This is a genomic window from Brevibacillus centrosporus, assembly GCF_046622605.1.
GTDB classification, from domain to species: Bacteria; Bacillota; Bacilli; order Brevibacillales; family Brevibacillaceae; genus Brevibacillus; species Brevibacillus centrosporus.
In genome coordinates this window covers 5,277,501-5,375,000 of the sequence record NZ_CP176856.1, presented here as the reverse complement: position 1 = coordinate 5,375,000, position 97,500 = coordinate 5,277,501, and the positions used below count along the sequence as shown (strand labels likewise).

General features: G+C 50.8%; 95 protein-coding genes, 5 tRNA genes, 1 rRNA gene, 1 other RNA gene, 2 pseudogenes and 1 riboswitch (2 of these 105 running past the window's edge). Of the genes and pseudogenes, 82 read left to right on the top strand and 22 right to left on the bottom strand.

All coding sequences use genetic code 11. The features are described 5' to 3' along the window. The 18 genes and pseudogenes from ACLIN2_RS27020 to ACLIN2_RS26935 all read left to right on the top strand — a co-directional run. Window positions 1-1,069, top strand: a 23S ribosomal RNA gene (locus ACLIN2_RS27020) (it extends 1,858 nt beyond the left edge of the window). 63 nt (window positions 1,070-1,132) lie between these two features. Next, a tRNA-Asp gene (locus tag ACLIN2_RS27015) sits at window positions 1,133-1,209 on the top strand. Between the two features lie 184 nt (window positions 1,210-1,393). Beyond that, window positions 1,394-1,469 (top strand) — tRNA-Phe (locus ACLIN2_RS27010). Between the two features lie 5 nt (window positions 1,470-1,474). Next, window positions 1,475-1,550 (top strand) — tRNA-Lys (locus tag ACLIN2_RS27005). 39 nt (window positions 1,551-1,589) lie between these two features. Beyond that, window positions 1,590-1,665: transfer RNA gene (locus ACLIN2_RS27000), tRNA-Gly, on the top strand. Between the two features lie 148 nt (window positions 1,666-1,813). Further along, on the top strand, window positions 1,814-3,457 hold the full coding sequence (locus ACLIN2_RS26995) for a tetratricopeptide repeat protein (protein ID WP_411502656.1): 1,644 nt from the start codon (window positions 1,814-1,816) through the stop codon (window positions 3,455-3,457). Window positions 3,458-3,536: 79 nt separating this feature from the next. After that, on the top strand, window positions 3,537-4,496 hold the full coding sequence (gene trxB, locus ACLIN2_RS26990; RefSeq protein WP_092275365.1) for a thioredoxin-disulfide reductase: 960 nt from the start codon (window positions 3,537-3,539) through the stop codon (window positions 4,494-4,496). A 223-nt stretch (window positions 4,497-4,719) separates the two neighbouring features. Then, window positions 4,720-5,601: an RNase adapter RapZ gene (rapZ, locus tag ACLIN2_RS26985; protein ID WP_092275362.1), complete on the top strand. Its 882-nt coding sequence runs from the start codon at window positions 4,720-4,722 to the stop codon at window positions 5,599-5,601. 87 nt (window positions 5,602-5,688) lie between these two features. Next, window positions 5,689-6,699 carry a gluconeogenesis factor YvcK family protein gene (locus ACLIN2_RS26980; RefSeq protein WP_092275359.1) on the top strand — a complete coding sequence of 337 codons (1,011 nt, stop codon included), beginning with the start codon at window positions 5,689-5,691 and terminating at the stop codon, window positions 6,697-6,699. A 6-nt stretch (window positions 6,700-6,705) separates the two neighbouring features. Further along, a complete protein-coding gene (gene whiA, locus ACLIN2_RS26975; protein WP_092275356.1) occupies window positions 6,706-7,653 on the top strand; it encodes a DNA-binding protein WhiA in 948 nt (315 codons plus the stop codon). A gap of 49 nt (window positions 7,654-7,702) precedes the next feature. Continuing rightward, the gene (locus tag ACLIN2_RS26970) at window positions 7,703-7,960 is read left to right on the top strand and encodes an HPr family phosphocarrier protein (protein ID WP_055745544.1); all 258 of its coding nucleotides are present in this window, start codon (window positions 7,703-7,705) and stop codon (window positions 7,958-7,960) included. A gap of 134 nt (window positions 7,961-8,094) precedes the next feature. Then, window positions 8,095-8,280 carry a hypothetical protein gene (locus ACLIN2_RS26965; protein ID WP_092275353.1) on the top strand — a complete coding sequence of 62 codons (186 nt, stop codon included), beginning with the start codon at window positions 8,095-8,097 and terminating at the stop codon, window positions 8,278-8,280. 33 nt (window positions 8,281-8,313) lie between these two features. Next, window positions 8,314-8,502, top strand: a complete 189-nt coding sequence (locus ACLIN2_RS26960; RefSeq protein ID WP_301173399.1) for an H-type small acid-soluble spore protein — start codon at window positions 8,314-8,316, stop codon at window positions 8,500-8,502. Between the two features lie 144 nt (window positions 8,503-8,646). Further along, on the top strand, window positions 8,647-8,973 hold the full coding sequence (locus ACLIN2_RS26955) for an antibiotic biosynthesis monooxygenase (protein ID WP_411502655.1): 327 nt from the start codon (window positions 8,647-8,649) through the stop codon (window positions 8,971-8,973). Further along, on the top strand, window positions 8,970-9,716 hold the full coding sequence (locus ACLIN2_RS26950; protein WP_411502654.1) for a metallophosphoesterase family protein: 747 nt from the start codon (window positions 8,970-8,972) through the stop codon (window positions 9,714-9,716). The genes ACLIN2_RS26955 and ACLIN2_RS26950 overlap by 4 nt, the downstream gene beginning before the upstream one ends. Before the next feature lie 159 nt (window positions 9,717-9,875). After that, entirely contained in the window at window positions 9,876-10,109 is a 234-nt protein-coding gene (locus ACLIN2_RS26945; RefSeq protein WP_411504604.1) for a helix-turn-helix domain-containing protein, read from the top strand. Then, window positions 10,064-10,159, top strand: a pseudogene (locus ACLIN2_RS26940) (hypothetical protein); the annotation flags it as partial. The gene ACLIN2_RS26945 and the pseudogene ACLIN2_RS26940, both read left to right, overlap by 46 nt. Window positions 10,160-10,220: 61 nt before the next feature. Beyond that, a complete protein-coding gene (locus ACLIN2_RS26935) occupies window positions 10,221-10,403 on the top strand; it encodes an IS3 family transposase (RefSeq protein WP_411504603.1) in 183 nt (60 codons plus the stop codon). 70 nt (window positions 10,404-10,473) lie between these two features. Here the strand turns inward: ACLIN2_RS26935 and clpP are convergent, their stop codons facing one another. Continuing rightward, entirely contained in the window at window positions 10,474-11,070 is a 597-nt protein-coding gene (clpP, locus tag ACLIN2_RS26930) for an ATP-dependent Clp endopeptidase proteolytic subunit ClpP (protein WP_174769314.1), read from the bottom strand. A 137-nt stretch (window positions 11,071-11,207) separates the two neighbouring features. Beyond that, complete coding sequence (locus ACLIN2_RS26925) at window positions 11,208-11,423, bottom strand: hypothetical protein (RefSeq protein WP_092275337.1); 216 nt, start codon at window positions 11,421-11,423, stop codon at window positions 11,208-11,210. 248 nt (window positions 11,424-11,671) lie between these two features. Between ACLIN2_RS26925 and ACLIN2_RS26920 the strand changes: the two genes are divergently transcribed. Together ACLIN2_RS26920 and ACLIN2_RS26915 are read left to right on the top strand one after the other, a co-directional pair. Next, complete coding sequence (locus ACLIN2_RS26920; protein ID WP_092275334.1) at window positions 11,672-12,133, top strand: copper amine oxidase N-terminal domain-containing protein; 462 nt, start codon at window positions 11,672-11,674, stop codon at window positions 12,131-12,133. Window positions 12,134-12,508: 375 nt separating this feature from the next. Next, window positions 12,509-13,738 (top strand): branched-chain amino acid ABC transporter substrate-binding protein, encoded by a 1,230-nt coding sequence (locus tag ACLIN2_RS26915; RefSeq protein WP_310238169.1) that lies wholly within the window; start codon window positions 12,509-12,511, stop codon window positions 13,736-13,738. A gap of 286 nt (window positions 13,739-14,024) precedes the next feature. On the opposite strand, the gene ACLIN2_RS26910 is transcribed toward ACLIN2_RS26915, so the two are convergent. Further along, window positions 14,025-14,159, bottom strand: a complete 135-nt coding sequence (locus tag ACLIN2_RS26910; RefSeq protein WP_092275328.1) for a DUF4023 domain-containing protein — start codon at window positions 14,157-14,159, stop codon at window positions 14,025-14,027. 40 nt (window positions 14,160-14,199) lie between these two features. Beyond that, window positions 14,200-16,077 (bottom strand): PAS domain S-box protein, encoded by a 1,878-nt coding sequence (locus ACLIN2_RS26905; RefSeq protein WP_411502653.1) that lies wholly within the window; start codon window positions 16,075-16,077, stop codon window positions 14,200-14,202. A gap of 211 nt (window positions 16,078-16,288) precedes the next feature. Between ACLIN2_RS26905 and ACLIN2_RS26900 the strand changes: the two genes are divergently transcribed. Next, the gene (locus ACLIN2_RS26900; protein WP_175530592.1) at window positions 16,289-16,441 is read left to right on the top strand and encodes a hypothetical protein; all 153 of its coding nucleotides are present in this window, start codon (window positions 16,289-16,291) and stop codon (window positions 16,439-16,441) included. A gap of 54 nt (window positions 16,442-16,495) precedes the next feature. On the opposite strand, the gene ACLIN2_RS26895 is transcribed toward ACLIN2_RS26900, so the two are convergent. After that, complete coding sequence (locus ACLIN2_RS26895; RefSeq protein ID WP_411502652.1) at window positions 16,496-17,059, bottom strand: TetR/AcrR family transcriptional regulator; 564 nt, start codon at window positions 17,057-17,059, stop codon at window positions 16,496-16,498. A gap of 235 nt (window positions 17,060-17,294) precedes the next feature. Between ACLIN2_RS26895 and ACLIN2_RS26890 the strand changes: the two genes are divergently transcribed. Continuing rightward, window positions 17,295-18,299: an ABC transporter substrate-binding protein gene (locus ACLIN2_RS26890; protein WP_411502651.1), complete on the top strand. Its 1,005-nt coding sequence runs from the start codon at window positions 17,295-17,297 to the stop codon at window positions 18,297-18,299. Between the two features lie 57 nt (window positions 18,300-18,356). On the opposite strand, the gene ACLIN2_RS26885 is transcribed toward ACLIN2_RS26890, so the two are convergent. Together ACLIN2_RS26885 and ACLIN2_RS26880 are read right to left on the bottom strand one after the other, a co-directional pair. Beyond that, a tRNA-Arg gene (locus ACLIN2_RS26885) sits at window positions 18,357-18,431 on the bottom strand. 171 nt (window positions 18,432-18,602) lie between these two features. After that, window positions 18,603-19,622 carry an ABC transporter substrate-binding protein gene (locus ACLIN2_RS26880; RefSeq protein WP_411502650.1) on the bottom strand — a complete coding sequence of 340 codons (1,020 nt, stop codon included), beginning with the start codon at window positions 19,620-19,622 and terminating at the stop codon, window positions 18,603-18,605. A 174-nt stretch (window positions 19,623-19,796) separates the two neighbouring features. On the opposite strand from ACLIN2_RS26880, the gene ACLIN2_RS26875 reads away from it, so the two are divergent. From ACLIN2_RS26875 to eno, 11 genes are all read left to right on the top strand, one after another. Then, the gene (locus ACLIN2_RS26875; RefSeq protein ID WP_310238154.1) at window positions 19,797-20,807 is read left to right on the top strand and encodes a FecCD family ABC transporter permease; all 1,011 of its coding nucleotides are present in this window, start codon (window positions 19,797-19,799) and stop codon (window positions 20,805-20,807) included. Then, window positions 20,800-21,840, top strand: coding sequence for a FecCD family ABC transporter permease (locus tag ACLIN2_RS26870; protein ID WP_411502649.1), 1,041 nt, complete (start codon window positions 20,800-20,802; stop codon window positions 21,838-21,840). The genes ACLIN2_RS26875 and ACLIN2_RS26870 overlap by 8 nt, the downstream gene beginning before the upstream one ends. Window positions 21,841-22,008: 168 nt before the next feature. Next, window positions 22,009-23,382: an RNA polymerase factor sigma-54 gene (rpoN, locus tag ACLIN2_RS26865; protein ID WP_411502648.1), complete on the top strand. Its 1,374-nt coding sequence runs from the start codon at window positions 22,009-22,011 to the stop codon at window positions 23,380-23,382. A gap of 21 nt (window positions 23,383-23,403) precedes the next feature. Next, a complete protein-coding gene (locus ACLIN2_RS26860) occupies window positions 23,404-23,658 on the top strand; it encodes a glutaredoxin family protein (protein WP_122927011.1) in 255 nt (84 codons plus the stop codon). 182 nt (window positions 23,659-23,840) lie between these two features. Next, window positions 23,841-24,860, top strand: a complete 1,020-nt coding sequence (locus ACLIN2_RS26855; protein WP_092275309.1) for a sugar-binding transcriptional regulator — start codon at window positions 23,841-23,843, stop codon at window positions 24,858-24,860. A gap of 28 nt (window positions 24,861-24,888) precedes the next feature. Further along, window positions 24,889-26,250, top strand: coding sequence for a Na+/H+ antiporter NhaC family protein (locus ACLIN2_RS26850; protein ID WP_411502647.1), 1,362 nt, complete (start codon window positions 24,889-24,891; stop codon window positions 26,248-26,250). A 19-nt stretch (window positions 26,251-26,269) separates the two neighbouring features. Further along, window positions 26,270-27,274 (top strand): type I glyceraldehyde-3-phosphate dehydrogenase, encoded by a 1,005-nt coding sequence (gap, locus tag ACLIN2_RS26845; RefSeq protein WP_092275302.1) that lies wholly within the window; start codon window positions 26,270-26,272, stop codon window positions 27,272-27,274. Window positions 27,275-27,372: 98 nt separating this feature from the next. Next, window positions 27,373-28,557 carry a phosphoglycerate kinase gene (locus tag ACLIN2_RS26840; RefSeq protein ID WP_411502646.1) on the top strand — a complete coding sequence of 395 codons (1,185 nt, stop codon included), beginning with the start codon at window positions 27,373-27,375 and terminating at the stop codon, window positions 28,555-28,557. Window positions 28,558-28,568: 11 nt separating this feature from the next. Then, window positions 28,569-29,324 (top strand): triose-phosphate isomerase, encoded by a 756-nt coding sequence (gene tpiA, locus ACLIN2_RS26835; RefSeq protein ID WP_411502645.1) that lies wholly within the window; start codon window positions 28,569-28,571, stop codon window positions 29,322-29,324. Window positions 29,325-29,371: 47 nt separating this feature from the next. Beyond that, on the top strand, window positions 29,372-30,913 hold the full coding sequence (gene gpmI, locus ACLIN2_RS26830; protein ID WP_411502644.1) for a 2,3-bisphosphoglycerate-independent phosphoglycerate mutase: 1,542 nt from the start codon (window positions 29,372-29,374) through the stop codon (window positions 30,911-30,913). Between the two features lie 91 nt (window positions 30,914-31,004). Beyond that, the gene (gene eno / locus ACLIN2_RS26825) at window positions 31,005-32,291 is read left to right on the top strand and encodes a phosphopyruvate hydratase (protein WP_122926944.1); all 1,287 of its coding nucleotides are present in this window, start codon (window positions 31,005-31,007) and stop codon (window positions 32,289-32,291) included. An 81-nt stretch (window positions 32,292-32,372) separates the two neighbouring features. Here the strand turns inward: eno and ACLIN2_RS26820 are convergent, their stop codons facing one another. The 4 genes from ACLIN2_RS26820 to ACLIN2_RS26805 all read right to left on the bottom strand — a co-directional run bounded on the left by ACLIN2_RS26820 (window position 32,373) and on the right by ACLIN2_RS26805 (window position 35,965). Further along, window positions 32,373-32,879, bottom strand: a complete 507-nt coding sequence (locus tag ACLIN2_RS26820; protein ID WP_411502643.1) for a hypothetical protein — start codon at window positions 32,877-32,879, stop codon at window positions 32,373-32,375. Between the two features lie 200 nt (window positions 32,880-33,079). Next, complete coding sequence (locus ACLIN2_RS26815) at window positions 33,080-33,907, bottom strand: ABC transporter ATP-binding protein (protein WP_411502642.1); 828 nt, start codon at window positions 33,905-33,907, stop codon at window positions 33,080-33,082. Window positions 33,908-33,926: 19 nt separating this feature from the next. Continuing rightward, window positions 33,927-34,958, bottom strand: coding sequence for a FecCD family ABC transporter permease (locus ACLIN2_RS26810; protein ID WP_327930704.1), 1,032 nt, complete (start codon window positions 34,956-34,958; stop codon window positions 33,927-33,929). Beyond that, on the bottom strand, window positions 34,955-35,965 hold the full coding sequence (locus ACLIN2_RS26805; RefSeq protein WP_400588281.1) for a FecCD family ABC transporter permease: 1,011 nt from the start codon (window positions 35,963-35,965) through the stop codon (window positions 34,955-34,957). The genes ACLIN2_RS26810 and ACLIN2_RS26805 overlap by 4 nt, the downstream gene beginning before the upstream one ends. A gap of 218 nt (window positions 35,966-36,183) precedes the next feature. Here ACLIN2_RS26805 and ACLIN2_RS26800 point away from each other — a divergent pair, with 218 nt between their 5' ends. Beyond that, window positions 36,184-37,206 (top strand): ABC transporter substrate-binding protein, encoded by a 1,023-nt coding sequence (locus ACLIN2_RS26800; protein WP_411502641.1) that lies wholly within the window; start codon window positions 36,184-36,186, stop codon window positions 37,204-37,206. A gap of 120 nt (window positions 37,207-37,326) precedes the next feature. Here the strand turns inward: ACLIN2_RS26800 and ACLIN2_RS26795 are convergent, their stop codons facing one another. The 5 genes from ACLIN2_RS26795 to ACLIN2_RS26775 all read right to left on the bottom strand — a co-directional run bounded on the left by ACLIN2_RS26795 (window position 37,327) and on the right by ACLIN2_RS26775 (window position 41,205). Next, on the bottom strand, window positions 37,327-38,463 hold the full coding sequence (locus ACLIN2_RS26795) for a YjgB family protein (RefSeq protein ID WP_411502640.1): 1,137 nt from the start codon (window positions 38,461-38,463) through the stop codon (window positions 37,327-37,329). Window positions 38,464-38,572: 109 nt separating this feature from the next. After that, window positions 38,573-39,097, bottom strand: coding sequence for an RNA polymerase sigma factor (locus ACLIN2_RS26790; RefSeq protein ID WP_092275273.1), 525 nt, complete (start codon window positions 39,095-39,097; stop codon window positions 38,573-38,575). 113 nt (window positions 39,098-39,210) lie between these two features. After that, entirely contained in the window at window positions 39,211-39,963 is a 753-nt protein-coding gene (locus ACLIN2_RS26785; RefSeq protein ID WP_411502639.1) for an ABC transporter permease, read from the bottom strand. After that, complete coding sequence (locus ACLIN2_RS26780) at window positions 39,960-40,721, bottom strand: ABC transporter ATP-binding protein (protein ID WP_411502638.1); 762 nt, start codon at window positions 40,719-40,721, stop codon at window positions 39,960-39,962. The genes ACLIN2_RS26785 and ACLIN2_RS26780 overlap by 4 nt, the downstream gene beginning before the upstream one ends. Before the next feature lie 85 nt (window positions 40,722-40,806). Beyond that, on the bottom strand, window positions 40,807-41,205 hold the full coding sequence (locus ACLIN2_RS26775) for a YqzM family protein (protein WP_327930698.1): 399 nt from the start codon (window positions 41,203-41,205) through the stop codon (window positions 40,807-40,809). A 292-nt stretch (window positions 41,206-41,497) separates the two neighbouring features. Here ACLIN2_RS26775 and secG point away from each other — a divergent pair, with 292 nt between their 5' ends. The 4 genes from secG (at window position 41,498) to ssrA (ending at window position 45,599) form a co-directional block, all read left to right on the top strand. Next, window positions 41,498-41,740: a preprotein translocase subunit SecG gene (gene secG / locus ACLIN2_RS26770; RefSeq protein ID WP_003843341.1), complete on the top strand. Its 243-nt coding sequence runs from the start codon at window positions 41,498-41,500 to the stop codon at window positions 41,738-41,740. A 143-nt stretch (window positions 41,741-41,883) separates the two neighbouring features. Then, window positions 41,884-44,397, top strand: coding sequence for a ribonuclease R (rnr, locus tag ACLIN2_RS26765; protein WP_411502637.1), 2,514 nt, complete (start codon window positions 41,884-41,886; stop codon window positions 44,395-44,397). A 118-nt stretch (window positions 44,398-44,515) separates the two neighbouring features. Continuing rightward, window positions 44,516-44,989, top strand: a complete 474-nt coding sequence (smpB, locus tag ACLIN2_RS26760; RefSeq protein ID WP_055745511.1) for an SsrA-binding protein SmpB — start codon at window positions 44,516-44,518, stop codon at window positions 44,987-44,989. A 254-nt stretch (window positions 44,990-45,243) separates the two neighbouring features. Further along, window positions 45,244-45,599: a transfer-messenger RNA gene (ssrA, locus tag ACLIN2_RS26755) on the top strand. A gap of 88 nt (window positions 45,600-45,687) precedes the next feature. On the opposite strand, the pseudogene ACLIN2_RS26750 reads toward ssrA, so the two are convergent. Further along, a pseudogene (locus tag ACLIN2_RS26750) lies at window positions 45,688-46,260 on the bottom strand (FecCD family ABC transporter permease); the annotation flags it as partial. Window positions 46,261-47,306: 1,046 nt separating this feature from the next. Between ACLIN2_RS26750 and ACLIN2_RS26745 the strand changes: the two are divergent. Together ACLIN2_RS26745 and ACLIN2_RS26740 are read left to right on the top strand one after the other, a co-directional pair. Beyond that, window positions 47,307-48,710 (top strand): hypothetical protein, encoded by a 1,404-nt coding sequence (locus ACLIN2_RS26745; RefSeq protein WP_411502636.1) that lies wholly within the window; start codon window positions 47,307-47,309, stop codon window positions 48,708-48,710. A gap of 215 nt (window positions 48,711-48,925) precedes the next feature. After that, complete coding sequence (locus ACLIN2_RS26740) at window positions 48,926-49,573, top strand: 2OG-Fe(II) oxygenase (protein ID WP_411502635.1); 648 nt, start codon at window positions 48,926-48,928, stop codon at window positions 49,571-49,573. 207 nt (window positions 49,574-49,780) lie between these two features. Here the strand turns inward: ACLIN2_RS26740 and ACLIN2_RS26735 are convergent, their stop codons facing one another. Beyond that, complete coding sequence (locus ACLIN2_RS26735) at window positions 49,781-50,575, bottom strand: pirin family protein (protein WP_411502634.1); 795 nt, start codon at window positions 50,573-50,575, stop codon at window positions 49,781-49,783. A gap of 283 nt (window positions 50,576-50,858) precedes the next feature. On the opposite strand from ACLIN2_RS26735, the gene ACLIN2_RS26730 reads away from it, so the two are divergent. The 13 genes from ACLIN2_RS26730 (at window position 50,859) to ACLIN2_RS26670 (ending at window position 64,903) form a co-directional block, all read left to right on the top strand. After that, on the top strand, window positions 50,859-51,764 hold the full coding sequence (locus ACLIN2_RS26730; protein WP_411502633.1) for a DUF4097 family beta strand repeat-containing protein: 906 nt from the start codon (window positions 50,859-50,861) through the stop codon (window positions 51,762-51,764). Between the two features lie 335 nt (window positions 51,765-52,099). Next, on the top strand, window positions 52,100-53,230 hold the full coding sequence (locus ACLIN2_RS26725) for a M20 family metallopeptidase (RefSeq protein ID WP_411502632.1): 1,131 nt from the start codon (window positions 52,100-52,102) through the stop codon (window positions 53,228-53,230). A 5-nt stretch (window positions 53,231-53,235) separates the two neighbouring features. Further along, window positions 53,236-53,997 carry an SDR family NAD(P)-dependent oxidoreductase gene (locus ACLIN2_RS26720; RefSeq protein ID WP_400588292.1) on the top strand — a complete coding sequence of 254 codons (762 nt, stop codon included), beginning with the start codon at window positions 53,236-53,238 and terminating at the stop codon, window positions 53,995-53,997. 24 nt (window positions 53,998-54,021) lie between these two features. Next, complete coding sequence (locus ACLIN2_RS26715) at window positions 54,022-55,380, top strand: glutamine synthetase family protein (RefSeq protein ID WP_411502631.1); 1,359 nt, start codon at window positions 54,022-54,024, stop codon at window positions 55,378-55,380. 16 nt (window positions 55,381-55,396) lie between these two features. Continuing rightward, the gene (locus ACLIN2_RS26710; RefSeq protein WP_411502630.1) at window positions 55,397-56,848 is read left to right on the top strand and encodes an NAD-dependent succinate-semialdehyde dehydrogenase; all 1,452 of its coding nucleotides are present in this window, start codon (window positions 55,397-55,399) and stop codon (window positions 56,846-56,848) included. An 88-nt stretch (window positions 56,849-56,936) separates the two neighbouring features. Next, window positions 56,937-58,343 carry an APC family permease gene (locus tag ACLIN2_RS26705; protein ID WP_400588295.1) on the top strand — a complete coding sequence of 469 codons (1,407 nt, stop codon included), beginning with the start codon at window positions 56,937-56,939 and terminating at the stop codon, window positions 58,341-58,343. Window positions 58,344-58,482: 139 nt separating this feature from the next. Continuing rightward, the gene (locus ACLIN2_RS26700) at window positions 58,483-60,567 is read left to right on the top strand and encodes a sigma-54 interaction domain-containing protein (RefSeq protein ID WP_411502629.1); all 2,085 of its coding nucleotides are present in this window, start codon (window positions 58,483-58,485) and stop codon (window positions 60,565-60,567) included. A 56-nt stretch (window positions 60,568-60,623) separates the two neighbouring features. Further along, complete coding sequence (locus tag ACLIN2_RS26695; protein WP_122926973.1) at window positions 60,624-60,947, top strand: ArsR/SmtB family transcription factor; 324 nt, start codon at window positions 60,624-60,626, stop codon at window positions 60,945-60,947. A 16-nt stretch (window positions 60,948-60,963) separates the two neighbouring features. Beyond that, window positions 60,964-62,022 carry an ACR3 family arsenite efflux transporter gene (gene arsB, locus ACLIN2_RS26690; protein WP_411502628.1) on the top strand — a complete coding sequence of 353 codons (1,059 nt, stop codon included), beginning with the start codon at window positions 60,964-60,966 and terminating at the stop codon, window positions 62,020-62,022. A 2-nt stretch (window positions 62,023-62,024) separates the two neighbouring features. Continuing rightward, window positions 62,025-62,450 carry an arsenate reductase (thioredoxin) gene (gene arsC, locus ACLIN2_RS26685; protein ID WP_411502627.1) on the top strand — a complete coding sequence of 142 codons (426 nt, stop codon included), beginning with the start codon at window positions 62,025-62,027 and terminating at the stop codon, window positions 62,448-62,450. 77 nt (window positions 62,451-62,527) lie between these two features. Further along, window positions 62,528-62,986, top strand: a complete 459-nt coding sequence (locus ACLIN2_RS26680) for a MarR family winged helix-turn-helix transcriptional regulator (RefSeq protein ID WP_092275376.1) — start codon at window positions 62,528-62,530, stop codon at window positions 62,984-62,986. 69 nt (window positions 62,987-63,055) lie between these two features. After that, window positions 63,056-64,375 carry an NAD(P)-binding domain-containing protein gene (locus ACLIN2_RS26675; protein ID WP_411502626.1) on the top strand — a complete coding sequence of 440 codons (1,320 nt, stop codon included), beginning with the start codon at window positions 63,056-63,058 and terminating at the stop codon, window positions 64,373-64,375. 36 nt (window positions 64,376-64,411) lie between these two features. Further along, on the top strand, window positions 64,412-64,903 hold the full coding sequence (locus ACLIN2_RS26670) for an arsinothricin resistance N-acetyltransferase ArsN1 family A (protein WP_411502625.1): 492 nt from the start codon (window positions 64,412-64,414) through the stop codon (window positions 64,901-64,903). 81 nt (window positions 64,904-64,984) lie between these two features. On the opposite strand, the gene ACLIN2_RS26665 is transcribed toward ACLIN2_RS26670, so the two are convergent. Continuing rightward, window positions 64,985-65,419 carry a DUF488 family protein gene (locus tag ACLIN2_RS26665; protein ID WP_411502624.1) on the bottom strand — a complete coding sequence of 145 codons (435 nt, stop codon included), beginning with the start codon at window positions 65,417-65,419 and terminating at the stop codon, window positions 64,985-64,987. Between the two features lie 188 nt (window positions 65,420-65,607). On the opposite strand from ACLIN2_RS26665, the gene ACLIN2_RS26660 reads away from it, so the two are divergent. From ACLIN2_RS26660 to ACLIN2_RS26640, 5 genes are all read left to right on the top strand, one after another. Then, the gene (locus ACLIN2_RS26660) at window positions 65,608-65,880 is read left to right on the top strand and encodes a heterocycloanthracin/sonorensin family bacteriocin (protein ID WP_411502623.1); all 273 of its coding nucleotides are present in this window, start codon (window positions 65,608-65,610) and stop codon (window positions 65,878-65,880) included. 165 nt (window positions 65,881-66,045) lie between these two features. Next, entirely contained in the window at window positions 66,046-67,956 is a 1,911-nt protein-coding gene (locus tag ACLIN2_RS26655) for a putative thiazole-containing bacteriocin maturation protein (protein ID WP_411502622.1), read from the top strand. Then, window positions 67,956-69,899 (top strand): TOMM precursor leader peptide-binding protein, encoded by a 1,944-nt coding sequence (locus ACLIN2_RS26650; protein ID WP_411502621.1) that lies wholly within the window; start codon window positions 67,956-67,958, stop codon window positions 69,897-69,899. The genes ACLIN2_RS26655 and ACLIN2_RS26650 overlap by 1 nt, the downstream gene beginning before the upstream one ends. 22 nt (window positions 69,900-69,921) lie before the next feature. Beyond that, complete coding sequence (locus ACLIN2_RS26645) at window positions 69,922-71,490, top strand: SagB family peptide dehydrogenase (protein WP_411502620.1); 1,569 nt, start codon at window positions 69,922-69,924, stop codon at window positions 71,488-71,490. 189 nt (window positions 71,491-71,679) lie between these two features. Continuing rightward, on the top strand, window positions 71,680-72,132 hold the full coding sequence (locus ACLIN2_RS26640; protein ID WP_411502619.1) for a hypothetical protein: 453 nt from the start codon (window positions 71,680-71,682) through the stop codon (window positions 72,130-72,132). Here ACLIN2_RS26640 and ACLIN2_RS26635 read toward each other — a convergent pair. Beyond that, window positions 72,103-72,543 carry a hypothetical protein gene (locus ACLIN2_RS26635; RefSeq protein ID WP_411502618.1) on the bottom strand — a complete coding sequence of 147 codons (441 nt, stop codon included), beginning with the start codon at window positions 72,541-72,543 and terminating at the stop codon, window positions 72,103-72,105. The genes ACLIN2_RS26640 and ACLIN2_RS26635 overlap by 30 nt on opposite strands. Here ACLIN2_RS26635 and ACLIN2_RS26630 point away from each other — a divergent pair. From ACLIN2_RS26630 to ACLIN2_RS26595, 8 genes are all read left to right on the top strand, one after another. After that, window positions 72,534-74,360 (top strand): phosphoenolpyruvate hydrolase family protein, encoded by a 1,827-nt coding sequence (locus tag ACLIN2_RS26630; protein WP_411502617.1) that lies wholly within the window; start codon window positions 72,534-72,536, stop codon window positions 74,358-74,360. The two genes, ACLIN2_RS26635 and ACLIN2_RS26630, sit on opposite strands and share 10 nt — an antisense overlap. Before the next feature lie 174 nt (window positions 74,361-74,534). Further along, window positions 74,535-75,776, top strand: coding sequence for a Tm-1-like ATP-binding domain-containing protein (locus ACLIN2_RS26625; RefSeq protein ID WP_411502616.1), 1,242 nt, complete (start codon window positions 74,535-74,537; stop codon window positions 75,774-75,776). 46 nt (window positions 75,777-75,822) lie between these two features. Then, window positions 75,823-76,656 carry a phosphoenolpyruvate hydrolase family protein gene (locus ACLIN2_RS26620; protein ID WP_411502615.1) on the top strand — a complete coding sequence of 278 codons (834 nt, stop codon included), beginning with the start codon at window positions 75,823-75,825 and terminating at the stop codon, window positions 76,654-76,656. A gap of 1 nt (window position 76,657) precedes the next feature. Next, window positions 76,658-77,068, top strand: a complete 411-nt coding sequence (locus ACLIN2_RS26615; protein WP_221176075.1) for a cupin domain-containing protein — start codon at window positions 76,658-76,660, stop codon at window positions 77,066-77,068. 239 nt (window positions 77,069-77,307) lie between these two features. Then, window positions 77,308-78,030 (top strand): amino acid ABC transporter ATP-binding protein, encoded by a 723-nt coding sequence (locus ACLIN2_RS26610; protein WP_092275150.1) that lies wholly within the window; start codon window positions 77,308-77,310, stop codon window positions 78,028-78,030. 31 nt (window positions 78,031-78,061) lie between these two features. After that, window positions 78,062-78,871 carry an ABC transporter substrate-binding protein gene (locus ACLIN2_RS26605; protein ID WP_092275147.1) on the top strand — a complete coding sequence of 270 codons (810 nt, stop codon included), beginning with the start codon at window positions 78,062-78,064 and terminating at the stop codon, window positions 78,869-78,871. A gap of 66 nt (window positions 78,872-78,937) precedes the next feature. Further along, window positions 78,938-79,624: an amino acid ABC transporter permease gene (locus tag ACLIN2_RS26600; RefSeq protein WP_092275144.1), complete on the top strand. Its 687-nt coding sequence runs from the start codon at window positions 78,938-78,940 to the stop codon at window positions 79,622-79,624. Between the two features lie 30 nt (window positions 79,625-79,654). Continuing rightward, entirely contained in the window at window positions 79,655-80,386 is a 732-nt protein-coding gene (locus ACLIN2_RS26595; RefSeq protein WP_411502614.1) for an IclR family transcriptional regulator, read from the top strand. A gap of 55 nt (window positions 80,387-80,441) precedes the next feature. Here ACLIN2_RS26595 and ACLIN2_RS26590 read toward each other — a convergent pair whose 3' ends face one another. Then, window positions 80,442-81,692 carry a HAMP domain-containing sensor histidine kinase gene (locus ACLIN2_RS26590; protein ID WP_310238281.1) on the bottom strand — a complete coding sequence of 417 codons (1,251 nt, stop codon included), beginning with the start codon at window positions 81,690-81,692 and terminating at the stop codon, window positions 80,442-80,444. A gap of 195 nt (window positions 81,693-81,887) precedes the next feature. Beyond that, window positions 81,888-82,009: riboswitch (SAM riboswitch) on the top strand. 109 nt (window positions 82,010-82,118) lie between these two features. On the opposite strand from ACLIN2_RS26590, the gene ACLIN2_RS26585 reads away from it, so the two are divergent. From ACLIN2_RS26585 to ACLIN2_RS26520, 14 genes are all read left to right on the top strand, one after another. After that, window positions 82,119-83,141: a sugar ABC transporter substrate-binding protein gene (locus ACLIN2_RS26585; RefSeq protein ID WP_092275134.1), complete on the top strand. Its 1,023-nt coding sequence runs from the start codon at window positions 82,119-82,121 to the stop codon at window positions 83,139-83,141. Window positions 83,142-83,261: 120 nt separating this feature from the next. Further along, the gene (locus ACLIN2_RS26580) at window positions 83,262-84,752 is read left to right on the top strand and encodes a sugar ABC transporter ATP-binding protein (RefSeq protein WP_327930633.1); all 1,491 of its coding nucleotides are present in this window, start codon (window positions 83,262-83,264) and stop codon (window positions 84,750-84,752) included. 1 nt (window position 84,753) lies between these two features. Continuing rightward, a complete protein-coding gene (locus ACLIN2_RS26575; protein WP_092275128.1) occupies window positions 84,754-85,752 on the top strand; it encodes an ABC transporter permease in 999 nt (332 codons plus the stop codon). Window positions 85,753-85,907: 155 nt separating this feature from the next. Then, the gene (locus ACLIN2_RS26570; protein WP_411502613.1) at window positions 85,908-86,573 is read left to right on the top strand and encodes a TetR/AcrR family transcriptional regulator; all 666 of its coding nucleotides are present in this window, start codon (window positions 85,908-85,910) and stop codon (window positions 86,571-86,573) included. 114 nt (window positions 86,574-86,687) lie between these two features. Continuing rightward, complete coding sequence (locus tag ACLIN2_RS26565; protein ID WP_175530589.1) at window positions 86,688-87,800, top strand: amidohydrolase family protein; 1,113 nt, start codon at window positions 86,688-86,690, stop codon at window positions 87,798-87,800. An 18-nt stretch (window positions 87,801-87,818) separates the two neighbouring features. Then, window positions 87,819-88,232 (top strand): Rieske (2Fe-2S) protein, encoded by a 414-nt coding sequence (locus ACLIN2_RS26560; protein ID WP_411502612.1) that lies wholly within the window; start codon window positions 87,819-87,821, stop codon window positions 88,230-88,232. A gap of 102 nt (window positions 88,233-88,334) precedes the next feature. Continuing rightward, window positions 88,335-89,186, top strand: a complete 852-nt coding sequence (locus ACLIN2_RS26555; protein WP_122961348.1) for a MetQ/NlpA family ABC transporter substrate-binding protein — start codon at window positions 88,335-88,337, stop codon at window positions 89,184-89,186. Window positions 89,187-89,289: 103 nt separating this feature from the next. Beyond that, entirely contained in the window at window positions 89,290-90,423 is a 1,134-nt protein-coding gene (gene solA / locus ACLIN2_RS26550) for an N-methyl-L-tryptophan oxidase (protein WP_411502611.1), read from the top strand. A gap of 64 nt (window positions 90,424-90,487) precedes the next feature. After that, complete coding sequence (gene map, locus ACLIN2_RS26545) at window positions 90,488-91,231, top strand: type I methionyl aminopeptidase (RefSeq protein WP_411502610.1); 744 nt, start codon at window positions 90,488-90,490, stop codon at window positions 91,229-91,231. Between the two features lie 231 nt (window positions 91,232-91,462). Further along, complete coding sequence (locus ACLIN2_RS26540; RefSeq protein WP_411502609.1) at window positions 91,463-92,992, top strand: acyl-CoA carboxylase subunit beta; 1,530 nt, start codon at window positions 91,463-91,465, stop codon at window positions 92,990-92,992. 12 nt (window positions 92,993-93,004) lie between these two features. Continuing rightward, window positions 93,005-93,790, top strand: a complete 786-nt coding sequence (locus tag ACLIN2_RS26535; protein ID WP_400588633.1) for an enoyl-CoA hydratase/isomerase family protein — start codon at window positions 93,005-93,007, stop codon at window positions 93,788-93,790. After that, window positions 93,791-95,158 (top strand): acyclic terpene utilization AtuA family protein, encoded by a 1,368-nt coding sequence (locus ACLIN2_RS26530; protein WP_411502608.1) that lies wholly within the window; start codon window positions 93,791-93,793, stop codon window positions 95,156-95,158. A gap of 3 nt (window positions 95,159-95,161) precedes the next feature. Next, entirely contained in the window at window positions 95,162-95,485 is a 324-nt protein-coding gene (locus ACLIN2_RS26525; protein WP_328210400.1) for an AtuA-related protein, read from the top strand. Window positions 95,486-95,628: 143 nt separating this feature from the next. Next, window positions 95,629-95,841, top strand: a complete 213-nt coding sequence (locus ACLIN2_RS26520; RefSeq protein WP_092275094.1) for an acetyl-CoA carboxylase biotin carboxyl carrier protein subunit — start codon at window positions 95,629-95,631, stop codon at window positions 95,839-95,841. Window positions 95,842-95,921: 80 nt separating this feature from the next. Here ACLIN2_RS26520 and ACLIN2_RS26515 read toward each other — a convergent pair whose 3' ends face one another. Then, window positions 95,922-96,086 (bottom strand): hypothetical protein, encoded by a 165-nt coding sequence (locus ACLIN2_RS26515; protein WP_411502607.1) that lies wholly within the window; start codon window positions 96,084-96,086, stop codon window positions 95,922-95,924. A 226-nt stretch (window positions 96,087-96,312) separates the two neighbouring features. On the opposite strand from ACLIN2_RS26515, the gene ACLIN2_RS26510 reads away from it, so the two are divergent. Both ACLIN2_RS26510 and ACLIN2_RS26505 read left to right on the top strand, forming a co-directional pair. After that, window positions 96,313-97,002 (top strand): response regulator transcription factor, encoded by a 690-nt coding sequence (locus ACLIN2_RS26510; protein WP_411502606.1) that lies wholly within the window; start codon window positions 96,313-96,315, stop codon window positions 97,000-97,002. Between the two features lie 6 nt (window positions 97,003-97,008). Then, window positions 97,009-97,500 carry the 5' end (the start) of an ATP-binding protein gene (locus ACLIN2_RS26505; RefSeq protein WP_411502605.1) on the top strand. The gene runs 879 nt beyond the window's last position, so only the first 492 of its 1,371 coding nucleotides appear in the window; its start codon is at window positions 97,009-97,011; its stop codon lies beyond the right edge, outside the window.

The following is a 97,500-nucleotide window of genomic DNA, read 5'->3' as shown; positions in this document are numbered from 1 at the left end:
GCCTGCCCGGTGCTGGAAGGTTAAGGGGATGGGTTAGCGCAAGCGAAGCTTTGAACCGAAGCCCCAGTAAACGGCGGCCGTAACTATAACGGTCCTAAGGTAGCGAAATTCCTTGTCGGGTAAGTTCCGACCCGCACGAAAGGCGTAACGACTTGGGCGCTGTCTCGGCAAGAGACCCGGTGAAATCATAATACCTGTGAAGATGCAGGTTACCCGCGACAAGACGGAAAGACCCCATGGAGCTTTACTGTAGCCTGGTATTGGAACTTTGTGCATCATGTACAGGATAGGTGGGAAGCTGAGAAGCAGGGGCGCCAGCCTCTGTGGAGCTGTCGGTGGGATACCACCCTTGATGTACGGAGTTTCTAACTCGTCGCCCTTATCGGGCGAGAGGACCATGCCAGGTGGGCAGTTTGACTGGGGCGGTCGCCTCCCAAAAGGTAACGGAGGCGCCCAAAGGTTCCCTCAGAATGGTCGGAAATCATTCGTAGAGTGTAAAGGCAGAAGGGAGCTTGACTGCGAGACCTACAAGTCGAGCAGGGACGAAAGTCGGGCTTAGTGATCCGGTGGTTCCGCATGGAAGGGCCATCGCTCAACGGATAAAAGCTACCCTGGGGATAACAGGCTTATCTCCCCCAAGAGTCCACATCGACGGGGAGGTTTGGCACCTCGATGTCGGCTCATCGCATCCTGGGGCTGAAGTAGGTCCCAAGGGTTGGGCTGTTCGCCCATTAAAGCGGTACGCGAGCTGGGTTCAGAACGTCGTGAGACAGTTCGGTCCCTATCTGTCGCGGGCGTAGGAAGTTTGAGGAGAGCTGTCCTTAGTACGAGAGGACCGGGATGGACGCACCGCTGGTGCACCAGTTGTCACGCCAGTGGCACAGCTGGGTAGCTATGTGCGGACGGGATAAGCGCTGAAAGCATCTAAGCGTGAAGCCCCCTCCAAGATGAGACTTCCCACAGCGCAAGCTGGTAAGACCCCTCATAGACGATGAGGTTGATAGGTTCGGTGTGGAAGCGTGGTAACACGTGGAGCTGACGAATACTAATCGGTCGAGGACTTATCCACACATCTTAGCAAACATGCGTATTCAGTTTTGAAGGAATGACAGTAGTCAATATCCTTTTCCACGGAGCTGTGGTGAAGTTGGAGTTCACGCCGGTCTGTCACACCGGAGGTCGCGGGTTCGAGTCCCGTCAGCTCCGCCATTTCTAAAGTAGTTGCGGGCCTCTCACCCGTAAACGGGTTCACCCAAGAAGGTGAACAGAGACGAATACACGGGTACTGCAGATCTGGCTTGCCTTAGTCGTTTAATCGACGTAGTGGCGACAGTTGAAGCGAGTCCCGTCAGCTCCGCCATTTCTAAATGGCATAAAAACGGAATATAAGTATGGCTCGGTAGCTCAGTCGGTAGAGCAGAGGACTGAAAATCCTCGTGTCGGCGGTTCGATTCCGTCCCGAGCCACCATGTACGAGCCATTAGCTCAGTTGGTAGAGCATCTGACTTTTAATCAGAGGGTCGAAGGTTCGAGTCCTTCATGGCTCACCAGTTTTTACCTTAAATTGAATAAAGAAAATGTTACCACATGCGGACGTAGCTCAATTGGTAGAGCGTCGCCTTGCCAAGGCGAAGGTCGAGGGTTCGAGACCCTTCGTCCGCTCCATTCTTGTCTGTAAACACCACTGGCTCCATAGCAAGTGGTGTTTTCCTGCTTTTAGGCACAAAAACACTTACAAGACGAGTCAGCTTGTAGGGCGCGAGCGCATCTGGTACGATACTTGGAGTGCTTCTCCTACGATGTTGGAGGTTCTATGAAACATAACAAGAGTATTTTGAAGAAAACAACCGTCGTTGACTTTAAGCAAGATGCCGCTTTTTTTGTGGATCGTGGCACGCGCTTTTTAAATCGGTATGACTATGAAAAAGCATTGCGTTCCTTTCGCCGAGCGATTGAGCTTGAGCCTGCCAACGCTGAGTGCCATTGCCATCTGGCCAGCGCACTCGCTGAGACAGGACAGTTTGAAGCCTCAAATGATGTTCTCTATGAGGTGATAGAAAAATGGGATACGTCCATGTCGGAAGTATACTTCTACATGGCTAACAACTACGCCAATCTGGAAGATTATCAGATGGCGGAAGAAATGGCGGTTCGCTACCTCCAGGAGGATGGCAACGGACCATACCGTGAGGATGCAGAGGAGCTTTTAGACTACATCTATTTTGAGCTAGATATGCCGCCGCGTCATTTTCAACCGAGCGAGAACGAAGACGTCTACAGCAAGCACGAGCGTGCACGTCGCAGTCTGGAAGAAGGCCGCTTTTTGGAAGCACTGGACACCTTAAAAGAAATCGTGGATAATGACCCGTCCTTTCTCCCAGCCTGGAACAATTTGTCGCTCGCTTATTATTACGTAGGGGATTTTCAGCAGTCCATGAAGACGATCGAAAAGACATTGGAAATGGAGCAAGGCAACCTCCATGCCCTGTGCAATTTGGCGGTGCTGCTTTCCCATCACAATCATACGACCGAATTGATTGCGCTGATGGACATGCTGAAAAAGGTTGTGCCCTTCCATCCGGAAAACACGTATAAGCTGGCAACTACCATGGGGGTTCTCGGACAGCACGAAGAGGCGTACTTCCACTACCAGCGTATCCTGAAGGCAGGCCGTCCACATGAAGCGTGTACGTATCATTACGCTGCGATCTCTGCCTATTTGAGCGGACGAAAAGACCAAGCGCTGCGCTGGTGGCAAAAAGCAAAGCAAATGGATCCGGAAGCCGGTGTCGCCGATCAATACATTCAGATGGTAAAAAGCGAGCAAGAAGGGGAAACTATAAAACCGATCCCGTATCAATACAACCCGACACAGCGGGAAGTCTCGTGGGAGCAAGCCACGTTTAACGGCGTTGAAGATTTCAAGACCGATCCCATGATTCGCGCTTCGCTGCTGTGGGCGCTGCAGCATGGCAGAGATGAAGTGAAGTTTGCCGTACTGCAGACATTGTCAATGATTGGTGATGACGAAGCGGAAACAGCGGTTCGCCAGTTTTACCACTCGACCGACAACGAGCAGCTTCAGAAGCTGGCTCTGCTGGCTTTGGCGGATATGGGAGCTGCAATGCCACAGGATGCTCCAAACCCAGTAGAAAAGGCAGATGCAAGCCTACAGGATGTGGAGAGTGTAGAAGAGGGAATTCGCCTCTACTTGTTCGAGGAAGGTCAGGAAGCTGCCGGGAATTGGTGCCTCCAGTTCTGGGCGGAGCATCAGAAGTACGCTGTCAATCATGTACAAGTGCGGAAATCAATCGCATGGGTCGCTGCATTAGAATATGTATACGGAGCGGTGAGTCATCAGAAGAAATCGCAAGCCTATCTTGCTGAAAAGTACGGGGTTTCTATTTCTACGGTAGCGAAGTGCGTCAAAGTGTTGTCGAAGCTTGATTTTAAATAGATTCTTACATTATAATAAGTATAAATAAGAAACAAGAAATGAGCAAAGACAAACCTGCTTGACGAAGGAGGCATCCTATATGAGTGACCAAAAAATTTATGATGTAATTATCGCCGGTGCTGGCCCTGCCGGTATGACGGCTGCTGTATACACTTCTCGCGCGAATATGAGCACCCTGATGCTGGAGCGCGGTATCCCTGGTGGCCAAATGGCGAACACAGAAGAGATCGAGAACTACCCAGGCTTCTCCTCTATTCTCGGTCCGGATCTTTCGACCAAAATGTTCGAGCACGCCCAACAGTTCGGTGCGGAATACGCATACGGAGAAATCAAGGAAATCCGTGACGAAGCACCGTACAAACGGGTTGTTACAGGAGATAAAGAATACTTGGCTAAATCCGTAATCATCGCGACAGGCGCTGAGCATCGTCTGTTGGGTGCTCCGGGTGAAAAAGAGCTGTCTGGCCGCGGCGTATCGTATTGCGCAGTGTGTGACGGTGCTTTCTTCCGCAACAAAGAGCTGGTTGTTGTAGGGGGCGGTGACTCTGCAGTTGAAGAAGCGGTGTTCCTGACTCGCTTTGCTACCAAAGTGACCATTATCCACCGACGTGACCAATTCCGTGCGCAAAAGATCCTGCAAAAACGCGCGTTCGAAAATGAAAAAATCGAAGTCATCTGGGATACACAGGTGAAAGAAATTCGTGGAGAAGGCAAAGTGCAATCCGTTTTGCTGGAAAACTTGAAAACAGGTGAGCAAAGTGAATTCGCTACGGATGGCGTATTCATTTATGTAGGGATGGATCCACTGACGGAAAGCGTACGTCCGCTGGGAATTACAAACGATGCTGGCTACGTCTTGACCGATGAAAAAATGAACACCAAAGTAAAAGGCGTATTTGCAGCAGGGGACGTTCGTGAAAAATTGCTGCGCCAAGTTGTGACAGCTACAGGCGACGGTTCCATTGCCGCTCAATCGGCTCAACACTACGTGGAAGAACTGAATGAAGCATTAAAGGAACAAAATGTCACAATCTCTTAACCTGGTTGTAACATAGGTGAAATAATTGGGAGTTATGATTAGGTCAATGAATTGACCCCCTTATCTATATAAACAATTGTTGCGTGGCTGGTACTCAGTCGCGCATCTTTTTTGTCTATAAGGGCTTGTTCCCTTGTTGGGAAAAGCGGGGAAACTCCCAAAAAGGTGCGAATGGGCCGGTCAATATGGTATGCTATTGTCAGAATCGTAGGAGGCGAGTTGCGTGACAGAATTGGGAAACGATAAGGCCATTAATCTGCTGATCATTACGGGAATGTCAGGTGCAGGAAAAACGGTTGCGGTACAAAGCTTGGAGGACCTGGGCTACTTTTGCGTAGACAACCTACCGCCAGTACTGATTCCTAAATTCGCTGAACTGGTCAAACAGTCCGGTGGAAGTATTGAGCGGGTTGCGTTGGTAATCGATTTGCGTGGGCGGGAGTTCTTTGAGAGCTTGTCAGTCACGATCGAAAGCCTGAACCAGATGAGCGGACTTTCGTACCATATTCTCTACCTCGATGCGAGTGATACCACGCTGGTGTCCAGATACAAGGAAACACGTCGTCGCCACCCGTTGTCGCCAAACGGTTCGCCATTGGAAGGAATTCATGCTGAACGACGCCTGCTGCAGGAAATGAAGGGCTGGGCGCATCAGATTATTGATACAAGTCAAATGAAACCTGCCCAGCTGCGGGAAAAAATCATTAACCAATACGGTCAGCAAGGTTCACCGCTTACGATCAACGTACTCTCGTTCGGGTTTAAATACGGCACACCGATCGATGCCGACTTGATGTTTGATGTGCGGTTTTTACCGAACCCGCACTATGTAGAAGACCTTCGTCCTAAAACCGGTTGTGATCCGGAAGTGGCGGAATACGTGATGAAGCACAAAGAAACACAAGAGTTTATCGAGAAGCTGGTCGACTTTTTGTCCTACACACTGCCGCATTATCAGCGCGAAGGAAAAAGTCAGCTGGTGATTGGGATTGGCTGTACGGGAGGGAAGCACCGTTCCGTAGCGATTGCGGAGCATCTGGGTGAGACCTTTGGCAAAGATTTTACCGTACGGGTTAGTCATCGAGACATGGAAAAGAACAAGTGAGCATAGGATGGCAGGAAGATAAAGGGGATCGTTCCCGTTAAAAGCCAGGCCATGTGTTTGTGTGCAATAGGGATAATGAGGTGACATATGCCTACTAAGGGAATGGGGAGGCTGCAGGCAAGGCAGTTGCGTCTTGTCGTAATCGGCGGAGGTACGGGTCTGTCCGTTTTGTTACGAGGGCTGAAGCACGAGCCTGTGCATATAACTGCAATTGTGACAGTAGCCGATGATGGGGGAAGCTCTGGTCGATTGCGCGAGGAAATGGATATGCTCCCGCCAGGAGATATTCGAAACGTTTTGACGGCTCTAGCTGATACGGAACCATTGATGGAAAAAGTGATGCAGTATCGTTTTTCCGCAGGCACGGGTTTAGCAGGGCATAATTTGGGAAATCTATTACTTGCAGCGATGAACGAGATTACGGGAGACTTCGTTACAGCTGTGAAAACATTGAGCGGAGTTCTGGCGGTTCGAGGGGATGTTTTACCCGCGTCGACACAGTCGATTCGTCTCGTCGCGGAAATGACAGACGGGTCGTACGTGGTAGGAGAGTCGCAGATTCCACTGACTGGAAAGGAAATCAAACGAGTCTTTCTCGACCCGGAGGATGCAGTTCCCCTGGCAGATGCTCTGTCAGCGATCGCTGAAGCAGATGCGATCCTGATTGGGCCGGGAAGCTTGTACACGAGTATCCTGCCCAATTTGCTGGTTCGAGGATTGTTTGACGCTATCAAAAGCTCGACGGCTCCGAAGATTTACATCTGCAACGTGATGACACAGCCTGGGGAGACGGATGGGTTTACCGCTTCCAAGCACGTCAACGTCATGTATGAGCACGTCGATGGACCATTTTTAGATACGATTATTGTTAATTCAGCAGAGCTGCCAGCCTATGTATTGGAAAAGTATGCGGAAAAGGGAGCAGCTCCTGTCCCATGTGATCTGAAAAAGCTGCGACAGCTAGGGCTACAGGTCGTCGCCAAGCCGCTGGTCACATTTGAGGACGGCTATCTGCGACACGATGCACTGGCAGTAAGTAAACAAGTGGTTGCACTCGTCAAGCGCAGGCGAAAGGTGCTGAAGATAGAGAAGGAGTGAGGGTCAATGTCATTCGCCGCGCAGACCAAAAAAGAATTAACGATGCAGGAGGGTGCTGACTGTTGCAGCAAAGCGGAGCTGTCTGCCTTGATTCGCATGAACGGCAGCCTTCAGTTCGGCGCAGGACGGTTCGTACTCGATGTCACAACGGAAAACGCGGCGATTGCGAGACGGATTTACACCTTGATCAAAAGGCTGTTCCAGATTCACGCCGAGCTATTAGTCCGGAAAAAAATGCGCTTGAAGAAGAACAATGTGTACATCGTAAGGATACCCAATAAGGCTAACGAAATTTTGCAGGATTTGGGCATCATGGATTCGAGCCTCTCGTTTCTCTCGGGTGTAGCGCCAGATATTGTGAAGAAATCATGCTGCCGCGCAGCGTATTTGCGCGGCGCTTTTCTGGCAGGGGGTTCCGTCAATCACCCGGAGGCGTCCAGCTATCATTTGGAGATTTTTACGGCTTATCAGGATTTTTGTGAGGCATTGACCAAGATCGCCAATCGGTATAAACTAAATGCCAAGTGCATCGAGCGGAAAAAAGGGTATGTTCTCTACATTAAAGAAGGCGAAAAGATTACGGAGTTCTTGAGTTTGATTGGAGCTCACCAGGCACTTCTCTATTTCGAGGACGTACGAATCGTCAAGGATATGCGCAACTCGGTGAATCGCTTGCATAACTGCGAGATAGCCAATATTAACAAGACGGTCAATGCAGCGACGCAGCAACTGGAGAATATTCAGCTCATCGATCAGGAAATGGGCTTGGAGAATTTGCCAAAACGCCTGCGAGAGGTAGCGGAGCTGAGGATGGCTCATCCCGATATTAATTTAAAGGAATTGGGTGAGATGCTGCCTAGCGGAGTTGTCAGCAAATCGGGAGTCAATCACCGCCTGCGAAAAATTAACGAAATCGCTGACAAATTACGAGAAAAACAAAATATTTCGATGTAGATGCATGATATACTAAAGGATAATAGTCTCTAGAGAAGGAGGTCCATTCATGGTTCAACAGCAGGTAGTGGTCCAATTGAAAACCGGTTTGCAGGCACGCCCGGCAGCCTTTTTCGTGCAGGAGGCCAACCGTTTTGCTTCGGAAGTGTTCGTAGAAAAGGAAAATAAGAAAGTGAACGCGAAAAGCATCATGGGTATCATGAGCCTCGCGATCAGTTCGGGTACGGAAATCACCATTTTGGCAGAAGGGCCGGATGCCTCCCAGGCAGTAACGAGTCTTGCCAAGCTAGTAAGCAAAGAAGAATAGTAGAAGAGCAGAGGACACTTTCCACTTGGGAGGTGTCTTTTTTTGGATGGAGCGGATTTAGCGGTTTTTGCGTCATTTTTTGCCTCGTTGGGACATGCTAATCCATGTGAAAAACTCAACAAGGGGGAACGAAAATGACCAATCGCGATACATGCCAAGACAGCTGCAACGAAGGCCGCGACTCCTATGACATGGATATTGACCGCATGATTAACGAAGGCTTGGGTGGAGGGCTAGTCACCGATCAGAATGGATTGATCGAGGAGACGAGTGTCGACACAATGACCGGTGCTACTGCAGCCAAGCAAGCGCTAGAATAACTACGGGGAAGTCATGATCAGGAGGGAAGCAGAATGGATTTGACACGTGCGCAGGAGATTGTCCACTCCAACGAAAAAATCGTGGTGCACTACAAGGGAGATTCCGTATGGATTGACGAGCTGGACGAGTCAACGCAAACGGCTCGCATCCATACCGAACGAAATCCTGCCAGCAGCTTGAGAGTACAAGTAGGTCAGCTGGAGGAAAAACGAGATCTGTGACCATTAGACAAACCGGGCGTTCAGTGGAGAAAAAATCCGATGCGCTCGGTTTTTTTCGCTTCTATCAGCCTGCCAGTGATTTGACAATGAAAATTCTTGTCAAATATACTTTTAAGTAAGGAGATACATAGGGAGGGGATTTGCATGTTTGTACAGGTTCGCAAAACGGTTGAAACAGAAGGGAATGCCGACAAAGTAGTCGCTCGATTCAGTGGTGAGGGACTAGTCGAGAAACAGGAAGGCTTCATTGATTCAACCGTTCCCGTAAAAAAGGTCAGTCGTGGAGACGAAGAGGTCATGGTGATCGCCCGCTGGGAGTCAGAGGCTCACTGGAAGCAATGGAAGAAGAGTGACGCTCATATCGCTGGACACAAAGCGAATCTCGGAAAGCCGAAGCCTGAATATATCGTAAGTTCGGAAGCTGCCCTCTATGAGGTGAAGTCTGTGAAAAAGGCGGCAAGCGAATCATGACCGCAAAAGGGATTGCGATCCTCTCAGACGTGCACAGCAACGTATTTGCTCTGGATGCAGTGCTGGCAGATCTGGATAAGAGAGAGATTGACATGATCGTAAACCTGGGAGATGTGCTATTTGGTCCGATATGTCCTCTGGAGACGGCGGAGAGACTCATGGCCAAGCAGAATGTCATTTCTATCATGGGAAATTGCGATCGGATTTTGTTGGAGGAGCAAAGCGAGTCTTTGACGTTTCAGCAGGTGAAGCCATTGCTTACCGATGCGCACCTGGAATGGATCCGTACGTTTCGGAAGACTTGGGTCTACGAAGACATCTTCTTTTGCCACGGAACGCCTTTTTCAGATGATACGTATCTGCTGGAGGAGGTCACGGAAAACGGAGCAGCCAACAGAGAGCTTCAAGCGGTTGCGGAGCAGCTCAAGCACCTCGAGCAACGCGTCATTGTCTGTGGGCATACGCATCTGCCAAAGAGCGTGCAGCTGCCAGATGGCAAGCTTGTCATGAATCCGGGCAGTGTCGGTTTTCCCGCCTATTACGAGGAAGAGCCGCATCCACACGCGATGGAGTCCTTGTCGCCACATGCGAAATACGCGATATTGTGGCGAACCACGCATGGCTGGAGGGCGGAGCAAATCATGGTTCCCTATGATTGGGAGCAGGCAAGCCGAATTGCAGAAGAAAAGGGCAGACCGGATTACAGCTACGCCATACGTACGGGATACGCCTACATACCGTAACCCATAAGAAAAACACCCAGCCACTTAAAGTGCACCCCTTAGAATGGACATTGAGAAAAGACCTCTCGATGAAACTACTCATTCTAGGGGGTGCTTTTCGTAATGGGGACAAAGGAAAAGAAGTAGGAAACGTACAGTGCGGAGTTAAAGCAAAGGGCTATTGAGATGAGATTGAAGGGAATGACGAAGGCAGCAGTGGCGAAGGAATTAGGGATCAAAGATATTGGACGACTCAAGGTATGGATGCGTAAATACAAACAGCAAGGCGAGTTTGGTTTGGTAGACACACGTGTAACGCAGTACCGGGTCCGTGATACATGGTTATATCTATCAGCGATCAAGGACTTGTGCTTCAAACCTTCTCCAAGGCATTTGAAAAGGAAAAGGACGTGACTGGACTGATCGTTCACAGCGATCAGGGTTTCCAGTACACGTCCTACGATTACCACGACATGCTGCCAAAGGTTGGCGCCCAAATCAGCATGTCTCGCCGAGGCAATTGTTATGACAATGCCTCAATGGAGAGCTTCTTCTCGCATCACAAGACAGAAGCGCTCTATCCATATGATATTCGACCTGTTGAGGAAGCACATAGGCGAATACATCCATTTTTACAACAACAGCCGACCACAAAGAAAGTTAAACAAGCTGACCCCGGTACAGTACCGGAGCCAGCTTGTTGGGTAGGGCTTTTCTTAGCTGTCTATGATTTGGGGTCTTGACAAACTCGGGGCGGGTGTTTTTTCATTCCGAAAGCTTATTTTTTCGAAGAAGGCTCGGAAGTGATCACTTTATCGATCAGTCCGTATTCAACCGCATCAGCAGCACTGAGGAAGTTGTCGCGATCTGTATCCTTCTGAATGCGCTCCAGAGGCTGGCCGGTACGCTCAGCAAGGATTTGATTCAAGTGGTCACGCATTTTCAAAATACGTTTTGCAGCGATTTCGATGTCGCTCGCTTGACCTTGCGCGCCACCCAAAGGTTGGTGGATCATCACTTCGCTGTTCGGAAGCGCAAAACGTTTGCCTTTTTCACCGGCTGCCAGCAAGAAGGCACCCATCGAAGCTGCCATACCGATACAAATCGTGGAGACAGCAGGCTTGATGAAGTTCATCGTATCGTAAATGGCCATACCGGCTGTAATGGAACCGCCAGGGCTATTGATGTACAGAGAAATATCTTTGTCTGGATCTTCTGCCTGAAGGAACAACAACTGGGCCACCACAATGTTCGCTACCGTATCGTTAATGGGGGTTCCCAGAAAGATGATGCGGTCCTTGAGCAGGCGGGAATAAATATCATAAGCACGTTCACCGCGGTTGGTCTGTTCAATGACAGTAGGGATCAAATTCATGTGCATCTAGTCTTCCTCCTCTCTTTGTAAGAATATCATACACAAAAGGTCAATGAAGGTCAAACACTTAACTGCAAGCCCTCACTACCATGTTTGCCAACTTGCCTACCCTTAAACCTATTGAGCAAAGAAAACATTTATTCTTCGTCTTCTACCTCGCTTAATTCCACTGCAAGACGCAGCTTCGCCGTCATCTTTTTCCCGTGAATGATCGTGTATTCGTCAATTTGTTTGGCCTGCAGCTGGTTGATGGCCTCCGCCAGGGACTGCTCGTCCTGATAGGGCTGGATGGTCAGCAGGCATTCTTCGTCGCTTGCTTCCTGGAAGATCAAGAAATAACGTTCTTCTGCCATAAGTACCTCACGTTTATAAGTTACCCACAGTTTTATCCACAGCTTGTGCACAAAAACATTTGTTCGCGGGATATTTTTTTAAATCAAGAAAAATTTGACTGGGTAAATGTTTGTTATTGTCTATAGTGTGGGCATGAATGAGGATTCTTCTGCATAGGAAAAGAGTGGTAGAAAAAAGGATTCCGTAAAACAAGCGTCGAAGTTACAAATTTGGAATTTATTTCATTAACAATTGAGGGGTGTTTACCATGCTTCGCAAGCTTTCGGCATTTTTCCTGACAGCAGCGCTCTTGACTGGCAGTGTAGCAGCAACGGCTGCCTTTGCCCAGTCGGCTCCGGTCCAACAGCAAAAAATCAAGGTCAACCTGAACGGAAAGGAGCTTGCTTTCCCGCAGGACATCGTTACGGAAAATGGTGTAGCTTACGTGAACTCCAGCACGCTGGCAATTGCTTTGGGTGGTTCGGCAGCTTGGGATACGATGAGCAAATCGCTTCTGGTTGCAAAGGACAACAAGTACGCGCTGCGCATGTACCAAAATAGCACGTTTGCTTATAAAAACGGTAAGGAAACCAGAGTCCCGTATGCACCGCGTGTAACGACGGGTGCGGTTCTGGTTCCGCTCGTATTCATTGCACAGGAGCTGGGAGCAAAAGTCAGCTACGATGCGAAAAAGCTTACCTACAACCTGACGATCGAAATCAAATCATAGTCAGCGAAAGCTTCTGGAGGAATCCTCCGTTGTAGTCGTCTCCGAGCTTCCCTATAATAGAGACAAAGCACGTGCAACGGAGAGGAGCACCAGACATGCAAGGAAGCACGATTGCCAGCGTAGTCATGATCATTGTTTTTGTGGCAGTGGCCATTTACGTGATGTGCAAAGCGTATTCCCATAAATACAAAGAATAGAAAGTATTTTCCAAATGAAGCCGTTTCCTTATCAGGAAGCGGCTGTTTCTATTTAAATATATTATCATCGTTCATATGGAATAGAAAAATTGTTATTTTAGTTGCAAATTTTCTAATTTATTTTACAATGTAGTAGTAGTTCATAGTTTGTTCGTAAATAAAGAGGGGGATGTTTGCTATGAAAAAACAGAAGACACTGTCAATTCTCGCAGCTACGTTTGCGTTGGGTTCACTCTTGGCTGGCTGTGGTGGAGGTCAAAGTGCTGCTCCACAACAAAGCGGCACATCGGAGCAAAGCAACAGCGGCGGTGCAAGTGCAGGCGGCGCATTGGAAAAGCTGGTAATCGGCGTCGTAGGGCCAATGTCGGGCCAATATTCTGACTATGGCAGCACGGCAAAAGCTGGTGCAGAGTACGCACTGAAAGAGAAAGCGGAAGCCTTCAAGAAACTGGGCTTCGACGTGCAGCTTTCCGCTCAAGACGACCAGGCTGACCCGAAACAAGGGGTAGCGGTAGCACAAATGCTGATTTCCAACCCAGACGTAGTAGGGGTAGTTGGACATGCGACTACCGGTGCTTCCATTACGGCCGCTGCTCAATACGATCAAGAAAAGCTGGTAATGGTTTCTCCTTCGGCAACAGGCTCCGACCTGACCGAGCAAGGCAAAAAGATCGTACACCGCATTTGCGCGCGTGACGACCAACAAGGATCCAAAGCAGCGATCTACGCAAAAAATCAGCTGAATATTAAAACAGCTTATCTAATGCATGACAAGCAAGCATACGGCCAAGGTCTGGCAGAAGAAGTGAAAAAGCAATTTGAGAAAGACGGCGTTCAAATCCTGGGCTTCGAAGGCGTAACAGCTGGTGAAAAAGACTACAGCGCAGTGATCAACCAAATCGTTGCGGCAAACCCAGAGATGGTATACTTCGGAGGCTACTACTCCGATGCAGGAATCATCGTGAAGCAAGCGCGTGAAAAAGGCTTTAAAGGGATCTTCATGGGTGGAGACGGCTACGACTCTGCAGACCTGGTGAAAATCGCAGGTGCTGACAACGCGAACAACGTTGTCTTTACTTCCACGGTTGGCGATGTAGGCGCTACAGAAGACGGCAAGAAGTGGATCTCCGACTTCGAAAGCTCGACTGGCAACAAAGTAGGGATCTTTACTTCCTTTGGCTATGACTCCATGGGTGTTATGCTGAATGGTCTGGAAGAAGCGATCAAAGCAAACGGCGGCAAAAAACCTTCCCGTGAGCAAGTGCTGGAAGCTGTTCACAAAACAAAAGACTACAAAGGTAAATTCGTAAACGTAACCTTCGACGATAAAGGCGACAACACATTTGCATCCGTATACGTGTACAAATACGAGAACGGCCAAAAAGTATTTATCGGCGAAGCAAAATAACGACTTAGGTGCGAAAGACGTTTTGGGACATACTACGTTTGGCATGACAACCTTAAGCCCCAGCAAAGGAAGGGAATCGAATGTCAAACAATCGCAACACCCAAAACGGCGGCAACCAAGGTCACAGCGGTAAGAATCAAAAGAGCCAGAACCAAAAGTCTGAGCGAGACCGCAACCTGAACAAGCAGGATCCGCAGTAAAGCAGCAAAGGAAATGCCCACCCGTTGAGCTGAGTGCTCGAGGGTGGGCATTTTCTGTAAGTGGGGCCAATGCAGTGGCCAAACGCTTAAAGGCCCTGTTTGTTCGGCAGGCGTTTTTCAGGGTGATTGTACCCTTGATGCTGCTTGTTCTTGAGGTCTTTGGCTTGCGCTTCGTGGATTTTGGCCACGAACTCACTCGTACTCATTTTCGTAAAATCCATGGATTGCACACCTCCCATTGCCCTAAGGAATCGTACCCTGTTAGGATGACCCAATGTCATCGTCGACAATCGGCAGGGTGATTTTTACGACGGTTCCCTGATTTTTTTTGCTGGTGATTTGGAAGGTGCCATTGTGATCCTTGATGATTTTGTTACTGATCATCAGGCCAAGACCCGTTCCCTTATCTTTGGTCGTGAAAAACGGCTCGCCCAGCTTGGACAATAATTCCTCGGGTACCCCACAACCGTTGTCAGCCAGTCTGACCAAGACGTGGCGATTTGGCAGCAATCGGGTGGAGATACGGATTTCCCCCTGCCCATGATTCGCAATGGCCTCGATCGAGTTCTTTATAATGTTGATAAATACTTGCTTCAGCTGATTTTCTTCACCAGCGATAGGAGGGCATTTGCCAAAGGAGGTCTGGAACCGAATATTTTTCAGGTTGGCCTCCGAGGCGAGCAGTGCCAGCAGGTTTTGCATCAGGACGACGAGGGAAATCGGCTTGATCTGCAGATTCTGCGGTTTGGACAAGATCAGCAGCTCACTGACAATGAGATTGATTCGCTCGAGCTCGGATAGCATGATGTCGGCGTACAGCTTGTTGTCCTGCAGAGTCGGGTACAGCAGCTGAATGAAGCCCTTTAGAGAAGTCAAAGGATTGCGGATCTCATGGGCGATTCCTGCCGCCAGCTCTCCGATGATGGATAGCTTTTCTGCTTTGCGCAAAAGCTCTTCATTGTTCCGGCGCTCGGTAATATCGCGGGATACCAAGATGAAGCCGTCGCATTCATTTTCCTTGGTCATGATCGGAACACCTTTGGATTCTAAGACGATCCACTTGCCGTTCTCGCATTGATAGCGGAATTCGTACGTTCCTGCTTTTTGATAGTGGATCAACTGGTTGAAATGCTTGATGAAAAGATTGCGGTCATCGGGATGTACGTGCTCCAGCGTCACTTGTGACATGAGCTTGTGGCGCCCCAGCACACGTTCATGAGAGGGCGACAGGTACAGGATTTCTCCCTGTTTATCGGTAATCATGATAAAATCGTCGGTGTGCTCGAGGATGATCCTGTTTTTCTCTTCGCTTCGGAGCAGGGCGGCCTCGGAATACTTTCGTTCCGTTACGTTGCGTGCGACGAACATGATGTTTTCCACCTGTCCTTGATCATCGAGGATGGGGAAGCCACGTGTGTCAAACACAATGGGTGAACCGTCTCTGCTTAGGGAGCGAACTTCAAACTGGACTTGCTGCTTGGTTGCCATGATTTGCTGGTGGCAAGCTCGCATAAGAGGCATGTCGTCAGGGTGAACGAGCAGCAATCGACTTGAGGACTGGAACTCCATGTGCGAATATCCGAGGTGCTGCTCGACAGATGGTGAGATATAAATGCGTTCCATGGCGGGATTAAAAATCGTAATAATGTCTTGGGTATGATCGATCAACAGGCGATATTTGGTCTCGCTCTGCTTCAAGGCTTCTTCGACTTTTTTGCGGTCCGAAATATCGCGAGCGGTGCAAGCAGAACCGATAATGGTCCCATGCTCGTCGAAAATGGGTACAATCGTCAGGTTCACATCCATCAGGGATCCGTCTTTGCGCTGGCGAACGGTTTCGAAATTGGTGATTTGTACCCCCATTGTGCGTACAGCGTCAAAGAGCTGATGGGCTTCCACCTTCAGATCCTCCGGGATAAAACAATAGGGTGTTTCCTTTAGCTCGTCCATTGTCCATCCGTAATTGTGTTCAAAAGCTTGATTGATTAAGATGAGCGTGTTGTCCATATCACTGAATGAAATCGCATCCGTCGTGTAGTGAAAAAAGGCACGAAGGAGCTGATCGGAAAGCCGTTGCGTGGATAATTGCTTTTTGGATCTCTTCCTTTTCCATGAAAAGGAGGAAGTGAGCTTGTCCATTGTTGGTTCCCTGCCTTGTCAGTGGGATGGTGTAATGCACTGTGATGGATGATGTCGTAACTATTCGCTTTGAAGATGCCTTTTTCCTATCGCTGAGGACGGAATTATCGAGAGTGATTTGAAATTCACGAGATTGGCTTAAATGAGTGACATCCTGCAGCGTAGAAATCAGGTATAATGAAGAGAAAAAGAAAGACAGGGGGGATTGTGGATGACAACGGGTTTTCTTGTAGTGGTGGTCATTATATTCGTTCTAATTATCGGAAGCACCCTCTGGGTCACGAATAAAGCTTACTCCCGCAAGTCGGAGCGGATCGATCCGTTACCGGGTAAAGAGGGTATTCAGAAGGAATTGGATCAATAGCTTTCACATATAGAAGCCTGCGGCCGCTGCTGCAGGCTTTTTCCATAGCAACTTTTACAGCAAGGCCCGCATCGAGCTAGTCAGCTGGAAGGCGAGTCGTCCGATTTCCTCCGGCGTCTCGCGAAACTCGCGCAAAGTCCACTCTGTTAGCAAGACGTGAAGGGTAGAGGAAAGGGAGCGTTGGGCATAGTAATCCAGTCCTTCCAGAGGAAAAGGCTTCTTTGCCTCAGGGTCAGGCTGGACGAGCTCAGAAATGACATATTCCAGGCTGCGAAAGATGATTTGCCTGATTTTCCGGTCTCGGTTGTTAATGTTGGTTACAAGGGAGATAGGCGCATGCTCCTTCCACATGCGAAACAGCGAGATAAACATATTTTCGTCCAGTACATTGGGTTCATCCACTTTTAGCCAGAACTCCGCATAAAGCTGGCATAAATAGTCAAACAAAATATCGTCTTTATCTTGGTAATTGCGATAAAAGGTCTGTCTCGCCAGACCAGCCTTGCGCGCAATTTCGGTAATGGAGAGCTGGGAATAAGGGGTGCTTTCCATTAACTGGAGCAGTGCTAGGATGATCCATTCTCTTGATTGCTGAGATCGAGTGGGCTGGGTAACCATGGTAGAGTGACAAATCCTTTCGTTTGTCTATTTTCCCTCTGATTTGCGTGAAATCATTTGAAAACGAGAGAAATCTATATTAGTGTTACAATTGTAACATTTGATCTGCTGCATGCGCATCGGGAGAACAGAGAAGGGGGCAGGGATATCGGGAAAGGATGTTCTATTTTTTTTATGTCTTTTTAACTGATAATGATACTCATTTTTAACAAAGGATGCTAGGGGGAAAAGATTCATGTTTACCAGAGCTTTCACAAAAGGAAGAATCACAGCGATGCTGCTCGTCTTATTATCGTTGCTCGTATCCGCGTGCGGGAGTCAGACAACGGCTCCAGCTCCAGCCGCAACACAAGCACCTGCAGCCAAGGAAAGTCCAGCGCCAGCCGCAGAAGAGGCGAGAACGATCACGCATGCCATGGGAGAAACCAAGATTACAGGGACACCACAGCGGATTGTCGTGTTGACCACACAGGGGACGGAGAGCTTGCTCGCATTGGGAATCAAGCCGGTAGGGGCCGTCAAATCGTGGATCGGTGACCCGTGGTACGATCACATCAAGGATCAAATGGGCAAAGTGGAAGTAGTAGGGGATGAAACGCAGCCGAACATGGAGCTGATCGCAAGCCTGAAGCCGGATCTGATCCTCGGTACGAAGGTACGCCAAGAGAAAATCTACACGCAGCTTTCGTCCATCGCTCCAACCGTATTTACCGAAAATCTCGGTGACAGCATGATCGAGAACTTTGAGCTGTACACACAGGCACTGAACAAGGAAGCAGAAGGAAAGGCCGTACTCGACGCTTTCAACAAAACGATCGAGGAAGCGAAAACAAAGCTCGGCGATAAAACAAAAATGCAGGTATCCATGGCTCGCTTCCAGCCTGGCAAAGTACGAGCATACCTCAAAAACAATTTCGCGGGCGTCATTCTGGATAAGATCGGTTTTGCAAGACCGGAAGCACAAAACAAGGATGAGTTCACGCAAGACATTGCGAAAGAGCAGATCAACCTGTTGGATGGGGATGTTTTCTTCTACTTTACTTCCGATCGTGAAGGCGATGACGGAGCGACCAAAACAGCAAAGGAATGGCTCAGCGATCCGCTCGCGCAAAACATGAAGGTGGTTAAGACAGGACGCGCTTACCTGGTGAACGAAGCGATCTGGAACTCTTCGGGAGGCATTCTGGCTGCTGAACTGATGGTAAAAGACGTGGAGAGGATCTTCGGGGAAATCAAATAGACAAGGGGAAGGAAAACAAAAGAAGACTGGAATCATCCAGTCTTCTCATTACTTCAATGGTACGCCTGAAGGGAATCGAACCCCCGCACATGGTTCCGGAGACCATTGCTCTATCCACTGAGCTACAGGCGTATGGTATGGAAAAGTGATACTTACCCATTATAAGACATCTTCTGAGCCAAATGCAAACAAAAAACCTGCTTTTGGTTCAATTTTTTCGTGAGGGTGAACTCATTCAAGGGAAAAGGGAAGGGGCAGCCGCGCCGTGACGTTGCCCCTTTAGTTTTTGCGTTTTACGTGATCTTACTTCGAAAAGTGTGCCACGATCTCATCGAGCAGCAGGTTGGCGGAGAGGATACCACCGCCTGTATTCCAGATGACTTCGTTGACTTGGAAGACTTGATTGTTTTTTACAACGCTCAGGTTTTTCCAAAGAGGATCATTGACCCATTCGTCACGGTAAGTCGCAGCCGCTTTGTCGTCGTAGTCGGAGACCCAGTAGAACAGGACATCGCCATCGGCTTCAGCCATTTGTTCTTTTGCGATGACTTGCATGAATTCATCTTTATCCTGAGAAGCGGGACGTGCAAAGCCGAGCTGGTTGAACAGCACGCCTGCAAACGTGTCTTTCATGTAGAGGCGGACCTTTCCTGGCAAGAAGCGGACGATCGATACCTTCGTCTTTGTCTCTTCACCCAGTTTGGTTTTCGCTTCCTCTACTCTTTGGTCAAAGCTGGCCAGAAGCTTATCACCCTCTGCCTTTTTGTTTACCGTTTCCGCATAAAGCTTGAAGTTGATCTTCCAGCTTCCGGACAGGTCCTCGGCAAACACGGTCGGTGCGATGGAGGAAAGCTGGGAGTAGATTTTTTCCTGACGTACTTTGTTGCCGATGATCAGATCCGGCTTCAGACTGGCGATCAGCTCGATATTGGGCTGGGTTTCCTCGCCAAGATCGGTGACACCTTGCATTTGCTCTTTAATATGGTCATACCAGGGCTCGCCTTGCCAGGACTTGACTGCTCCTACGGGCTTGACGCCGAGACTGAGAAGGGCTTCTGTCCCTTCGTTGGTGAGGATCACAACGCGCTGGGGATCTCCTTTGAGCTCGGTTTCCCCCATCGCATGTTTAATCTTCCTCACTTCCGAGCGGGTATCGCTAGGAGCGGGAGTTGAAGCGGGTGATGCTGTCGCTGGCTGACTATTTGCGGCATTCTGACCGCCTGCAGCATTTTGACTACCTGAGCCGCAGCCTGTGACAAACAGCATCAAAGACAAGCCGAGGGAGCATAAAACCTGAAAGACTGGCTTACGAGGAGTAAGCATGATGGAGGACCTCCTGATAGTGATATTCATTATCGTTTATACAAGTCATACTGTATAATTAAGGAAAAGGGATGTCAACGATTTTTTGATAACAATAATCAATCTCATTGACGAGCTGGAAATAGACAGCTTACAATGAGAGGAAATTGCCTGGGAAGAAAGTAGGGAACAGCCGTGAAATTTCTTTTGCACAGCCGCGTTCAAAAGTCGGTTGTTCTAGTTGTAGGAATCGTCTTGCTGGGTTTAGCGATGGTTGCCAGTGTCCTGTACGGTATCCAAAACTTTCGCATTGCGACTGCGATTGAAGCGTATACCAGCTTTACCGGGAGCAATGAGCAGCTCATCATTTTGCATACAAGGGTTCCAAGAGCGATCGCAGCAGCCTTTGTAGGAGGGAGCTTGGCATTGGCAGGAGTCCTTTTGCAGGCTTTGACCCGCAATCCACTCGCTTCTCCTTCTGTTTTTGGGATCAACTCGGGAGCGGCCCTGCTGATTGTCGTTGCCTTGTTTGTGTTCGGAGGTGTGTTTACCTTTACGCAGATGATGTGGGTCGGATTTTTAGGTGCAGCCTTGACTGCCTTGATCGTCTACATACTTGGTTCTGCAGGTAGAGGAGGGATGTCCCCCGTAAAGGTGACACTCTCTGGCGCGGCAGTCGCTGCGTTTGCGTCTTCTTTGACCTCGCTGTTTATGCTCATTGACGATAAGACGATGGAAGAAGCACTCTACTGGCTGGTAGGTTCCGTGTCAGGCAGAGATTTGCGCCACGCCCAGATGATTATTCCGTATCTTGTGACTGGATGGATCCTTTCCATTTTTCTGGCTGGCTCTTTAAATCTGATGGCCCTCGGCGATGATGTCGCGAAGAGCCTCGGACAAAAAATTGTCTGGGTGAAAGCTTGTATCGTGATCGTCGTCGTCCTTCTCGCAGGGGGGGCGGTTGCGCTCACGGGTCCCATCGGCTTTGTCGGGATCGTAATTCCGCATATCTGCCGCTATCTGGTCGGGATAGACCATCGCTGGGTGATTCCTTACAGTGTGGTCATGGGAGGCATGTTTCTCGTCTTGGCGGATCTGGTATCCCGTTTTCTGCTGATGCCGGAGGAAGTACCAGTAGGAGTGGCTACGGCTGTCATCGGCGTGCCGTTTGTCATCGCCATCGTTAGGAGGAGGGCGCATGAATAAATTTGCGGTCGTTCGCAGTCAAAAGCCTTTGCTTTCGTTTCAGATTCACGTTCGTTCTTTTGTGATTATCGGCATGCTCATTAGCCTGCTTGCTGTGGCGATTGTGGCAAGTATCGGGCTGGGGAGCATTCGCATCCCAGTGTCGGAAGTACTGAAATCGCTAGTCGGGATGGGGGACAGCACCTTCCAGCTGGTCGTCGTGAATTTGCGTCTGCCTCGCATTCTGGTATCGGTCATGGTCGGTGCCGCGCTGGCTGTTTCTGGAGCCATTTTGCAGGCGCTCGTCCGCAATCCTCTGGCTTCACCTGACTTGATCGGGACGACAAATGGAGCAACTGCTGCTGCGGTTGCGTTTATCGCTTTTTCCAATGGGACTTACAGCATTCATTGGCTGCCCCTGGTAGCTTTGATCGGCGGCTTTTTCGCAGCTTCGCTGACTTATGTGACAGCTTGGAAGCGGGGGCTGTCGCCGTTTCGCTTTGCCTTGATCGGTGTCTCCATTTCGGCGGCAATGGGAGCGTTGTCCGTTTACTTTATGATCTCAGGTCCGCTGTATCTGACTTCCCAAGCGCTTGGCTGGATGTCGGGAACGGTTTATGGAACCTCGTGGGATCATGTTTTCACCCTTCTGCCATGGGTATTCGGCTTTTTGCTGGTGACGATCATCCAGTCGCGTACGCTTAATGTACAGGAGCTGGGAGATGATATTGCCAAAAGCGTAGGGGTGCAGGTAGAAAGGAAGCGTTTGATCCTCATCGCGGTAAGTGTGGCCCTGGCAGCTGCTGCCGTAGGGATTGCCGGAGGAATCGGCTTCGTGGGCCTGATGGCACCTCATATGGCACGCAAGCTGGTAGGCTCGTCCTACGGTGCCCTGCTGCCGACCTCTGCGCTATTGGGTGGACTCTTTGTCCTGTTGGCGGACTTGGCAGCGCGGACGCTCTTTGTGCCTTTGGATGTGCCCGCTGGTGTTTTTACGGCTGCTGTGGGTGCCCCTTTCTTTATGTACTTGTTATATAGAAGCAAAAGAGAATAAACGCAAATCCTCCAGAAAAGTGGCCTTGATCGATGGGCCACTTTTTTCCGCTAGGTATTCATTTATTGGCAGGAAAATTGCAAGGGAGAACGAATATAATGACAATAGAGACGAGAGACGAAAAGCAGCTAGAGGAAGTGCCGGAAAGAGGAAAGGGGCGATTTCTTCATGAACATGGGACTGGGATTGTTTCAAGAACAGACGCTGAAGCTAGTGATGACGCCGGAGCTGCGTCAGGCGATTACCATATTGCAGTATTCTGCCGTCGATCTGATTTCCTATTTGCAGGAGCAGGCCATCGAAAATCCAGTCTTCGATCTGGAAGCACCGCGAGAAGTGGCCTCAGCCAAGGCGGAAAAGCCGACGCCGGAAATTGACTGGAAGGAAATCGTAGGGAATCGGGCGTCAGGCGAGTACACTGCAACCAAAAATGAAAGCACTTACAATCCGCTTGATTTTGTCCAGCAAGGCTCGGATAGCCTGTATGAGCACCTGGAACGCCAGCTCGGGTATGTAAAAGGCTTTACTCCGCTGCAAAAGAAAATGGCTTTGTTCTTGATCGGAAATCTGGATGAAAAGGGATACTTGGAGGTCACGCTCGAGGAAGCGAGCGCCAAGCTGGGAGCGGATCTTTTGGAGATCGAAGACGTGCTGTCGATCCTGCAGCACTTTGATCCGGTTGGAGTCGCGGCGCGAAGCTTGGAGGAATGCTTGCTGCTGCAGCTGGAACACCTGGCCCTCGATGATGAAAAGATCGTCCAGGTGGTGAAGTTCCACTTGCAGGATTTGGCGGATAATCGCTACCAGCGCATTGCCGATAAGGTCGGGTGCACCCCTTTGGACGTGCAGGCAATGGCGGATCTGGTGCGAACATTGAATCCGCGTCCGGGTGCAGCGTACTCTCATGCCGATACACGCTATGTGATCCCGGATGTAGCCGTCGAAAAGGTAGGAAACGAGTATGTGGTACTGGTCAATGACATTGCGACACCTCGCCTGAAAATCAACAGCTTTTATGAAAAAATGCTGAATCAGCAAAAGAGCCAGGAGGAAGCCAAGCAATTCATTCACGAAAAGCTGAATGCGGCGATGTGGCTGGCGAAAAGCTTGGAGCAGCGCAGGCTGACACTCATGCGCGTGACCCAGGCGATCGTGGAAATGCAGCAGGACTTTTTTGATCGCGGGATCGATTTCTTAAAGCCGATGACGCAAAAGGAAATCGCGGAAAGGGTCAATCTGCACGAGTCGACCATCAGCCGGGCGACGAGCAATAAATACGTGCAAACGCCAAGGGGAATATTTGAACTGAAGTACTTCTTTACCTCTGCGCTCTCTACTTCGAGCGGGGAAGCGACCTCATCAGAGAGTGTGAAGCGGAGAATCAAGGCCTTGATCGAGCAGGAAGACCGGAAGGCACCGCTGTCCGATCAAAAGCTGGGAGAAATGCTGCAGACAGAGGGAATCGAGATTTCTCGCCGAACGGTTGCCAAATACCGGGAAGAAATGATGATTCCGTCGTCCGCAAAAAGAAAGAGGTTTTAACGTTTGGTACAAGAACGAGTGATGGACATAGTCCTCTATGGAAGAAACAGATGCCACCTGTGCGACGAGGTGGAGCTCTTGATCCGCACCTTGGCAAAGGAGTTCCCGCTTCGTCTGCAGGTGGTTGATATTGAGAGTGATCCAGTGCTGCACGAAGAGATGATGCTGGTCATTCCTGTAGTGGCGATCGACGGGGAGATTGTTTTCCGTTCCGTGACGCATGTCGTGACATTTCAGGAGCTGCATCAGGAACTGACGCGCAGGACCAGCAAGTAAAAGGTCTCCCCACGTTAAGTGGGCTTGGGGAGGTCTTGCAAGTTTTTAGGAGATGTGCTACATTCGTGTTGTAGCGAGATTTCTTTTTTTTTTGCTCCATGTGGGACATAAAATGTATATAGAGGGACAAAAAATGTCCCGTAATATGAATAGCCCATCCACACACACAAGGAAGAAGGTTTATGCGCCGATTACTTGAGTTGCAACAAAAGCTTTTGCCCGACCTGATTCCCATCTTGCGCGACCGATACATGCTGCTGCGTTCGATCTATCACCTGCAGCCGATTGGCAGAAGGGGCCTGGCTCAGGAAATGGGTACGACCGAGCGGATCCTGCGAGCAGAAGTGGATCTTTTAAAAGAAACAGGACTGCTCCACGTGACCGCAGCGGGTATGAGTCTCAGTGAAGAAGGCATGCAGGTGTTGGATGAGATGGAGCCGATGGTAGGCGAATTGTTCGGTCTGACAGATCTTGCTGAAGGCTTGCAGCGAAAGCTGGGGATCGCGGAAGTCATCGTCGTCTCAGGCAATGCCGATCAGTCGCCCTGGGTGAAGGAAGAGCTGGGACGCGTGGGAGCTCGCGTACTCAAGCAGGTCATTTCTGAGGGAGATATCGTCGCAGTTACAGGTGGTTCCTCCATAGCCAGTGTAGCGAAGCATTTATCGCCATCCGCTGCTTTCCGCTCCGTCCAGTTTGTACCGGCTCGCGGTGGCCTGGGGGAGCGAGTAGAGCTGCAGGCGAATACGCTTGCCTCTGCGATGGCGGCAAAGACGGGGGCTTCCTACCGACTGCTTCACGTGCCTGACCGACTCCATCCAGAAGCGCTGCAGACACTGCTCAAGGAGCCGCAGGTACAAGACGTCCTTTCGCTCCTGGGAGAGGCGCGCATCGTCTTGCATGGGATCGGTGACGCGATGACGATGGCGAAACGGAGGAACTACTCCGAAGATGAGCTACATGAGCTGGAGGCTGCTGGAGCGGTTTCAGAGGCGTTTGGGTATTACTTTGATGAGGCGGGAGTGACGGTCCAGCGCATGCCGACCATCGGATTGCAGCTGGAGGAGGTTCACGAAGCGGAGAAAGTGCTATCCATTGCGGGTGGCGAAAGCAAGGCAAAAGCGATTCTTTCCTTTGCCAAACAGTCATGTCAGAATGTACTTATCACAGATGAAGGGGCTGCGAGGTCTCTGTTGTCTACATGACTGTATAAAAGGAAGGAAGTTGATTGAAATGCCTATGGCAGCGATGCTCCCGATTTTCTCGCTGATCGCAGGTATCGTGCTCAGCTTGACGATTGGTTTTCCGCTCGCGCTGGGGATTGTTTTCGCGATCTTGGTCACACTGGTTAGTGTAGTGAAGCTTGGCTATTCATGGAAAGCACAATTTGCCTTTGGATGGGAAGGCGTCAAACAGACAAAGCCTGTTCTGATGATCCTGTTTCTGGTCGGGCTGCTGATTCCGCTGTTGATGATGGGAGGTACGATTCCCGCAATCATCTACTACGGGCTTTCCATCGTCAATGTTGACTACCTGCTGGTCCTAGCTTTTCTCATGACTGCGGCCGTGAGCTATTTGCTCGGGACGTCTGTGGGAACACTGAGTACCGTCGGCTTATCGCTCATGGGGATCGCGCATGCTGCTGACATTTCACAGGGGATGGTCGCAGGCGCATTAATCTCTGGAGCGATGGTTGGTGAGCGTTTCTCGCCCATCTCCAGCAGCCGCTTGCTGGTATTGTCCAACGTAGGAATGACAGAAGAGCAGGATAGACAGACGCGACGCCCTGCATGGCTGACCGTAGGTATTTGTGTGGTACTGTACCTGGTGCTCGATCTGTTTCGGTCACAGGCTGGCTCGAGCAATACCATTCAGATGTACCAGGAGCTTCTCCTGCGTCATTATTCCATCAGCTGGCTGCTCATGCTGCCGCTGATTGTGCTGATTGCTTCCTTTGCCTTTCGAGTAAAAGCGATAGTCGCCCTGCTTTACGGAATTGTTGCCAGTGCCATTATGGTGTTTGTGACGGCGACTCCTGACGCTAAGACGTTTGCAGGCTCCATGCTTTACGGCTACGAGCTGCACTCAGGCACGTCACTCGATGAGCTGGTACATGGTGGCGGCATGATGTCGATCATCAGCGTACTGATCCTAATCATTCTCGCAGGATTTTTGAACGGAATTTTGAACAGGGCCAATCTCTTGACCCCCATTGTCGATAAGATGATGGGATCGACGAAAAAGAGCACGGTTCTGGTAGCGAAGGCAGCAGCCTTATCGCTGTTGGTCGTCATCATTAGCTGTAATCAGACGATCCCGATCCTCGTGCTCGGATCTACATTACTTCACCGCTTCTCGCAGTGGAACGACGGACGAGTGTTTTTAGGGAAAACGATGATGGACACGACGCTAGTTATGCCTGTTCTGATTCCTTGGAATGGGCTGGCGATGGTGATTTCAATCGCCTTGGGTGTATCTACGGTAGAAACGCTGCCGTACCTGTTCTTTTCCTTGCTGTTGCCGATTGTAACGATTGTTGCCTCCCGAAATTTCAACACGGAGGGGGGCTCAATAGCCAATAAAAAAGCGATATAACTAGTGGGAGGTATTCCTTATGGTAAAGGTTGGTATTAACGGTTTTGGACGCATTGGTCGCAACGTGTTTCGTGCAGCGCTGAACAATCCAGATGTGGAAATCGTGGCAGTCAATGACCTGACTGATGCACAGACATTGGCACATCTGCTCAAATACGATACGGTTCATGGCGTGCTTGATCTGGATGTAGAAGCAGGCGAAAACTCGCTGATCGTAGGCGGAAAAGAAATCAAGGTTCTCGCTGAACGTGATCCAGCTCAGCTCAAATGGGCGAACTACGGCGTAGAGATCGTGGTAGAATCCACAGGTCGTTTCACCAAACGCGAAGATGCAGCGAAGCACCTGGAAGGCGGAGCGAAAAAAGTCATCATTTCCGCACCTGCTACCAATGAAGACATCACAGTGGTTATGGGCGTAAACGAAGACAAATACGATCCAGCACAGCACACCGTGATTTCCAACGCATCCTGCACTACGAACTGCCTGGCACCTTTTGCGAAAGTCCTGAACGACAAATTCGGTATCGTGCGCGGCTTGATGACAACCGTCCACTCCTATACCAACGACCAGCAAATTCTCGACCTGCCGCACAAAGATCTGCGCCGTGCGCGTGCAGCAGCAGAGAATATCATCCCTACCTCCACAGGAGCAGCAAAAGCAGTGGCACTCGTACTGCCTGAGCTAAAAGGCAAGCTGAACGGCTTCGCAATGCGCGTACCAACTCCTAACGTATCTGTCGTGGATCTGGTAGCTGAACTGAAAGCAGATGTGACGGTTGATGAACTGAACCAGGCGTTGAAGGAAGCAGCAGAGGGACCACTCAAAGGCATCCTTGGCTATTCCGAAGCACCGCTCGTATCCTCCGACTACAATGGGAACCCAGCATCCTCGACAATCGATGCCTTGTCGACTATGGTCCTAGAAGGAAACATGGTCAAAGTAGTATCTTGGTACGATAATGAATGGGGTTACTCAAATCGTGTTGTAGACTTGTGTCATTTTGTTGCGCAGCGCGGCTTCTAACAGATAAAATAAAGCTGTTGTGGAAAAAAGGGAGAGCAATCTCCCTTTTCCCATATCTGTTTTACGAATAAAAAGCCAATGATTTGGGAGGATCGTTCATGAACAAGAAATCTATCCGCGATGTTGAACTGGCAGGCAAGCGTGTATTCTGCCGCGTCGACTTCAACGTGCCAATGCAGGACGGGATTATCACCGATGATACACGCATCCGTGCTGCCGTGCCGACCATTCAATTCCTGGTGGAAGCAGGGGCAAAAGTAATCCTGGCAAGCCATTTTGGCCGTCCTAAAGGGCAAGTAGTGGAAGAGATGCGTCTGACCCCGGTCGCTGCCCATCTGTCTACTCTTTTAGGGAAAGACGTAAAGAAGCTGGATGACTCCATCGGAGCAGAAGTGGAAGCAGCTGTTCAGCAAATGGAAGCAGGAGACGTCATTCTGTTGGAAAACGTACGCTTCCACGCAGGGGAAGAAAAGAACGATCCGGACATTGCAAAAAGCTTTGCAGCGCTTGCTGATCTGTTTGTAAACGACGCGTTTGGTACCGCACACCGCGCCCATGCTTCTACAGCAGGGATCGCTAATTACATACCGGCTGTAGCAGGCCTATTGATGGAAAAGGAAATCCGCTTTATGGGTGGAGCTCTTTCTCGTCCAGAGCGTCCGTTTACGGCGATTGTCGGCGGAGCAAAGGTGAAAGATAAAATTGCTGTCATCGAAAATCTGTTGACCAAGGTCGATCATTTGATTATCGGCGGCGGCATGGCGAATACGTTTTTGAAAGCACAGGGCTATGGAATCGGTGCTTCTTTGTGTGAAGACGATAAGCTGGATCTGGCACGTACGCTGATGGCACAGGCAAAAGAACGCAATGTGTCTTTGCTCATGCCAGTAGATGTGGTTGTCGCTGACCGTTTTGCAGCCGATGCGGAGAAGCAGACGGTGAGTATCGATGCGATTCCAGATGGGTGGATGGCACTCGACATCGGCCCGAAAACCGTAGAGCAGTACCACAAAGTGATTGTGGACTCGAAAACGGTCGTATGGAATGGACCGATGGGCGTGTTTGAAATGGACGCATTTGCCCAAGGTACGATCGGTGTAGCGAAGGCGATGTCGGAATGCTCGGGTACGACTATCATCGGTGGCGGGGACTCGGTAGCCGCTGTTGAAAAAGCAGGCGTAGCGGAACAAATGACACATATTTCTACGGGCGGCGGAGCTTCCCTGGAATTCATGGAAGGAAAAGAACTGCCAGGAGTTGCGGTGCTCGCCGATCACGAATAGGGGGAGTTTTCTTGAGAACACCAATTATCGCGGGGAACTGGAAGATGTTCAAAACGATCGCGGAAGCTACTGCCTTTGCGCAGGAAGCCAAAGCGGGGACAACAAAGGCTGGCGTCGAAAAAGTCGTTTGCGCTCCTTTTACAGCGCTTCCGGCATTGGGCCAGATTTTCGCAGGTACGGATATTGCGCTGGGTGCACAAAACATGCACTTTGAAGAGCAGGGAGCCTATACCGGAGAGATCAGCCCGGGCATGCTAAAGGAAATTGGCGTGAAATATGTCATCCTCGGCCATTCGGAGCGCCGCCAGTATTTTCAAGAAACGGATGAGACCGTGAATAAAAAGGTGCATGCTGCCCTGAAGCATGATTTGGTGCCAATCGTATGCGTAGGCGAGAGTCTGGAGCAGCGGGAAGCGGGCGAGACAGCGAACGTCGTGCGTACGCAGACAGAGGGAGCGTTGGCTGGACTTACGGCTGCACAGCTTGCGAATGTCGTGATCGCGTACGAGCCGATCTGGGCGATTGGGACAGGCAAATCTTCTACAGCTGAGGATGCCAACGAAACGATCGCGATCATTCGCCAGACGATTGCCGAGCGCTTTGGGCAGGAAACAGCGGAGCAAATTCGCATTCAGTACGGCGGCAGTGTGAAACCGGAGAATATCGCCAGCTACATGGCTCAGCCGGATATCGACGGAGCGTTGGTCGGTGGAGCGAGCCTGGTTGCAGAAAGTTATTTGCAGCTCGTAAACGAAGCTTGCTTGTAAACGGAGCTTGCTCGTAAACGGAGCTCAGCAATAGGAGGAGAAACGAGATGGCAAACCGGCCGAAACCGGTTGCGCTGCTGATTGTAGATGGCTTTGCCCTGCGTGATGAGACGTACGGCAACGCAGTAGCGCAAGCGAAGAAACCGAATTTTGACCGTTATTGGAATCACTATCCCCATGCCACCCTGGAAGCGAGCGGGCTCGCAGTTGGGCTGCCAGAAGGTCAGATGGGTAACTCGGAAGTGGGTCACCTCAACATCGGAGCAGGGCGTGTCGTGTATCAGGACCTGACTCGTATCACCAAGTCCATCCGCGAAGGCGAGTTTTTTGAAAACGAAACCTTGCTGGATGCGTTCCGCCATGTAAAAGAGAACAATAAGCAGCTGCACCTGTTTGGCCTCTTGTCCGACGGGGGCGTACACAGCCATATTGCCCACTTGTTTGCGATCCTCGAAATGGCGAAGAAACAAAACTTCGAGAAAGTGTATATCCATGGCTTCCTCGACGGCCGTGACGTATCCCCTGACAGCGCCGTGGGATACATCGAAGATTTGCAAGCCAAGATTGCAGAAATCGGTGTAGGAAAAATTGCAACCGTACAAGGACGATACTACGCGATGGACCGCGACAAGCGCTGGGAACGGATCGAAAAGGCGTACCGTGCGATGGTGTACGCGGATGCACCGCATTATCAGGATCCGATCAAAGCCGTAAAGGAATCGTACGAGAAGTCTATTATGGATGAATTCGTCATGCCAACCGCGATTGTGGATGAGCAGGGAGCGCCAGTCGCTACGATTCAAGACGGGGATGCCATCATCTTCTACAACTTCCGTCCAGACCGTGCGATTCAAATCTCGCAGGCTTTCACGAACGAGGATTTCCGCGGTTTTGACCGGGGAGAAAAGCGCCCGCGCAATCTTTACTTCGTTTGCCTGACGCACTTTTCCGAGTCAGTCGATGGATATGTAGCCTACAAGCCGTCCAATTTGGACAACACGCTCGGCGAGGTACTTTCCCAGCAAGGACTGAAGCAGCTGCGCATTGCAGAAACGGAAAAGTACCCGCACGTAACGTTCTTCTTTAGCGGAGGACGTGAGCAGGAATTCCCGGGAGAGACCCGTATTCTCATCCCGTCTCCGAAAGTGGCGACCTACGATTTGCAGCCGGAAATGAGTGCGATTGAGCTGACAGATGCAGTAGTTGCCGAGATCGACGCAGACAATTTTGACGCGATCATCCTCAACTTCGCCAACTGCGACATGGTGGGACACTCCGGCCTCATGGAGCCGACCATCAAGGCGGTAGAAACGGTAGATGCTTGCCTGGGACGTGTCGTAGAAGCGATTACGGCAAAGGGCGGAGTGGCAGTCATCACAGCAGATCATGGAAACGCTGACCTGATGCTGGACCCAGCTGGACGCCCGATTACTTCTCACAGCACATACCCTGTACCGGTCATTGTGACCAAAGAAGGTGTGACGCTGCGCGATGACGGTATTTTGGCTGATTTGTCGCCAACCTTGCTGGCTCTTCTCGGTATTCCACAACCTACAGAAATGTCAGGCAAATCGTTACTTGCAAAATAGCTCGCTCTGGCACAAACTGAAGTGGTGCCGAATGCAAGTCTATAAATAATGGTGGGGAGACCCGCTCGAAAACAAAGGAGATGGATGAGTAATGGCGATGATTACAGACATTTACGCACGCGAGATTATGGATTCCCGCGGTAACCCAACTGTGGAAGTCGAAGTGTATCTGGAAGACGGTTCGATGGGCCGCGCTGCTGTTCCGTCGGGCGCTTCTACGGGTGCTTATGAAGCGGTTGAACTGCGTGATGGCGACAAATCCCGCTACCTGGGTAAAGGCGTGCTGAAAGCTGTAGAGAACGTAAACGAAATCATCGCACCTGAGCTGATCGGTATGGACGCGCTGGATCAAGTAGGCGTAGACATGGCGATGCTGCAGCTCGATGGTACTCACAACAAAGGCAAGCTGGGTGCAAATGCGATCCTGGGCGTGTCCATGGCAGTAGCTCGTGCAGCAGCAGATTCCTTGGGTCTGCCACTGTACAACTACCTGGGCGGCTTCAACGCAAGAACACTGCCAGTACCTATGATGAACATCCTGAACGGTGGTAAGCACGCAGACAACACCGTTGATATTCAAGAATTCATGGTTATGCCTGTCGGGGCAGAATCCTTTAAAGAAGCACTGCGCACAGGCGCGGAAATTTTCCACTCCCTGAAAAAAGTGCTGTCCGAAAAAGGTTTGAGCACAGCAGTAGGGGATGAAGGCGGCTTCGCACCGAACCTGAAATCCAACGAAGAAGCGATCACAACCATTTTGGCTGCGATCCAGGCTGCTGGCTACGAGCCAGGTAAAGATGTGTTCCTCGCGCTCGACGTAGCGGCTACTGAAATGTACAAAGATGGCAAATACCACTTCGAAGGCGAAGGCGTTGTGAAAACAACGGAAGAAATGATCGCGTTCTACGAAGATCTGGTAAGCAAATACCCAATCATCTCGATCGAAGACGGTTTGTCCGAAGACGACTGGGATGGCTGGAAAGCGCTGACTGACAAGCTGGGCAGCAAAGTGCAGCTCGTTGGGGACGACCTGTTCGTAACAAACACGGAGCGTCTGGCACGTGGTATCGAAACCGCGACAGGAAACTCTATCCTGGTGAAAGTAAACCAAATCGGTACGCTGACAGAGACCTTCGAAGCGATCGAAATGGCGAAGCGCGCAGGCTACACAGCGGTTATTTCCCACCGCTCCGGTGAAACCGAAGACTCCACCATCTCTGATATCGCTGTAGCGACAAATGCTGGGCAAATCAAGACAGGTGCACCTTCCCGTACAGACCGTGTAGCGAAGTACAACCAATTGCTCCGTATCGAGGACGAGTTGGGCGATACTTCCCGCTTTGGCGGCCGTGCTGCTTTCTACAACCTGAAGAAGTAGTATCGAATCGCATAGGAAGATAAGGGCTGTTTCCACCTGTAAAAGGTGTGGGAGCAGCCCTTTTTTACGTTGCTTATCGAGCTATCGCCGAGGCGGGCATGGTTTGGCTTGGATCTCGATCTGTGCTATCGCCTCTTCGATGAGTTCTGTACAGACAACCAGCTCGTCTAGCAAGAGCAGGGTGGTCGTGAAATCAAACAGCAGCTCACTGTCCGCAAAAACAAAAATCGAGGCACAAAGCTCGAGCACAGTGCGAACGACGCCTGCTGGAACGCCGTGACCATTTACAGGTAGTACCGTCCGGCGAATCGGTGGAAGCACTCGTATAGACAGAGCTTTGGCACGGTCGGCGGAGAAGGGATCCAAACAGCTTACGTAGATGTCACGCCCGGAGCAGACGGCCTTTTGCAGAATGCAAGTGTATTTTTTCGGTACGGCTATCTGGTATCGCTGCCAGCAGCTGGAGAGTATCCAGTCGTACACTTTAGGCGCACGTATACATATTTCCTGTAAGGAGCCTTGGAAGTCAGGAGGGGACGTCGGCGTCGGATTTTGTTGGTTTCCTTTGATAGACTTTGTTGGCTTCATTACGCACACTCCCTTCCGCTGGCAGAAAACCGATGATACTTCATTGTATGGAGATGGGGCGGAGTGTGCCTATATCTCTTTCGCCTGTGCATGCAAAAAGCAAAAAAAAAACTGACCCGCACGGATAGGGTCAGTTTTTGCTTTGTACAGGAAGACAACGAAGGCTCCGCGAAAAGGCTTGGCGGAACCAAGTTTTCTAATCAGGAAAGCAGCGCAGTTTTTTTCTCCAGCACGGCGGCAGCCAGTCGGCTTTTGCTGTACGGAATGCACATCGGCGTGCCATACAGAGGATCGAGTGTGATCTGGCAATCCATATCGAATACGGTACGCACGAGGTCAGTTGTCAGTACGTCATCAGGCGAGCCTTCTGCCACGACTGTGGTATTGTGGACCGCGACGATGTGGTGAGCGTAGCGGCAAGCCAGATTCAGATCATGCAAGACCATCACGATGGTACGCTGCTCGGTCTCGTTCAACTCAAACAGCAGGTCCAGAATCTCGATTTGGTGAGACATATCGAGATAGGTAGTCGGCTCATCCAGCAGGATGGTTTCCGTTCCTTGCGCCAGCGTCATCGCGATCCAAGCGCGTTGGCGTTGACCGCCGGAGAGAGAGTCGACCGGGCGATTGGCGAGGGCAGTCAGCTGCGTCGCTTCCAGCGCTCGATTCACCATTTTCTCATCTTCCTCGGACCATTGCTGAAGCCAGTTTTGGTAAGGATAGCGTCCTTGCTTCACCAGCTGGAGAACAGTCAAACCTTCCGGAGCGGTAGGACCTTGGGGCAGGATAGCCAGTCGTTTCGCAACTTCCTTGGTCGAGCGCTTGGCGATGGATTCCCCTTCGAGCAGGATGGCTCCTTCCTTTGGCTTGAGCAGGCGAGCCAGGGAACGAAGCAGAGTAGACTTCCCGCTTCCGTTACTCCCGATAAAGACGGTGATTTTTCCACGGGGGATATTCAAATCCAGTGTCTCAATGATGTTGCGATCTCCATAGGACAAAGTGAGCTGACGGGTTTCCAGAGCTTGCATAATCATTCGTCTCCTTCCACTAGCGATTTCGATTTTTGTAAAGCAGGTAAATGAAGAACGGGGCGCCCACTGCTGAGGTGAAAACGCCGACCGGTATGTCGAGCGGTGAAAAAGCGACGCGTCCGATGAGATCGGCAATCAAGAGAATCAAGGATCCGATAAAAGCCGAAAGCGGCAAGGCTCCACCAAAAGAGGGGCCAATCAGCTGCTTGGCGATGTGGGGCGCGAGCAGTGCGACGAAGCTGATGTCTCCGCCTACAGAAACAGCTGTACCAGTCAATGCGGCACAGATGATCAGGAGGAGAAAGCGATCCAGCTGCAGGAAGCTTCCCAAGCTGGTAGCAATATCGTCTCCGAGCTGTTGAATGTTCACTCTTCTCGCGAGCAAGGCAGCTGCCACGATCAAGATCACAACCCACGGCAGGATCATCAGCACATCATTCCAGTCCACACCGTAGATACTGCCTGTCAGCCAGAGCAAGGCTTTGTTTTGCAAAAGAAACGGGCTGAACATGATCAAGAGCGTCACGACCGCGCCTGCAGCGATCTTTATCCCTACCCCGATTAACACGAGTCGCAGCGGGGTCACGCCTTTTTTCCAAGCGAGCGCATAAAGGAGAATCGTAGTCGCCATGGCTCCGAGAAAGGACGTAGGTGGCAGCCACTTGATACTGACGTTTTCAAAGAGGAGCAGAAACGCCACAGCCGCCACGGATGCCCCGCTGGAAATGCCGAGAATGTCTGGAGCAGCCAGCGGATTTCGCACGATCCCTTGCATGATCGCACCGGCAGCAGCTAAAGCGGCACCGACGAGAATGGCGATAATGATCCGTGGCATGCGGAACTGCTGAACGATTAGCGCATCTTGCTCGGCACCGAAGCCAAGCAAGGCTTTGACGACGTCGAGAGGGCGAATGTACATTTCACCTATTCCCAGACTGACGATAGCAGCTACAATGGTCAGCAGAATCGCCAGGGTTGTGTAGACCACGGTTTTCTTATGTAGATGAATGGATGTCTTGCCAATGCGGAGAGGCAGGTATTGTTTCATCCTTTTTCCAGCCCCTTTCGTGCGACATAGATGAAGAACGGGATGCCGATAAGGGCTGTCATTACACCAATCGGTACTTCAGCAGGCATCGCGATAAAGCGAGCGGCGATGTCTGAGACTAGCAGCAGGATCGAGCCGAGCAAACCGCTGTACAACATTCCCCATGCCGTGCTGATCCCGACAAAGTACCGGGCGAGATGAGGAGTGACCAGGCCGACAAAGCCGATTGGGCCAGCCACAGCTACAGCGCAACCAGACAAAAGCACGATGACCACACCGGTGAGAATTTTGACGAGCAGCGTTCGTTGCCCCAAGCCTTTTGCGACATCATCCCCCATTAATAGCGTTTGAATTGGGCGAGCTAGCAGGAAGGCAGCAATCCATGCGAGCAGCATGTAAGGAAACACGGTGGCCAAATATTCGAGCTTTCTGCCACCGATGGAGCCTGCGAGCCAGAAGAGGACCTCGTCGGTAGCCTTTTCATTTAATACCATCATGCCGTGTCGAATAGATCCGGCCAGGGCAGTAATTGCAGCACCCGCGAGCACGAGCTTGACTGGTGTCAAACCATCTCGTCCCAGGGAGCCTAATATATACACGATAAGGCCTGCTACGGCTGCACCAAGGAAGGAGATCCAAGTAAACTCGGTCAGGGAGCTGATGCCAAAGAAGGTGACGGCGAACACGACGAAAACGGAAGCGCCTGCATTGAGACCGAACAGCTCCACATCTGCTACAGGATTTCGCGTCAGCGATTGCAGCAGCATACCTGCCACGCCGAGACAAAAGCCGACGGTGAGACCGTTTAGCACACGCGGGACACGGACCTCTTTGATAACGATGTGCTCGTTTGTGCCGTTGAAGTGTGTGTACGCATCGATAGCCGTCTGCCAGCTCGTATCGATTACGCCGAAAACGAGACTGGCATAGCTGAGATAAGCAAGAAAAAGAAGGGCGATAATGACTCCCAAAATCTTACGAAAATTGCTGGATAATAAAGCATTCATGGCAGTTACATCCTTTTATTTAGCAGTCTGCTTTCATTAGAGTGAATTTCGTAACAAGGTTAAGTTTAGATGGAGGTGGGAGATGTGTCAATGATGTTGATAGTCATTATCAATTTCTTGTTGACTTCTTTTGGGCTTGCCTGTAGGATAATCATTGTTATTGAAGGTAATTCTCAATCTCATTGTGAACTTTTAGAGAAGGAAGGGGTCCTTTCATCATGTTTTCTCGTACATATCGGACCGCAGGCGGCAAGGCATTTTTTGCTGTCCTGATGGCGATGCTGTTGATCGTAACTGGTTGCGGCGGAGGTCAACAAGCGGCTGAACAAAAGCCAGCCGAACAAAAGCCAGCTGAACAAGCGGTAGGCAGCAATAGCAACACTGGTAGCGCGGATCAATCTTACACAGTCAAACACGTCATGGGCGAAACGACTATTAAAGGTACGCCACAACGCGTTGTTATGCTGACTACGCAAGGGGTGGAAACACTTCTGGCCCTTGGTGTAAAACCTGTCGGTGCTGTAGGTTCCTTTACTGATCCAACGCAGTTCTACGATTTTGTAAAACCGCAATTGGAAGGTGTAAAAGTAGTTGGTTCTGAGTCTCAACCAAACCTGGAAGCCATCGCGGCTCTGAAGCCAGACCTGATTCTGGGTATGAAATTCCGCCAAGAGAAAATTTATCAGCAATTGAGTGCAATCGCACCAACTGTTTTCGTAGATGAGCCACGCGGTGACTGGAAAGCAAACTTCTCCCTGTTCGCTGAAGCGGTAAACAAAAAAGCAGAAGGCGAGAAAGTCATCGCTGACTGGAACAAGCGTGTAGAAGATTTCAAAGCTAAAGCAGGCGACAAGCTGAAAACACAAGTTTCCGTAGTACGTTTCATGCCAGGTAAAGTTCGCATTTACTACAACGATACCTTCACTGGCGCTATCTTCAAAGATCTCGGACTTGCTCGTCCAGCCTCCCAAAACAAGGAAGAGTTCGCAGCAGAAGTAACAAAAGAGCGCATTCCTGAGATGGACGGCGACATCATGTTCTACTTCACTTACGAAACAGGTAAAGGCGAAGCTTCCAAGCTGGAGCAAGAGTGGACAAATGATTCTCTCTGGAAAAACCTGAACGTAGTAAAAGCGGGTAAAGCATTCAAAGTGGATGACACCATCTGGAACACTTCCGGCGGTGTAATCGCAGCGAACAAAGTACTGGATGAGCTGGAAGGCTACATCATCGGTAAATAAGGTTTTCGCTAACAGAAAGACGATTGGAGTGCATGGGCTCCGGTCGTCTTTTTTCGTTCCAAAAAAAGCACACATAAGCTCTTGGGGAGCTCGTGTGTGCTTCGTTGCTTCTAGGGGAAGTTATCCAGCCATGTTGTTGATCGTTCCTCGTGGATAAAAGACATTGACATGATCGATGTACAGCTTGTTGGCATTGCTTCCGTCGTAGATGCCGGAGAAGACGATCTTCAGCTCGTAGTTGTCGTTGACCTTGTAGGTGTAGATGGTTTGCCCACCGACATTGGCGGTGCTTTGCGGTTTGCCCAACGTTTTCACGACGTCTGCAAGAGGGATGTACTGCAGCTGATAGTTATAGGAGCGGATGTCGACGATCTGCATTCCTTTATTGAAGCCAAAGACTAAACCACGGTCACGATACGTATTGTAGGTGATTCCATTAACGGTCGAGACGATATCCGGTTTGCCCCACTCTTTTTCAACCGTATCGAAAACATCCTTTTCTACGCGGAACTCGCTTCCGAGCGTTTTTCCGTCTTTAGCAAGATCGCGCAGGTTTTGCAGCAGCTCTGTCGGGTTCATATCCGCCATCAGATTGTGATTGCCTTGCGGATAGTAGACACTGTAGCGAACGAGCACCATCTGGTTGTTGTTTGCTGCCGATGGCTCAAACGCGAATTTGACCTGGTACTTGTCTGTTACATCGTAGGTGTAAATCTGCTGTCCGGCGAATTCTCCGACACGATTGGGTTTGCCCCATTTTTTCTCGATAACGGCGAGGGTCAGCTGCTTGATTCGCGGGTCGAACGAACGGATTTCAACGATTTGCATGCCTTTGTTGTAGCCGATCTCCACGCCGTGTTTTTCATAGGTGGCGTACGTGAGCCCATTTGCATAGACAGAGCGGTCTGGCGCCCCCCATGCCTTTTCTACATCGTCAAAAACAGTAGTCTCCACGGTGTAGGTCGAGTTGATGACGGCTCCCTTTTCCGCCCTCTTGCGGATGGTATTGAGCAATTCCTCGCCTTGAGGAGTTGCAGGAGCAGTCGGAGTAGGGGTTACGACACCGTTTTGTGAGCTCGGTACTGGATTCGGCACAGAAGGAGTAGGGCTTGCGCCATTAGAGATGCCGGGCAATGTCGCTGGCTGGTTGGTTTGGATGAGTGTGGTCCCCATCCAGAAAGTAGCTGCGAGTACGGAGCAAATCGCCAATCCTTTTCCGAAATAGCCGAAGCGTCGAGGGTGTACAGTTTGTTCCATGTTGAGTGCCTCCTTGGATCGAATCGTCGAAACGATCTTTTGTTTTGAGTCGTGTGACATCTGGATATCAGGTAGTTTGCGCAGTTCTTCCATCAGTTGCTCGTCAGTTTTAGATGACATTTCCGATCAGCTCCTTTCCTGCCAGCTCCAGCTTGTCTCTGACTGCTTTCATGGCCCGGTGCAAAGTGACATTGACCTTGTTTTCCGACCATTGCAGGATTTCCGCTGTTTCTTTGGCAGACAGACCCTTGATGCCCCGGAGGATGAGTACCTCTCGATAAGCGGGCTTTACTTGCTGGATCGCTCGGTAAAGCGCTTGTTGTTCTTCCTGTAGATCCAGCTGTTCCTCCGGCGTCTTTTCATCGGAAGCCAGATGAGAGAGCCACATGTCGGGCAGCCAACTGCGCAGACGCTTTTTTCTGGCGTGATCGATGGCCGTATGTCGAGCGATCGTCAGGAGCCATGTCTTGGGCTGCGATCTCCCTTGAAACGAGTCAACGGAGCCGAGAGCCTTGAGGAAAACATCCTGTACTAAGTCATCTACGTCTCTACTGCCCGTGTAGTAAACGAGAAACTTGTAAATATCATCGCCATAGCGCAGAAACCATTGCTCAATCAAGTCGTTTTTGTCCATAGCGGAACCACCTTTGCTCTTTCTCCTTGTAATTTGACGTATCGGGCATGATTTCATTACAGTTCACGAAAAAAAACTGCCGAGATGCCCGGCAGTTGGTGGAGAAAGAGTTATTAGGAACGTAAAAATGCTTCACGGGTAAACCAGAGACGGTAGCTGACGAGACTGATGAGAACGGCAGAAATAGCCGCAGAAGAGGAGAAAGTGAGCATGATCAGAATTTGATAGCGGACAGCCTCGATCGGACTGGCGCCGGCCACGATCATGCCGGTCATCATGCCAGGCAGCTGAACGAGACCGATCGTTTTCATGGTATCAAAGGTAGGAATCATACTCGCCTTGACTGCGCGCTTCAAAACGCCCTGGATCGCTTGACGAGGAGTAGCGCCAAGGCTTAGCAGGGCTTCGATTTCTCCGCGGGCACTCTCGGTTTCCCGATTCATATGATTCAAGTAAAGTCCGCAGACAACCATGGAGCTGCCGATGATCATTCCGCTCATGGGAATCAAGTATTGCGGGGTAGGAGTAACCAGCTTGAATGTGACTAGTAGCCCCATCGTAATGATTTCGGTGATGAGCAGGGAAAAGGCGATTCGCCAGAAGATTCCGGGGAGCTGGGCACCGCGGCTAGCGGCATTCTTCGCAGCGACAGTCACCATCATGACAATCAGGATCACAATAAACCAGATGCTGTTGGAGTGGAAAACAAATTGAAGAACGTAGCCGATCAAAAGGAGCTGCACCGTTGAGCGAATTGTTCCGATAGCGATTTCCTTTTCCAGACCGAGCTTCTGCCAGACAGACAGCAAAAGAGCGATGAGGACAAAGACAAACGCGAACCACAAGGAAAAGGAAGAATAGGTCATGCTTGTACCTCCGTGGCTGCCATTGCCGATGAAGTCGGGTGATTCAGAAAATCGCGTGCGGCGGCTGATTGCGGAGACCGAAAAAAGGATTGGCTTGAGGAATCCTCCTCGAGCTGTCCGTTTGCCATAAACCAGATCCGGTTGCATGCTGTCCTCGCTTCTTCGAGATCATGCGTGATCCAGAGCAGAGTCGTGCCTGCACGTGTATGCAGATCGATCAGGAGGCGTTCTGCAGCTTGTTTGCTGATCATATCGAGTGAGGATGTGACTTCATCTAATAAGAGCACCTGAGGCCGCAAGAGAAGGCTGCGGATGAGAGCGAGACGCTGCTTTTCACCACCTGAGAGCTTAGCTGCTGATTTGTCCCAGTCCAGATGTTCCAAAGCCAGCTGCTCCATGTAGTCTTTCGCCAGCTTTTCGTCAAAAGGGCGCTGATGGAGCACGCTTGTGATACGTAGATTATCTCCGACCGTTCCAGGCAGCATCACGGGCTGCTGGGCGACATAGCTCATTGTCATCCGCCACGCCTCAGGCTGCCATAGACTAAGATCTTTATTTTGGAGACGGATGCTGCCTTGACTGGCTTGATCCAGGCGTCCCAAAATACGGAGCAGCGTGCTTTTGCCTTGCCCCGATTTGCCGAGGATGCCGACGATTTCAGGTTCGGTGACGCTTGCGGAGAAATGGCGAAACAGCCATGCATCTGCGAGAGTAGCGTGCTGCTTTCCTAGATTTTCGATTTCTAGTTGGGGCTTCATGTTCGGCTGCTCACTTCCTTATATAATGGCGAAAACACCGAAGAGGACGAGTCTCCGGTGTTCTTTAATCGGGCCATCTATGTACTTATTTGTGTTCAGACAGCCATTGGGCAACAGCTTGAATCTCTGGATTCTTTTTCAGCAATCCTGGAGGCATGCCGCCTTTTCCTTCTTTAATGATTTTCTGGATGTCTTCAGCGCTGTGAGTTGCACCAACCTTAGTCAAGTTTGGTCCAACGATCCCTTCCAGGTTTTGACCGTGACAGGAAGAGCAGTTTTGTTTAAAAATAGCAGCAGCGTCAATGTTAGCAGTAGGTGCTCCACCTGGGCCTGCAGCTTCTTCCCCATGTTTTGGTGGGAAAATAATCGATCCTACAAGTGCAATGAGAAAAACTAGAAACAAGATACCAAACGAAGTAAAAAAGGCCTTCGCGGAATCAATTACGTCGTTTTGATTCATGTCTTTTTTGTTGGACCCAGCCATCTGACAAAGACCTCCCAAGGCAAGTAATAAAGGTTCAACTGCAATTTTACGGCAAAATCTTGACAGTTGCAAGGCGACTAAAAAACCGACAAAGAAAGTACACAATTTCCAAATAATCTCTACTTCACTATTCGTTCCTTCTATATATTATTGCCCTGCATACAACGTAACAATTCTGGTAGAAGTTCACTAATTCTGTAGGCACAGCCAGCTTGATGCTAGCTATGAATTGTGATAAAGTAGACGTATTGGTTTTTTACCGCCTTGGAAATACGTTTTGAGGTGAATGAAGATGGCATTGGCTGCGAAAATCTTACTTGTGATTGCAAGTATTGGCTTAATTATCGTCGTATTGTTACAATCTGGTAAAAGTGCCGGCCTTTCGGGAGCGATTGGTGGCGGTGCTGAGCAACTCATGGGCAAACAAAAAGCTCGTGGGATTGACGCACTTTTGGGCAAGCTGACCGTTGTATTTGCGGTAGCTTTCATGATTTTTGCGATTTTGCTCGGTTATTTCTTGAAAACAGGGGCGTAATAGACGAATGGCCAAAAGGCAGCAAGTGCGACTTGCTGCCTTTTTCTCTATTCCGATTGCGATGCGTGTAACCGGTGAATACTACATAGTAATGAGTGAAAAGGAAGCTCGGTGATCAACCAAGCGAAAAAGGAGGTTTGTGAATGAAGGATCAAGATATTCTTGCGTTCATGCGGGAGCAGGCATACCACCCGATGACCGTAAAGGAGTTGGAAGAAGCTTTTGGGATTCAGGATTCCGCAACGTTTAAAGAACTGGTGAAAACGCTCAATGGACTGGAAGCGAGCGGCGAGGTCATCAGGACGAGGGCGAATCGCTACGGCGTTCCAGAGAAAATGAATCTGGTGCGTGGGCGTTTGCAGAGTCACCCGAAAGGCTTTGGCTTTGTCATTCCGGAGACACCGGAGATGGAAGACGTCTATGTCCATGCGAATGATATGAATGGCGCTTTGCACGGCGATACCGTATTCGTTCGAGTAGAGAAGGAGCCAGGGGGCAACCGGCTGGAAGGACGCATCATTCGCGTCGTAGAGCGGGGCATCAAGCAAGTCGTGGGGACGTTTAAGGATGAGCAGCATTACGCGTTTGTCATCCCGGATGAAAAGCGGATCGGCAAGGACGTGTTCATTCCGAAAAATGCGTACAACGGAGCCGTAGATGGCCACAAAGTCGTGGTCAACATCGTGCGTTATCCGGAAGGCAGAGTGAATCCGGAGGGAGAAGTCGTAGAGATTTTGGGTCACAAAAACGACCCAGGCGTCGATATTCTCTCGATCATCCGCAAGTTTAACCTGCCAGAGGCATTTCCCGAGGATGTATTGTCCGAAGCAGAGGCTGCGCCTAGTGAAATCTCCGAAGAAGAGATTAAAGGACGCCGCGACCTGCGCGACCGTATGATGGTCACGATCGACGGTGCAGACGCCAAAGACCTCGACGATGCCGTGTCCCTCGAGACGCTGCCGAATGGCAACGTGCGTCTGGGAGTTCATATCGCGGATGTGAGCTATTACGTACAGGAAAAATCGGCATTAGATAATGAAGCGTATCGCCGCGGAACCAGCGTTTACCTGGTCGACCGAGTGATTCCGATGATTCCGCACCGTTTGTCCAACGGAATTTGCAGCTTGAATCCAAAGGTCGATCGACTGACAATCTCCTGCGACATGGAGATGGACAAAGAGGCGAAGGTCGTGAAGTACGACATTTTCCTCAGCGTTATTCGCACCAACGAGCGGATGACGTATGCGGACGTACGCAGCATCCTGCAGGACAAGGATGAAGCGCTCATCGAGAAGTACAGCGAGCTCGTCCCGATGTTTCAGGAGATGGAGAAGTTGGCACGCAAACGTCGCGAGCAGCGGATGCAGCGCGGTGCTATCGACTTTGACTTCCGTGAAGCAAAAATTTACGTGAACGAAGAGGGGACACCGACGGACATCGGGTTCCGCACCCGTTCCATTGCCGAGCAAATCATCGAAGAGTTCATGCTTGCCGCCAACGAAACAGTAGCCGAGCATTTCCACTGGATGAAGCAGCCTTTCATGTATCGGGTCCACGAAGATCCGAATGCCGAGAAGCTGATGGCTTTCATGGAGTTCATCACCAACTTTGGCTACTCTATTCGTGGAAAAGGTAACTCGGTACATCCGAGAGCCCTGCAGCAGCTGTTGGAAGAGGTCAAAGGAAAGCCGGAAGAAATCATTATCAGCACCGTGATGCTGCGTTCGATGAAGCAAGCGCGTTATGACGCGGAAAGCCTCGGGCACTATGGTCTTTCCACGGAGTTCTACACGCACTTCACTTCGCCGATCCGCCGTTATCCCGACCTGATCGTTCACCGTCGCATTCGTGACTGGATCGAATCTGGAGAGCAGCTGTCAGAAAAACGCATGGCGTATTGGACAGAGCACATGCCGTTAATCGCGGAGCATGCTTCTCAGCGCGAGCGTTTGGCTGTAGATGCCGAGCGGGAAACGGACGATCTGAAAAAAGCGGAGTTCATGAAGGAGCGTGTCGGAGAAGAGTTCGAGGGCGTTATCTCCAGTGTCACCTCGTTCGGGATCTTCGTCGAGCTGCCGAATACGATCGAAGGCTTGGTTCACGTCAGCTTTTTGACAGACGATTACTACCACTACCACGAGAAAATGTACGCTCTGGTCGGGGAGCGGACGGGCAAGCAGTTCCGCATCGGCGATCTGGTACAGGTCCGCGTGGCAAGTGTCAATGTAGATGAGCGGACCATCGATTTTGAAATCGTGGGTATGACCAAGGCTGCAGGCTTCCGCGGAAGTCGTGAACGTACGCCGAAGGTCATCGACGGACGCGGTGGAGAGCATCGTGGCGGTGCCCGTGGTGGCAAGCAGGACCGTTCTCGCTCAGATCGACCGGAACGTCAAAAGGATAAGGATAAGCCGCATCCAGCTGCCATCCGCCAAAAGTACAAAGAGCGCAGGAAGAATGAAGGACCCAAAACATCTTCCCGACGCGGTGGACAACGCAGTACCTCAACTGCAAGTGAAGATGTGGTCGCTATCGGAACTGGAGAGGGAACAGATACGCCAACCCAACGTCAAAAAGGGTTCTGGGAGGATCTCGTTCGCTCCAAGAAGAAGAACCGGAAAAACGTGACGCAAACAGCGAAGCGGAAACGCCGTTAAACAGTTGTGTAATGGCCGTTTATGCGGCATTTGCCGGGTAGATGGCTTGCCACACTGGTTAAAATTTGCTAGACTTACTGGTACGAAACGCAGGAAAATCGCAAGTGAGGTGATCTCCATGTCAAAAGACAAAGCCGGGACCAAAACAGTTGCCCAAAATCGAAAAGCACGCCACGACTACCACATCGAGCAAGTATTTGAAGCGGGTATCGAGCTGACCGGAACGGAGATCAAATCCGTGCGAGCTGCCCGCGTCCAGCTCAAGGACAGCTTCGCCCGTGTGCAAAACGGCGAGCTGATGCTGTACAACGTGCACATCAGCCCGTACGAGCAGGGCAACCGCTTTAACCATGAGCCGGAGCGTACCCGCAGACTGCTGATGAGACGCTTGGAAATCCTCAAGCTCAACGGCCTGATCCGCGAGAGAGGCTACTCGCTCGTACCGCTCAGCATTTATTTGAAGGGCGGCTGGGCAAAAGTCGAACTAGCGCTGGTCAAAGGGAAGAAGAACTACGACAAGCGCGAGGATCTCAAGAAGAAGGACGCTGCGCGCGAAGTGGAACGTGCCTTGCGTGAGCGGCAGAAGGCGTAGGCTGGTATAGCTGCACTTCGTTACAAACCGCCACCCGCACAATGGCGGGAATGTACACGACTATAGTGGTGGCAAAGAAAGTTTGACTTTCCAAGTCTGGTTCTCGATGGCATGGCTGGCAGGAATCAACGTTGAGTTTTGCTTGGCCAATGTGCTATAGTTAAGGAGCAGTAAACAGTACACTGTTAAACACAGTCTAGGTGCGGAACATGCTGGTTGTCTCTTCACCTAGACTTTTTGTCACCTCTTATCCTGGGGGCGTTCTGGATTCGACGGGGATGGTAGAGCATGAGAAGCGAGCCGGGGGGTTGCGGACCTCGTCATCAACGCAAACGCCATTTAACTGGCAACAAACAACTTTCTCTCGCTGCTTAATAACCAGTGAGGCGCTACCACTCCATCGCCCATGTGGCGTGACTAGCGCTCAACTTTAGTGGGATACGCCGGAGGTCTCCGTCTGGGGCCAAAGGAAGAAGATCAATCAGGCTAGGTGCCAGGTCAGCGCGTCACTCCGCGAATCTGTCACCGAATTCTAAATGAGTGACTGCGCTCGGAGATGCTCATGTATCGCTGTTTTCGGACGGGGGTTCGAATCCCCCCGCCTCCACCAATACATAAAGTTAAAACCACCTGATGAGGGTGGTTTTTTTACTTTTTAGATATCGCGGTTTTGCTTGAAAACGGAAAGCTAGATAAGCTCATTTAAAAAATGATCGGTACATCATATACAAAAAATAAGGTGCACCGATAAGCGAAATGAGAATACCAGAGGGAATCTCCATCGGAGCCATTAGAGTTCGGCCGATGGTATCCGCTGCTACAAGGAGTAGAGCACCAAGCAATGCGGAGAGAACTATCGATCTTCGCGTATGATGACCAATCATCATACGAACGGCATGAGGGGCAATTAGGCCAAGGAAACCAATCGTCCCAACACATGCGACGGCGCCAGCCGCAAGCAGCACACCTATTGTCATAGCGGCAAGTCTAGTTCTGCGAACGGGCAGTCCAAGACCGATGGCACTCTCGTCTGTAAGTGCCAACAAGTTGAATCGTCGGCCAAGGATACAGGCAAACGGCAACAGCGCAACAAGAAACACCATAATGATGACAACCTGGTTCCAGCTCCGTCCGTAGGTGGACCCTGTAAGCCATACATAAGCAGTACTTCCCCATAAGGAGCCGGGGATAATCAAAGCTTGAATACCTGCCGAAGCAAGTGCTGATACAGCAATTCCAAGCAAAATAAGCACAGACGGATTCAATTGCTTAAAATAAGGACAGCCTTTTTCGCTGCACTGGAAACGTACTGTTGTCTCTGGATTTCTGAAGCGGAACTCATTGAGTGAATACCTGTACAACACGGTCGACAAGCACTTTGGAGGAAATCGGAACGCCAAATCCATGTGCTGGCATCAAGCATGTGTGCCCGTTTTTCTTTGTCGAAATTTAATCCGTTCCAAACGGTGTTGTCCATTAGTTGATACTCGAACGCGTTATCCGTATTTTCCACAATGTAAATGAAATTCGTATTTGATATGGTAGGAAGTGCTTCAACGGTAGCATCGGTAAAGCCGTACTTTTCGAACTTGCTAGATTTCCAGTCACTTTTCAGCCCAATTCGGTCCAAAGTTTGTACAACAAGCGAGGTATCTGTAAACAGTCTGAGTGCTGCAGCGTTCTGTACAGTAAAAGTTTGCGTAAGCACATAGTGTGATCCTTCTTTTCCAGCCTTGGATACCTTTTCTTTCGCATCAGCATAATGCTGTTCGAGCTCGCTTAGCACTTGCTTTGCTTTGTCTGTTTTGTCGACGGCTGCAGCAGTGGATTCAAAAAATTGAAGGATGAGCCGAGTACTCAGCTTACAAAGAGTAAAAACTTACAAGCATACATAAAGTCCAATGAATCCATCCCTTCCCCAAGAGGTGATTCAAACCGAAGAAGGTGCAGGTCTAAGCAGAGCTTCTTTTTGCATCGCCATAGAGCGGTGGTTTTCTTTTTTTATAGACGAAGGGCGCTCTTTTGGAGATAACATTTTATGCGGAACAGGTTTTGCAGTAATTCCATACTTGAATGAAACAGTTACGAAATTCTAGAATGAAGGAATGGACTTTCTTGAAGCTCAGCAATCTTAGTAGTTTCTTAGGTGCCCTAGCAGTAGGAAAGGGGAGGAGTACAAATTGGACGGATATGTCTTCTTGGTAAAGGGAGTAGAGTATAGGGTTTTTCGGGCGAAGGTTCAAGATAGTGAATTAAGCGAGGTTCACGCGGAGCTTGTCGAAGAAGGCACCGTTCTTTCCTCAGAATGTGGTTGCCGATGAGTCAGCAGAAGAATTTGAAGAAGCTTCTGGAAGCGGAGAACAAAGACAGCCTTATAGACATCATTCTTTCACTTGCAGCTGATGACGAATCGGTAGAACAGAGGATCAAGCTTCTTCAAAAATCCAAAACGGCAGGGAATAAACGGGTGGTTGAGTGTAGGAAACTCATTCGTTCGTACAGGAGCGATTACGCTGACAAGGATGGATTTATTAACTGGCGAAATGTTTCTGGTGCCGTTAAAGGTGCTGAAATCGTTGCAGAAAAGGCGAGGGAAGTTGCAAAGGAAGGCGACTGGATTGGGGCTGTGAGAATCGAACTGTGCATCTTGGAAGAAATGGTGGATATGCTTCAGGTATCGGATGATTCGGGGGGAACGGTTGGTTTTGTCATTGAAGAAAGTTTGGAGCGAATGCATGATTTGACGCTGGTGAGTGATTGCATCCCTCAGAAAGAACTGCAGGCTGCGTTCCAATTGCTATTGGATGAATCAAAACAATTCCGCTTTGCTGGATGGCCGGATTTACAGCTGGCCTTAATAGAAAATGCCTCTTACTTGGCAGCCGACAATGCTCTGCGAAAAAAATGGGATGAGCATGTTTTACGAATGAGCAATGAACACAGGGGAAGCAGTTGGAGCGAACATTATTTCGCTGAACAGTTAGCAAAGATGCGGTACCAGCACATAAAAACAAGAGAGGGTGAGGAACTTGCAAAGGAGTATCTATACCAACAACTCCACTTTTCGGAAATTAGGAAGATTGCCATAGAAAATGCGTTAAACAGCGGTAACTACAAGGAGGTCATAAAGTTAGCAGAGGAAGGAGAAGAACGAGATCAAGCAAACGGCCTGAGAGGTCTGGTTAACCAATGGAAACAATACCGCTTGGAAGCCTATCAGCGTTCTGGAGAGATCGATAAGCTTCGCAAACTTGGAGAAGAGCTCGTGTTGGACGGGGATTACTCGTGCTATCAAAAGGTCAAGGACACTTATCAGAGAGCAGAATGGCCTCCTGTATATAAGAGCTTAATGCAAAGGCTCGGGGAAAAGGGCGAAGGGTACAGTGATATCTATCCGCAGATTCTTTTGGAGGAGCATGATGCAGAGCTGCTTCTGGAGTATGTCACGAAGAAGCCGAACAGGATTGAAGAGTATTATCTTTACTTGAAGGAGCAATTTCCAGAGCAAGTAAAGGATTTGCTTCGAGCGTACATTGTAGAAAAGGCAGACCAATCAAGTACAAGGAAGCAATATTGGAATGTATGCCGAATTATAAGACTGCTGGAGAAAGTTGGAGGTAAAGAGGAGGCGGTAGACATTGCACACGTACTGTTTGCCAAATACCTCAATAGGCCAGCCTTTAGAGATGAATTAATGAAGCTAAAATACGGAATGCAATAAAAATATTAACTGGAAACGGGCACCTACGCTCGCTCGCTGCTCGATAACCAAGGGAGGTGCTACCACTCCATCGCCCATGTGTGTGACTAGCTGATGAAGGTAGTTCTTCAATAAAATTATAAATATTTCTATTTTTCTGAGGTTAATGAGATGGCCCCAAACATTTTATGGTATCCTGAATTGTAATGGATGCCATATATATGGGGTGCATAAGAATGAATGGCCATGCGACAGAAAAAGAACGGATGATATTTGATCATACGGGGAATAGGATCAAGACAGAAGATCGAGAGATTCGAATTCTTGCTAGGTATGAGGAACCGCTGGTTGTCGTATTAGGAAATGTGCTTAGTAGTGATGAATGCGATGAGCTCATCGAACATTCCAGAGAACGATTGCAGCGCTCAAAAACGGGTGAAGATCGTACGGTCAATTCCATTCGAACAAGTAGTGGAGTCTTCTGCGAGCAGACGGAGACGATTACAAGAATCGAGAAGCGAATCTCTCAAATCATGAACATTCCTATTGAGCATGGTGATGGTTTGCAAGTTCTGCGTTATACCCCTGGCCAAGAATATCAACCTCATTACGATTTCTTTGCAAAAACGAGTCGAGCTAGCAGCAATAATCGAATTAGCACACTCGTGATGTATTTAAATGATGTAGAGGAAGGTGGAGAAACGGTATTCCCTATGCTTCATTTTTCTGTCTCGCCTGTCAAAGGAATGGCTGTGTACTTTGAATATTTTTACAGAAATGATGAATTAAATGAGTCCACTTTGCATGCAGGGACACAAGTAATCAAAGGGGAAAAGTGGGTTGCAACGATGTGGATGAGAAGACAAAGCTTCCGTGTCTCCTAGATGACAATTTACGAAGTTTGAAAAGCAAATGGATAGGAAGGTCGTTTGGAATACGAGTACTTCTTTTTCCGTGGCATCTAGAGCTGCACAGACACGATGAGATGCTAAGATCGGACGGAGATTCGATCCCCGCCACTAACCATACTTAAGACGAGCACCCTTTTTGGGTGCTTTTTTATGCATGAGTGGTGATAGGCGGAAGATGGACTACCTCTCTTTTTCCACCTTTAACCGTATCTTTACCTCTTTATAAGATGGATAGGGGAGCACGCTGGGGACTTGAATAAGAATCAGGCGAGTATCTCCACTGACATCTGCTCCCACTCTTAGTAAGCCAGGTGCATCTCCTTCGCAAACCACAAACTCTCGAGGCTCCACCAATCTTGTTTCGTTAAAGGAACACCAAGTGGATGAGCCGTCGATCACGAGTCCAGCGATCGAATATCCTTCTGGTACCATCATCTCGAACGCCTGTCCGGCAGAAATCGTGACATCCCACATTTTTGCGTCTGCTACCAATTGAACGGGAGAGCTGCCACCCACCATCGATTTGAGGGTGCAGCCATCTTTTTGTACCACGGGAAAGTCCTGCTCCAGATAGTCGGCATAAGTTGGGGTAGCGTAATTAGCCTCACCCAGAAACGGCTCAAACCAAATTTGAAAGCCGGATGTCCCTTTTTCATATTTTTCGGAGTGCTGTACGCCGCTGCCGGTTTGCATGACTTGTAAGCTGCCAGCTTTGAGAGAGCGTTTTGTCCCGAGGGTATCTTGATGCTGAATGTTTCCTTCTAATAGATAAGAGATGATTTCAAAACCGCGATGTGGGTGCGGCGGGAGATAGGCATCTTCCTTTGCCTGAAACCATGCCCAGTAAAAGAGAGTTCCTACGCGTTCCACCGCGGAGCCTTCTCCTGGAAAACCGATGGGCTTTTGCTCGACAAGTCTGCCTTCGTCAAATTGGCCAGATACTTGTTGATCGATGGGGTAAATACGGATTGACATGCGATCACCCTTTCTTACAAGGAATCATCCTTAGTTTACCATTATCAGTACGATATTTACCTGATCGCAAGGAAAATGTTCACGTATACCTGAGAATGGAGCATAGTGGAATTCCTCTGTAAATCACAATCTGACTTCCTTGTCAATCAATCTCAGGGCTTACGCATGATCAGCCGGCGGCCCTTTGATATCCATTTCTTCTCAGTGCTACACTTTTTCCAGAACAGTTCTCGGGAGCAAGGAACAAAATACAAAGTACCCACCCATAAGGAGTAATGAAAACATGAGTAAGAATGGTCTGATCGGTGTCGTTCTGATTGCAGTGGGCGTATGGCTAGGGGTATCCGCGCTGAGCTCAGGAAATGTCTTTGCTTGGAATCTGCCTTTCACCGAAACAAAGGAAGTCAACCTCGAACAATCTTTTGATGCGAGCAACATAAAAGAGGTAGTCGTGGATGTTTCCAGCACGGACGTACGTGTTGTCCGGGGAAGCTCCGAGAAAATCGAAGTACGGCTTCAAGGCGAAGCAAGCCCAAAGATTGCTGATCAATATCGCTTGACGGGCAAAAATAATGGAAGCAGGCTTCAGATTGGTTTGGAAAAGCAGGAAGGGTTTCGAATGTTTCGTTACGAGAGCGTGGACTTGACCGTCGAACTGCCAGAGAAACAATGGGATGAGTTAAAAGTAGGAGTAGGCAGTGGAGATATCACGGTAGAAGATGTGGAAGGAAAAAGCATTAATCTATCGGCGAGAAGTGGCGATGTAAATCTGGAAGCAAGCAATGCGTCGACGATTGTGCTTAGTACGAACTCTGGTGATATACAGGCAGAAGGCTTTCACGCAGATACGTTGAAATTTCATTCGGATAGCGGAGACGTCTCTCTAAAAGAGGGAGAAGCCATTTTGGAAGGCGAAGCAGAATCAGGGGACATTCAGATCGAATTTGCAGAGCTTTTGCATGATGTCGATGTTTCCGCCAGTAGCGGTGATGTGAATATCAAGCTGGAGCAGGAGCCAAAATCGTTAACGGTCGATTATAGAGGGGGTTCGGGAACGGGTCATGTCCGGTGGGATGGCTTCCAGGAGACGGATCGTGCAGAGGATGGGGAAATGATAAAAGGGACGTTTGGCAGCGGTAAAACCATGCTTAAAGTTTCTACGGGCTCTGGAGATTTCACGCTAGACTAGCAAAATGAGCGAAGCGGCAAGCGATAGTAGGGGAAAAAGCGACACACATAGATGTCGCTTTTTTCTATGATAGAAAAATAGATGACGATGATACGCATGAGAAATCAAGAGCAGCCCTCGGGTCCTGCTCTTTTTTTAGCGCTGCGCGGTAAGAGGTTGCGCGATCCGTGGCTACATGTCGAAATAGCGCGAAAACAGGCTAAACAGGTCATGAATCCTATTAAACCTATTTAACCAATTAAAAAATAGGAGAAACCCGCGATATCAGGCTTGGCATACAGCTTGCAATTAGTCCGATATGCAAACAGCATTCAGCCCAATGAAAACAGAAAGAGGTGGACTGGCAACTGGAACAGGTAGAGAAGGAAGAGACAAAAGGAGAACGTGTCGGGGCGCAAATAGAGGAATTAGCCAGCGACTTGATCCGTTTTGAAAGCACGAATGCAGAGCGTGTAAATCTGTGCGCTGATTTTTGCAGCGAATGGTTGAAAAGTAGAGGGCTGCAAGTCGAGGTTTGGGAAAACCACGGGTTGAAAAGCGTGGTGGCAACCGTAGGCGAAGGAGAGCAAACAATCATATTGAATGGGCATCTGGATGTCGTGCCGGGGCAACCGCAGCTGTTTCATCCGCGCCAGGAGCAAGGCAAGCTGTACGGGCGTGGCAGCTACGACATGCTCGGAGCCGTAGCTGCGATGATGGTGCTGATGACAGACTTGGTAGAGGAACCGCCAGCTTGCAAAGTCATTTTGGCGCTCGTACCCGATGAAGAGACAGGCGGGCAGTACGGAAGCGGTTTTCTGGTGCAGCAAGGGATCGTCGGGGATTTCGTCATCTGTGGAGAACCTACCAATCTCAAATTGGGCATCCACGCCAAAGGCATTTTGCAGCTGACGGTCGATGTCAAAGGGACCGCGGCGCATGGCAGCCGGCCTTGGCTGGGGAAAAATGCGATCCTCGAGGCGCTGGAAAACTACAAGTCGATCGTGTCGCTGGATGTCTTTCAGCAAAGCTCCGACTATTTCAAGCAGCCCTCTGTCAATCTCGCCTTGATCCAGGCTGGCAAGGTGTTTAACCAGGTTCCTGATCTGTGCTCGCTGGGCATTGACATACGTTATTTGCCGGGCCAAAGACCAGAGGAAATTCTGGAGAAAATCCGCCAGATCAATCCGGAAGCCGAGATCACGATCCGGTACCAAGGACTGCCTGTCGAGACCAGAAGTGATGATATATTTGTCAGAAAATTGCATGAAATAGCCAACGAGCATTCCGGGAATCAATCCATCTTCTTCGGTCAGGATGGAGCGGCGGATACCCGCTATTATGCCGAAAAGGACATACCAGCCATTGAGTTTGGACCGACTGGCGCCAATCATCACGGGCCAGGTGAGTACGTAGAAATCGAGTCTTTGTACGTTTACAAAAGCATTCTCAAGCAATTTGTTCACCAACTAACAAGCAAAGGATGAGAAAGATGAAATTCCAAGACAAAGTTGTCGTTGTAACAGGTGCGGGTTCAGGAAACGGCCGTGCCATCGCCCTGCATTTTCTACGCGAAGGGGCAAAGGTCGTCATCGCGGACATCAACGTGGAGGGTGCCAATCAGACGGTAGAGCTATCGCAAAAGCCGGAGCAAACACTGGTCGTCAAAACGAACGTGACGAAAAAAGCAGACGTCGAAAACATGATCGCCCAGACGGTCAGCCATTTCGGAGGGCTCGACATCCTGGTCAACAACGCGGGGATCGTGAAATTCTCGACGTTTCTGGAAATTGAAGAGGACGAATGGGATCTCGTCCACGACGTGAACCTGAAAGCGCCGTTCCTGTGTGCACAAGCGGCGGCGAAGGAAATGATCAAAGCCAAAACGCGCGGCCGAATTATTAACATTACCTCGGTAGAGGCACACCGCATCGTATCCAGCAGCGGGCACTGCCAGCCGCATTACAACTCGTCCAAAGGCGGTCTGAACCTGCTGAGCAAAGCCATCGCTTTGGAGCTGGCCCCGCATGGAATCACCGTCAACAGTGTCGCGCCAGGTGTGGTAGAGACGCCTTTCACAGCAAAAGGTCTGGAAAATCCGGAGATCAAAAAGTGGATCCTCGAGCGAGTACCAGTCGGACGCATCGCTACGCCGGACGATATCGCCAATGCCGTGGCATTCCTCGCCATGCCGGAGTCGGAGTACGTGACAGGCACGACTCTGTTTGTCGATGGTGGCTGGACGATCTACTAAAGCGAGCGGGAAGGGGATTTGGGCATGACTAGACTGAATATTGCGCAACTGGAAGAGCTGGTAAATCAGGGTGAGATCGATACGATGATCATCGCGGGCGTCGATATGCAAGGAAAGCTCTTTGGCAAGCGTGTGCCAGCGGGCTTTTTCCTCGAGGACGCCAAAGATGGAATCCATACATGCGCTCTGAATTTGTCCTGGGACGTCAACCTGAATTTCGGGGGATACAAGTTCTGCAACTGGGATACAGGCATGCACGACATGAAAACGATTCCGGATCTGTCGACGCTGCGCCCATATCCGTGGCAGTCGAAAACGGCCTTTGTCCTGGCTGATCTGCAAAACAAGGATGGCTCGGACGTTCCGATCGCTCCCCGAAATATGCTGAAACGGCAGATTGCCAAGGCACGGGAAAAAGGCTTCGTCCCACAAGCTGCTTCTGAGATCGAGTTCTATCTGTTCCGTGAGACGCCTTCGTCGATCCGGGAGAAAAACTACGCGAATCTGCAGCCGATGTTTGATTATCCGATCGACTACTCTCTTTACCGTTTGACTGTAGATAACTGGTTCCTCAGCCAGCTGACGCGCAACCTGGAGGCGGTTGGAGTGCCGATTGAAGCGCTCAAAGGCGAGTGGGGGAACGGGCAGATCGAGCTGAATGTCCGTTACGCCGAGGCACTGGAGATGGCAGACCGCACGGCTATCTACAAAAACGGCATCAAGGAGATTGCGGCACTGAACAACCTCATGGCGACCTTCATGGCCAAGCAGGACTCGAACGATTCGGGGAGCAGCGGGCACACGCATATCAGCCTGTGGGATCTGGAGGGGAAGACCAACCAATTTTACGATCCAGCGGGCGAGTACGGTCTGTCTGAGACGGGGCGTTATTTCCTCGGCGGCATGATGGAGCTGGCTCCTGAGCTCATGCTGATGTATGCGCCTTATGTGAATTCGTACAAGCGCCTTAGCGACTTTGGCTCTGGTGCGCCGAATACCGTCAGCTGGGGAATCGACAACCGAAGCTCATCGTTCCGTTACGACGGCAAAGGCAAGTCCAGTCGCTTTGAAAATCGTGTCCCAGGTGCAGACGCCAATCACTATCTGGTACTGACTGCGATGCTGGCTTCCGGGATGTACGGCATCGAAAACAAGATCGACATTCCGCGTCCGGTCGTAGGAAACGCAGCGGAACAGCCGATTCCTAGGCTGCCCACCAACCTGTTCGATGCGATCCGCAACTTCGAGTCGAGCGAGCGGGTAAGAGCGCTGCTGGGTGAAGAGGTGTTTGAACACTATCTGCACGCGGCGAAAAATGAGCTGCGGGACTTCTTGTCGGCGGTAACAGACTGGGAGCGCAAGAAATACTTCGAATTTATCTAGGAGGGCGAATGCACAGATGAGCAGCATTCCATTGATCGTTTGGAATCACAACTGGATTAACGGGGAGCAGGTCACCTCCACAGAAACGGTTTCGGTCCTGAACCCGGCAACGGGAGAGCTTCTCGGCGAGGTGCCAAGCCTCTCGGAGGACCAGGTAAAAGCGGCTGTTGATGCGGCGAGTGCGGCGCTTCCTGCATGGGCTGGACTGACAGCAAAGCAGAGGGGCGATTACTTGCTAGCATGGGGAGAGCGCATTTTGCAGAACGTGCCAGAGCTGGCTCTGCTGCTGTCCCAGGAGCAAGGAAAAGCGTTGAAGGAAGCGACAGGTGAAATCAGAGGATCGGTCGAGATCTTGCGCTGGTACGCAGAAGAAGCCAAGCGAGCCTATGGGGAAATCATCCCTGCCTCCAATCCGGGACAGCAGCTCATGGTCTTCCGTGAGCCTGTAGGGGTCGTTGGACTGATTACGCCGATGAACTTCCCGGCAGCTACATTGATGCGCAAAGTGGCTCCAGCTCTCGCGGCGGGGTGCACCGCGATTTTGAAGCCGGCGAGTACGACATCGCTGATCGCGGTAGCGCTGTTTCAGCATTTGATGGAGATCGGATTGCCAAAAGGAGTAGCCAACCTGGTAACAGGCAGCTCTTCCGTCATCGGAGGCGTGCTGATGAAGGACTCGCGCGTACGCAAGATTTCCTTTACTGGCTCGACGGAAGTAGGCAAACGTCTGATGGGGCAAGCGGCACAAACGGTGAAGAAGCTCGGGCTGGAGCTCGGCGGCAACTCCCCGGCCATCGTCTTTCCTGATGCGGATCTGGACAAGGCAGCGAGAGATATCGTCGACAACAAGTTCGAGAACTGCGGACAGGTGTGCAACGGAATCAATTTGATCTACGTTCACGAGGATGTGCATGCGCAGCTGGTGGACAAGATCGTCGAGCATGTCAAACGGCTGAAGGTCGATTACGGCACTCTGCCAGATACGGACATCGGGCCATTGATTGATCAGGGAGCGGTTCGCAAAGTGGAGGCGCTGGTTGACGATGCAGTGGCAAAAGGAGCGAAAGTCCTGCTCGGCGGCAGCAGACTGGTGGAGGGCAAATTCAGCCAGGGCAGCTTCTTTGCCCCTACTGTTCTCGATCAGGTAACAGCGGATATGAACATCACCCATGAGGAAATCTTCGGTCCGGTAGCGCCAATCCTCACATTCAAAGACGAGGAAGAGGTACTGGAGCGTGCCAACAACACGCCGTATGGTCTGGCAGCCTATTTCTATACGAAGGATGCGGCTCGTGTCTATCGCCTTATTCAGAAGCTGGAGACCGGAAACATCGGTGTGAACGGAACCTCGCTCGCTTATGTACAGGCTCCTTTTGGTGGCGTGAAAGAGAGCGGCATCGGCAGAGAAGGCGGACGCCATGGCTTGGATGAGTATCTGGAAAGCAAATACGTCGCCTGGACGCTGTAGCGTTAGACTCTGACCAAACGAAAACGAGCGGGTTTTGTGCCCGCTCTTTGACTCTTTTTACTCTAGAAAGACAAGGTGGGACATCCAAATGGAAAATCCAGCAGCGACCGAGATTGTCGGTACCCAATCCGAAGCAGGACATACGGCGGAGAGCTTTGGCTACAAGCAAGAGCTGCATCGGGGACTGACGTTGAAGGATTTGATTATTTACGGCTTGATCACCATGCTGCCGATTGCACCGATTGAAGTCTACGGACTGGTGGCACAGGCGAGCATGGGCATGGTGCCATTCGTTTACATGATCGGGATCGTGGCTATGGTGTTTACTGCGCTCAGCTACAATACGATGAGCAAAGAGTTCCCGATTTCCGGCTCCGTCTACTCCTATGTCCAAAGGGGCTTGAACCCTCATGTAGGATTTGTCACTGGCTGGCTGATCATGATTGACTACATTATGTGCCCGGCGCTCTTAACAGGCTTTGCGGCATTATGGCTCAACCCCATTATTCCATCTGTACCGAATTATCTCATTATTCTGGTATTTACGATCATCAATACAGCCATTATCGCGCGCGGCATCACCCTCACCGCTATTGCCAACCGCATTTTCCTCGTGATGGAGCTGGTGATTCTCGCGCTGTTTATTATTCTTGCAGTAAAATACGTCTTTATCGATGGTCATGGTGCAGGAGGATTCTCGATGGCTCCCTTGTTTCAGGCGGACAAAATCGACCTGGGCTTCCTGGCGACAGCCACTTCGATTGCAGTTCTCGGGTTCCTCGGCTTTGATGTCATCAGCACCTTGTCGGAAGAGGTGAAAAACCCGGTGAAAACTGTGGGCAGAGCGACCGTCTCCTCCCTGCTGATCATCGGACTGCTCTTTATTGCCCAGACTTATGTGGCTGCACTGGCGCATCCAGACTATGAGAACCTCGACCCGGATATGGCGATGTTCGATATCGCCAGAGAGATCGGGGGAGACTGGCTGTACTACACCTTCATCATCGTCGGGGTGCTGGCGGTAGGGATTGCCAACGCGCTTGCCATCCAATCGGCGATCTCCCGCATTATTTATTCGATGAGCCGGGACAAGCTGCTTCCGTTTTCCGGTGTGCTGGGAAAAATTCATCCGCGCTACAAGACGCCTTTTAACGCGACAGTTTTCGTAGGCTTGGTTACGTTGGTCGTCGGGGTCACGGTGTCGATTGAGTCGATCGTTCAGCTGCTGAACTTCGGGGCACTGACGTCCTTCTTGCTCTTGAATATTACGGTTTTCGTCTACTTCCTGGTGAAAAAACGGAAAAGAGGCTTGCGTGCTTACTTGAAGTACGGACTGTTGCCAGCTCTTGGGTTTTCCATCATCGCGTTCGTTTGGTCGGGCTTTGACAGCCGGACATTTATGGTCGGCTTTGTCTGGATGTTCATCGGCATCATCCTGGGAGCGATCAAGTCGAAGGGCTACAAGGAAGTACCGCCAACACTCAAGGATGTATAATTGTGTTAATTGTGCTATAAATAAAATAATTTAAGTCGCTGCGCAAGACTGCTGCGGGGAAGGCACTTCATATAGAAAGCTATATGAAGTGTTTTTCTCATTTCCATACAAGTACCTATCCATAATCGGCTGGAAAGAGGTGATTCCCATTTCGAGCATAAAAGTAGCCGTCATCGCTGGAGCAGAGCGAACCAGTCAACGAATGTGTGAACAGCTGGAAGGGCTTTGGGGGGCGTATTTGTCCTTTTCCTATCACTCGGCTCGCAGTTGGGAAGAGAGCATGGCAGAGGATGTCGACCTGATCCTGGTTAGCTCGCACGCGATGTTTTCCCGGTATTCCCATATTCTGATGAACAGCAAAACCCATGTGCAGCTCATTCGCCGCACCTTGTCCCTCTCTGGATGGGAAAAAATCCAAAGCCTGCCGAACGGCAATTACCTCGTCGTCAATGACGAGCGAGACTCTGCTGTTGAGACGATCGCACTCATCTACGAGCTGGGCCTGCGTCACGTCAATCTGCTGCCCAGCTACCCGGAGCTCACCGAGCAGCCGGCTGCACATACAGCCATCACACCTGGAGAGCTGGCCTATGTGCCCGCGGGAGTAGATCAAGTGATTGACGTGGGAGAGCGCGTGGTAGATATCAGCACGATGGTTGAAATGCTGACTCGCTTTAACCTGTTGAATCATTCGACAACGCAAATTCTAAATGAGTACGCCACACGAATCGTCTCACTCAGCCAAGGTCTGCGTGCAACGATGCAAGGACTCATGAGCACCAAAAACTTGTTTGAAGAGACATTAAATCTGGTGCAGGATGGGGTCGTGACGTATGACGGAGAAGGCATGATCACGTTCATGAACAAAACGGCAGAGGAGATTCTGAATCTGTCTCTTCACCAGGTGGCCAAGCGCAGCATTCATGAGGTCTGGGAGGAGCTGCAGCTCGACGATTCCTTCCTGGATGAAAATGTGCGAAATCAGCTGATTACGATCCGCAGTCAAAACATCATCGTGAACAATAGGAAGATCGCGGGCAGGGAGAACACGGTAGAGGGCGTCATTACGTTCAAGATCGCCAAAGAGGTGGAAGAGCTCGAGCTGAAGCTGAGGAGCCAGCTCAGGCAAAACGGCCATATCGCGCGCTTCCATTTCTCCGATATCGTGACCAATTCGCCTAGCATGAGGCGGGTCGTGGATCGTGCGCAGCGCATGGCGCAAAACGATCTGAGCATCTTGATCCTTGGCGAAAATGGGACGGGCAAGGAGCTGTTCGCGCACTCTCTCCACAATGCATCTCTGCGGGCAAAATTTCCTTTTGTCGCCGTGAACTGCAGTGCGCTGCCGGAAAGCCTGCTGGAAACGGAGCTGTTCGGGTACGAGGGCGGCGCATTTACAGGTGCGAAAAAAGAAGGGAAGCCTGGCTTGTTTGAGCAGGCCCACATGGGGACGATCTTTCTCGACGAGATCGGGGATATTTCCCCTCATTTGCAGACGAGACTTTTGCGTGTCGTACAACAAAAAGAGATTATCAAGGTCGGCGGGACCAGAGTGCTGCCAGTCAATGTGCGTGTCATTGCGGCAACGAACCGCAATCTGTACAAGATGATCAAGGAAGAGAAGTTTCGCGAGGATTTGTACTACCGACTGAAGGTTCTGCAAATCGAAGTGCCGCCGCTGCGGGAACGCAAAGAGGATATTGCCTATTTGGTCGAGCACTTTTGGAAAAGAAAAGGCATGAGCTATCCTTTGCCCGAGAACTTCATGGCAGCCGCTGCGCACTACCACTGGCCAGGAAATGTCCGGGAACTGGAAAATGCTATTGAATATATGGCAATCATGAACGAGAGTGAACTGGAGATTCAGGACCTTCCCTTTTCGTTCAAAGAGGAGGAAAGGATGGCTGTATCCTCCTACCCGATACCACCTGCGCATGTAGAGGCTCTTCCGCAGCAGGACAACCTTCTCCCTGCGGAATGTGTGGAACGGGACATGGAGCAGTTTGTGCTGGAGCTGATTTTGGAGGCGAAGATAACGGGACTGCATACGGGGCGGAAAAACATCAGCATTCTGGCGCGAAAAAAAGGGGTGATTCTGGCAGAGAGCAGCATCCGCAAGCTGGTCGACCGTTTGAGAGAGAAAGAACTGGTTCATGTGCAAATCGGACGAGCTGGCTGCCAGGTGACGGCGAAGGGGTATGAGTATTTGAAAAGCAAAGAATAAATATTGAAATAACCATATGGCTATATTAGAATGTTTTTGAGGAGAGGAGGATGACGATGGAATTTAACAAACTGGCAGATGTCCTAAAGGCGCTAGGGGACCCCACCCGCTTGAAAATCGTGGCTTTGCTGAACATGCGCGATTGCTGCGTATGCGAGCTGGTACCGATCTTCGGGATTTCGCAGCCGTCTATTTCCAAGCATATGAGCCGCCTGAAAAATGTGGACCTCGTTACGGAAAAGCGGAGAGGGCAATGGGTGTTCTACTCCCTGAACCGGCAGCAGTTTGAGGACATCGGCTATTCGCTGCAGCGATTGCCAGATTTCTCCTCTGAATTCGACGAGTTAGAAAAGCAGGGACTGCTCGTCACATGCGAATAGGAAAGGGGAGTGAGTCATGGGCAAACAGGTAGGAAAAAGGTTATCGTTTCTGGACCGCTATTTGACGCTATGGATATTCGTAGCGATGGTGGTCGGGATCGGAAGCAGCTTTCTGTTTCCAGGCTTGGTATATTCCTTGCAGTCTTTTCAGGTGGGGACGACATCCATCCCTATTGCCATTGGACTAATCCTCATGATGTATCCACCTTTGGCAAAGGTACGCTATGAAGAGCTGGGGCGGGTGTTTCGGGATGGGAAGATCCTGGGGCTCTCCCTGATTCAGAACTGGGTGATCGGTCCTGTCCTGATGTTTGTCTTGGCGATCGTTTTCCTCCAAGGCTACCCGGAGTACATGGTGGGCCTGATCATGATCGGCTTGGCCCGCTGTATCGCGATGGTAATCGTCTGGAACGATCTGTGCAAGGGCGATACGGAATATGCGGCAGGTCTGGTTGCATTTAACTCGATTTTCCAAGTGCTGTTTTACTCGATCTACACTTATTTTTTCATTACGGTACTGCCCGGCTGGTTTGGCTTGCAGGGGATGGTCGTGGATATAACCATCTCGGAGGTGGCGAAAAGCGTTCTGATCTACCTGGGGATTCCTTTTCTGGCCGGAATGCTGACCCGTTATTCACTCGTGAAGGCAAAAGGGCGAGAGTGGTACGAAAAAGTATTCATCCCGAAAATCAGTCCTGTTACGTTGATCGCGCTGCTGTTTACGATTATCGTGATGTTTTCCTTGAAAGGCGAAGTCATCGTGGCGCTGCCTCTGGATGTCTTTCGTATCGCGATTCCTTTGCTTATCTACTTTGTGGTGATGTTTGCCATCTCGTTTTTCATGGGCAAAAAGGCAGGAGCCAGCTATCCTGTGAGCTCTACGCTGGCATTTACAGCTGCGAGCAATAACTTTGAGCTTGCAATAGCCGTTGCGGTTGGCGTCTTCGGTATTCATTCGGGAGCTGCCTTCGCTGCGGTGATTGGGCCGTTAGTTGAGGTACCCGTCATGATCGCCCTCGTGAATGTGGCGCTGTGGCTGCAAAAGAAATACTTTAGCAATACAAAAGGAGCATAGACATGGACAACAAACCTCTCGTGTATTTCCTTTGTACAGGGAACTCCTGCAGAAGCCAAATGGCAGAAGGCTTTTTGCGAGCAATGGGCAGTGAGCAATACGAAGTCAAGAGTGCAGGTCTGGAGGCGCACGGACTGAACCCCCGTGCAGTTCAGGTGATGAAGGAAGCGGGCGTAGATATCAGCGGCCACTCTTCTGATGTCATAGATGCCGGGACTCTCCAGAACGCGGATTACGTGATTACGCTTTGCGGCCACGCGGATGAGCATTGCCCTGTAATTTTGAATCCAAATGTGGTGAAATGGCACTGGGGTTTTGAGGATCCGGCTAAAGCAACAGGAACCGAAGAAGAGATCATGGCAAGCTTCCGCCGCGTCCGTGATACCATCCAAGCGCGCATCGAAGCCTTTGTAAAAGAGGGCAGATAGAAGATGGGCAGTATTTTCTTTGGATAATAGTTGCATTTATCAATTACTGTGCTGTAAGATGGTTTCAGGTGATGAAGATGAAACCAGTAGCTACATTTGTAAATATACGAGAAACCTTTCAGGTTCTGGTGCGACGCTTCGGCCTTTTACAAAAGGATGGCGCCCAATGCTGCGGGATCTCGGTCGTCCATAGTCATATCCTGTATGAGCTGCAAAAAAGACCGAACATCGCCCTGAATGAACTTGCCGACCTCTTATCGATGGATACCAGTACGCTCAGCCGCCAGGTTCATCATCTCGTGGAAACGGGTATGGTAAACCGATTGCCAGATCCAAAAGACAGAAGATACGTGGTGCTTTCGTTAACGGCGCAGGGAGAAGAGCAGCACGCCCAGATCGCAGCCTATATGGAAAGCTATTTTGCCAATGTATTTGAGCAAATACCGGCGGAAAAGCATGAGCAAGTATTGGAGAGCCTTCTTCTTATGAACGAAGCGATGAAGAAGAGCGCGGATTGTTGTACGCCTCCTCTATAACGGATAGAGGAGTTTCCTTACGGCATATAGTTGCAAATATCAATTATTTAAAAAGGAGACTGATAGAAAATGAAACTACCTGTTGCGATTATCGGTGGAGGTCCAGTCGGTTTTGCTGCAGCCGCCCAGCTTTTGGAGCGAGGAGAGTCTTTTGTTCTTTTCGAGGCAGGAAGCGAGGTCGGTGCGAGTGTGTTGGAATGGGGGCATGTTCGTATGTTCTCGCCTTGGGAATACAATATGGATGCATCAGCCGTACGACTGCTTTCCACGCATAAATGGGAGGCTCCACATGGAAGTGACATCCCGACTGGTCGGGAGCTCATCGAAAAGTATCTGCAACCACTTGCCGTCCTTCCAGAGATTGCTCCTTTCATTCACGTAAATAGTCAGGTGATCGCAGTCGGGAAAAAAGATTTGGATAAGATGAAATCAAAAGGCAGGGAGCAGGCACCGTTCGTCGTACGCTATAAACAGGATGGTCAGATTCGGCAGATCGAAGCTAGAGCGGTAATCGACGCTTCCGGTACATGGAAGCAGCCCAATCCGCTTGGAGCGGGTGGCGCTTTTGCTGTAGGCGAGGCAGAAGCAGCTGATCGGATCACTTACGGTATTCCCGATGTCTATGGCAAACAGCGCCATCGCTATGCCGGAAAAAGGGTTCTCGTCGTAGGAAGCGGTCATTCGGCGATCAATACGCTTCTTGACTTGAATCGATTGAAGGAAGAAGTGCCAACGACTCAGATCATGTGGCTGTTGCGGAAGAAAGACATTCGCGAGGCGTACGGAGGAGGGGAGGCAGACCAGCTGCAGGCACGCGGCGCTTTGGGAACAGCGATTCAAAGCCTGGTGGAGAGCGGGCGAGTGAACGTACATACCCCTGCCTACATCCAAGAAGTTTCAACAAAGAACGATACTCTCGTCGTAACGGGGATGTGGAACGGCGCTCCCATGCGGCTGGATGGCATCGACGAAATCATCACCAATACCGGTTCAAGACCTGATACCCAGTTTTTACGGGAGGTCAGATTTCAGCTGGACGCGGCTATCGAGTGTGTGCCAGCCTTGGCAGAGCTGATCGATCCGAACATTCATAGCTGCGGAACAGTGAGACCGCATGGAGAAAGAGAGCTTCGCCAGCCGGAAAAAGATTTTTACATCGTGGGCATGAAGAGCTACGGACGTGCGCCAACGTTTCTGCTGGCAACCGGCTATGAGCAAGTAAGATCTGTAGTGGCAGCTTTGACAGGTGATTGGGAAGCAGCAAAAAGAGTCGAGCTTTCCTTGCCGGAGACGGGAGTTTGCAGTGCAGGAGGACCACTGGTTGATCCTGCTGCAGGTACCACTTGCTGTGCTCCTGCACCGATAAAGACGTCTCGTTGCTGCGGATAGCACGAAAAAACATTGCTGGATGAAGGAGTGGCCGAAATGGACGTAACGATACGTCTAGCAAGAGAAGCAGATCTAGCAAGGATCCTAACGATTTACAACCAGGGAATCGCAGATCGGATTGCTACACTCGAGGTCGAGGAAAAGGACGACGCCTACATCCAGGCATGGTTTGGCGACCATCAAGGGCGATACCAGGTGCTGGTAGCCTGCGTACAACAGGAAGTGGTCGGATGGGCGTCCCTCAACCGTTACTCAGCACGCAGCGCCTATGATGGCGTCGCAGACCTGTCCATTTACATCGAACGCTCCTACCGGGGAAAAGGAGTCGGCAGTGCCTTGCTGGAAAAGCTGGAGAAGGCCGCTCGCTCCGAGCGATTTTACAAGATCGTGTTATTTACGTTTCCGGTTAACGGCTTGGGGCAGGGACTCTATCGGAAAAGCGGATATCGCGAGGTAGGCGTCTTTCAAAACCAGGGCATTCTGGATGGGAATTTTGTAGACGTGATGGCGATGGAAAAGCTGCTCTAGGAATCGGGAGAGCCGATCCGCGACACGCTAAAAAGTGCAGGGGGTGCGATACCAGCTCCCTGCACTTTTTCTTTTCTCTTTTTACAAATGAACAATTTCAATCCGGGGGTCAAACTCGCGCAAGTACTCGACGACCAGCTTTCTGTGACAGTGATGCGGTTTTTCCTCACTGCACAAAAAGCAGGGGACACGATCGCCCAGCCATTCGTTCATTTTCGTTTCGACTTTGCGCTCCTGCAGCAAATCTGTAAAGGTCTTTTCGAATTCTCCCCACGGAATCTCTTTAGACTTGATCGCCTTTAGCAGCTCTTCGGTAGGTGCTAGGGAAAGCTCATGAATGTATTCGATGTTGAGCAGCTCCAATATGTAGGACAGGTCTTCCTTCTTGGCAAATCCGGCGAGCTGAGACGTATTTTGCAGGCGTGTGTCAATGACGAGATCTACTTTATGCTCTTGCAGGGCAGTGGCAAAGGTGCGAAGTGATTTTTTTGAAAATCCGATTGTGGTCAGTAGCATGCAGCTCTCCCTTTCTGGATTGTGGCTTGTCTTTCTATTGTAATACAAAAATTCTGTCAATAAACACGTCGTTGCTTCTGCTATCCAAAAATAGGCGTTTGGTGCAGTCACCTCTGATAGGCGATGCGACATACACCTATGGTATAAACCGCGATGGGTATTTGTTTAGGTGGGTTACCCGTTCGTTCATGCTGGAGGTGGAAAACGTGGATGAGTTTAAAAATGAGCTAAAAAAATTTAAGGTGGATAAATTCAAAGGTGGAGAAGTCAAACCTTGGGATCAAGGAAACGACAAAGATGCGATGATGGTTCGAGGAAGGTGTGGAGGAGGCTGCGGGCGCTGTGGGGGCTGCGGAGGTTGTGGCCGCTGTCATAGTTGTTCGTGCAGCTGTTCCTGCAGTTGCTCGTGCAGTTGTTTCTGCAGCTGCTTCTTCCCGTGCTTCTTTAACTGCTTCCGATAATCCTTCCAAACGATTTTCAAGAAAGCCTCTGAAAAGGTGGAAGAACATCTGCAGAGGCTTTTTCCTATGTGCGGATCTGGCATGACGGACAAAGCGTCGTACATAAGATTACGTGAAAGCGTTCGATCAAAAGAACAGGAACGGCTTACGGTTAGGAGGAGCGACATGAAAAAATTGACCCCTTCTATGCGCCTGAAAGTGAAACGGGATACGTTTTTTCTACCTGACCCAGAAGGCAGCGTGTATTTTCGCAACAATGTAGGCTCCTTTCGCATGGAAGGAAGCATGATAGACCGGTGGGTGGAACAGCTGTTGCCGATGTTCAATGGCGAACACACGCTGGAAGAGCTCACGGATGGTCTGCCAGATGAGTACCGGGATCGGGTCATGGACATCGCCGACAGCCTGTTTCAAAACGGGTTCGTCCAGGATGTCAGCCTGGATCGAAGCCATTCTTTGACGGACAAGATCCTCGAACGGTTTGGATCCCAGATTGAATTTCTAAGTCATGTAGCTGATTCGGGTGCCTACCGCTTCTCGTGCTATCGACAGTCGAAGGTAGCGGCAGTAGGTGCTGGTCCCATCCTGGCCTCTCTCGCTGCAGCTCTTCTGGATTCGGGCTTGTCCCATTTTCATGTTTTGCTGACGGATTCGATGGAAACCGATGAGCAGCGGTTTGAGGAGCTGGTTGCCTTTGCACGGAAAACGGACCCGGATGCAGCTATCGAAGTGCGCAGGGTAGAGCAGCTGGGTGTAGAAGCTTGGCGGGAGGCAGTGCAGTCCTTTGAAGCGATCTTGTACGTGTCGCAGACCGGGAGCTTGGAAGAGCTGCAAATGATCCAAGCCGCCTGCCAAGAGGAGAAGAAAGCCTTTTTGCCGGCTATTTGTCTGGAGCAGGCAGGTCTTGCAGGTCCGCTGGTGACACCAGGCTCCAATGGCAGCTGGCAGTCGGCGTGGAGGCGGCTGCATCAAGAGGCCATCAAAAAGGACCCGAATCATCACTGCTTTTCCGTTACGGCTGGTGCCATGCTAGCCAACGTAATCGCATTTGAATGGTTTAAGACTGCTACCGAGGTAGTGGATTCGGAGCTGAAGGAGAAAGTCTTTCTGTTAAACCTGGAGACGTTGGAAGGCAGCTGGCACTCTTTTCTGCCCCATCCCGCTAAGACAGGTAAACCGCAGCTGAACTGGACAGAGCAGGTGGAGGTGCTACTCGAGCAAAAGGACGAAAAGCCGGCAGCGTCAAAAGGGCTGATGTCCTACTTTAGTGAGCTGACTTCGCCAGAGACGGGCGTTTTTCATCTGTGGGAAGAGGGGGAATCGATACAGCTGCCGTTGTCCCAATGTCTCTTGCAGGTGGCAAATCCTTTGTCCAATGGGCCAGCCGAGCTGTTGCCTGAGAAGGTTTGTTCAGGCATGACCCACGAAGAGGCGCGCAAGGAAGCGGGACTCGCAGGAATCGAAGCCTACGTTTCGCAATGGATTGCGGAAGCGGTGCCAGGCGAGAAGATCGGTATAGGAGCGGGAGAAACGGTCGAAGAGGCATTGGCACGAGCGATACAGCATTGCCTGTCAAAAGAATGGGAGGCTCTGCTGGAGACGGAAAATTCCGTGGTCAGACAGATTCAGCTCGGGGAGATAGAGGATGCACATTGTCAGTTCTACATGAAAGCCCTGACGACGCTAAGAGATCAGCCCAAGGTGGGCCAAGGAGCGTTTGTGCACGGCTTTCCCGTCGTATGGGTGGGGATACGGGAGGGATGGTTTGGCAGTGTTGGCTTGAATGTTACGTTTGCTCTGCGAAAAGCCTTGCAAGCTGCGCTTCTGCAGGTGCAGAACGACTGGGGGCAATTGCCTGCGACTGCCTCTCGCGTCCTTTGGGAAGAGCAAGAGCCCGAGCTGTACAAAATTCCGGCGTGCGCTGAGGATGACCAGCAGGAGGTTCTCAGGTCTGCCCTGCAAACGCTGCAGCAGCATGGAAAAAGGCTCGTTTGGTGCGATGCAGCCGTGGAGCCCTTTTTGAAAGAAGAGCTGGCCGGTGTATGTGGTGTCATGCTGCGGGAGGAGGAGGTCTGATGAGCGCTGTAGTGGTAGTTGTCGGAGCGGGCCAGCTGGCAGATCTCGTCTGCAAGGAGCTGGCTGTTCATTACGTTGTCGTGCGCCAGCCAGATTGGAAGTCCCCTTTGCCCCTGGAGGCAGATTTGGCGCTGCAGCTGCACGATGGCTGGCAGCCTTTCTCTCACCTGGAGGCAGAGGAGGGAGCGAGGTCTTATGGGATTCCCTGGCTGCGTGGTTTTGTCTCTTTTGGAGAAGGAATCATTGGGCCGCTGGTGCACCCAGGTATGACCGGTTGTTCACAGTGCGCGGACATGCGAATGCTCATGGGGGGACGAGACAGAAAAGAAATGTGGGAGCTGCATCAGCGTGTTCGGGATCGCGGCAGTATTGCGAAAGACGCTTGGGCATCACGCAGCGGTCTTCTGCATATGTCGTATCTGATCGCAGCGGAGACGAAGCGAGTGCTGCAGGGTGAGCAGGCTCACACGGAAGGGCATATGTACCTGATCCATCTGAAAACGCTCAAGACTTCTCGCCACTTTTTCCTGCCAGATCCATCGTGCAAGGTGTGCGGGATGCTCCCGGAAGATTCCCCTGAGGCAGCACGAATCGTTTTGCAGCCGAGTCCGAAGCTTGGGCTAAACACCTATCGCTGCCGCACTCTGGATGACCTGAAAAAGGGACTGAGGAGGGACTATCTGGACTACCGGACAGGCTTTTTGAACGGGAAAATTCGCGACCTCGTGTCTCCGTTTGCAGACGTGAGCGTCAACCTGCCTTTGTTCCAAGGAGACGAAGGGACCGCTGGACGAACACACTCCTACGCAGAAAGCGAAATGACCGCGATTTTGGAAGGCTTGGAGAGATACTGCGGCATGGCGCCGCGTGGCAAACGGACAGTCATCCGCGACACCTACCGCAATCTCAGGGGCCAAGCGCTTGATCCGACAACAGTAGGGCTGCATACAAAGGAACAGTATGAGCAGCCAGGATATCCGTTTACTCCCTTTGACCCGGATCGTTCTATGAACTGGGTGTGGGGCTATTCCTTTATACAGGAGCGGCCGATCCTGGTGCCGGAGCTGCTGGCCTATTACAGTCTCGGCTTCGGGGAAGGTTTTGCTTTTGAGACCTCCAATGGGTGCGCGCTCGGCGGGAGCCTGGAGGAGTCGATTTTCTACGGCATTCTGGAAGTGGTGGAGCGGGATTCCTTTCTGATGACCTGGTATGCCAATCTGGGGCTGCCCCGATTGGATCCATACTCTGCACCGGACCAGGAGCTGCGTTTCATGCTTGATCGTCTGCAGGCGGTGGCAGGCTATGAGGTTCATTTATTTAATGCCACGATGGAAAACGGGATTCCCAGTGTCTGGACGCTGGCGAAAAATACGAGGAAGGAGGGGCTCAATGTCATTTGCGCGGGGGGTGCCCATCCTGATCCGATTCGTGCGGTGAAAAGCTCGATCTATGAAGCGGCCGCGATGGTGCTTACCTTAAATGATAAATTCCAAGCGAATCGGGATACGTACCTGCAAATGCTGCACGACCCTGCCAAGGTGCGAAAGATGGACGATCACTCGATGCTGTATGCGTTGCCAGAAGCGGAAGAGCGCCTGCACTTTTTGCTGAATGACGAGCGGCCTCTGCGGACGTTTGCCGAAGAATTCAAGCAGCCAGCGAGGCATGCGGATTTGACCGAGGATGTAAAGGATATGCTCCAGAGGTTCCAGCAGCTCAAGCAGGATGTGATCGTGGTCGATCAGACGACACCGGAAATTTTGCGAAACGGCCTGCATTGTGTAAAGGTACTGATTCCGGGGATGCTGCCGATGACATTTGGACACCATCTGACACGTTTATCCGGGCTGGATCGGGTGCTGCGCGTTCCCATGGAATTGGGGTATACGGCAGAGCCGCTCACCTATGAAAAGCTGAATCCACATCCGCATCCGTTTCCATAAGCCCTGTCGAGGAGGGAGCTGGATGAGTCTCGAGGCATTCTTGCACGAACTGCATGCTGGATTGGAGCGCACAAAAGCTGGCGACTATGAAATCGATTGGGAAGACGCACCGCTTCCCTATAAGCTGTATCGGGGGCTGCCTGTCGTAGCGCTGTCCGCAGATGTTCCGCTGACGCTGGATGAGCCTGTGCATCAACCTCGTGCCAGACCGGAACTGCGAGAATTTGGACATTTTCTCTGGTACGTCTATGGCCTTACCCAGCTCAGCCAATCGCCACTTGCCCAGGGGGGAACAATGCAGTCAGCCCGAAGATTCGTTCCCTCGGGCGGTGGCTTGTATCCGAGTGAGCTTTACGTGTATCTAAAGGTAGCGGGGGCACCCAGCGGAATCTACCATTACGATGCAGCCCACCATCGACTCGTGCTGCTTCGGTCTGGCGAATTCGACACGTACGTGGCTCGTGCTTTAGGCCATCGCTGCAATCTATCCAAGACCTTCGCTACTGTCTTTGTTTCGACGATGTATGGGAAGAACTTTTTTAAATACCAGAACTTTTCCTACCGTCTGCAAGGTCTGGATGCAGGGGCCGTCATCGGGCAATTGCTGGAGGTGGGCAAACGCTTTGACTACGAGGCGGGCGTGTGCTTTCAGTTTCTGGATCGGGCTGTCCATCATTTGCTTGGGGTGTCTGAGCAGGAAGAGGCTGTGTACGCAATCATATCTCTGTATGCGGAGGGGGGAGCGGCTTGGCTGGCGGATGGGAATTCAAAAGTCGAACGGATCACTGCTGATGACATGTGCAGGGAGCTGCCCGCCATCGAGCACGAACACTTCGTCCGGTCAAGCAGAGTAAAGGAGCACTCGCTGCTCATACGCATGAATGAGTCGGCGCAGTATGAATCTACGGAGCAATTTCGCTGCTTGAGGGGAGGAGAGGCCACGGATGAAGAGGGAGCGATACGGCTGCTCCCTCAGACAAAGCGGTTGGAGTACGACCTCGCTGCGGGGAGTAGGCAACGGTATTCGCCGGAGCAGGATTTTATTTTGGGCAAAGTCACGACAGAACAGCTAGCTGCCTTGCTGCAAGAGGCGACCGCTGCTCTGCGGTACCGAAATGACCTGGATGAGCAAGAGGATGGTGCGTTCTCGCGTCTGCTTTTGTACAGCTGCCTATTCAATATCGAAGCAGTCGAGGATGGGGCTTACTGCTACGATGCCAAGCGTCACGGCCTGTACGCTGTGCGTTCGGGTGATCATCGGCTTTGGCTGCAGTATGCGATGGCGATAGACAATGTCAATCTGATGCAGGTGCCAATCTGTATACACGTAGCGGGGAATAACGATCATCTCATCTCGACATTGGGCTATCGAGGCTACCGTATTCAACAAATGGAGGCAGGTATGCTGGTTCAGCGAGTGCTTCTGACAGCAGCAGCGCTCGGTCTGGGAGGGCATCCGCTGCTGGGCTATGATGTAAATGTGTGTGATGAGCTATACGGGCTGGGACCAGAGGGGAAAACGAGCCTGATTCAAATCCCGGTTGGCCCTTATCGCCATCGTCCACGGCTGCAGGGAGGCATGCACGCTTAATAAACAAAAGGAACAAAGAGGCATCGATAAAGCTGGCCAAGTAGGCAGCTTTTTTTATAGCAGCTTGTTTTTCCTGCCAAGCTTTCTCATTTGGGGTAGCCAGTTTGGGTATAAAAGAAGCCTTTCAGAATATGATGTCGTCTAGGCATTGTAAGCTGGAGATAGGAAGGGCAAGTGGAGGGGGAAGGGATGAGGAACATAACGACGCTTCTCGTCATGCTGCTGGCGAGCAGGTACGACGGCTGCAAACAGGCAAGCATCCCTGACTCGATCCCTCCCCTTCCTTTCCCGGAGCGCATTCGGCTGGTAGAGCAATTTTCCCGCATCGATGATTTTGATTCTGGAGAAGAGCCTGACGAAACACAACTGAAGAAGCTGCAGCGTCATTCCAGCCGGAAAGATTATCGCCGTGTGCTTCTCCAGTTTTTTGTCCGGGAATTAGGTCACGAAATTGCATTTTTTCAAACCATCGTGCAGCAGGAGCAGTATCGCCACCTATTAGTGGTGACAACCGATGAATGGCTGTACAGCGTATCGTTGAAGCAATGTCCAGAGTACAAGGGAATTTGGACGGTTGATATATATGGCGCGTGCTTGCTGGTGGATGAGGTCCTAAAGCATTTGGGAAACGAGCACCCATAGATTGATCAGCGCCACAAACATCAAAAAAGTAACATAGTTAAAATAGAGGGAGTTCGTATAGACATTAATGCCGCTCGTCATCGCTTCAAAGAGCTCCGGACTGATTTCGCGGCTATATTTTTTCTCCATTTTTTCCAGGAGCATCGGTTTATACGTGGTGAATTCCTGATAAGTATGGAAGCTTCCATAGAGGAGAAAGACAATCGAGAGGATGGCTATCAGCATTTTGCTAGATTTGGACAGGATGCGGTGTCTTAGCCACCGGTACCAATCCCGTGCAAAGAAAAGGAGGAATCCAGCGAGAGGAACCTCATGTAATTCTCGTTCACCTAGCAGGATTTCGCTTTGCAAAAGGGGAAAAGGGGATGAATGATCAAGGCCCAGAAAGGAGTCCTCTCCCCATGAATCCAAAAACAAAAATCCGCAAAGCGCTCACAGACTCCCTCCAAAAGCGCAAACCGCTTATTGGTGTCGCGACTGGCTCTGGTTTTTCTGCCAAGCAGGCTGTGGCGGGCGGTGCGGACTTGCTGCTCGTGCTGCACGCGAGTCTGTTTCGCAATGCCGGCGTGTCCTCACTGGGTTCCCTGATGCCTTTTGCCAACAGCAATGAGATGGTGATGCAAGTGGGAACACGGGAAGTGCTGCCTCATGCAGGGGAGGTACCTGTCGTTTTTGGCGTGTGCGCGACCGATCCTACGATCCATCGTCCCGTGCTGATCGACCAGATTATGGGGGCTGGCTTTCAAGGGGTCAATAACTTTCCTTCCGTGGGACTGATCGATGGTACCGTAGGAGCCATGCTGGAGGAAGAAGGCTTCGGTTTTCAGCAGGAAGTGGATTTTTTGGCGGAGTGTGCACAGCGGGGATTGTTCACCATCGGATTTGTTTTTACGGAAGAGCAGGCCCGGGCGATGGCGAAAGCGGATGTCGATGTCATCTGCGCTCACTTCGGGTGGACGATTGGCGGGGGGACGGGGATCAAGCACGGGATGAGCATTCCAGAAGCGGTAGATTTGGCAAATCGCATTTTCCGCGCTGCCAAAGAGGTCAATTCTGAAGCTCTGCACATGGTATACGGAGGCCCGATCGTCTCCCCCGAGCATGCCAGTCATTTTTATCTGGAGACGAGTGCAGTCGGTGTCATTGGCGGATCGACCTTTGAAAGAATCCCTACAGAGGAGCGGATCAAGGGCGTCATCGGGGAGTTTAAAAGAGTCGGGGTCCTGGCAGAGGAAAATCGCTATCTCAAAAAGGAATTGATGAAAAAGATGCGCTTCGACGAGATCGTGGGACAAAGTCGGGCGATGCAGGAAATATACGAGATCATCAGCAAGGTAGCCGGTAAAAACGTCAATGTCCTGGTACAAGGAGAGAGCGGAACCGGAAAAGAGCTGATCGTGCGCTCTATTCATTACAACAGCGACCGCTACAAGCATGCCTTTATTAAAGTCAATTGCGCTTCACTGCCTGAGCAGCTGCTGGAGAGTGAGCTGTTCGGTCACGAGAAAGGTTCGTTTACAGGAGCGCTCCAGCAGCGCATCGGTCGTTTCGAGCTAGCTCATCAAGGCACGCTGTTCCTGGATGAGATCGGGGAAATGAGTCTGGTCACGCAAGCCAAGCTGTTGCGAGCGATCCAATACCGCGAGTTTGAACGGGTGGGCGGAAGCAAGACGATCAAGGTCGATACGAGAATCGTCTGTGCAACAAACCGGGATTTGTGGAAAGCGGTACAGGAAGGCAGGTTTCGCGAAGACCTGTTCTACCGTCTAAATGTCATCTCCATACAAACTGTACCGCTTCGGGAGCTAAAAGAAGACATTCCCCTGATGGTGAGTCACTTCCTGAAAAAGATCAACGAGAAATTCCAAGGGGACGTCAGTGGGGTGACCGCACCCGCTTTGGATGCTCTGCTGGCTTATGATTGGCCGGGCAATGTCCGTGAGCTGGAGCATGTTTTGGAGCGTGCGGCTGTCTTGTGTGAGGGAGATCGGATCGGGATTGCGGATCTGCCAGCGTATATTCAGCAAGCTGCACCTGTCTCGGGTGAAGCTGTTGGCCAGGGAGATTTTGCAGACAAGCCTTTGCAGTCCGTGGAAAAGGAATGGATTCTCGAGACGCTGCGCAAACAGGCCTGGAATCGAACAAAAACAGCGGAAGCCCTGGGCTTTACCCGCCGAACGCTGTTTAACAAAATGAAAAAATACGGTATTAAGCCCATTCCCAAATAAAAGAGCGCTCCGTTCTTTTGCTTGGGAATTTTTTTCTCACGTTGAGTAAGTGATTGGGAAAAATCTTTCTCACATCAATGACTAATAGGCACAAAATACGGGACAACGCGGTTGGCATGGGAGTTGCTTTCGATATTCATGGGACACCAATCCATGGGAAGGGGAAAGTGGCAGATGGGACAACAAGTCACACCGACAGTCGTGCTGCTTGGCACATTGGATACAAAGGGAATCGAGTATGGATACATTCGAGAGCGCTTACATGAGAATGGTGTGAACGTGATCCTGATGGATGCGGGCGTGTTGGGCGAGCCGGCCGTTCAACCGGACATCACGAAAGAAGAAGTCGCCAAGGCAGCGGGGTACGACCTGCACGAGCTGCTGGAGGCAAAAGACCGCGGCGCCGCAATCAAGGCGATGGCTGCGGGAGCGGCGAGCATCGTGGGGCAGCTGTATACAGAAAAAAGGCTGCAAGGAATTCTGGGACTCGGCGGTTCAGGTGGTACGGCGCTGATCACGCAGGCAATGCGTGCGCTGCCGATCGGTGTTCCCAAGCTGATGGTCTCTACGATGGCCTCTGGTGATACGCGTCCTTATGTGGGGGAAGTCGATATCACGATGATGTATTCCGTTGTGGATATTGCAGGCATCAATCAATTCTCGGCGCAGATTTTGTCCAACGCAGCAGGAGCGATTGCGGGAATGGCCAAAGCTCCTGCTCCTAATCTGACAGGCGGGAAAGCGTTGGTTGCCGCGACGATGTTTGGGGTAACGACACCAGCTGTCGAGGAAGCACGCAACCATTTGGAGGAGCGCGGTTACGAAATTCTGGTTTTCCATGCGACAGGAACGGGCGGGCAGTCCATGGAGGCACTCATGCGAGACGGCTTCATCAGCGGTGTGCTCGATTTGACCACGACCGAGCTGGCAGATGATCTGGTAGGTGGCGTGCTGTCTGCCGGTCCGCATCGTTTGGAAGCAGCGGGAGAGCTGGGGATTCCGCAAGTCGTGTCGCTAGGTGCGCTCGATATGGTGAACTTCGGGCCGAAAGATACCGTTCCAAAAGCGTTCCATGACAGACTGCTGTACGAGCACAACCCGACCGTGACCTTGATGCGTACGACCCCGGAGGAATGTGCAGAGCTGGGGCGCCGTATCGCACTCAAGCTGAATCAGGCGAAGGGACCTGTGTCGCTATTCGTTCCCTTGCGCGGGGTATCCATTATTGCGAAGGAAGGCCAGTTGTTCTACGATCCAGTCGCTGACAAGGCGCTGATATCAGCACTGTACGAGCACCTGGACACGAGAGTAGTTGAGCTGGTCGAAATGGATACTGATATCAACGATCCCGCGTTTGCTCGTGCGATGGCAGAACGTCTGCATGAGCTGTTCCAAGCCTCTGTGGCGAGGCAGTAAGCTGGATCTTTCATCTGGGTAATGACAAAAGGAGGACCTATCAATCATGATGACACGCGAACAGGCGCTGAACGTATTGCGAAAAGAGATCGAAGAAGGACGGCCGATTATCGGCGCGGGAGCAGGAACGGGACTGTCGGCAAAGTCGGCTGAAGCGGGCGGCGCAGACCTCATTATCATTTACAACTCGGGGCGGTACCGGATGGCGGGACGCGGTTCGTTGGCGGGCCTCTTGCCTTATGGGGATGCCAATCAGATCGTCGTGGAAATGGCAGGAGAAGTGCTGCCTGTCGTCCAAAAAACGCCGGTTCTCGCAGGGGTGTGCGGGACTGACCCGTTCCGTCTAATGCCTGTTTTCCTCAAACAGCTGAAGGAGATGGGCTTTACAGGCGTACAGAACTTCCCGACGGTCGGGCTGTTCGATGGCAATTTCCGCGCGAATCTGGAAGAGACAGGTATGGGCTACGATCTGGAAGTGAATATGATCCGTCACGCACATGAGCTCGGCTTGCTGACAGCGCCTTATGTATTCGATGAGGAACAGGCGAGAGGGATGGCGGAGGCGGGAGCGGATATTCTCGTACCGCATGTGGGCTTGACCACTTCCGGCACGATCGGGGCAAAAACGGCACTGACACTCGACGAAGCTGTCGAGCGCGTACAGATGATGCATGATGCTGCGAAGGAAATCAATCCAGACATCATCGTGCTGTGCCATGGCGGACCCATCGCGGAGCCGGACGATGCGGCTTATGTACTGGAGAGAACGACTGGCGTGGTCGGGTTTTTCGGGGCGTCGAGCATGGAACGGCTGCCTACTGAAGTAGCCATTTCTACGAATATGCGCAAATTCAAATCAATCGGACACGGAGGGGAATAATGTGAAACAAATCCATCCAAACGATGTTTCTACCCATTCCTTCGACTGGGGCATGATCAAGTGGATGATCACGCCTGACCAGACGGAAGGGGCAAAAGTCACCTTCGGGGAGGTCATTCTGCTGCCTGAACAAGGACATGACCGGCACAATCACCCGGATGCAGAAGAAATTCTGTACGTCCTGTCCGGGGAAGGGCAGCAAATGATCGGAGATGAAGAGCCTTTCTCCGTGAAGGCGGGGGATGTCATCTATATTCCTCAGGCTGTATTCCACTCGACGTATAACACCGGGTGGGAGCCGCTGCGTCTCTTGGCTTTCTACAATCCGGGAGGGGCGGAAAAAGGCTTGACCACGCTGCCGGATTTCAAAGAGGTACCTGCTGGGCAATTCCAGAGATTCACTCGCCCATAAGCAAGAAACATCATCAGCAAGGGAGCTGTCCCGAAAGCCATGATTGCTGGCCACGGGATAGCTTTTTTCTTGTAAGAATACCACTTAATCCATTCGTAAAAACGAATAAATATGCATATATCAGATTTTTCTTGAATATCAGAAAAAATATAAGTATAATTTAAAAATAGAAACTGTTTCCGATATTCGGAAAAGTATAGAAAATCTATCCGATAGTCCATAGACAGGGGGATAGCAGGATGATTGAGGTTAAGCATCTTGTGAAGTCATTTGGTTCCTTGACTGTACTGAAGGGCGTTACGCTGACCGTACAGGAAAAAGAAGTAGTTGTTTTGCTCGGTGCCAGCGGTTCAGGGAAGAGCACCTTGCTTAGATGCCTGAATTTTCTGGAGGTCTATGACGAGGGCGAAGTGTGGGTCGGCGGCACTCAGATTGATCCGTACAAATCCAATTTGAATCAGTTTCGAGCGGAAGTCGGCATGGTGTTCCAGCATTTCAACCTCTTTCCGCACAAGACTGTTTTGGAAAACGTCATCGAGGCTCCCATCCATGTCAAACGAATGAACGTAGCTGAAGCGAAAGAGCTGGCTTACGAACTGCTGAAAAAGGTAAATATGCAGGATAAAGCGGACGTGTATCCAGATATGCTCTCCGGTGGACAGAAGCAGCGAGTGGCTATCGCCAGAGCGCTTGCGATGAAGCCGAAAATCATGCTGTTTGACGAGCCTACATCCGCGCTCGACCCCGAACTGGTAGGGGAAGTGCTGCAGGTCATGAAACAGCTGGCAAAGGAAGGCATGACGATGATCGTCGTGACCCACGAAATGGGATTTGCCCGTGAGGTGGCCGATCGTGCTGTCTTCATGGACAACGGTCAGATTCTGGAGCAGGGACCGCCTAATACCTTCTTTGAAAATCCGCAAAACGAACGGACAAAGCAATTCCTGGGAAGCATCCGCTAAAGATAAATAAACGATACTGGGGGAAATAAAAATGAAAAAGGCAAAATGGACAGGCATTCTGTTGTCGACTGTATTGATGAGCTCCCTTCTTCTGGCTGCGTGTGGTTCGCAAGAGTCAGGCAGTGCTCCAGCAGCAGGCGGGCAAGCTGACTCTGGCAAAAAGGACTTCACCTATGCGATGAGCGGCGTGTACAAGCCGTTTAGCTTCAAGGAAAACGGAAATCTCACAGGCTTTGACGTAGAAATTGGACAAGCTCTGGCAGAGAAAATGGGCATGAATGCCGTACCGATCACGAATCCGTTTGAGACAATTATTCAAGGACTCGACTCGAAAAAATACGATTCTATCATCGGGAGCTTGACGGTGACGGAGGAACGCCAAAAAGCCGTATCCTTCACCAATGCTTACTATCGTTCCGGTTCGCAAATTTTCGTACAAGAGGGCAATACCACGATCAAATCCAAAGAAGATTTGAAAGGGAAAAAGATCGGGGTAGTGAAAGCCTCCAACTATCTGGATTGGGCGAAAAAGCTCACCGATGAGGACAAAATCACCACCTATGACAGCGATATTACAGCGCTGCTCGATCTCCCAACCGGTCGCTTGGATGCCGTGATTACGGACCAGGTGGTAGGTCTGCGCTTCATCAAAGAGGGCGGCGGTAAAGTGATGGATGTGGGCGAACCACTCAGCTTTGATGAACAGGCGATCGCAGTACGCAAAGGGGATCAGGAATCCGTAGATCGAATCAACAAGGCGCTGGATGAGATCATCAAAGACGGCACGTATGAGAAAATCAGCCAAAAATGGTTTGGTCGCAACATCTTGCAGAAGCAATAAGGCGGGTTACGGGGTGTCCAGGCTGGACGCCCCCATTTTTCAGCTACATGCGAGGAGTGATCTTACGTGATTCTCGACATTCTTCTATCCAGTTATCCCCTCTTTCTAAAAGCGTCATGGCTCACGCTCAAGCTGACGGCGGTTGCGCTCTTGCTCGGCTGTGGAGTGGGCCTCATCATAGCGTTTTTCCGGATTTCCAGCTCCAAGGTGCTGAACTACATCGCGCATATTTACATCACGGTCATTCGCGGCACACCGCTGATCGTGCAGATTGCCATTCTTTATTTTGGGATATCCAATCTGGTGACGCTCTCCCAATTTTGGGCAGGGGCGATTGCCTTGGCCGTTCATAATGGCGCCTATATTGCCGAAATATTCCGTGGGGCGATCCAGTCGATTGACCGCGGGCAAATGGAGGCTTCAAGATCTCTCGGGATGTCTTATCCGCTCGCGATGAGACGCATCGTATTGCCACAGGCGTTCCGACGCGCAATTCCTTCCTTGGGAAACCAGTTCATTATCGGGTTGAAGGACTCGTCTCTGGTGGCATACGTAGGAATGCAGGATCTATGGGGAACGGGTCTGAGCGAAGCGGCCTCAAACTATCGCCAGCTTGAAACCTACATGGTAGTAGGCTTGTATTACCTGGTCATGATTACGATCTTCACTTACTTTGTGAACAGGCTGGAAGGGCGACTGGCTACCGGGCGCGCTCCGAAAAAGCAAGCCAAGGATAACAGTGTGGCTGCGTAACCAGCGCATGGCCAAAGAGGGCGGGAGACTATGGTTCAATCAATCGAGCGGACGATGAAAATTATCCGGGTGCTGATTTCAGACGAGAAACAAGCTTGGCCAATATCAGATTTGGCAAGCGCTACCGGATTGCCTATCAGTACGCTTCACCGGTTTCTCGATTCGATGATTCAGTACGGTCTGGTAGAGCAGGAGCCAGTCACCAAGCATTACAAGGCAGGCTACACGTGGATGGAAATCGGCTTTACCCTGCATAACCGAATCAATTTTCGCTATGTGGCAAGGCCGATTATGGAGGAGCTCGCTCAAGAAGTGGAGGAGAGCATCTTCTTGAGCGTACCAGCTGGGTATGATTCCATTCCGATCGAAAAGGTAGAGAGCCCGTTGAAGATTCGCATTGACGAGAATATGGGCGAGAGGATCCCCCTGACCATCGGTGCCCCGAATAAGGCGATTCTCGCTCATTGGAAGCCAGGGGAAGTCAGGAAGGTTGTTGCGGCTCAGCTCGCTCCTGCCCTTCAGCAGCCGTTCCTTGATCAATTGGCGCATGTCAAAGAGACAGGCTATGCGATTAGCTACGGGGAGAAAACGGAAGGGACGGTAGCGGTAGCGGCCCCCATCTTCAGCTACGGAAATCAGATTGTGGCAGCACTGTCGATCAATGCCCCCAGCTTTCGCGTGACAGAAGATCGCATGTCTTTTTTGATTGAGAGAGTCAAACAAAAAGCCGCGACGGTCTCTGCGAAAATCGGCGGAGTCTAGCAAACGGATCTTTTGGAATGAAAAAATCCCCATCACCCGACTAGGGTATGGGGATTTACTCTTGGTAAGGAAAGATGATCGAAAATTTTGTGCCGACATTAGGTTTACTGTTCACGGTCACGGTACCACCGATTGTGTGGATGACATGATAGGAATACGTCAGGCCAAGTCCGGTTCCACTCGACTTTGTAGAAAAATAAATGGACCCCAAACGCTTCATCTGGCCCTCATCCATTCCTACTCCGTTATCCTTGATGATGAGAATCGCTTTGCCTTCCTCAACAACCAGCGATAGGAACACTCTCCCTTTCCTGACGTTCGTGCAGGCTTCAATCGCATTTTTGATAAAGTTCACGAGCACCTGCTTGATCTCATCCGGGTTGGCCATGATGATGACGGAAATATCAGGCGTGCGCACTTCCAATTCGACATTGTGCAAAATCGCAAAAGGGGACATCACAGCTCGCATGACCTTTAAAAGCTCTACGACGTTAACCTGCTCATGTCGGTTTGTCAAAGGCTTGGAAATAGCCAGATACTCCGAGAGAATCATTTCCGTCCGCTGGATTTCGTCCATGCAGATGTTCATATACTGGGCGCTTTTCGTGAAGTCATGCGGATTCTCCTGCATCAAACGCAAAAAGCCCTTTACTGCCGTAAGCGGGTTTCGCACCTCATGAGCGAGCGAGGCTGCGACATGACTCATCGTCTCGATTTTTTCATTTTGCGCATGCTTGATAAAGATCTCCTTGTCCGATACGGATGTACTGAACAAGGACATCAGAATCCAGATACCGAGTATGTTTGGCAAGGGGATGACCAGCAGGTGATACGTCAAGTGTTTAACAAAATAGTGGGGGAGGTAGAAGTAGGTAAGAGTTAAGGCGATGATGGAAAACAATACGCCCGCCAATATTGTGAAAAACGTTTTTCGGTGAGTAGCTTTGTAGGTTCTGTACATGAGGAGGGACACCGAAAAGGAGAAGACGGAAATGACCAAGGCGATAAACAAGCCATCGCCGCCCAGGTAGAGACGATAAAGGACGAATTCGCCCAGCAAAATCAAGCCTGTCTGGACACCGCCATAAACAAGCGCGAAAAACATGATGACGTAGCGAACGTCAAAGATGACTCCTTCTACTACGCTTGACGAAAACGTCATGGCGAGGAATAAACTGATCGAACTCGTAACCAGGATGAAGGACTGGCTAAAATTTCTCATTTTATCCCGGTAGTAGATATTGAACAGGACAAAAGGGATCAGGACAAAAAACATTTGAAGAATGACTTCTTTTAATAGGCTCATCGTGCATCTCCACCGCAGACTGGCTCTGAATCTCCACCGTTATTTCGACATGGTATACGACAATCCCTCCCAAGATTCGAGTATCAAATTTGTCACAATAAAGAATCATCTCCTAAAAAAGTCCTAGTTGACAGGTGGGCAATGGATTGATTATAGTCTGTATATATTCAAGAAACGTTTTGAAAATAATAACTACTCTTATCCAGAGAAGGCTGAGGGAATGGCCCTATGAAGCCCGGCAACCTAGCACGTGAGATCTATTGTCTCCCGCGCCAAGGTGCTAACTCCACCAGGTAGAGATACCTGATAGATAAGAGGCGGAATATCGTGCTGACGATTTTAGCCTCTTTCTGGTGGAAAGAGGCTTTTCTAATGGGCAAAAACTAGACCTTTCTGCGATGAGCTCACAAAAAAGGGGGAACATCCATGAAAAAGAAATTTGGTCTGCTTGTGACTCTTGCATTGACAGCATCGCTCGCCCTGACAGCGTGCGGAAACGGTGGAGGGGCAGCTGCTCCGAACGGCGCAAACGGCGCTTCCGGCGAGAAAGCAAAGAAAATCGCATTAATTATGCGCCAAAATGTAGGAACGTTCTCGGCGCAGTACATCAACGGAGTGAAAAAAGAAGTGGAGAAAAACGGCGGAGAGCTGACTGTTTTCAATGCAGACACCGATCTGGCGAAAATGGCTTCCAACCTGGATGCAGCGGTAAACCAGCACTTTGACGGAATTCTGATCGACCACGGTACGGCAGAAGCCCTGCAGCAAGGCACCCAAAAGGCAGTAGACAAGAAGATCCCGGTCGTACTCTTTGACACCGATATCAAAATCGCAGGGGTTCCAACCGTTGCCCAGGACGACCAAAAGCTGGCTGACCTGAGCCTCGAGAAGCTGGCTGCGGACAACGGCAACAAAGGAAACATCGTAAAAATCTGGGTAGCTGGCTTTGCGCCAATGGAAAAACGCCAAATCACCTATGATGCGTTCCTGAAGAAATATCCAGACATCAAGGAAGTAGCGGCTTTCGGTTCGGCTACCAACAATACTGCTTTGGATACACAATCTCAAATGGAAGCGATCCTGAAGAAATATCCAAACAAAGGCGACATCACAGCGGTATGGGCAGCATGGGATGAGTTCGGAAAAGGTGCTACGCGTGCGATTCAGCAAGCAGGACGCACCGAGATTAAAGTATACTCCATCGACCTGAGTGACGAAGACCTGCAAATGATCCAAGAGCCAAATTCTCCTTGGACAGCAACAGCTGCGGTAGACCCATCCAACATCGGTCGCATCCAGGCTGAAACAGTGTTCAAAAAGATCAAAGGCGAGGAAGTACCAGACAACGTAAATCTGAACCCAGTGCTCGTACAACAATCGGACCTGCCAAAAGACAAAAAAGTAACGATGGCTGATCTTTCCCAATACGTGCAAGAGTGGGGCAAATAAGATTGTATAGATGAAAGGATTGGCTATTCCCGTTGAACCTCTCAACGGGAATCTTCCTTATTTATAGAAAAAATGGATGGATTTCTTAGCCAGTAAAAGCGCAACTAGGGGGTGGATAGATTGTCTACTTTACACATGCAAGGCATCGAGAAGCAGTTCTCCGGAGTGCCTGCGCTGCGAACCGTTGATTTTGAAGTGAAGGCAGGAGAGGTTCACGCGCTGCTCGGAGCGAACGGAGCGGGAAAAAGCACGCTGATGAAAATTCTCACGGGTGCCTACCAGGCAGATGGTGGATCCATTTCGATTGACGGTCAAGCGGTCCAGATACAATCCCCGCAGGATGCCAAGGCGCTGGGAATTCAATGTGTCTATCAGGAAGTCGATACGGCTTTGGTGCCGTATTTGAGTGTAGCGGAAAACATATTGCTGGATCAGCTCGTCCAGGACAAAGGCTCGAGCTTCGTAAGCTGGCAGCGTTTATACGCTCAGTCCGAAGAGCTGCTCCGTGGATTCGGATTCTCCATTCCCGTTCAAATGACAGTAGAAGAATGCTCGCTATCGGAAAAGCAGCTCATTCTCATCGCACGGGCGACTGTGCAAAAGGCCAAGTTTGTCATTTTCGATGAACCGACTGCTCCCCTGAGCACAAAGGAAAGTGAGCGGCTGTTTCACATTATCGCCCAGCTGAAAAAGGCAGGCGTCGGTATTATCTACATTTCTCACCGTCTTCCGGAAATCTTTGAAATTTGTGATCGCATCACCATCATGCGTGACGGTCAGCACGTGATTACGACGGAAACACAGGCGACCAATATGGATGAGGTCATCAGCCACATGCTCGGAAAAAGCTTTGCGGAGGAGTTCCCGAAAGCTGTTGTCGAGATTGGGGAGCCGATCTTTGAAGTCATCGGTGCCAGGGGCGGAAAGGTTCGCCATGCCGATCTGACTGTACGCGAGGGAGAGATCGTCGGAGTCGTCGGCCTCGTGGGTGCCGGGAAAACCGAGCTTGCCCGCTTGCTGTTCGGAGCGGACGCGGCAGAAGCGGGAGAGATCAAGCTCAAAGGAACACAGCTGCGTATCCGTACACCAAAAGACGCCGTGGATGCGGGGATCGTTCTCGTGCCGGAGGAAAGGCGAAAAGAAGGCATCTTCGTAGAGGAATCGGTAAAGAGCAACCTGTCAGTGGCAACGATCTCCAAGTGGTCTCCGTTCGGCTTTATCCGCAGCGGATTGGAAGTGGGTCTGGCGAAGGAGCTGGTGCAGCGCCTGGGTGTGAAGACAGCGGATATTAGCCAGCTGGTTGGATTTCTCAGCGGGGGAAACCAGCAGAAGGTCGCGATCGGCAAATGGCTGGAGACGGACGCCAGCATCTTCATGTTCGATGAGCCGACCAAGGGCGTTGACATTGGAGCAAAAAGCGATATTTACCGGCTGATCGGGAACCTGGCTGAGCAGAAAAAAGGCGTTCTCTACTTCTCCTGCGAGTTCCAGGAGGTTATCGGGATCGCGGATCGAGTTCTCATCATGTTTGAGGGCCAGATCGTAAAGGAACTGAGTCGCGATCAAGCGACACAAGAATTGATCATGTATTATGCTAGCGGAGGTGAGTAGTGTGGAAGGCAAGAAATTCAGTCTCTTTGATTTTGTATACAAATACGGGACGGTAGCGGTGATCGTCATCGTCATGCTGGTGTTCAGCCTGACCAACCCGTATTTCTTTACCTATGACAACATTACCGACATCCTGCGGTCCATCTCGATTGTGACCTTTGTTGCTATCGGTGTGACTTTTTCCCTGATTGTGGGTGGATTTGATCTCTCTGTAGGCTCGACGGTGTCCTTGACGACTGTCGTCGCGGCCTCCATGATGGTCTGGCATGAGCAAGGTCCTTTGGTTACCCTGCTTGCACCTATCGTCCTGAGCCTTCTCGTCGGACTGATCAATGCACTGCTGGTCGTAAAAATCCGCATTCCGGATTTGCTGGCTACACTGGCAATGCTCTACATTGTAAACGGGATTCATATGACCTATTCCAAAGGCTACTCCATCTATGCGAACATGCCGATGGAGGATGGCTCAGTCGCGCCTGGTAAATTCCAGGAATGGTTCCTTTGGCTGGGACAAGGGGAGATCGCTTCTGTTCCTGTGCCTGTTATCTTGACCTTCCTGCTCGTAGTCGTCACGCATATTTACTTGACCTACACACGTCAGGGACGGATGCTGTACATGACGGGTGGAAACCTGGAGGCAGCACGTCTCTCCGGTATTCCGGTTGATCGCTATCGCACGCTAGCTTACGTCTTGTCTGCGCTTTTCGCGGGTCTCGGCGGGATGCTCCTCGCTGCGCGCATCGGTACCGGTCAGGTCAGCAGCGGCGGCTCGATGCTGATGGACGCGGTAGCGGCGGCTTTCGTAGGCTTCTCTGTTTTCGGTGCCGGGAAACCGAACGTCTTTGGTACTTTTGTAGGCGCGATCCTGATCGGGGTGCTGTTGAACGGAATGACGATGCTCAACCTGCCTTACTACGCCTACGATATTGTCAAAGGGGTCGTATTGGCGCTGGCTTTGGCTGTGACGTACTATCAGCTGCGCCGGAAGAGAAAGGCTTAGGAATGCAGCTACCTGGCTTGAGACTGCGGGACTCTTCTCATGGAAGGGTTCCGCTCTTTTGCACCCATTCGCGCCCACATCCCCGGGAGAGGTTTTTTTACGCTCCTCCTGAGATATAATGAAGCGAACGATTTTGTCGAAGGGACGGTATGGGAATGGCCAGAAGAGAAATCCAAGTCAAGCGAATGCTGCAGTATTTTGTGGAGGCAACGGTAGAGCTGATCGAAGAAGAAGGCATCGAAAATGTAAGTGCGCGCAAAATCGGCGAGCGTGCGGGCTATACCAGCTCGACGATCTACAACTATTTTGATGAGCTGTCACATTTGATCTACTTTGCGTCTATGCGTTTTGTAAAGGAATATTTGCAAGAGCTTCCGGAATATCTGGAGCGTGGGAATACGTACGTAGAGAAGTACATCTCGAGCTGGGAGTGTTTTTGCAAGCATTCTTTTGAAAAACCGCAAATTTACCATGCCCTCTATATCGCCGATTTGGGGAAGAAGACGGACGAGATGGTCAATCATTATTTCTCCATCTATTCGAGTGATCTGATCGGCTTCACGGACGAAATCAAGCAGATGCTCTACGATCCAGACCTGACCTCGCGCAGCAAAGCATTATTGGAGCTGGCACAAAAGGAGCAGGACATCGAGGCCGCAACGATTGAAGAGGTAAATGAGATGTGCGTCCTGATCTGGGAAGGGATGATCACGACTGTTTTGAACAAAAGACGGGACATGAAGCCGGAAGAGGCCGCAGAAAAAACGATGAGGTACATCCGCAATATGATGAGTCCTTTGCAAGAGGGGCAAGCAAGGTAAGTATTTTCACTTGACCCTCGTTTTTCAGGGGCTCATAATAGATTTATACCAAAATATGAACGCGTTCATAAATTGAACTTAGTAACGAAGATGCTTGATAAGGGTGGGAGAGGCGTGACAACCAGAGAAAAGCATAATGGGTTAATCGATTGCGACGTGCATCCGGTCTTGAGCGATTTTAACGAATTGGTCCCGTATCTTGATGAATCCATTCAGCAGTACATGAACATCGGCAAGTTTGCCAAGGGAGCTCTGAGCAAGCAAAACAGCGGCTCCTTCAAATTCCCGGCTTCGGCCTACGCGAATCCGCTTCCTGTTCCATTGCGGGCAGATGCGTTTCCGCCGAACGGTGACATTCCCGGGAGCGATCCTGCATTCCTGGCGAGTGATTTGCTCGATCGTTGCCAGACGGATTATGCGATTTTAAACATTGGGCATGGAACGATGTCTGCCTTTCACAATGTGGAGGTCGCTGCCAAGTACACGTCTGCCGCCAATGATTGGCTCTATGACAAATGGGTGAAAAGCGATCCGCGTTACCGAATGACGATGGAGATTACGCCGCTTGATCCAGCGCTTGCTGTACAGGAAATCGAACGGATCGGGAAGCGCCCCGAAATTGTAGGGATTAACATGCATTGTGTGAATATTCCGTTAGGCAAACGCCATTATTGGCCCATCTACGAGATCGCCGAAGCGTATAATCTGCCCATCGTGCTGCATCCTGATACGGAGGGAACCGGGGAATATGCTGCCAGCTTTGGGGTAGGGCCTGCTTCGACTTATATGGAGTGGCATACTTCTCTTGGACTGATCGGACAGCGCAACGTGATCAGTCTGGTGTGTGAGGGTGTCTTCGAGCGGTTCCCCAATCTGAAAGTAAACTTCATCGAGTACGGCTTCTCCTGGATCGCACCTACGATGTGGCGCATGGATAAAAACTGGAAGGCGCTGCGCCATGAAGTGCCATGGGTCAAAATGCTCCCGAGCGAGTATATCCGCAGAAACATCCGCTTTGGCACACAGCCGATTGAAGAGCCTGCTCGCCCGAAGGATTTGGTTGAACTGATTCAAATGATTGATGCCGAGCACATGCTGCTGTTCTGCAGTGATTACCCGCACTGGGACGGAGACGAGCTGGACCGCGCCTTCCTCCATTTTCCCAAAGAGCTGCGGCATAAAGTATTTTACGAAAATCCGCTGGCATCATTTCGCCTACAACCTTAGAAAAGGAGCACGAGCATCATGAGATCACAGGAAAAACATCGTCTCATCTTGTGTTCCGCAGAGGAGCTGCGGGAGGGAGAACGCAGGCTTTTTGAGGTAGACGGAGTCGAGATCGGCCTGATCCGGGCGGAAGGAACCTGCTATGCCTTTCGCAACAGCTGTCCTCATCAAGGTGTACCGATGCTGTATGGATCGGTCGTAGGGACGATGCTGCCATCCGAGCCACAGGAGTACGTGTATGGGCTCCACAATGAAATCATTCGCTGCCCGCTGCATGGATGGGAGTTCAACCTGAAAACAGGCAAAGCGCTTTTTTCCCCTCAGGTTTCCATCAAGATGTACGACGCAAAAGAAGAGGACAACGAGATCGTACTGTATCTGGACCGAGAGCCACAGCAGATCGTTCAAAAGCAGTTCGCCTGTGCGTTGTGAGAGATGATTTGAAAAACTGTACTTGACGTAAGGAAATAAAAGGATTACGATCTAATTCGTATTATTCGCATCGGAAAACCTAGTTATTCTAGGGAGGTCAACATGAAGAAATCGTACGTATCCCTATTCCTGTCGCTCGTAGTTGCACTTATGGTAGCTGGTTGCGGAGGCGGACAGGGACAAGCTCCGCAAGCAGGTGGAGAAGCGAATGCAGGGAATGCTGGCGCAGGGCAAGTGGAAAAGCTGAAGGTCGGTATCATGTCCGGTCCTGAAGAAGACATCTGGAAAGTGGTAAAGGAAGTAGCGGCCAAGGATAGCCTGGATCTAGAGCTCATCGTATTCAGTGACTACGTACAGCCGAACAAGGTACTGGAAGATGGACAGTTGGATGCAAATGCGTTCCAGCACGTGCCGTACCTGGAGGAATTCAATGCCGGTCAAGGCACGCATATCGTGAAGCTGGCTGACACGATCAACTATCCGATCGGGATGTACTCCAAAAAAGTCAAAGACGTATCGGAATTGAAGGAAGGCGATCTCGTCGGTTTGCCGAACGATCCGACGAACGGAGCGAGAGCGCTGATTCTATTTGAACAAGCAGGTCTGATCAAGCTGAAGGAAGGCGTCGGCGTAAAAGCGACTGTTCGCGATATCGTTGACAATCCGAAGAAGCTGGAGTTCAAGGAAATGGACGCGGCCTTCCTGACCAAAGCGCTGGACGACTTGGCTGCTGCAGTCATCAACAGCAACTTTGCCATCGAAAGCGGTCTGGTTCCGACCAAAGATGCGATTTTCATGGAGCCAAAGGATTCTCCGTGGGTGAACATCATTGCGGTACGGGAGGCGGACAAAGACAAGCCTGTTTTCCAAAAGCTTGTGAAAGCCTTCCATTCGGATGAAGTGAAAAAGCTGGTGACAGAAAAATACGGAGATTCGATGGTTACGGCTTGGTAATCGAGTGAATCTAACCATTCTTTGATGAAAAGGTCTTCTTCCTGTATGGGAGGGGACCCTTTTCTTTAGACATAAAGGCACGGAAAAGGAAGGGGAAAACGAATTGAATCGCACATATGATGTCATTGTCTTGGGAGCAGGCTCGATGGGGATGGCGGCAGGCGCTTTTTTGGCGAAGCAAAATGCCAGGGTATTGCTGATAGATGCTTTTGATCCACCACATGCCAATGGCAGCCACCATGGGGATACGCGGATGATTCGCCATGCTTACGGGGAAGGCAAGAAATACGTTCCGATGGTGCTGCGTGCACAAAAGCTGTGGGAAGAGCTGGAGGCAGAGACAGGCAAGCATCTGTTTGAGCGTACAGGTGTACTGGGGCTCGCCAATATCGGTTCTGCCTTTTTGGAAGAAGAGATCATCAGTGCTAAGCAGTTTGATTTGCCATTGGAGATCTTGATGGCGGAGGAAGTGAGAAAGCGCTGGCCGGGTATCACCGTGTCTGATGAGATTATGGGCGCATTTGAGCCGAGCTCGGGTATCCTTTACAGCGAGGAATGCATCCGGGCGTATCGGCAAGTCGCTACCCAGCATGGCGCAGATTTGCTCACGAATACTCCCGCCAAATCGATCACCTATCATGCAGATGGGGTCACCGTTCACACTGAAAAGGGAGATTATCATGCCGACAAGCTGATAGTAACAGGAGGATCTTGGACCAGTTCCTTGCTGAAAGATTTGGAGCTTCCACTGCAGCCGTTCCGCAAGACGGTGGTATGGTACGAAGCGGACGAGGCTATGTATGGGCTCGGGAAGTTCCCCTCGTATTTTATGGACCTGCCGAATGACCGCTTCTACGGCTTTCCAAGCATTCAAGGTTCCGGCTTGAAGATCGGCAGTCATGATGCAGGCAGGTATATCGATCCTGATCGAGTGAATCGCCTTTTTGGCAGCGAACCGGATGATGACGGTGATCTAGGTACGGTCGCGCAAAGGTTCTTTCCGGGTGTTACCAACAACCGGGTGCGTGGGCAAGTGTGTCTGGTTACTTGGACGCCGGATCACGACTTTATTATCGACCGCCATCCCAACCATGACCACGTGCTGATCGTTTCGGCTTGCTCCGCGCACGGATTCAAATTTGCCAGTGTCGTAGGTGAGATTTCCGCACAGCTGACTTTGCAAGGGAAGACGGATTTTGACCTCACACCGTTTGCACTGAGTCGGTTTGTGAGATGAGAAGAAGTGTTTGTCGGAAATAGGATATAATGTGGATAATTCTACGGTGTAGGGGGATATCTTCATGTCCATTCAAAATGAAATGGATCTTATCTGTCTAAAACGAGTTGGCAAGATTGTGGCAGAGGCGAGAGAAGCGATGCTGATGGCAGTCAGGCCGGGCGTATCCACGAAGGAATTAGATGAGATCGGGAAAGCAGTGCTAACAAAGTACGGTGCACATTCAGCCCCGAGGAGAGAGTACGACTTTCCGGGCTACACGTGCATCAGTGTCAACCATGTCGTCGCTCACGGGATCCCCGATGACTACCGGCTTAAAGAAGGCGACATGATCAACATCGATGTGTCTGCCGAGCTGGATGGGTACTACGCAGACACAGGGGCTACCACCGTCGTCGGAAACGGTGATAAAAAACGGCAAGCACTGTGCAAATGTGCGGAGGATTCGCTGTACAAAGCGCTCGCTTCCGCAAGAGCAGGCTCAAAGCTGAGTCAGATCGGGCGAGTTGTCCATAATGAAGCGCGGCAGAAGGGATTTACCGTCGTAAAAAATCTGACAGGACACGGAATCGGAAAAAGGCTGCATGAGGAACCGACGCATATCCTGAATTACTATGACAAGTGGGATAAACGTCTGCTGACAGAGGGCTTGGTCATTGCAGTGGAAACGTTTATATCAACCGGTGCCGAGTACGTTCAGGAAGGTCGGGATGGTTGGGCGCTGATCACGCCGGACAAGAGCTTGGTGGCTCAGTTCGAGCATACGGTGGTCGTGACAAATGGGCAGCCGATTATTCTAACCGCATAGCTCGTAAATGAGAGTGGACTCCACAGCGAAGGAGTCCTTTTTTTTGTCTCAGCCGTCGCTTCTCTTGGCTACAGGTGTATCAGTATCCGTACAGTTGTGCGGACCCACTAACAAATGTGTGTGCAGCCAGTGCTCCTTTGCAAAAGCAAGCTGGGGCTTTTTCGTGATTCGTAATGACTGGCATATGTGTTGCAAATAAAAAGGAGCGAAGAACAAAAAGGAGGAGCTCCCATGCACAATCCCAATCAGAAGCTAAAAGACGAGATCGAGCGTATCAGGCAAGGCGGGGATGCCAAATATCATCAAAATCTCGAAGCTCAAGATAAAATGTTCGTTCGTAAAAGACTGGAGCTGCTGTTTGATGCAGATTCCATCGTAGAGGACGGTTTGTTCGCCAATGCACAGGCACCTGATCTTCCGGCAGATGCCACCGTGACTGGAATGGCGACGATTGACGGTAGACCCGTTTGTTTCATGGCCTCCGACTCGACAGTGAAAGCTGGCTCCTTTGGCAGACGGACTGTGGAAAAACAGATTCGTATTCAGGAAAAGGCGATGGAGCTGAATGTTCCGATTTTGTACCTGATCGACTCCGCAGGCGGGCGCATCACGGACCAGATCGAGATGTTTCCCGGACGCAGACACGGAGGCAGACTGTTTTACAACCAGGTGCAGCTATCGGGGATCGTTCCTCAAATCTGCATTCTGTTCGGTCCGTCACCGGCGGGTTCAGCTTATATTCCTGCTTTTTGCGACCTGACTATCATGGTGGAGAAAAATGCGAGTGCTTATCTGGGATCTCCGCGGATGGTGGAGATGGCGATTGGCGAGAAGACGACGATGGAAAACATGGGCGGCGCGCGCATGCACTGCAGCGTGAGCGGACTCGGGGACGTACTCGTGCAATCCGAGGAAGAGGCGATCGCCGCATGCAAGCGATACCTTAGCTACATGCCGCAAAGCTGGAGGGAGAAGCCACCCGTGACCGAGAGACGCGAGCCAGTCGCAGGGCGGCCACTGGCAGAAATCGTTCCGGAAAACCAAAATGTTCCCTTTGATATGAAGGAGCTGATCATGCAGATTATCGATCAGGACACGTGGTTTGAAGTGAAGAAGCTGTGGGCGCAGGAAATCATCACCGGACTGGCGCGAATGGGCGGCAAGGCAGTCGGCATCGTCGCGAACCAGTCCAAGGTAAAGGGTGGCACACTATTCGTCGACTCTGCGGACAAAGGCGCCAGATTCATCTGGCTTTGCAACGCCTTTCAAATACCACTGCTTTTCTTAAGCGATGTACCCGGCTTCATGATCGGCTCGCAGGTAGAGCGGCAAGGAATCATTCGCCATGGAGCCAAGATGCTGTCTGCTGTCTCGGAAGCGACCGTGCCCAAGCTGTCCGTTATCGTACGCAAATGCTACGGGGCGGGCCTCTACGCGATGGCAGGTCCAGCTTTCGGAACGGATGCGACGATTGCTTTGCCCAGTGCTTCCATCGCCGTCATGGGACCTGAGGCCGCGATCAATGCCGTTTACTACAACAAAATCATGAGTCTTCCCGAAGCAGAGCGAGCGGATTTCATTGCCCAAAAACGCCAGGAGTACGCAGAGGATATCGACATTTACCGTCTGGGCTCAGAGCTGGTCATCGACGATATCATCCCGTACGAGAGGCTGAGATCCGACGTCATCGCGCGGTTCAAGCTTTACCAAAACAAGCAGCCCGTCGTCTATCCAAAACGCAATGCTATTCATCCGGTGTAGGAGGTACTGGTTATGGACAAGGAAGCTGTCTTGTATGAGGTCAGGGATACGATCGCAAAAATCACGTTGAATCTGCCTGAGATGCGCAATCCATTGACGACACGCCTGACCTGCGAACTGATCACCGCTATCGAAGCAGCGGATCAGGATGAGCAGGTAAAAGCAATCATTCTTACGGGGAATGGGCCGGCCTTTTGCGCTGGGGGAGATATGAACGAGTTCAAGGAGAATTTCAGCAAAAGCGTTCCACAGCTCTACTTCGAAGGAAAGGAAGGCACGCGCTTGTTTGAGCTTGGGGCTGCCATTCGTACGCCGCTGATTGCCTCGGTTCATGGAGCTGCCTTGGGGGGGGGTTGTGGTTTGGTCGCGATGTCCCACCTCGCGATTGCGTCTGATCAGGCGAAGTTCGGGACGACCGAGCTGCGACTCGGTCTTGTTCCCTTTGTCATTTTGCCATGGATTCGCAGAGCGGTCGGAGAAAGAAGGGCGATGGAGATGATGCTCACAGCAGACATCATCTCCGCGCAAAAGGCGTATGAGTACGGGCTGATTCACCACATGACCGCACCGGAGCAGCTGGAGGAAGAGACATGGAAGCTGGCCAGGCTGGTTGCGTCCTACAGTCCGTTGGCGGTGAAGCTCGGGATAGAGGCGTTTCGCACGACGGAACAGACCGATTTGCTCACATCCATGGCTCAGCTGTGCACTCTGCGACTCGTTGCTTTTGCCAGTCATGATTTGCGTGAAGGTGCCACGGCCTTTTTAGAAAAGCGAGCACCGGTTTGGGAGGGGAAATAAATGAGAACGATACGGATCGGTGCTGCCCAAGGCTTCTACGGGGATTCCATCCTGCCCGCTGTAGCGAGCGTTCAGCGGGGAAGCCTCGACTATTTGTGCTTCGACTGTCTGGCAGAGCTGACGCTGGCAATCCTGCAAAAGGACCGCAAGAAGGATTCTTCCAAAGGGTATACGCGTGACATCACTTCCTCCATGCCAGCTTTGCTGCCGTACATGAAGGAAAAGGGCTTCAAGCTCCTGACGAATGCAGGCGGCACGAACCCGCTTGGCGCGCAGCAGGAAGTCCTGCGAATGATTCAGGAGCTGGGAATCACAGGCTTGAAGGTAGCGGTGGTGACCGGAGATGACATTTTACCGCGGCTGCCCGAATTTCGCGAGAAGGGAATTTCGCTCTCTCATATGGAGGATGGACGGTCGATTGACGACGTTTTGCCGCGAATCAGCTTTGCCAATGCGTACCTGGGGGCATGGCCCATTGTAGAGGCACTGCGGCAAGGAGCGGATATCGTCATTACGGGACGGACGACGGATTCGGCGCAATTCCTCGCTCCGCTGATCTATGAATTCGGCTGGAAAAAGGACGAGTGGGACGCGCTCGCCCAGGGAATTCTCATGGGGCATCTGATGGAATGCTCCGGGCAGGTGACAGGAGGCAATTTCAGCGGCGACTGGCAGTCAGTGGAGGAGATGGATCGGCTCGGATTCCCGATCGCCGAAGTGGAGCAGAGCGGTAGCTTTGTCATTACCAAAGCAGAGGGAACCGGCGGACTTGTCTCTATCGAAACGGTAAAAGAGCAGATGCTGTACGAAATCCACAATCCGGCTGCCTATATGACGCCGGATGTAGTGCTGGATATGACACAGGTCGTGCTGGAGGAGTCCGGCAGGCATCGCGTCCGCGTCCGGGGCGCAAAGGGAAAGCCCAGCCCGGATACGCTCAAAGTTGTTATGGGGTATCCAAATGGCTATGTTGGTCAGGCGATGGTCGGCTATTCCTGGCCGAATGCGCTGGAAAAGGCAAAAGCAGCTGATCGGATCGTGCGGAAGCAGCTAGAGCGCTTGGGCTGGCAGTATGAGGAGGTGCAGACTGAATTTCTAGGCTACAACTCTCTGCACGGGCCACTCTCGACTCTTCCGGAGGAAAAGCTCAACGAGGTGTATTTGCGGATGGCGGTTCGTACCCCGCAGAAAGAGGCTGCCGCCAAGTTTCCCAGATTGTTTCCTCCTTTGGCGCTGAGCGGTCCGCCGACGATGAGCGGAATCGGTGGGATGACTGCGCCGCGTGAGCTTTTTGGGATGTGGTCCTGTCTTGTTCCGCGAGAAGTAGTGGAGAGCAGAGTCGAGGTCAGCTTGGTGGAGGTGGAGTAGTACATGGGAAACGTACAATTGCGCGAAGTAGCCTTTGCACGTTCGGGAGATAAGGGAAACACAGTAAACATCGGGTTGTTCGCAGCCCGCCCGGAGTGGTACGAGGTGTTTGTGAGGGAAGTGACGCCAGAGCGGGTCAAAGAACACTTTCGAGGATTGGTAGAAGGAGAGGTAGAATGTTATTTGATGCCCAATATTCACGCGATGAACTTTGTCTTGCGGGGGGCATTGGCTGGTGGAGGCTCTACTTCTATCCGAATGGACAATTTGGGCAAATGCTTTGGGTCCAATCTTTTGCGCATGGAAATTGAAGCAGACGAAGCTTGACCTAGGATGACGAAGGATTTATATCGTGGATCGAAAGAAGGATATGATCATAACCGGTGGCGAAAATGTATATCCAGAAGAAGGAAAGCAGCGCTCGTAGAAGTCGAATAAGCGAGTAATTACTGCATAGGGGAGGAATCAGAATGAGCAAAATTGTGGCGAGTATGGCGGGAAATGTGTGGAAGGTATTGGTGCAGCCGGGAGACGCTGTAGTAGAGGGGCAGGATGTTGTGATCCTGGAGTCCATGAAAATGGAGATTCCGATAGCAGCTGAGAGCAGCGGTACCGTCAAAGAAGTGAAGGTGAGCGAAGCTGATTTCGTCAACGAAGGGGACGTTCTCGTAGAATTGGCGTGAGTGGACCGCAATCGAATAGAGAAGCAAAAGAAAAACAAGCTGCGAGCTTCTGCCAGCTTGTTTTTTTTCATAGAATGGCCTTAATGATAGTCGAGCAGCATTCCATGGCTTTCAAAGACCCCGTCTACTTCATCGTGCATTGCAAGCATGCCGTCTGGAGTGTCCATTGGGGAAGCTATGGATGCCCCCAGTACAATCGAGGAAATAGCGGCAGCAAGAGCTCCTGCGATTACTAATTCTTTCATGAATCGGTTCCTCCTTATGAAAGGCTGTCTGCATATTGTCGATTCTCTTACTATAGATAGTATGTGGTTTTTGACTCCGATACTAGACTTAATTTGCGGGAAAAGCCCTTCGTTTTTTACGCTTATCCAAAGTGGGAGATCACTGCTTATAATAGAGAGGGAATGCTTCTATCAAGCTGCGACTAGCTCCCTTGCACCTTGATCAAGAGAATGGAGGGAGAGTTTTATGGATAAGGCCAGTATTTTATTGGTTGAAGATGAGAAGAAGATTAGCAGATTTCTGCAGCTAGAGCTGGAATATGAGGGTTACGAGGTGCTTTGTGCGGAGGATGGGGTGAGCGGGCTTGAGCTTTATGCCAGCAAAAAATGGGACGTCGTACTGCTGGATGTCATGATCCCCAGGCTCAATGGCATGGAAGTGCTTCGGCGCATACGTGCTTCGGACAGTATCACACCAGTCATTCTGTTAACGGCGAGAGACTCGCTGCCTGACAAAGTAAGCGGTCTGGATTTGGGGGCTAACGACTACATCACAAAGCCTTTTGCCATTGAAGAGCTGCTGGCGAGGCTTCGCGTCTGCATGCGGATGGCGAACCATCTCAAGCAGGAGACAGAAAACGAGACCGTTACACTGGGGGACCTCTGCGTAGATGAACGCATGCGCTCGGTTACACGGGGTGGCAATCCAATTGAGCTGACTCCACGTGAGTTTGATTTGATCGTCTATATGGTCAGGAACGCCAACCAGGTGTTGAACCGGGAGCAAATTTTGACGAACGTTTGGGGGTACGACTATTACGGCGACACGAACATCGTTGACGTGTACATCCGTTATTTGCGCAAGAAACTGGATGATCACCTGCATGCTCCACTTATCCATACGGTGCGGGGTATCGGGTATTCGATCAAGGGGTAGAAGCTGATGAATATCCGGAACAAGATCCAGGTTTTTTCCTTGGTTTGGCTGGTGCTGATTTTATGTATTACCAACGTCTCGATCTACTGGCTGTTTTATAAGCAAATGACGGATCAGGAAATCGGGAGGCTCCAGCAACAGGCGCAAAACATAGCGCAAACGCTGCATGCCACAGTCAATCAGGTCGATCCGGCAGATTTTCTGCAGGCCTATTTGACGCCAATCGGTATGATCAGAGTCGTGAATGCAGATGGACACGCAGTCCTTACAGCTGCCAAGGATGTCAAATTTGGCGGTTTGAAGCCCGCGTACAGCGATGCTGAGGTATACCGTTTGGAGGAGAAAGATGGGGTGCTATATGCAATCGCACAAGTCCCGGTGATTTGGAAGGATGGGACAGTCGTTTCGCTTGAAATGACGAACAGCTTGGCTGGCACTCAGGAAACCATGAGTATGCTGTTGGTAGTGCTCGTGTTGGCTTCGTTGTTTGTGTTATTG

Excerpts from the sequence above, each read along its gene's own strand:
- ACLIN2_RS26675 (WP_411502626.1), top strand. The coding sequence starts at position 63,056 with ATGAAACTACCTGTTGCGATTATCGGTGGAGGTCCAGTCGGTTTTGCT.
- ACLIN2_RS26650 (WP_411502621.1), top strand. The coding sequence starts at position 67,956 with ATGAGCGCTGTAGTGGTAGTTGTCGGAGCGGGCCAGCTGGCAGATCTC.
- ACLIN2_RS26995 (WP_411502656.1), top strand. The coding sequence starts at position 1,814 with ATGAAACATAACAAGAGTATTTTGAAGAAAACAACCGTCGTTGACTTT.
- ACLIN2_RS26970 (WP_055745544.1), top strand. The coding sequence starts at position 7,703 with ATGGTTCAACAGCAGGTAGTGGTCCAATTGAAAACCGGTTTGCAGGCA.
- ACLIN2_RS26850 (WP_411502647.1), top strand. The coding sequence starts at position 24,889 with ATGCCTATGGCAGCGATGCTCCCGATTTTCTCGCTGATCGCAGGTATC.
- ACLIN2_RS26535 (WP_400588633.1), top strand. The coding sequence starts at position 93,005 with ATGGACAAGGAAGCTGTCTTGTATGAGGTCAGGGATACGATCGCAAAA.
- ACLIN2_RS26810 (WP_327930704.1), bottom strand. The coding sequence starts at position 34,958 with ATGAAACAATACCTGCCTCTCCGCATTGGCAAGACATCCATTCATCTA.
- ACLIN2_RS26800 (WP_411502641.1), top strand. The coding sequence starts at position 36,184 with ATGTTTTCTCGTACATATCGGACCGCAGGCGGCAAGGCATTTTTTGCT.
- ACLIN2_RS26915 (WP_310238169.1), top strand. The coding sequence starts at position 12,509 with ATGAAAAAACAGAAGACACTGTCAATTCTCGCAGCTACGTTTGCGTTG.
- rpoN (WP_411502648.1), top strand. The coding sequence starts at position 22,009 with ATGAACATGGGACTGGGATTGTTTCAAGAACAGACGCTGAAGCTAGTG.
- ACLIN2_RS26530 (WP_411502608.1), top strand. The coding sequence starts at position 93,791 with ATGAGAACGATACGGATCGGTGCTGCCCAAGGCTTCTACGGGGATTCC.
- secG (WP_003843341.1), top strand. The coding sequence starts at position 41,498 with ATGGCATTGGCTGCGAAAATCTTACTTGTGATTGCAAGTATTGGCTTA.
- ACLIN2_RS26695 (WP_122926973.1), top strand. The coding sequence starts at position 60,624 with ATGGAATTTAACAAACTGGCAGATGTCCTAAAGGCGCTAGGGGACCCC.
- ACLIN2_RS26815 (WP_411502642.1), bottom strand. The coding sequence starts at position 33,907 with ATGCAAGCTCTGGAAACCCGTCAGCTCACTTTGTCCTATGGAGATCGC.
- ACLIN2_RS26855 (WP_092275309.1), top strand. The coding sequence starts at position 23,841 with ATGCGCCGATTACTTGAGTTGCAACAAAAGCTTTTGCCCGACCTGATT.
- ACLIN2_RS26890 (WP_411502651.1), top strand. The coding sequence starts at position 17,295 with ATGTTTACCAGAGCTTTCACAAAAGGAAGAATCACAGCGATGCTGCTC.
- ACLIN2_RS26860 (WP_122927011.1), top strand. The coding sequence starts at position 23,404 with ATGGACATAGTCCTCTATGGAAGAAACAGATGCCACCTGTGCGACGAG.
- ACLIN2_RS26965 (WP_092275353.1), top strand. The coding sequence starts at position 8,095 with ATGACCAATCGCGATACATGCCAAGACAGCTGCAACGAAGGCCGCGAC.
- ACLIN2_RS26520 (WP_092275094.1), top strand. The coding sequence starts at position 95,629 with ATGAGCAAAATTGTGGCGAGTATGGCGGGAAATGTGTGGAAGGTATTG.
- map (WP_411502610.1), top strand. The coding sequence starts at position 90,488 with ATGTCCATTCAAAATGAAATGGATCTTATCTGTCTAAAACGAGTTGGC.
- ACLIN2_RS26910 (WP_092275328.1), bottom strand. The coding sequence starts at position 14,159 with ATGGATTTTACGAAAATGAGTACGAGTGAGTTCGTGGCCAAAATCCAC.
- arsC (WP_411502627.1), top strand. The coding sequence starts at position 62,025 with ATGGACAACAAACCTCTCGTGTATTTCCTTTGTACAGGGAACTCCTGC.
- ACLIN2_RS26610 (WP_092275150.1), top strand. The coding sequence starts at position 77,308 with ATGATTGAGGTTAAGCATCTTGTGAAGTCATTTGGTTCCTTGACTGTA.
- ACLIN2_RS26640 (WP_411502619.1), top strand. The coding sequence starts at position 71,680 with ATGAGGAACATAACGACGCTTCTCGTCATGCTGCTGGCGAGCAGGTAC.
- ACLIN2_RS26525 (WP_328210400.1), top strand. The coding sequence starts at position 95,162 with ATGGGAAACGTACAATTGCGCGAAGTAGCCTTTGCACGTTCGGGAGAT.
- clpP (WP_174769314.1), bottom strand. The coding sequence starts at position 11,070 with ATGAATTTGATCCCTACTGTCATTGAACAGACCAACCGCGGTGAACGT.
- ACLIN2_RS26570 (WP_411502613.1), top strand. The coding sequence starts at position 85,908 with ATGGCCAGAAGAGAAATCCAAGTCAAGCGAATGCTGCAGTATTTTGTG.
- ACLIN2_RS26775 (WP_327930698.1), bottom strand. The coding sequence starts at position 41,205 with ATGGCTGGGTCCAACAAAAAAGACATGAATCAAAACGACGTAATTGAT.
- ACLIN2_RS26605 (WP_092275147.1), top strand. The coding sequence starts at position 78,062 with ATGAAAAAGGCAAAATGGACAGGCATTCTGTTGTCGACTGTATTGATG.
- ACLIN2_RS26710 (WP_411502630.1), top strand. The coding sequence starts at position 55,397 with ATGAGCAGCATTCCATTGATCGTTTGGAATCACAACTGGATTAACGGG.
- ACLIN2_RS26655 (WP_411502622.1), top strand. The coding sequence starts at position 66,046 with ATGAAAAAATTGACCCCTTCTATGCGCCTGAAAGTGAAACGGGATACG.
- ACLIN2_RS26625 (WP_411502616.1), top strand. The coding sequence starts at position 74,535 with ATGGGACAACAAGTCACACCGACAGTCGTGCTGCTTGGCACATTGGAT.
- ACLIN2_RS26840 (WP_411502646.1), top strand. The coding sequence starts at position 27,373 with ATGAACAAGAAATCTATCCGCGATGTTGAACTGGCAGGCAAGCGTGTA.
- ACLIN2_RS26665 (WP_411502624.1), bottom strand. The coding sequence starts at position 65,419 with ATGCTACTGACCACAATCGGATTTTCAAAAAAATCACTTCGCACCTTT.
- ACLIN2_RS26735 (WP_411502634.1), bottom strand. The coding sequence starts at position 50,575 with ATGTCAATCCGTATTTACCCCATCGATCAACAAGTATCTGGCCAATTT.
- ACLIN2_RS26555 (WP_122961348.1), top strand. The coding sequence starts at position 88,335 with ATGAAGAAATCGTACGTATCCCTATTCCTGTCGCTCGTAGTTGCACTT.
- ACLIN2_RS26925 (WP_092275337.1), bottom strand. The coding sequence starts at position 11,423 with ATGGCAGAAGAACGTTATTTCTTGATCTTCCAGGAAGCAAGCGACGAA.
- ACLIN2_RS26670 (WP_411502625.1), top strand. The coding sequence starts at position 64,412 with ATGGACGTAACGATACGTCTAGCAAGAGAAGCAGATCTAGCAAGGATC.
- ACLIN2_RS26880 (WP_411502650.1), bottom strand. The coding sequence starts at position 19,622 with ATGCTTACTCCTCGTAAGCCAGTCTTTCAGGTTTTATGCTCCCTCGGC.
- ACLIN2_RS26795 (WP_411502640.1), bottom strand. The coding sequence starts at position 38,463 with ATGGAACAAACTGTACACCCTCGACGCTTCGGCTATTTCGGAAAAGGA.
- arsB (WP_411502628.1), top strand. The coding sequence starts at position 60,964 with ATGGGCAAACAGGTAGGAAAAAGGTTATCGTTTCTGGACCGCTATTTG.
- ACLIN2_RS26920 (WP_092275334.1), top strand. The coding sequence starts at position 11,672 with ATGCTTCGCAAGCTTTCGGCATTTTTCCTGACAGCAGCGCTCTTGACT.
- whiA (WP_092275356.1), top strand. The coding sequence starts at position 6,706 with ATGTCATTCGCCGCGCAGACCAAAAAAGAATTAACGATGCAGGAGGGT.
- ACLIN2_RS26960 (WP_301173399.1), top strand. The coding sequence starts at position 8,314 with ATGGATTTGACACGTGCGCAGGAGATTGTCCACTCCAACGAAAAAATC.
- ACLIN2_RS26955 (WP_411502655.1), top strand. The coding sequence starts at position 8,647 with ATGTTTGTACAGGTTCGCAAAACGGTTGAAACAGAAGGGAATGCCGAC.
- ACLIN2_RS26935 (WP_411504603.1), top strand. The coding sequence starts at position 10,221 with ATGACAATGCCTCAATGGAGAGCTTCTTCTCGCATCACAAGACAGAAG.
- ACLIN2_RS26680 (WP_092275376.1), top strand. The coding sequence starts at position 62,528 with ATGAAACCAGTAGCTACATTTGTAAATATACGAGAAACCTTTCAGGTT.
- ACLIN2_RS26660 (WP_411502623.1), top strand. The coding sequence starts at position 65,608 with ATGCTGGAGGTGGAAAACGTGGATGAGTTTAAAAATGAGCTAAAAAAA.
- ACLIN2_RS26730 (WP_411502633.1), top strand. The coding sequence starts at position 50,859 with ATGAGTAAGAATGGTCTGATCGGTGTCGTTCTGATTGCAGTGGGCGTA.
- ACLIN2_RS26820 (WP_411502643.1), bottom strand. The coding sequence starts at position 32,879 with ATGAAGCCAACAAAGTCTATCAAAGGAAACCAACAAAATCCGACGCCG.
- ACLIN2_RS26740 (WP_411502635.1), top strand. The coding sequence starts at position 48,926 with ATGAATGGCCATGCGACAGAAAAAGAACGGATGATATTTGATCATACG.
- ACLIN2_RS26590 (WP_310238281.1), bottom strand. The coding sequence starts at position 81,692 with ATGAGCCTATTAAAAGAAGTCATTCTTCAAATGTTTTTTGTCCTGATC.
- ACLIN2_RS26705 (WP_400588295.1), top strand. The coding sequence starts at position 56,937 with ATGGAAAATCCAGCAGCGACCGAGATTGTCGGTACCCAATCCGAAGCA.
- ACLIN2_RS26540 (WP_411502609.1), top strand. The coding sequence starts at position 91,463 with ATGCACAATCCCAATCAGAAGCTAAAAGACGAGATCGAGCGTATCAGG.
- gap (WP_092275302.1), top strand. The coding sequence starts at position 26,270 with ATGGTAAAGGTTGGTATTAACGGTTTTGGACGCATTGGTCGCAACGTG.
- ACLIN2_RS26870 (WP_411502649.1), top strand. The coding sequence starts at position 20,800 with ATGAATAAATTTGCGGTCGTTCGCAGTCAAAAGCCTTTGCTTTCGTTT.
- ACLIN2_RS26805 (WP_400588281.1), bottom strand. The coding sequence starts at position 35,965 with ATGAATGCTTTATTATCCAGCAATTTTCGTAAGATTTTGGGAGTCATT.
- smpB (WP_055745511.1), top strand. The coding sequence starts at position 44,516 with ATGTCAAAAGACAAAGCCGGGACCAAAACAGTTGCCCAAAATCGAAAA.
- ACLIN2_RS26620 (WP_411502615.1), top strand. The coding sequence starts at position 75,823 with ATGATGACACGCGAACAGGCGCTGAACGTATTGCGAAAAGAGATCGAA.
- ACLIN2_RS26630 (WP_411502617.1), top strand. The coding sequence starts at position 72,534 with ATGAATCCAAAAACAAAAATCCGCAAAGCGCTCACAGACTCCCTCCAA.
- ACLIN2_RS26895 (WP_411502652.1), bottom strand. The coding sequence starts at position 17,059 with ATGGTTACCCAGCCCACTCGATCTCAGCAATCAAGAGAATGGATCATC.
- ACLIN2_RS26595 (WP_411502614.1), top strand. The coding sequence starts at position 79,655 with ATGGTTCAATCAATCGAGCGGACGATGAAAATTATCCGGGTGCTGATT.
- rnr (WP_411502637.1), top strand. The coding sequence starts at position 41,884 with ATGAAGGATCAAGATATTCTTGCGTTCATGCGGGAGCAGGCATACCAC.
- ACLIN2_RS26745 (WP_411502636.1), top strand. The coding sequence starts at position 47,307 with ATGAGTCAGCAGAAGAATTTGAAGAAGCTTCTGGAAGCGGAGAACAAA.
- eno (WP_122926944.1), top strand. The coding sequence starts at position 31,005 with ATGGCGATGATTACAGACATTTACGCACGCGAGATTATGGATTCCCGC.
- ACLIN2_RS26980 (WP_092275359.1), top strand. The coding sequence starts at position 5,689 with ATGCCTACTAAGGGAATGGGGAGGCTGCAGGCAAGGCAGTTGCGTCTT.
- ACLIN2_RS26645 (WP_411502620.1), top strand. The coding sequence starts at position 69,922 with ATGAGTCTCGAGGCATTCTTGCACGAACTGCATGCTGGATTGGAGCGC.
- ACLIN2_RS26715 (WP_411502631.1), top strand. The coding sequence starts at position 54,022 with ATGACTAGACTGAATATTGCGCAACTGGAAGAGCTGGTAAATCAGGGT.
- trxB (WP_092275365.1), top strand. The coding sequence starts at position 3,537 with ATGAGTGACCAAAAAATTTATGATGTAATTATCGCCGGTGCTGGCCCT.
- ACLIN2_RS26510 (WP_411502606.1), top strand. The coding sequence starts at position 96,313 with ATGGATAAGGCCAGTATTTTATTGGTTGAAGATGAGAAGAAGATTAGC.
- ACLIN2_RS26585 (WP_092275134.1), top strand. The coding sequence starts at position 82,119 with ATGAAAAAGAAATTTGGTCTGCTTGTGACTCTTGCATTGACAGCATCG.
- ACLIN2_RS26790 (WP_092275273.1), bottom strand. The coding sequence starts at position 39,097 with ATGGACAAAAACGACTTGATTGAGCAATGGTTTCTGCGCTATGGCGAT.
- ACLIN2_RS26780 (WP_411502638.1), bottom strand. The coding sequence starts at position 40,721 with ATGAAGCCCCAACTAGAAATCGAAAATCTAGGAAAGCAGCACGCTACT.
- ACLIN2_RS26515 (WP_411502607.1), bottom strand. The coding sequence starts at position 96,086 with ATGAAAGAATTAGTAATCGCAGGAGCTCTTGCTGCCGCTATTTCCTCG.
- ACLIN2_RS26950 (WP_411502654.1), top strand. The coding sequence starts at position 8,970 with ATGACCGCAAAAGGGATTGCGATCCTCTCAGACGTGCACAGCAACGTA.
- ACLIN2_RS26720 (WP_400588292.1), top strand. The coding sequence starts at position 53,236 with ATGAAATTCCAAGACAAAGTTGTCGTTGTAACAGGTGCGGGTTCAGGA.
- ACLIN2_RS26905 (WP_411502653.1), bottom strand. The coding sequence starts at position 16,077 with ATGGACAAGCTCACTTCCTCCTTTTCATGGAAAAGGAAGAGATCCAAA.
- ACLIN2_RS26560 (WP_411502612.1), top strand. The coding sequence starts at position 87,819 with ATGAGATCACAGGAAAAACATCGTCTCATCTTGTGTTCCGCAGAGGAG.
- ACLIN2_RS26900 (WP_175530592.1), top strand. The coding sequence starts at position 16,289 with ATGACAACGGGTTTTCTTGTAGTGGTGGTCATTATATTCGTTCTAATT.
- gpmI (WP_411502644.1), top strand. The coding sequence starts at position 29,372 with ATGGCAAACCGGCCGAAACCGGTTGCGCTGCTGATTGTAGATGGCTTT.
- ACLIN2_RS26785 (WP_411502639.1), bottom strand. The coding sequence starts at position 39,963 with ATGACCTATTCTTCCTTTTCCTTGTGGTTCGCGTTTGTCTTTGTCCTC.